At 41.0% G+C, this 113,172-nt stretch carries 121 protein-coding genes, 1 tRNA gene, 5 pseudogenes, 2 riboswitches and 1 other annotated feature (1 of these 130 cut by a window edge); of the genes and pseudogenes, 93 read left to right on the top strand and 34 right to left on the bottom strand.

What is annotated here, in order from left to right; translation table 11 throughout:
- Window positions 1–108: 108 nt before the first annotated feature.
- From R0K30_RS06420 to R0K30_RS06410, 3 genes are all read right to left on the bottom strand, one after another.
- Complete coding sequence (locus R0K30_RS06420; protein WP_099728293.1) at window positions 109–300, bottom strand: DUF3813 domain-containing protein; 192 nt, start codon at window positions 298–300, stop codon at window positions 109–111.
- Window positions 297–449: a hypothetical protein gene (locus tag R0K30_RS06415; RefSeq protein ID WP_008348539.1), complete on the bottom strand. Its 153-nt coding sequence runs from the start codon at window positions 447–449 to the stop codon at window positions 297–299. Before R0K30_RS06415 ends, R0K30_RS06420 begins: the two co-directional genes overlap by 4 nt.
- A gap of 88 nt (window positions 450–537) precedes the next feature.
- Window positions 538–1,350, bottom strand: coding sequence for a Cof-type HAD-IIB family hydrolase (locus tag R0K30_RS06410; protein WP_410609655.1), 813 nt, complete (start codon window positions 1,348–1,350; stop codon window positions 538–540).
- Between the two features lie 137 nt (window positions 1,351–1,487).
- Between R0K30_RS06410 and R0K30_RS06405 the strand changes: the two genes are divergently transcribed.
- The 13 genes from R0K30_RS06405 to R0K30_RS06345 all read left to right on the top strand — a co-directional run bounded on the left by R0K30_RS06405 (window position 1,488) and on the right by R0K30_RS06345 (window position 15,969).
- Complete coding sequence (locus tag R0K30_RS06405) at window positions 1,488–2,273, top strand: alpha/beta fold hydrolase (RefSeq protein WP_256499454.1); 786 nt, start codon at window positions 1,488–1,490, stop codon at window positions 2,271–2,273.
- A gap of 46 nt (window positions 2,274–2,319) precedes the next feature.
- Window positions 2,320–2,628 (top strand): metal-sulfur cluster assembly factor, encoded by a 309-nt coding sequence (locus R0K30_RS06400; RefSeq protein WP_034322974.1) that lies wholly within the window; start codon window positions 2,320–2,322, stop codon window positions 2,626–2,628.
- A gap of 121 nt (window positions 2,629–2,749) precedes the next feature.
- Window positions 2,750–4,195 carry an FAD-binding oxidoreductase gene (locus R0K30_RS06395; protein ID WP_410609652.1) on the top strand — a complete coding sequence of 482 codons (1,446 nt, stop codon included), beginning with the start codon at window positions 2,750–2,752 and terminating at the stop codon, window positions 4,193–4,195.
- Complete coding sequence (locus tag R0K30_RS06390) at window positions 4,192–4,740, top strand: MFS transporter (protein ID WP_256499455.1); 549 nt, start codon at window positions 4,192–4,194, stop codon at window positions 4,738–4,740. The genes R0K30_RS06395 and R0K30_RS06390 overlap by 4 nt, the downstream gene beginning before the upstream one ends.
- A 137-nt stretch (window positions 4,741–4,877) precedes the next feature.
- Complete coding sequence (gene argC, locus R0K30_RS06385; protein ID WP_410609649.1) at window positions 4,878–5,915, top strand: N-acetyl-gamma-glutamyl-phosphate reductase; 1,038 nt, start codon at window positions 4,878–4,880, stop codon at window positions 5,913–5,915.
- Window positions 5,916–5,935: 20 nt separating this feature from the next.
- Complete coding sequence (gene argJ / locus R0K30_RS06380) at window positions 5,936–7,156, top strand: bifunctional ornithine acetyltransferase/N-acetylglutamate synthase (protein WP_410609647.1); 1,221 nt, start codon at window positions 5,936–5,938, stop codon at window positions 7,154–7,156.
- A gap of 14 nt (window positions 7,157–7,170) precedes the next feature.
- Window positions 7,171–7,947 (top strand): acetylglutamate kinase, encoded by a 777-nt coding sequence (gene argB, locus R0K30_RS06375; RefSeq protein ID WP_099728287.1) that lies wholly within the window; start codon window positions 7,171–7,173, stop codon window positions 7,945–7,947.
- Window positions 7,944–9,095 (top strand): acetylornithine transaminase, encoded by a 1,152-nt coding sequence (gene argD, locus R0K30_RS06370; RefSeq protein WP_410609645.1) that lies wholly within the window; start codon window positions 7,944–7,946, stop codon window positions 9,093–9,095. The genes argB and argD overlap by 4 nt, the downstream gene beginning before the upstream one ends.
- A 70-nt stretch (window positions 9,096–9,165) precedes the next feature.
- Window positions 9,166–10,227 (top strand): carbamoyl phosphate synthase small subunit, encoded by a 1,062-nt coding sequence (locus tag R0K30_RS06365; RefSeq protein ID WP_230030914.1) that lies wholly within the window; start codon window positions 9,166–9,168, stop codon window positions 10,225–10,227.
- Complete coding sequence (gene carB, locus R0K30_RS06360) at window positions 10,220–13,300, top strand: carbamoyl-phosphate synthase (glutamine-hydrolyzing) large subunit (RefSeq protein ID WP_410609643.1); 3,081 nt, start codon at window positions 10,220–10,222, stop codon at window positions 13,298–13,300. The genes R0K30_RS06365 and carB overlap by 8 nt, the downstream gene beginning before the upstream one ends.
- Window positions 13,297–14,247, top strand: a complete 951-nt coding sequence (argF, locus tag R0K30_RS06355; protein WP_099728283.1) for an ornithine carbamoyltransferase — start codon at window positions 13,297–13,299, stop codon at window positions 14,245–14,247. Before carB ends, argF begins: the two co-directional genes overlap by 4 nt.
- A 105-nt stretch (window positions 14,248–14,352) precedes the next feature.
- Entirely contained in the window at window positions 14,353–14,532 is a 180-nt protein-coding gene (locus tag R0K30_RS06350; RefSeq protein WP_041110112.1) for a YjzC family protein, read from the top strand.
- A gap of 171 nt (window positions 14,533–14,703) precedes the next feature.
- Entirely contained in the window at window positions 14,704–15,969 is a 1,266-nt protein-coding gene (locus R0K30_RS06345) for an MFS transporter (protein ID WP_099728282.1), read from the top strand.
- 96 nt (window positions 15,970–16,065) lie between these two features.
- On the opposite strand, the gene R0K30_RS06340 is transcribed toward R0K30_RS06345, so the two are convergent.
- On the bottom strand, window positions 16,066–16,260 hold the full coding sequence (locus R0K30_RS06340) for a YjzD family protein (protein WP_034322948.1): 195 nt from the start codon (window positions 16,258–16,260) through the stop codon (window positions 16,066–16,068).
- 212 nt (window positions 16,261–16,472) lie between these two features.
- Here R0K30_RS06340 and R0K30_RS06335 point away from each other — a divergent pair, with 212 nt between their 5' ends.
- The 4 genes from R0K30_RS06335 (at window position 16,473) to R0K30_RS06320 (ending at window position 19,129) form a co-directional block, all read left to right on the top strand.
- A complete protein-coding gene (locus R0K30_RS06335; RefSeq protein ID WP_099728281.1) occupies window positions 16,473–17,213 on the top strand; it encodes a hypothetical protein in 741 nt (246 codons plus the stop codon).
- Window positions 17,214–17,288: 75 nt separating this feature from the next.
- Window positions 17,289–17,867, top strand: coding sequence for a nad binding enzyme (locus R0K30_RS06330; protein WP_099728280.1), 579 nt, complete (start codon window positions 17,289–17,291; stop codon window positions 17,865–17,867).
- 90 nt (window positions 17,868–17,957) lie between these two features.
- Window positions 17,958–18,920: a BMP family ABC transporter substrate-binding protein gene (locus R0K30_RS06325; RefSeq protein ID WP_099728279.1), complete on the top strand. Its 963-nt coding sequence runs from the start codon at window positions 17,958–17,960 to the stop codon at window positions 18,918–18,920.
- Window positions 18,921–18,931: 11 nt separating this feature from the next.
- Window positions 18,932–19,129: a ComZ family protein gene (locus R0K30_RS06320; protein WP_099728278.1), complete on the top strand. Its 198-nt coding sequence runs from the start codon at window positions 18,932–18,934 to the stop codon at window positions 19,127–19,129.
- Window positions 19,130–19,139: 10 nt separating this feature from the next.
- On the opposite strand, the gene R0K30_RS06315 is transcribed toward R0K30_RS06320, so the two are convergent.
- The gene (locus R0K30_RS06315; protein ID WP_099728277.1) at window positions 19,140–19,373 is read right to left on the bottom strand and encodes a hypothetical protein; all 234 of its coding nucleotides are present in this window, start codon (window positions 19,371–19,373) and stop codon (window positions 19,140–19,142) included.
- Between the two features lie 169 nt (window positions 19,374–19,542).
- Here R0K30_RS06315 and R0K30_RS06310 point away from each other — a divergent pair, with 169 nt between their 5' ends.
- The 9 genes from R0K30_RS06310 to R0K30_RS06270 all read left to right on the top strand — a co-directional run bounded on the left by R0K30_RS06310 (window position 19,543) and on the right by R0K30_RS06270 (window position 29,397).
- Window positions 19,543–20,481: a beta-ketoacyl-ACP synthase III gene (locus R0K30_RS06310; protein ID WP_099728276.1), complete on the top strand. Its 939-nt coding sequence runs from the start codon at window positions 19,543–19,545 to the stop codon at window positions 20,479–20,481.
- Between the two features lie 21 nt (window positions 20,482–20,502).
- Window positions 20,503–21,744 (top strand): beta-ketoacyl-ACP synthase II, encoded by a 1,242-nt coding sequence (gene fabF / locus R0K30_RS06305; protein ID WP_099728275.1) that lies wholly within the window; start codon window positions 20,503–20,505, stop codon window positions 21,742–21,744.
- Window positions 21,745–21,821: 77 nt separating this feature from the next.
- Window positions 21,822–22,616 (top strand): DUF2268 domain-containing putative Zn-dependent protease, encoded by a 795-nt coding sequence (locus R0K30_RS06300; RefSeq protein WP_099728274.1) that lies wholly within the window; start codon window positions 21,822–21,824, stop codon window positions 22,614–22,616.
- 170 nt (window positions 22,617–22,786) lie between these two features.
- Window positions 22,787–23,767, top strand: coding sequence for an ABC transporter ATP-binding protein (locus tag R0K30_RS06295; protein ID WP_410609638.1), 981 nt, complete (start codon window positions 22,787–22,789; stop codon window positions 23,765–23,767).
- 23 nt (window positions 23,768–23,790) lie between these two features.
- Entirely contained in the window at window positions 23,791–24,786 is a 996-nt protein-coding gene (locus R0K30_RS06290; protein WP_256499658.1) for an ABC transporter ATP-binding protein, read from the top strand.
- A gap of 84 nt (window positions 24,787–24,870) precedes the next feature.
- A complete protein-coding gene (locus R0K30_RS06285; RefSeq protein ID WP_410609637.1) occupies window positions 24,871–26,505 on the top strand; it encodes a peptide-binding protein in 1,635 nt (544 codons plus the stop codon).
- A 77-nt stretch (window positions 26,506–26,582) separates the two neighbouring features.
- Window positions 26,583–27,533, top strand: coding sequence for an ABC transporter permease (locus R0K30_RS06280; RefSeq protein ID WP_099728270.1), 951 nt, complete (start codon window positions 26,583–26,585; stop codon window positions 27,531–27,533).
- Between the two features lie 33 nt (window positions 27,534–27,566).
- Window positions 27,567–28,466 carry an oligopeptide ABC transporter permease gene (gene opp4C / locus R0K30_RS06275; RefSeq protein WP_410609673.1) on the top strand — a complete coding sequence of 300 codons (900 nt, stop codon included), beginning with the start codon at window positions 27,567–27,569 and terminating at the stop codon, window positions 28,464–28,466.
- A 178-nt stretch (window positions 28,467–28,644) separates the two neighbouring features.
- Window positions 28,645–29,397 (top strand): YjbA family protein, encoded by a 753-nt coding sequence (locus R0K30_RS06270; RefSeq protein WP_039177811.1) that lies wholly within the window; start codon window positions 28,645–28,647, stop codon window positions 29,395–29,397.
- Between the two features lie 35 nt (window positions 29,398–29,432).
- Here the strand turns inward: R0K30_RS06270 and trpS are convergent, their stop codons facing one another.
- Window positions 29,433–30,428 carry a tryptophan--tRNA ligase gene (trpS, locus tag R0K30_RS06265; protein ID WP_099728269.1) on the bottom strand — a complete coding sequence of 332 codons (996 nt, stop codon included), beginning with the start codon at window positions 30,426–30,428 and terminating at the stop codon, window positions 29,433–29,435.
- Between the two features lie 53 nt (window positions 30,429–30,481).
- Window positions 30,482–30,701: a binding site (T-box leader), on the bottom strand.
- A 481-nt stretch (window positions 30,702–31,182) separates the two neighbouring features.
- Between trpS and R0K30_RS06260 the strand changes: the two genes are divergently transcribed.
- The 8 genes from R0K30_RS06260 to spxA all read left to right on the top strand — a co-directional run bounded on the left by R0K30_RS06260 (window position 31,183) and on the right by spxA (window position 38,507).
- Window positions 31,183–32,820 carry a peptide ABC transporter substrate-binding protein gene (locus tag R0K30_RS06260; protein WP_410609635.1) on the top strand — a complete coding sequence of 546 codons (1,638 nt, stop codon included), beginning with the start codon at window positions 31,183–31,185 and terminating at the stop codon, window positions 32,818–32,820.
- A gap of 115 nt (window positions 32,821–32,935) precedes the next feature.
- The gene (locus R0K30_RS06255) at window positions 32,936–33,880 is read left to right on the top strand and encodes an ABC transporter permease (protein ID WP_249705453.1); all 945 of its coding nucleotides are present in this window, start codon (window positions 32,936–32,938) and stop codon (window positions 33,878–33,880) included.
- A gap of 3 nt (window positions 33,881–33,883) precedes the next feature.
- Complete coding sequence (locus R0K30_RS06250; protein ID WP_099728266.1) at window positions 33,884–34,801, top strand: ABC transporter permease; 918 nt, start codon at window positions 33,884–33,886, stop codon at window positions 34,799–34,801.
- 12 nt (window positions 34,802–34,813) lie between these two features.
- Window positions 34,814–35,893, top strand: coding sequence for an ABC transporter ATP-binding protein (locus R0K30_RS06245; RefSeq protein WP_268254798.1), 1,080 nt, complete (start codon window positions 34,814–34,816; stop codon window positions 35,891–35,893).
- A 1-nt stretch (window position 35,894) separates the two neighbouring features.
- A complete protein-coding gene (locus R0K30_RS06240) occupies window positions 35,895–36,812 on the top strand; it encodes an ABC transporter ATP-binding protein (protein ID WP_099728264.1) in 918 nt (305 codons plus the stop codon).
- A 102-nt stretch (window positions 36,813–36,914) separates the two neighbouring features.
- Window positions 36,915–37,202: a hypothetical protein gene (locus tag R0K30_RS06235; protein ID WP_099728263.1), complete on the top strand. Its 288-nt coding sequence runs from the start codon at window positions 36,915–36,917 to the stop codon at window positions 37,200–37,202.
- A gap of 137 nt (window positions 37,203–37,339) precedes the next feature.
- Complete coding sequence (locus R0K30_RS06230; protein WP_410609631.1) at window positions 37,340–37,918, top strand: GNAT family N-acetyltransferase; 579 nt, start codon at window positions 37,340–37,342, stop codon at window positions 37,916–37,918.
- A gap of 193 nt (window positions 37,919–38,111) precedes the next feature.
- On the top strand, window positions 38,112–38,507 hold the full coding sequence (gene spxA, locus R0K30_RS06225) for a transcriptional regulator SpxA (protein WP_003211421.1): 396 nt from the start codon (window positions 38,112–38,114) through the stop codon (window positions 38,505–38,507).
- Between the two features lie 39 nt (window positions 38,508–38,546).
- Here the strand turns inward: spxA and R0K30_RS06220 are convergent, their stop codons facing one another.
- Window positions 38,547–39,212 carry a TerC family protein gene (locus tag R0K30_RS06220; protein WP_106049014.1) on the bottom strand — a complete coding sequence of 222 codons (666 nt, stop codon included), beginning with the start codon at window positions 39,210–39,212 and terminating at the stop codon, window positions 38,547–38,549.
- A gap of 262 nt (window positions 39,213–39,474) precedes the next feature.
- Between R0K30_RS06220 and mecA the strand changes: the two genes are divergently transcribed.
- The 4 genes from mecA to pepF all read left to right on the top strand — a co-directional run bounded on the left by mecA (window position 39,475) and on the right by pepF (window position 45,111).
- Window positions 39,475–40,137, top strand: a complete 663-nt coding sequence (gene mecA, locus R0K30_RS06215; protein ID WP_410609629.1) for an adaptor protein MecA — start codon at window positions 39,475–39,477, stop codon at window positions 40,135–40,137.
- A gap of 86 nt (window positions 40,138–40,223) precedes the next feature.
- Window positions 40,224–41,744 carry a cardiolipin synthase gene (gene cls, locus R0K30_RS06210; RefSeq protein ID WP_099728259.1) on the top strand — a complete coding sequence of 507 codons (1,521 nt, stop codon included), beginning with the start codon at window positions 40,224–40,226 and terminating at the stop codon, window positions 41,742–41,744.
- Between the two features lie 162 nt (window positions 41,745–41,906).
- Window positions 41,907–43,070 (top strand): competence protein CoiA, encoded by a 1,164-nt coding sequence (locus tag R0K30_RS06205; RefSeq protein ID WP_230030904.1) that lies wholly within the window; start codon window positions 41,907–41,909, stop codon window positions 43,068–43,070.
- 214 nt (window positions 43,071–43,284) lie between these two features.
- Window positions 43,285–45,111 (top strand): oligoendopeptidase F, encoded by a 1,827-nt coding sequence (gene pepF, locus R0K30_RS06200; RefSeq protein ID WP_305881449.1) that lies wholly within the window; start codon window positions 43,285–43,287, stop codon window positions 45,109–45,111.
- A gap of 305 nt (window positions 45,112–45,416) precedes the next feature.
- Here the strand turns inward: pepF and R0K30_RS06195 are convergent, their stop codons facing one another.
- From R0K30_RS06195 to R0K30_RS06175, 5 genes are all read right to left on the bottom strand, one after another.
- Window positions 45,417–45,590 (bottom strand): hypothetical protein, encoded by a 174-nt coding sequence (locus R0K30_RS06195; protein ID WP_099727585.1) that lies wholly within the window; start codon window positions 45,588–45,590, stop codon window positions 45,417–45,419.
- A gap of 295 nt (window positions 45,591–45,885) precedes the next feature.
- Window positions 45,886–46,797 (bottom strand): ClpXP adapter SpxH family protein, encoded by a 912-nt coding sequence (locus tag R0K30_RS06190; protein ID WP_099727584.1) that lies wholly within the window; start codon window positions 46,795–46,797, stop codon window positions 45,886–45,888.
- Window positions 46,794–47,192: a globin domain-containing protein gene (locus tag R0K30_RS06185; protein ID WP_099727583.1), complete on the bottom strand. Its 399-nt coding sequence runs from the start codon at window positions 47,190–47,192 to the stop codon at window positions 46,794–46,796. Before R0K30_RS06185 ends, R0K30_RS06190 begins: the two co-directional genes overlap by 4 nt.
- A gap of 279 nt (window positions 47,193–47,471) precedes the next feature.
- Window positions 47,472–48,236 carry a lytic transglycosylase domain-containing protein gene (locus R0K30_RS06180; protein ID WP_410609625.1) on the bottom strand — a complete coding sequence of 255 codons (765 nt, stop codon included), beginning with the start codon at window positions 48,234–48,236 and terminating at the stop codon, window positions 47,472–47,474.
- Between the two features lie 21 nt (window positions 48,237–48,257).
- Window positions 48,258–48,836: a CYTH domain-containing protein gene (locus tag R0K30_RS06175; protein WP_099727581.1), complete on the bottom strand. Its 579-nt coding sequence runs from the start codon at window positions 48,834–48,836 to the stop codon at window positions 48,258–48,260.
- Window positions 48,837–49,072: 236 nt separating this feature from the next.
- Between R0K30_RS06175 and R0K30_RS06170 the strand changes: the two genes are divergently transcribed.
- From R0K30_RS06170 to R0K30_RS06155, 4 genes are all read left to right on the top strand, one after another.
- Complete coding sequence (locus R0K30_RS06170) at window positions 49,073–49,438, top strand: UPF0738 family protein (protein WP_099727580.1); 366 nt, start codon at window positions 49,073–49,075, stop codon at window positions 49,436–49,438.
- A gap of 33 nt (window positions 49,439–49,471) precedes the next feature.
- Window positions 49,472–50,101: a GTP diphosphokinase gene (gene yjbM / locus R0K30_RS06165; protein ID WP_099727579.1), complete on the top strand. Its 630-nt coding sequence runs from the start codon at window positions 49,472–49,474 to the stop codon at window positions 50,099–50,101.
- 65 nt (window positions 50,102–50,166) lie between these two features.
- Window positions 50,167–50,967, top strand: a complete 801-nt coding sequence (locus R0K30_RS06160; protein ID WP_008355343.1) for an NAD kinase — start codon at window positions 50,167–50,169, stop codon at window positions 50,965–50,967.
- A gap of 44 nt (window positions 50,968–51,011) precedes the next feature.
- Window positions 51,012–51,878, top strand: coding sequence for an RluA family pseudouridine synthase (locus R0K30_RS06155; RefSeq protein ID WP_256499468.1), 867 nt, complete (start codon window positions 51,012–51,014; stop codon window positions 51,876–51,878).
- 40 nt (window positions 51,879–51,918) lie between these two features.
- On the opposite strand, the gene prpE is transcribed toward R0K30_RS06155, so the two are convergent.
- On the bottom strand, window positions 51,919–52,662 hold the full coding sequence (gene prpE / locus R0K30_RS06150; protein WP_410609621.1) for a bis(5'-nucleosyl)-tetraphosphatase PrpE: 744 nt from the start codon (window positions 52,660–52,662) through the stop codon (window positions 51,919–51,921).
- Between the two features lie 162 nt (window positions 52,663–52,824).
- On the opposite strand from prpE, the gene R0K30_RS06145 reads away from it, so the two are divergent.
- The 10 genes from R0K30_RS06145 to R0K30_RS06100 all read left to right on the top strand — a co-directional run bounded on the left by R0K30_RS06145 (window position 52,825) and on the right by R0K30_RS06100 (window position 61,864).
- The gene (locus tag R0K30_RS06145; protein ID WP_410609619.1) at window positions 52,825–54,672 is read left to right on the top strand and encodes a monovalent cation:proton antiporter family protein; all 1,848 of its coding nucleotides are present in this window, start codon (window positions 52,825–52,827) and stop codon (window positions 54,670–54,672) included.
- Between the two features lie 53 nt (window positions 54,673–54,725).
- A riboswitch (TPP riboswitch) is annotated at window positions 54,726–54,835 on the top strand.
- Window positions 54,836–54,913: 78 nt separating this feature from the next.
- Complete coding sequence (gene tenA / locus R0K30_RS06140; RefSeq protein WP_099727575.1) at window positions 54,914–55,624, top strand: thiaminase II; 711 nt, start codon at window positions 54,914–54,916, stop codon at window positions 55,622–55,624.
- Window positions 55,599–56,216, top strand: a complete 618-nt coding sequence (tenI, locus tag R0K30_RS06135; protein ID WP_249705210.1) for a thiazole tautomerase TenI — start codon at window positions 55,599–55,601, stop codon at window positions 56,214–56,216. The genes tenA and tenI overlap by 26 nt, the downstream gene beginning before the upstream one ends.
- Window positions 56,200–57,312 carry a glycine oxidase ThiO gene (thiO, locus tag R0K30_RS06130; protein WP_249705211.1) on the top strand — a complete coding sequence of 371 codons (1,113 nt, stop codon included), beginning with the start codon at window positions 56,200–56,202 and terminating at the stop codon, window positions 57,310–57,312. Before tenI ends, thiO begins: the two co-directional genes overlap by 17 nt.
- The gene (gene thiS / locus R0K30_RS06125) at window positions 57,309–57,512 is read left to right on the top strand and encodes a sulfur carrier protein ThiS (RefSeq protein WP_099727572.1); all 204 of its coding nucleotides are present in this window, start codon (window positions 57,309–57,311) and stop codon (window positions 57,510–57,512) included. The genes thiO and thiS overlap by 4 nt, the downstream gene beginning before the upstream one ends.
- 4 nt (window positions 57,513–57,516) lie before the next feature.
- Window positions 57,517–58,284, top strand: a complete 768-nt coding sequence (locus R0K30_RS06120) for a thiazole synthase (protein ID WP_410609615.1) — start codon at window positions 57,517–57,519, stop codon at window positions 58,282–58,284.
- Window positions 58,281–59,294: a thiazole biosynthesis adenylyltransferase ThiF gene (locus R0K30_RS06115; protein WP_249705213.1), complete on the top strand. Its 1,014-nt coding sequence runs from the start codon at window positions 58,281–58,283 to the stop codon at window positions 59,292–59,294. The genes R0K30_RS06120 and R0K30_RS06115 overlap by 4 nt, the downstream gene beginning before the upstream one ends.
- A gap of 17 nt (window positions 59,295–59,311) precedes the next feature.
- Entirely contained in the window at window positions 59,312–60,118 is an 807-nt protein-coding gene (gene thiD / locus R0K30_RS06110) for a bifunctional hydroxymethylpyrimidine kinase/phosphomethylpyrimidine kinase (RefSeq protein WP_410609613.1), read from the top strand.
- A gap of 279 nt (window positions 60,119–60,397) precedes the next feature.
- The gene (gene fabI / locus R0K30_RS06105; RefSeq protein WP_410609611.1) at window positions 60,398–61,174 is read left to right on the top strand and encodes an enoyl-ACP reductase FabI; all 777 of its coding nucleotides are present in this window, start codon (window positions 60,398–60,400) and stop codon (window positions 61,172–61,174) included.
- A gap of 114 nt (window positions 61,175–61,288) precedes the next feature.
- Window positions 61,289–61,864: a CotO family spore coat protein gene (locus R0K30_RS06100; protein WP_410609609.1), complete on the top strand. Its 576-nt coding sequence runs from the start codon at window positions 61,289–61,291 to the stop codon at window positions 61,862–61,864.
- Between the two features lie 37 nt (window positions 61,865–61,901).
- Here R0K30_RS06100 and R0K30_RS06095 read toward each other — a convergent pair whose 3' ends face one another.
- From R0K30_RS06095 to R0K30_RS06075, 5 genes are all read right to left on the bottom strand, one after another.
- Entirely contained in the window at window positions 61,902–62,345 is a 444-nt protein-coding gene (locus R0K30_RS06095; RefSeq protein WP_008348434.1) for a CotY/CotZ family spore coat protein, read from the bottom strand.
- A gap of 210 nt (window positions 62,346–62,555) precedes the next feature.
- Window positions 62,556–63,047 (bottom strand): CotY/CotZ family spore coat protein, encoded by a 492-nt coding sequence (locus R0K30_RS06090; RefSeq protein ID WP_099727567.1) that lies wholly within the window; start codon window positions 63,045–63,047, stop codon window positions 62,556–62,558.
- Window positions 63,048–63,194: 147 nt separating this feature from the next.
- Window positions 63,195–63,674: a spore coat protein gene (locus tag R0K30_RS06085; protein WP_099727566.1), complete on the bottom strand. Its 480-nt coding sequence runs from the start codon at window positions 63,672–63,674 to the stop codon at window positions 63,195–63,197.
- Window positions 63,675–63,762: 88 nt separating this feature from the next.
- Complete coding sequence (locus tag R0K30_RS06080; protein WP_099727565.1) at window positions 63,763–64,098, bottom strand: spore coat protein; 336 nt, start codon at window positions 64,096–64,098, stop codon at window positions 63,763–63,765.
- 44 nt (window positions 64,099–64,142) lie between these two features.
- Complete coding sequence (locus R0K30_RS06075) at window positions 64,143–64,538, bottom strand: spore coat protein (RefSeq protein ID WP_230030893.1); 396 nt, start codon at window positions 64,536–64,538, stop codon at window positions 64,143–64,145.
- Window positions 64,539–64,705: 167 nt separating this feature from the next.
- On the opposite strand from R0K30_RS06075, the gene R0K30_RS06070 reads away from it, so the two are divergent.
- The 5 genes from R0K30_RS06070 to spoVIF all read left to right on the top strand — a co-directional run bounded on the left by R0K30_RS06070 (window position 64,706) and on the right by spoVIF (window position 66,354).
- Window positions 64,706–65,056 carry a DUF1360 domain-containing protein gene (locus R0K30_RS06070; RefSeq protein WP_099727564.1) on the top strand — a complete coding sequence of 117 codons (351 nt, stop codon included), beginning with the start codon at window positions 64,706–64,708 and terminating at the stop codon, window positions 65,054–65,056.
- Between the two features lie 71 nt (window positions 65,057–65,127).
- Window positions 65,128–65,256, top strand: coding sequence for a hypothetical protein (locus tag R0K30_RS06065; protein ID WP_256499472.1), 129 nt, complete (start codon window positions 65,128–65,130; stop codon window positions 65,254–65,256).
- A gap of 270 nt (window positions 65,257–65,526) precedes the next feature.
- Window positions 65,527–65,748, top strand: coding sequence for a hypothetical protein (locus R0K30_RS06060; RefSeq protein ID WP_099727563.1), 222 nt, complete (start codon window positions 65,527–65,529; stop codon window positions 65,746–65,748).
- Between the two features lie 84 nt (window positions 65,749–65,832).
- Window positions 65,833–65,958, top strand: coding sequence for a YjcZ family sporulation protein (locus tag R0K30_RS06055; RefSeq protein WP_099727562.1), 126 nt, complete (start codon window positions 65,833–65,835; stop codon window positions 65,956–65,958).
- A gap of 138 nt (window positions 65,959–66,096) precedes the next feature.
- Entirely contained in the window at window positions 66,097–66,354 is a 258-nt protein-coding gene (gene spoVIF, locus R0K30_RS06050) for a sporulation-specific transcription regulator SpoVIF (protein ID WP_003212292.1), read from the top strand.
- 46 nt (window positions 66,355–66,400) lie between these two features.
- Here spoVIF and R0K30_RS06045 read toward each other — a convergent pair whose 3' ends face one another.
- Window positions 66,401–68,686: a UvrD-helicase domain-containing protein gene (locus tag R0K30_RS06045; protein ID WP_410609604.1), complete on the bottom strand. Its 2,286-nt coding sequence runs from the start codon at window positions 68,684–68,686 to the stop codon at window positions 66,401–66,403.
- 126 nt (window positions 68,687–68,812) lie between these two features.
- On the opposite strand from R0K30_RS06045, the gene R0K30_RS06040 reads away from it, so the two are divergent.
- Window positions 68,813–69,070: a hypothetical protein gene (locus tag R0K30_RS06040; protein ID WP_099727560.1), complete on the top strand. Its 258-nt coding sequence runs from the start codon at window positions 68,813–68,815 to the stop codon at window positions 69,068–69,070.
- Window positions 69,071–69,153: 83 nt separating this feature from the next.
- Here R0K30_RS06040 and R0K30_RS06035 read toward each other — a convergent pair whose 3' ends face one another.
- The 3 genes from R0K30_RS06035 to R0K30_RS06025 are packed head-to-tail and all read right to left on the bottom strand — an operon-like array spanning window position 69,154 to window position 70,900.
- A complete protein-coding gene (locus R0K30_RS06035) occupies window positions 69,154–69,588 on the bottom strand; it encodes a GNAT family N-acetyltransferase (RefSeq protein ID WP_249705217.1) in 435 nt (144 codons plus the stop codon).
- Window positions 69,589–69,594: 6 nt separating this feature from the next.
- On the bottom strand, window positions 69,595–70,107 hold the full coding sequence (locus tag R0K30_RS06030) for a YjcG family protein (protein WP_410609602.1): 513 nt from the start codon (window positions 70,105–70,107) through the stop codon (window positions 69,595–69,597).
- A gap of 52 nt (window positions 70,108–70,159) precedes the next feature.
- Complete coding sequence (locus tag R0K30_RS06025; RefSeq protein ID WP_410609600.1) at window positions 70,160–70,900, bottom strand: alpha/beta hydrolase; 741 nt, start codon at window positions 70,898–70,900, stop codon at window positions 70,160–70,162.
- Between the two features lie 220 nt (window positions 70,901–71,120).
- A riboswitch (SAM riboswitch) is annotated at window positions 71,121–71,242 on the top strand.
- 77 nt (window positions 71,243–71,319) lie between these two features.
- Between R0K30_RS06025 and R0K30_RS06020 the strand changes: the two genes are divergently transcribed.
- The 8 genes and pseudogenes from R0K30_RS06020 to R0K30_RS05985 all read left to right on the top strand — a co-directional run bounded on the left by R0K30_RS06020 (window position 71,320) and on the right by R0K30_RS05985 (window position 78,366).
- On the top strand, window positions 71,320–72,438 hold the full coding sequence (locus R0K30_RS06020) for a methionine biosynthesis PLP-dependent protein (protein ID WP_099727556.1): 1,119 nt from the start codon (window positions 71,320–71,322) through the stop codon (window positions 72,436–72,438).
- Window positions 72,435–73,613 carry a cystathionine beta-lyase gene (gene metC, locus R0K30_RS06015; RefSeq protein ID WP_410609597.1) on the top strand — a complete coding sequence of 393 codons (1,179 nt, stop codon included), beginning with the start codon at window positions 72,435–72,437 and terminating at the stop codon, window positions 73,611–73,613. The genes R0K30_RS06020 and metC overlap by 4 nt, the downstream gene beginning before the upstream one ends.
- A 132-nt stretch (window positions 73,614–73,745) precedes the next feature.
- Window positions 73,746–73,818: transfer RNA gene (locus R0K30_RS06010), tRNA-Val, on the top strand.
- Between the two features lie 145 nt (window positions 73,819–73,963).
- Window positions 73,964–74,210 (top strand): annotated as a pseudogene (locus R0K30_RS06005) (peptidoglycan-binding domain-containing protein); the annotation flags it as partial.
- Window positions 74,211–75,200: 990 nt separating this feature from the next.
- On the top strand, window positions 75,201–76,031 hold the full coding sequence (locus R0K30_RS06000; protein WP_410609595.1) for a sialate O-acetylesterase: 831 nt from the start codon (window positions 75,201–75,203) through the stop codon (window positions 76,029–76,031).
- Between the two features lie 154 nt (window positions 76,032–76,185).
- A complete protein-coding gene (gene catA / locus R0K30_RS05995; RefSeq protein WP_410609593.1) occupies window positions 76,186–76,848 on the top strand; it encodes a type A chloramphenicol O-acetyltransferase in 663 nt (220 codons plus the stop codon).
- A gap of 231 nt (window positions 76,849–77,079) precedes the next feature.
- Window positions 77,080–78,197 (top strand): annotated as a pseudogene (locus R0K30_RS05990) (response regulator aspartate phosphatase).
- The gene (locus R0K30_RS05985) at window positions 78,187–78,366 is read left to right on the top strand and encodes a RapH phosphatase inhibitor (RefSeq protein ID WP_099727532.1); all 180 of its coding nucleotides are present in this window, start codon (window positions 78,187–78,189) and stop codon (window positions 78,364–78,366) included. The pseudogene R0K30_RS05990 and the gene R0K30_RS05985 overlap by 11 nt, the downstream one beginning before the upstream one ends.
- Window positions 78,367–78,468: 102 nt before the next feature.
- On the opposite strand, the gene R0K30_RS05980 is transcribed toward R0K30_RS05985, so the two are convergent.
- Entirely contained in the window at window positions 78,469–79,059 is a 591-nt protein-coding gene (locus R0K30_RS05980) for a type 1 glutamine amidotransferase family protein (RefSeq protein ID WP_106038834.1), read from the bottom strand.
- Window positions 79,060–79,236: 177 nt separating this feature from the next.
- Between R0K30_RS05980 and R0K30_RS05975 the strand changes: the two are divergent.
- Window positions 79,237–80,084, top strand: a pseudogene (locus R0K30_RS05975) (SMI1/KNR4 family protein).
- On the opposite strand, the gene R0K30_RS05970 reads toward R0K30_RS05975, so the two are convergent.
- Complete coding sequence (locus R0K30_RS05970; RefSeq protein WP_099727530.1) at window positions 80,081–80,599, bottom strand: GNAT family N-acetyltransferase; 519 nt, start codon at window positions 80,597–80,599, stop codon at window positions 80,081–80,083. The pseudogene R0K30_RS05975 and the gene R0K30_RS05970 overlap by 4 nt on opposite strands.
- 16 nt (window positions 80,600–80,615) lie before the next feature.
- The gene (locus tag R0K30_RS05965) at window positions 80,616–81,506 is read right to left on the bottom strand and encodes a LysR family transcriptional regulator (protein ID WP_099727529.1); all 891 of its coding nucleotides are present in this window, start codon (window positions 81,504–81,506) and stop codon (window positions 80,616–80,618) included.
- A gap of 127 nt (window positions 81,507–81,633) precedes the next feature.
- Here R0K30_RS05965 and R0K30_RS05960 point away from each other — a divergent pair, with 127 nt between their 5' ends.
- The 9 genes and pseudogenes from R0K30_RS05960 (at window position 81,634) to hag (R0K30_RS05920) (ending at window position 92,321) form a co-directional block, all read left to right on the top strand.
- Complete coding sequence (locus tag R0K30_RS05960) at window positions 81,634–82,791, top strand: MFS transporter (protein WP_256499478.1); 1,158 nt, start codon at window positions 81,634–81,636, stop codon at window positions 82,789–82,791.
- Between the two features lie 425 nt (window positions 82,792–83,216).
- A complete protein-coding gene (locus R0K30_RS05955) occupies window positions 83,217–83,738 on the top strand; it encodes a ClbS/DfsB family four-helix bundle protein (protein ID WP_230031110.1) in 522 nt (173 codons plus the stop codon).
- Between the two features lie 247 nt (window positions 83,739–83,985).
- Window positions 83,986–85,117 (top strand): annotated as a pseudogene (locus R0K30_RS05950) (response regulator aspartate phosphatase).
- Window positions 85,107–85,244: an aspartate phosphatase gene (locus R0K30_RS05945; RefSeq protein ID WP_230031111.1), complete on the top strand. Its 138-nt coding sequence runs from the start codon at window positions 85,107–85,109 to the stop codon at window positions 85,242–85,244. The pseudogene R0K30_RS05950 and the gene R0K30_RS05945 overlap by 11 nt, the downstream one beginning before the upstream one ends.
- A gap of 888 nt (window positions 85,245–86,132) precedes the next feature.
- The gene (locus R0K30_RS05940; RefSeq protein ID WP_099727526.1) at window positions 86,133–86,435 is read left to right on the top strand and encodes a hypothetical protein; all 303 of its coding nucleotides are present in this window, start codon (window positions 86,133–86,135) and stop codon (window positions 86,433–86,435) included.
- Window positions 86,436–86,961: 526 nt separating this feature from the next.
- Complete coding sequence (gene alr, locus R0K30_RS05935) at window positions 86,962–88,143, top strand: alanine racemase (RefSeq protein ID WP_099727525.1); 1,182 nt, start codon at window positions 86,962–86,964, stop codon at window positions 88,141–88,143.
- Window positions 88,144–88,245: 102 nt separating this feature from the next.
- A complete protein-coding gene (locus tag R0K30_RS05930) occupies window positions 88,246–89,766 on the top strand; it encodes a Kelch repeat-containing protein (RefSeq protein ID WP_256499483.1) in 1,521 nt (506 codons plus the stop codon).
- 427 nt (window positions 89,767–90,193) lie between these two features.
- Complete coding sequence (gene hag, locus R0K30_RS05925; protein WP_410609587.1) at window positions 90,194–91,105, top strand: flagellin Hag; 912 nt, start codon at window positions 90,194–90,196, stop codon at window positions 91,103–91,105.
- Between the two features lie 295 nt (window positions 91,106–91,400).
- On the top strand, window positions 91,401–92,321 hold the full coding sequence (hag, locus tag R0K30_RS05920) for a flagellin Hag (protein WP_410609585.1): 921 nt from the start codon (window positions 91,401–91,403) through the stop codon (window positions 92,319–92,321).
- 32 nt (window positions 92,322–92,353) lie between these two features.
- Here hag (R0K30_RS05920) and R0K30_RS05915 read toward each other — a convergent pair whose 3' ends face one another.
- Window positions 92,354–93,826 (bottom strand): NAD(P)/FAD-dependent oxidoreductase, encoded by a 1,473-nt coding sequence (locus R0K30_RS05915; RefSeq protein WP_410609583.1) that lies wholly within the window; start codon window positions 93,824–93,826, stop codon window positions 92,354–92,356.
- Window positions 93,827–93,977: 151 nt separating this feature from the next.
- On the opposite strand from R0K30_RS05915, the gene R0K30_RS05910 reads away from it, so the two are divergent.
- A complete protein-coding gene (locus tag R0K30_RS05910; RefSeq protein WP_230031114.1) occupies window positions 93,978–94,166 on the top strand; it encodes a methyl-accepting chemotaxis protein in 189 nt (62 codons plus the stop codon).
- 173 nt (window positions 94,167–94,339) lie between these two features.
- Here the strand turns inward: R0K30_RS05910 and R0K30_RS05905 are convergent, their stop codons facing one another.
- A complete protein-coding gene (locus tag R0K30_RS05905; RefSeq protein WP_099727516.1) occupies window positions 94,340–94,711 on the bottom strand; it encodes a DUF5412 domain-containing protein in 372 nt (123 codons plus the stop codon).
- Window positions 94,712–94,954: 243 nt separating this feature from the next.
- On the opposite strand from R0K30_RS05905, the gene R0K30_RS05900 reads away from it, so the two are divergent.
- Window positions 94,955–95,578: a poly-gamma-glutamate hydrolase family protein gene (locus tag R0K30_RS05900; RefSeq protein ID WP_099727515.1), complete on the top strand. Its 624-nt coding sequence runs from the start codon at window positions 94,955–94,957 to the stop codon at window positions 95,576–95,578.
- 26 nt (window positions 95,579–95,604) lie between these two features.
- On the opposite strand, the gene R0K30_RS05895 is transcribed toward R0K30_RS05900, so the two are convergent.
- Complete coding sequence (locus R0K30_RS05895; RefSeq protein ID WP_099727514.1) at window positions 95,605–96,153, bottom strand: ImmA/IrrE family metallo-endopeptidase; 549 nt, start codon at window positions 96,151–96,153, stop codon at window positions 95,605–95,607.
- A gap of 309 nt (window positions 96,154–96,462) precedes the next feature.
- Between R0K30_RS05895 and R0K30_RS05890 the strand changes: the two genes are divergently transcribed.
- Window positions 96,463–97,362, top strand: a complete 900-nt coding sequence (locus R0K30_RS05890) for an N-acetylmuramoyl-L-alanine amidase (protein WP_410609579.1) — start codon at window positions 96,463–96,465, stop codon at window positions 97,360–97,362.
- On the opposite strand, the gene R0K30_RS05885 is transcribed toward R0K30_RS05890, so the two are convergent.
- From R0K30_RS05885 to R0K30_RS05860, 6 genes are all read right to left on the bottom strand, one after another.
- Window positions 97,351–97,482, bottom strand: coding sequence for a hypothetical protein (locus tag R0K30_RS05885; RefSeq protein WP_256499489.1), 132 nt, complete (start codon window positions 97,480–97,482; stop codon window positions 97,351–97,353). The two genes, R0K30_RS05890 and R0K30_RS05885, sit on opposite strands and share 12 nt — an antisense overlap.
- A 99-nt stretch (window positions 97,483–97,581) precedes the next feature.
- Window positions 97,582–97,758 carry a type II toxin-antitoxin system SpoIISB family antitoxin gene (locus R0K30_RS05880; RefSeq protein ID WP_078061713.1) on the bottom strand — a complete coding sequence of 59 codons (177 nt, stop codon included), beginning with the start codon at window positions 97,756–97,758 and terminating at the stop codon, window positions 97,582–97,584.
- Window positions 97,727–98,497, bottom strand: coding sequence for a type II toxin-antitoxin system SpoIISA family toxin (locus R0K30_RS05875; protein WP_099727512.1), 771 nt, complete (start codon window positions 98,495–98,497; stop codon window positions 97,727–97,729). The genes R0K30_RS05880 and R0K30_RS05875 overlap by 32 nt, the downstream gene beginning before the upstream one ends.
- 106 nt (window positions 98,498–98,603) lie before the next feature.
- Window positions 98,604–99,602: an inorganic phosphate transporter gene (locus R0K30_RS05870; protein ID WP_099727511.1), complete on the bottom strand. Its 999-nt coding sequence runs from the start codon at window positions 99,600–99,602 to the stop codon at window positions 98,604–98,606.
- Between the two features lie 15 nt (window positions 99,603–99,617).
- A complete protein-coding gene (locus R0K30_RS05865; RefSeq protein WP_099680243.1) occupies window positions 99,618–100,235 on the bottom strand; it encodes a DUF47 domain-containing protein in 618 nt (205 codons plus the stop codon).
- A gap of 206 nt (window positions 100,236–100,441) precedes the next feature.
- Window positions 100,442–100,900, bottom strand: coding sequence for an ASCH domain-containing protein (locus R0K30_RS05860; protein ID WP_099727522.1), 459 nt, complete (start codon window positions 100,898–100,900; stop codon window positions 100,442–100,444).
- Window positions 100,901–101,127: 227 nt separating this feature from the next.
- On the opposite strand from R0K30_RS05860, the gene ggt reads away from it, so the two are divergent.
- The 14 genes and pseudogenes from ggt to R0K30_RS05790 all read left to right on the top strand — a co-directional run.
- Window positions 101,128–102,882: a gamma-glutamyltransferase gene (ggt, locus tag R0K30_RS05855; protein ID WP_367307728.1), complete on the top strand. Its 1,755-nt coding sequence runs from the start codon at window positions 101,128–101,130 to the stop codon at window positions 102,880–102,882.
- Window positions 102,883–103,141: 259 nt separating this feature from the next.
- Window positions 103,142–103,294 (top strand): annotated as a pseudogene (locus R0K30_RS05850) (sulfate transporter subunit); the annotation flags it as partial.
- A gap of 44 nt (window positions 103,295–103,338) precedes the next feature.
- Window positions 103,339–103,635 carry a P-loop NTPase family protein gene (locus tag R0K30_RS05845; protein WP_410609575.1) on the top strand — a complete coding sequence of 99 codons (297 nt, stop codon included), beginning with the start codon at window positions 103,339–103,341 and terminating at the stop codon, window positions 103,633–103,635.
- 85 nt (window positions 103,636–103,720) lie between these two features.
- On the top strand, window positions 103,721–104,188 hold the full coding sequence (locus R0K30_RS05840; protein ID WP_410609573.1) for a PTS sugar transporter subunit IIA: 468 nt from the start codon (window positions 103,721–103,723) through the stop codon (window positions 104,186–104,188).
- A gap of 53 nt (window positions 104,189–104,241) precedes the next feature.
- Window positions 104,242–105,615 carry a PTS galactitol transporter subunit IIC gene (locus tag R0K30_RS05835; protein ID WP_099727508.1) on the top strand — a complete coding sequence of 458 codons (1,374 nt, stop codon included), beginning with the start codon at window positions 104,242–104,244 and terminating at the stop codon, window positions 105,613–105,615.
- A gap of 19 nt (window positions 105,616–105,634) precedes the next feature.
- Window positions 105,635–105,913, top strand: a complete 279-nt coding sequence (locus tag R0K30_RS05830) for a PTS sugar transporter subunit IIB (protein WP_003212259.1) — start codon at window positions 105,635–105,637, stop codon at window positions 105,911–105,913.
- A 62-nt stretch (window positions 105,914–105,975) separates the two neighbouring features.
- The gene (locus tag R0K30_RS05825; RefSeq protein ID WP_410609571.1) at window positions 105,976–106,422 is read left to right on the top strand and encodes a hypothetical protein; all 447 of its coding nucleotides are present in this window, start codon (window positions 105,976–105,978) and stop codon (window positions 106,420–106,422) included.
- Window positions 106,419–107,450 carry an alcohol dehydrogenase catalytic domain-containing protein gene (locus R0K30_RS05820; protein WP_410609569.1) on the top strand — a complete coding sequence of 344 codons (1,032 nt, stop codon included), beginning with the start codon at window positions 106,419–106,421 and terminating at the stop codon, window positions 107,448–107,450. Before R0K30_RS05825 ends, R0K30_RS05820 begins: the two co-directional genes overlap by 4 nt.
- Before the next feature lie 182 nt (window positions 107,451–107,632).
- The gene (gene pdhA / locus R0K30_RS05815; RefSeq protein ID WP_410609567.1) at window positions 107,633–108,616 is read left to right on the top strand and encodes a pyruvate dehydrogenase (acetyl-transferring) E1 component subunit alpha; all 984 of its coding nucleotides are present in this window, start codon (window positions 107,633–107,635) and stop codon (window positions 108,614–108,616) included.
- Between the two features lie 31 nt (window positions 108,617–108,647).
- The gene (locus R0K30_RS05810) at window positions 108,648–109,628 is read left to right on the top strand and encodes an alpha-ketoacid dehydrogenase subunit beta (RefSeq protein ID WP_099727521.1); all 981 of its coding nucleotides are present in this window, start codon (window positions 108,648–108,650) and stop codon (window positions 109,626–109,628) included.
- A gap of 17 nt (window positions 109,629–109,645) precedes the next feature.
- On the top strand, window positions 109,646–110,968 hold the full coding sequence (locus R0K30_RS05805; RefSeq protein ID WP_410609565.1) for a dihydrolipoamide acetyltransferase family protein: 1,323 nt from the start codon (window positions 109,646–109,648) through the stop codon (window positions 110,966–110,968).
- 12 nt (window positions 110,969–110,980) lie between these two features.
- Complete coding sequence (gene lpdA / locus R0K30_RS05800) at window positions 110,981–112,363, top strand: dihydrolipoyl dehydrogenase (protein WP_410609563.1); 1,383 nt, start codon at window positions 110,981–110,983, stop codon at window positions 112,361–112,363.
- A 25-nt stretch (window positions 112,364–112,388) separates the two neighbouring features.
- The gene (locus R0K30_RS05795) at window positions 112,389–113,090 is read left to right on the top strand and encodes an SDR family NAD(P)-dependent oxidoreductase (RefSeq protein ID WP_230031118.1); all 702 of its coding nucleotides are present in this window, start codon (window positions 112,389–112,391) and stop codon (window positions 113,088–113,090) included.
- Window positions 113,068–113,172, top strand: partial view of an SDR family NAD(P)-dependent oxidoreductase gene (locus R0K30_RS05790; RefSeq protein WP_410609670.1) — the 5' end (the start) only. It continues 681 nt past the right edge of the window; only the first 105 of its 786 coding nucleotides appear in the window; its start codon is at window positions 113,068–113,070; its stop codon lies off the right edge, out of view. The genes R0K30_RS05795 and R0K30_RS05790 overlap by 23 nt, the downstream gene beginning before the upstream one ends.

The raw sequence follows: 113,172 nt of genomic DNA, 5'->3' as shown, positions 1-113,172 counted from the left end.
CCAACTGATATATTTTATCAAAATAAGTAAAAACCCCACTTTCACTTCAAGTAAAGGTGGGGTTTGTCTACGGTCTGAGCTGTCCAGATAGTGGACAGCTTTTTTACGTTAAAGATCATCAAGCATGTCTTGGAAGGTATGCAGCTGGTTTCTTTCTGCATCTGTTGAGTTGGCAAATGCAGATGATACGGCATTTTTTGCTCGCTTGACAGCCTGTTGACGCTCTAACCCAGATGAAAATGAAGAAGTAAGGGCTTCTTCAGTAAATGATTTGGCTTGATCAAAAAGTTCGTTTCTCACAATGAACCTCCAGAAGCATCAGTCTTCATATTTCCCCGGTCCTCCGCCGCTTCTTCAAGTGTGGAACGATACGGAAAACGTGCGTCATGCAGACTGACAGAATCTTTACCTTGTTGTATAAAGCGTTTCGATTTGCTTCTTTTACCCATTCGGAATCCGCCCCTTTACACAAGCTGACAGGTCAACCTGTCTAACGGTAGTATGCCCGCTTTCTTCGGATATGTATGAATGGAAAAATTAAAGAGAGAAGTAATTCGTTAGGAATTTTGCAATCCCATCTTGTTCATTCGTATCTGTGACTTCATTTGAGACGCGTTTCACTGCATCAATCCCGTTGCCCATTGCAACGCCGCATCCAGCAAATTCAAGCATCTCTAAATCATTGTCTTCATCTCCAAATGCCACAATTCGCTCCTTAGGAACCCCGTAATAATCACTGATTTTTTGCAGTCCAACGGCTTTGTTCATGCCTGTTTTAATGATTTCAATCACGTGCCACGGAGCGGCCCATCGCCTGTGATCAATTACTTCTGCATGAACATCTGTTAAATAGCTCCGAATGGCTCCGACGTCTTCTTCTTTTGCATGAATTAAGACGCTCGTCACATTCTCTCCAAGGTTGTTTCTAAGGTCTCCGACAGTAACTTTGTTTGCATTCATATTAAATATATCAATGAGTTTTTCATCATGATAATGGAAATACAAATCATCGAGCACTTCAGCCAACACATTGTGCACTTTATACTCCTCACTGATGTCCACAAGCTGTTTAACAACTTGAAGATCAAGTGACGTGTGAAATCTGCCCCATTTTTCATCAAGAGGATGATGGACAAACGCTCCATTAAAGTTCACAATCGGTGAATCAAGCTGTAATTGCTGATAATAAGGAGAGCTGGAACGAAATGGCCGGCCTGTTGATATACATACATGATGCCCGCTGTCTTTCACTTTTTGAATGACGTCAAGCGTGTGTGTAGAAATGGTTTTATCATCTTTTAATAACGTGCCATCCAGGTCAAGTGCGATTAGATAAGGTTTAGTCTCCATAAAATCTCCTTTGATCTGTAAGTGATAGGAGGCAGTTAGTAATGGTGCCTCTTTCTATAGTGTATCTTTATCACATCTTCGTTGTCTACATGTTAAAATAAACAAAGACGGGAATGATAAAGGAGGATTCATAGGCTGTGATCACCATTGATGAGCAAATTGAACACGATATTCCATTTTTACATATCGTAAAAGCTGAAAATAAAGAAAAACCGCTACCGCTTGTATTTTTCATACACGGGTTTACAAGTGCACGTGAGCACAACTTACACTTCGCCTTTCATTTGGCCGAAAAAGGCATGAGAGTCATTTTGCCTGACTGTGCTTATCATGGTGTAAGATCAGAAAACCTCAGCTTAGAGGAACTGGCATCAAAGTTCTGGGAAATTGTTCTGAACGAAATTCGTGAAATCGACATACTCAAAACACATTTTCAAGCAAAACAATTGATTGAAGCCGATCTGATAGGCGTTGCTGGTACATCTATGGGGGGCATCACGACCTTTGGTGCACTTGCAAAGCATGATTGGATTAAAGCAGCTGTCAGCCTGATGGGCAGTCCGAAATATACGACTTTTCTACAGGCACAAATCATGGACATGCGTCACAAAGGTTTCATGAAAGACATCACGGACGAAGAGGTCAAACAGCAATTAGACGCACTCCGCCCTTATGATTTAACGCTGCAAATGGATCGATTGAACAAAAGACCGCTGTTATTCTGGCATGCGGAAAACGACCCTGTTGTCCCTTATCGCCACGCAAAAGCCCTATATGACGAGTTAGCGGCAACCCAATATAAGCAAGACCCGCACCTGATTCGTTTTATCACAGATGAACAAGCAGGCCACAAGGTCTCAAGACAAGCGATGTTTGAAACGATTGACTGGTTTGTGACGCACCTGAAAAGCACAAACGTTTAGCCAAAAGTAAAAGTACGTTATACTAGTTGAAAAAGGAGTGGATATCATGGATGAAGCATTGAAAGAAAATATTTTAGGCGCCCTAGAACAGGTGATTGACCCTGAGTTAAATGTCGACATCGTCAATCTTGGACTTGTCTATGATGTCGATCTTGATGAGAATGGAAAAGCAGATGTCACCATGACCTTAACATCAATGGGTTGTCCTTTAGCACCAGTTATCGTGGATGAAGTCAAAAAAGCATTAAGCGACCTGCCTGAAGTGAAAGAAACAGAAGTTCACATCGTATGGAATCCGCCTTGGACACGAGACAAAATGTCAAGATACGCTAAAATCGCACTTGGTATTCAATAAGCACATATGAAAAACGCCTGGTATGAGTTGAACTCGTACCAGGTTTTTTTATGAAAAATTAAGGTGGGGGAGAGAATGGCCTGATATAATGGATGTAATTTTAAAGAACGGAGTACCTATAATGAAACGAAAGTGGATATGGATCGTTCTTTTCATGGGATATGCTGCTGCATTTTTTGCATCAATCACTATACGTGAAGGTCAAGCACATAAAAGTCAAAATCTTGATGCCTTTACAGATGTCAGTCATCTCATGCCTGTCAAAATAAAAAAAGTCGTTCAAGGTAAAGAAATACAGACATTAAAAGAAGTATTAGAAGAAGCAAAAGAGAAACATCTGCCGATTTCAATTGCCGGAAAGCAGCATAGCATGGGCGGCCACACGTACTATGAAAACGGGATCGTGCTCGATATGACTAAATTCCGCCAGATTTTAGCATTTGATGAAAACAAGCAGAGCATTCGTGTCCAAAGCGGCGCTACATGGGATGATATTCAAAAATTTGTGAACCCATACGGTCTTGCTGTAAAGGTGATGCAATCGCAAAATATCTTTACGGTTGGAGGGTCATTAAGTGCAAACGCACATGGACGTGACATTCGCTATGGGTCACTCATTGACACAGTTCGGTCCTTCAGACTATTAAAAGCAGATGGAGAGATCATCACAGTCAAACCAGATGATGACTTATTCACTGCCGTCATTGGAGGATACGGCCTGTTCGGCGTCATTTTAGATGTTGAGCTTTCGTTAACGAGGGATGAATTATATAAAATGGAAACAACCTCTCTTGATTATCGTGAATACACCGCTTATTTTCAAAAGCATGTAAAAGACAATAAAGAGGTACGCATGCATCTTGCAAGAGTCTCAACAGCGAAAAAACACTTTTTGAAAGAGATGTATGTCACCAATTACACCCTCTCTTCTGATCAAGAGATAGAAACATATCGGGAGCTCAAAGAAGATCAGCTTGTCATGCCCTTAACATTTATGCTCGGCCTTTCGAGAAGATTTGATATGGGGAAAGATCTGCTATGGAATTTGCAAAAGAAATATTTCCAAAGTCAAAATGGACAGTTGATCACAAGAAACAATGTGATGCGGTCTGATTCTGCATTTTTAGAATATGAAAATGAGTCTGACACTGATGTGCTGCAAGAATATTTTGTTCCAGTTGATCGTTTTCGTGCGTATATCGATGAAATGAGAGACCTATTACAACATGAAGAGTTGAATTTAATGAATATCACGATACGCTATGTACAAAAAAATGAAAAAGCGGACCTTTCATATGCAAAACAAGAAATGTTTGCACTTGTTCTTCTTGTGAATTACGGTTTTGAGAAAGAAGAAAAGGCAGAAGCGAAGCGGATCATCCGCCAAATGACAGATGTCACCCTGCGGCACCATGGAAGCTATTACTTACCGTACATGCCTTATCAAACAAAGGCACAAATGAAACGGGCATATCCTAAAACTGATGTATTCTTTCAAAAGAAAAAGCAGGCAGATCCAGATGGCAGGTTTATCAACTATTTTTATGAAAGGTACAATACTCAATGAATGCAAAAGCAATGAAATGGTTCGTCTACTCACAAAGCCTGCTGTTTTTCGCCAGCAGTCTGATCTTCCCTTTTTACATTCTTTTTATTAAAAATGTTGGATCAAGTTATTCTCAGTTTGGTCTCGCGTATGGTCTGTTTGGTTTAAGCGGTGCGTTTATTCATTTACTCTTAGGGAAACTGCCAGAAACAACCGACAGGCGGCTCTTTTTAATCATTCATTCGTTTGGTATGGCTTTTCTTTTGCTGCTTTTTCCGCACATTACAGAAGTGGAGCAAGTGTATATGATACAGCTTGCACTAGGTGCGCTCGGTGGTTTTCAAAAGCACGGGGAGAAACTGCTCGTTACTGAACTGACAACTGAGAAGAAAAGAATGAAAGAAGTTGGGCACTATCATTTTTGGACAGCTCTTTTTTCATCTATCGCCATTATGCTGGGCGGCCTGTTTGCTGATTTCTTTACCGTTCATTTCATTTTTTATGCAAGCTCCTTATTATATTTATGCAGTGCGCTCATGGTCATCAATATGAAAAACACAAGATAAATCCGCATGTCTCACGAAGATATGTGGATTTTTTTATGAAAAAAAATGAAAGGAAATATTAAATATACAATTGAATTAATTTTTATACATGTTATAATGTTAAATAATTTCACAAAGACCAAGAGGGTGTATTGACGTTGAAAATAGGTATTATAGGTGCTACAGGGTACGGTGGTGCGGAATTGGTTCGTATCTTAAGGCACCATCCACATGTGAAGGAATGTATATTGTATTCATCAAGTGGTGATGGGCAATCATACAGTCAATCTTATCCACATCTGACAAACATTGCAGATCAAACATTAAAAGCCATTGATCCGGCTGCCATTGTGCAAGAAACAGATGCTGTGTTTTTAGCGACACCAGCAGGCGTATCAAGTGAACTTTCGCCGAAGCTCATGAATCAAGGGGTGCCAATCATTGATTTATCAGGTGACCTGCGTATTCAAGATGGAGTAACTTACGAAGCTTGGTATAAACGAAGGGCAGCGGATGAAGCATCCATCCAACAAGCTGTGTACGGTTTATCTGAACTGAATCGAGAAAAAATTGAGCAGGCTGAAGTCATTGCAAATCCCGGCTGCTTTCCTACCGCAGCTCTTCTCGGCTTAGCACCGCTGATGAAACAGAATTTAATTGATGAATCCATGATCATTATAGATGCGAAAACAGGGGTGTCCGGTGCTGGACGATCTGCCTCACTAGGAACGCATTTTTCAGAACTGAACGACAACTTTAAAATTTATAAGGTGAATGAGCATCAGCATACACCTGAAATAGAACAAGTATTGAGAGAATGGAATCCGCAAACGGCAAACATCACATTTTCAACGCATCTTGTCCCGATGACAAGAGGGATTATGGCGACGATGTATACACAATTGAAATCAGATGTCACAAAAGAAGAATTGATGAAGCGGATGAAAGGCTTTTATGAAGATTCCTATTTTGTCAGAGTGAGAGATCACGGGGTGTACCCGCAAACAAAAGAAGTATACGGCAGTAACTTCTGTGACATCGGTTTTCATTTAGATGAGCGAACAGGCAGGCTGACGATCGTGTCGGTCATAGACAATCTAATGAAAGGCGCGGCCGGTCAAGCGGTTCAAAACTTCAACATCATCAAAGGCTTACATGAAGAGGCGGGCCTCACAATGACACCTCTTTATCCATAAGAACAGGGGAGACAACAAACATGATTGAATTAAATGAAAAAAGCATTGTCAAAATAGACGGTGATGTATCATCACCAAAAGGCTTTGAAGCGAAGGGAATTCACATTGGATTACGCTATTCAAAAAAAGACCTTGGCTTGATCGTCAGTGAAGTACCAGCAGCGAGTGCAGCGGTATACACACAAAGTCACTTTCAAGCTGCGCCTCTACAAGTCACACAAAAAAGCTTAAAAAAGACAGGGCAATTAAAAGGTGTGATTGTCAATAGTGCCATCGCCAATGCATGTACCGGTGAGCAGGGATTAATAGATGCATACGACATGCAGGCAGCCTGTGCAGACATGTTAGGGGTAGCTCCTGATTACATTGCAGTTTCTTCTACTGGTGTGATTGGAGAATGTTTGGATATGGATAAAATCAAAAAAGGCATCACCCAGCTGAAAGCAGCAAAAGCAGCAAAAGGCCATTTTGAAGAGGCGATTTTAACGACAGATACGGTCATTAAAAATACAACATACACCCTTACGATAGACGGAAAAGAGATTCTCATTTCAGGCGCAGCGAAAGGCTCTGGCATGATTCATCCGAATATGGCGACAATGCTTGGCTTTGTCACAACAGATGCAAATGTCGAGCAGGAAGCCCTGCAAAATGCACTTCGTGACATTACGGATGTGACCTTTAATCAAATTACCGTCGATGGAGAAACATCGACAAACGATATGGTACTTGTGATGGCAAATGGAATGGCAGAAAATGATGCGCTGAATGAAGAGCATCCAGAATGGCCGTTGTTTAAAGAGGGCTTAAAACTAGCTTGTGAGGATTTAGCAAAAGAGATTGCAAGAGATGGAGAAGGCGCAACCAAATTAATCGAAGCGAAAGTCGCTGGCGCTAAAAACAACTTGGAAGCCGGTATCATTGCGAAAAAAATCGTTGGTTCAAGTCTTGTGAAAACAGCCGTATACGGCACAGATGCAAACTGGGGCCGGATTATCGGAGCCATCGGACATAGCGCAGCTTCCGTTACACCAGAAGAGGTTGAAGTCTATTTAGGCGGACAATGTCTGTTTAAGCATAATGAACCGCAGCCTTTCTCAGAAGAGGAAGCAAAAGCGTATCTAGAGCAGGATGAGATTACGATTTTGATTCAAATGAATGAAGGAAATGGTGAAGCGGCAGCGTGGGGCTGTGACCTTACCTATGATTACGTAAAAATTAACGCGAGCTATCGCACATAATGAAGGGGATAGACATGGATAAAACGATCGTGTTCAAGTGTGGAGGCAGTGTCATTCGAGAACTTTCAGATACCTTTTATGAAAATGTCCGCTCACTTCAAGCTGCTGGATTTAAGCTAGCTATCGTACATGGCGGAGGACCTGAAATCACCAACATGCTGCAAAAATTAGAAGTGAAAACAGAATTCGTTGATGGACAGCGTAAAACAACGAAGCCTGTGTTAGAAGTAGCCGAAATGGTTCTTTCGGGAACAGTTAATAAATACTTTGTTTCAGAGCTGGCAAAGCATGATATTTCATCTGTCGGCGTATCTGGTAAAGATGGTCAGATGCTTGTCGCTGATTTTCTCGATCAAGATGTTTATGGGTACGTTGGTGAAATCAAAGAAGTCAATCCTGAAATGGCAGAAGCATTAATGGAAAAACAATTCATACCTGTTATTGCTCCGCTATCTATGACGGAAGAATGTCAAACCTTAAATGTGAATGCCGATTTAGCAGCATCAGCTGTCGCAGGAGCCATGAAAGCCGATAAGCTCATGTTTGTCACAGATGTTGAAGGCATTTTAAAAAATGGTGAGCTGTTAGATGTCGTCACAGAACAAGAAGCCCTTACACTCATTGATGAAGGCATTATTTCCGGGGGAATGATTCCAAAAGTACAATCAGCTTTAAGTGCTTTATCAGGAGATGTGGATGAAGTCATGATCGTGAATGGCAAAGGCAGTATATTTACAGGGGAAACCTTTAAAGGAACACGAATTGTGAAACAAAAGGAGGCGGTCCTGTGAGTCATCTCTTTCAAACATATGGCCGGTGGAATGTTGAAATAAAAGAGGCTGCAGGTTCTTGGGCAGTCGATACAAATGGTAAAAAATATTTAGACTTTATTCAAGGCATTGCGGTCACGAATTTAGGTCATAATCACCCAAAGGTGCATCAAGCCATCAAGGAACAGCTGGATCACGTTTGGCATGTATCGAATCTATTTCAAAATGGACTGCAAGAAAAAGCTGCAGAAAAGCTGGCAGCAAACAGTTCAGGGGATCTCGTGTTTTTCTGCAATAGCGGGGCTGAGGCAAATGAAGGTGCTATTAAATTAGCGCGTAAAGCCACAGGGAAAACAAATATCGTGACATTTTTGGACTCTTTCCATGGGCGCACCTATGCTGGTATGGCTGCCACAGGTCAAGATAAAATCAAAATCGGTTTTGGACCTATGCTAGAAGGCTTTCACTATGTACCGTTTAATGACCCTGAAGCCATATCAGCGTGTGAAGTCGATGATGTTGCAGCGGTCATGCTGGAAGTTGTGCAAGGTGAAGGTGGAGTGAATCCTGCTACAGCAGAATTTCTAGAGGCAGTTCAAGCGTTTTGCAAAAAGCATCAAGCACTGCTCATCGTAGATGAAATTCAAACGGGCATTGGGCGCACAGGAACAGCATTTGCATACGAGCAAGCGGGACTTGATCCTGATATTATCTCAGCTGCAAAAGGTCTAGGAAATGGCTTCCCGGTCGGTGCGGTCATAGGGAAAAAAGCATTAGGAGACGCTTTCTCACCAGGTTCACACGGAACAACATTTGGAGGCAACATGCTCGCCATGGCAGCTGTGAACGCGACACTTGATGTCATATTCAAAGAAGACTTTCTTTCAGAAGTCAAAGAAAAGGGTGCTTACCTTTTAGAAAAACTGCAAGATGTCAAACAGCTGAACATCGTCAAAGAAGTACGTGGAAAAGGATTGATGGCAGGCATTGAGTGTCATCAGCCAGTAGGTGACTACATCACAGCTCTTAGAGAACAAGGTTTACTGGTGCTTCCAGCTGGTCCGAATGTCATTCGTTTATTACCTCCGCTAAATGTGGAAAAAGCAGAATTGGATCAAGCGATAGAAGCGATCATTCAAGTGTTAGCAAATGAAACGGTCACAGTTTAAATTTTTTTACACAATTACGTATAAAAATGCATTTATATAATTAATTATTCAATTTTGGGGTGACACAAGTATGAAAGGTTATTTAAATTTAGAAGATGGAGCCTCTTTTGAAGGAGATCTGACAGGAGAAGCTGGCATTACTGGTGAAGTGGTCTTTTTTACAGGCATGACAGGTTATCAAGAGGTGCTCACAGATCCTTCCTATAAAGGTCAGATCATTGTTTTCACCTATCCACTGATCGGAAATTACGGCATCAATCATGAAGATTTTGAGAGCAAAAAGCCACAAGTAAAAGCGGTGGTTGTCTATGAGGCAGCTGAGCATTTTTCTCACCATCTTGCTGCGGTAAGCTTAAAAGAGTATTTACAGAAGTGGAACATTCCGCTTCTTACACATACAGATACTCGTGCAGTCGTGCAAAACATCCGGGCAAATGGCACAATGAACGCTGTATTAAGTGTAGACGAAAACGAAACGCCGCCGGCGATGAAACAAGACAATGTAGTAGCTCAGGTCACAGAAGATGAGATCTACACACAAGGCAGCGGCGAGGAACATGTGGCGCTCATTGATTTTGGCTATAAAAAGTCAATTGCAGATTCACTTGTGGCGCGCGGCTGTAAAGTAACAGTCATTCCATATAAACAAATGGAAAAGGTGTTTGAGATCAAGCCGGATGCGATTCTTCTGTCAAACGGACCTGGAGATCCCAAAACAATGAAACCATATTTAAAGACCATTCATGACATCATGATGACCTTCCCGACACTTGGCATTTGCTTAGGTCATCAATTAATCGCTCTTGCACTGGGTGGGGATACGTATAAGCTTCCTTTTGGTCACCGCGGAGCGAACCATCCCGTACAAGATACAGAATCAAAACGTGTCTTCATGACAAGTCAAAATCACAGCTATGTTGTGAATGAAAAAAGCATGAATGACAAAGAAGTGGATGTGAAATTCCTTCACGTCAATGATGGATCTGTAGAAGGATTCATTCATAAAGAGAAGCTGATTATGTCCGTTCAATTTCATCCAGAAGCACACCCAGGACCTGCTGAAAGTGAATGGGTATTCGATGATTTTATTGAGAAAGTGAAACAAGCAAGGAGAGAAGTCGCACATGCCTAAAGATCAAAGCATACAAACCATCCTAGTCATCGGGTCTGGTCCAATCATCATTGGTCAGGCAGCAGAATTTGATTACTCAGGAACACAAGGATGTATGGCCTTAAAAGAAGAGGGCTACAAAGTCATCTTAGTGAATAACAACCCAGCAACCATTATGACAGACGAGTCATTTGCTGATGAAATCTATTTTGAACCGCTTTCAGTTGATTCAGTGACAAGAATCATTGAAAAGGAAAAACCAGATGGTCTTTTAGCCAACCTTGGCGGACAGACCGCTTTAAACCTTGCTGTCGAGTTAGAAAAAGCCGGTGTGCTGAAAAAGCATGGGGTTACACTGCTCGGAACGTCAGTTGAAACAATTGAAAACGGTGAAGATCGAGAGAAGTTCCGTGCTCTCATGAAACATTTGAACGAACCTGTGCCAGATAGTGAAATTGTGGATAATGCGAAAGATGCCCTTCAATTTGCAAAAGAAGTAGGTCTCCCAGTCATTCTTCGACCTGCGTACACACTTGGCGGTAAAGGTGGAGGAATTGCTTTAACAGAAGAGGCGTTTAAACCGCTCATTGAAGGAGCCCTTTTAGCGAGTCCGATTCATCAGTGTTTAGTAGAAAAAAGCATTGCTGGCTTTAAAGAAGTCGAATATGAGGTCATGAGAGATCGTCAAAATACGTGTATCACTGTATGTAACATGGAAAATATCGATCCAGTTGGTGTGCATACAGGAGACTCAATTGTCGTTGCACCCTCCCAAACATTAACGGATCAGGATTATCAAATGCTCCGTTCAGCGAGCCTGAAAATTATTTCAGCGCTGGACGTAGTCGGCGGTTGCAACATTCAATTTGCTCTTGATCCACTCAGTAAAGAATACTTTGTCATCGAGGTAAATCCTCGGGTCAGCCGTTCTTCAGCTCTTGCATCAAAAGCAACAGGCTATCCGATTGCAAAAATGGCTGCAAAGCTTGCGGTGGGCTATACACTAGACGAATTGAAAAACCCGCTCACAGGCACAACTTATGCTAGCTTTGAGCCGGCACTTGATTATGTCGTCGTGAAATTCCCGCGCTGGCCGTTTGATAAATTTAAACATGCAGATCGTAAATTAGGCACAAAAATGAAGGCGACTGGTGAAGTCATGGCCATTGACCGTAATTTAGAGTCTGCCATTCAAAAAGCAGTCGCCTCACTTGAAATCAAAACAAAGGGCTTTCACTTGCCAGAACTGAAAGAGCAATCGACTGAACAATTATTTGAATTAATCAAAACGCCAGACGATCGTCGTTTTTTCGCAGTCATGGAGCTTCTTTCTAGACAAGAAACGGTTGAAACGATTCATCAAATGACGAAAATCGATCTATTTTTCTTACATGTGTTCAAACATATGATTACACTCGAGCAAGAGCTGAAGAATCATAAGGGAACTCTATCCAAAGACACCTTGAAAAAGGTAAAGGAAAAGGGCTTTCTTGATGAAACGATCGCTTCTCTCACGGGAAGCAGTGAAGAGGCAATTAGACAGCTTCGCCAAGAATATGGCATTGCTGCTTCATTTAAAATTGTCGATACTTGTGCTGCGGAATTTGATGCGAAAACGAATTATTTCTATTCCACATACTTTGGGAAAAGTGATGGAGAGCATCAGGAGAAAACAAAGCAGCGTGCATTGATCATTGGCTCTGGTCCAATTCGAATTGGGCAAGGAGTCGAGTTTGATTATAGTGCAGTACATGGGGTTCTCACCTTGCAAAAGCTTGGATTTGAAACCATCATGATGAACAACAATCCAGAAACGGTAAGTACCGATTATGAGATTGCAGATCGTTTATATTTTGAACCCATTACATTAGAGCATATCTTAAACGTTGTGGAAGCGGAACAAATTGATTTCGTCATCGTCCAATTTGGCGGGCAGACAGCGATCAACGTAGCAGAGGGTTTGGAAAAAGCCGGTGTCACTTTGTTAGGTACGTCCTTTGACACACTAGATGCGCTAGAAGATCGTGATTTGTTCTATCAGCTTCTTGATGAACTGAAGCTTCCTCATGCAAAAGGAGCTACTGCTCATTCAAAAGAAGAAGCACTCGCGCATGCTGCAAGCATCGGTTACCCTGTGCTAATTCGCCCATCGTATGTCATAGGCGGAATGGGAATGATTGTTGTTCAATCTGAAGCGCAATTAACGTCACTGCTTGATCAGCCTGATCATTTGCCATATCCGATCTTAGTTGATGAATACGTCACTGGAAAAGAAGTTGAAGTGGATCTCATTTCTGACGGAAAAACAACCTTCATTCCAACGATCGTTGAGCATGTTGAGAAAGCTGGCGTGCACTCAGGTGACAGCTTTGCCATTTTACCAAGTGTCTCCATCAGCGAGGAGATCAAACAGCAGGTGTATAACGCATCTGAACAAATAGCGGAGAAATTAGCATTCAAGGGCATTATGAATATCCAATTTGTGATCAAAGGCGGTCAGGCACTTGTATTAGAGGTGAATCCTCGGGCAAGCCGGACTGTCCCAGTAGTCAGTAAGGTAATGGGCATTGAAATGATTCCGCTGGCAACACAGTTATTAGCTGGTGCGACGCTTGAAGAACTGAACCCTTCAACGAAAAACAAAGGGGGAACAGCTGTCAAATTCCCAGTTTTCTCATCACATGCCATTCAAGATATCGATTTAAAACTGACACCAGAAATGAAAGCGACAGGTGAAGGAATGTGTGTAGGCAAAAACGTCGAAAGCGCCTTGAAAAAAGTGTTTGCGTCCATCTGGCGTCAGAAAGGAAGTCTCTTTATACAGGGTAGTGAACTGTTAATAGATGAAGCGAAACATGCAGGCTTTGATGTCTGGACTGGCAGCTTTGAATCTTGGCTGCAACAAGGCGATAAATCTCTTCACATTCATTTAGGGGAAGATGAAGAGGCAAAAGAGCAGCGTGTAAAAGCTCTCACACATGGTGTTCAAGTACTAACCGAATATGAAACAGCTCAAGCATTCCTGCAAGGGAAAGAGGGAGATGTGTCGCCCGTATCTCTCCATGAATTATATAAAAAGGAAGTGACGGCATGAATCAAGTAGACGTGCAACCAGCATTATACGGAAAAGACTTTTTATCGTTAAAGGATTTCTCTATCCAAGACATTGCGTACTTAATTGAAAAAGCGGAAGAAATGAAACAAAATCCATATCAGGATTTATTCAAAGGGAAAACGTTAGCGATGATCTTTGAAAAATCCTCTACTAGAACTCGTGTATCGTTTGAAGCGGGAATGACGCAGCTAGGAGGGCACGCGCTCTTCCTCAGCTCAAATGATTTGCAAATTGGCAGAGGAGAAACGATTAGTGATACCGCCCAGGTGCTGTCTGGCTATGTAGATGGCATTATGATTCGGACCTTTGAACATGAGAAGGTAGAGGAGCTTGCAAAATACGCGTCCATTCCAGTCATCAACGGACTGACGGACTACTCCCATCCATGTCAGGCGCTTGCTGATTTATTGACGGTGAAAGAAGCAAAAGGGACATTAAAAGGCGTCAAAGTGGCGTATATCGGAGATGGAAATAACGTGGCTCACTCCTTGATGGTCGGCTGTGCGCAGCTAGGCTGTGACATTGCGGTCGCATCCCCAAAAGGCTATGAACCACTCCAAGACGTGACAGATACTGCACGTGAGTTTGCAAAACAATCAGGCGCAGAAGTGATTGTTACGACAGACCCTGTAGCAGCTGTTCAAGATGCTGATGTCATTTATTCAGATGTGTTTACAAGCATGGGGCAGGAGGCGGAAACAGAGAAGCGTCTAGCTGAATTTAAAGAATATCAAGTCAATGATGAACTGATGCGTCATGCAGCAAAGGACTATATCTTCCTTCATTGTCTGCCTGCACACCGCGGAGAAGAAGTAACAGCAGACATTATTGACGGGCCGCACTCAAGAGTATTTCAGCAGGCAGAAAATCGCCTTCATGTGCAAAAAGCGTTAATCAAAGAGCTCATGTATCAACAAACCAAATAAACCTAAATGTGTCCCTGACTCGTATGAGCAGGGACTTTTTGCATATTGGATTGGAGAGGCAATGGAAGGGACATAATAACATCAATCGAGAAAGGAGGATGGAAAATGGGTCAGAAGCATCAGTTTAAATCTGGGAATAAAGCACCTAATAATGGTGTCTATATCGAAATCGGTGAAACCGGAAGTATGGTGAAAGATCCTTTAAAGATTAAGCTCAAAGCAGGCGACGTCTTTCCGGATAACTCGAACCATAACCGTGTTTGGACCTACCAAAGAAAGCCGTAAGCAATTGACTAAGAGTCCATGTGAATAAGTCTTTAGAGGCATGTGTCATGCCTCTTTTTTCTTTATAATAAAAAACAATTAAGTTCAAATTTTCAAATAAATAGTATAAAAAAAAGAGAATGTAAGGTAAAATATGTAATTATTAATAGAGATGTTGAAAGGATTTGTGTGATGGAAAAGACGAATCTCAGTGAAAGTGTTTGGAATAAACGCTTCACCTCATTATTCATATCAAGACTCATTAAAAATAGTGGAGAAAGTTTTGCTTTTACATCCGTTCTTTGGCTATTGATTTTAAGAGGGGATGGAGCGCTCGGTACAGGACTTCTTCTAGCAGTTACAGTTCTTCCTTCATCATTGTTAGCCCCAATACTAGGACCTCTTATGAAAAAGCACCATTTGTCTAAATGGATGTTCGCTTCAGACGTCGTTCGAGCAACAATTGTACTCATTATTCCACTACTGCACTTTTCGCATCTATTGCCCCTATGGTTATTGATCTCATTAATGGTGATTCAATCGGCAACAGGTGCAGCATATAACCCAGCTTCTGTGGCCATCTTACCGCAGATTGTTCCAAAGCATCTCATTCAAAAAGCAAATGCGATCCTGCAATCTTCTTTTGAAATTGTCGCACTTGCAGCAGTGATGGTAGCTGGTCTCTTGGTCAAATTAATTGGACCTGCAGATACACTGCTGATCACAACTGCCTTATTTATCATATCTGGCCTGTTTATTATTGGCGTCAAACTAAAGAAGACAGACGAAGAAAAAGCAGCAGGCATTAAACAAGCAAAGAATACATATCTGTATAACTTAAAAAGAGGCTTCCTTGTTGTCAAAAATCATCACATTTTATTTGCACTGACGCTGTATTGTATTTTAATGAATGTCGCAGCTGCCCCGTGGCAGGCACTATCCGCTGTATACGTAGCAGAAGCGCTGCAAAGTGATTCAATGGTGTATTCCATTTTAAGAGGCGTTGCCGCAGTGGGCGCATTTATGATGGGCTTTGCGCTGGCAAAGGTGAAAATTAAAAGATTTGGTTTGTTCTTTATTGTCGCTGGAATGATTGAAGGGGCAGCGTTCTTTATCACAGGGATGAGCACATGGCTGCCGGTCGTTCTGCTTGCTTCCTTTATTTTTGGCGCCGCCGTCAGTGCGATTAATGTACCGGAAATGGTCATTATTCAAACATCAGTTGACCAGGAGGATCAGCCGCAAGTATATGCTGTGATCAATGCATCATCAAATGTCTTTCTCCCGCTTGCAGCAGTCGTATCGGGTGTCCTGGCAGAAAGATTTGGAGCGGGACTTGTCATTGCTGGCGGAGGAGTGCTTGAAATTTTATCAGGCATCGCGATCTTCCTGTTTACAGGGCTTGCGAAAAGCCATTTGACAGCAGACAAACAGAACGCTGAAACGGTTGAGATGTAAACCAATAAAAAACCCCCTGTATTCAAGACAGGGGGTTTTAGACTGTTGACAAAGGGCTAAAATCATCATTTTAGCTCTTTGTCAGCAACTTACGTATTAAGAGTGTTTTGTTGAACTTTCCGTTTCTTTCATTGGACTTACTTCAGCAAAGATGAATAAAATAACCGTAAACACAATGGCAAGAATGGAAGTCAAAGTAAAATCATAAGCAGCTCCATTCATTGATGCAACGATGTAACCAGCCATATGTGTCAGCAGAAAAGTCCAAATGAGGGTGATAATATAATGCATAATCCCACCGTCCTTTATGTAACAATCTATTGATTATCATACCATAGATACGAGTTAAGGGAAAAGACTGTTTTCCGCCTTTATGTGACCATTTTTAGACCTTCTGCTATAAAAATGAAAAGAATTCTTCTGTCTTTAGGGGATTTCCCTATTCCTACAAGAGTTGTTGTTCATATCATAGAAAGCAGAATCACTGAAAGGAGGCTGGCCATATGGGTGTAAGCGAACGTTTTTTTCAGCTTGGTTCCCAGTGGAACGTCATTCACCTTCCTCAAAAACCAAATGGCTTTGGCATTCTTATCCTCGGTGACCGAAATCACTTTGTGCAGGAAAATACATCATTCTGGCTTCAGCATTATGGAAGAAACCAGCTTTTAACTGCCTTAAAGGATGAAGGATATACATTGTTTAATAGTCATCTTCATGGGAATCACTGGGGATGCGAAGATGCTGTTTTTAGTGCAAAGCAGCTCGTTCATCACACATTAAAACAGGAAATATTAAACCGGGAAATTCATGTGCTGGCGGAAGGGATGGGGTCACTTGTCGCCATGAGCCTTGCCGAAGAGATGCCAGAAGTGCTAAGGTCCATTGCGATGGTGAATCCATGTTTGCATCTGCATGCACAAAGAGAAAGAGAAAAGGAACACAAATTCTTTTACAAACAGCTGATCAAAGAGTTAGCGCAGAGCTATGGCTGCTCTGAAAAGGAAGCTGAAACGTATCCACTGCCTTCTTGCCCCGTTCATTCAGCTCATGTACCGATTCACATATGGCAAAGACTAAGCGGCGCACCATATTCATATGAACTTCACGCAAAGCCTTTTATCGATCAGCATATGATGAATTCAGAACATTGTCAGGTCGATCTCACCTTGCATATGTTTGATCATCCAAGAAGAATCTTTCAGTCCATTCACAAGTTTTATAAATCGCATGAAAGAGAATTGTAATGAATAGGATGATAACAGCCCTTCATGGAAAGGGCTCTTCTTTTTATTCGATATGCTAAAAAAGGGGACATGAACATGGAAACAGGACTGATCATAGGTGCAGATGAATTTTTTGGCCTGACACTTTGTGAATATATGATAAAAGAGGGCATTCAAGTGGATATCACGTGTCCTCAAGAGTATACAGAAAAACAAAAGATGCTATTAGAAGAGCGGATGATGTGGCTCGGCCGGAATGACCTCGTCTGTGTCATTGACCTTCAGGATGGCAAAGAGACGTATGATCTGATCTTTATTCAATCAGAGGAACCACATGAAAGAGAGACAGACATCAAAGCGAAACATGGCATGTACCGGATACTGTTCGAAGAACCCGAAGACAAACTGTCCAAACAGAATGTGCCAGCTGTTATTCTTCCTCGCATGTTTGGACCATGGACACTCGATGAAGAAAGAAGAACAAAGAATGACCACTCAGTTTTTGTAGAAGATGTCGCAAAGGAACTTTTGAAGTGGGCGTCGAGCACCAACCAAAGACAGGATATGACGCATCAATTGAAGGTAGAAAGCCAAACAGATGACAAACAAGCAGAAGAAATGATCGCAGATTGGAAAAGACAAAACTCAACATTTTTCGACAAAAAGCAAGAATGATCTTCCATCTTATCTTTTTTCAGTATAAAATAAACCTATATTTAACATACAGGTTCATGCCTGCATGTTGCAAAGGGAGTTGAACATGGCATGAAGTACCAACGGCTTGTCATGATCTTTTCGTTCCTTCTCCTATTATCTGCCTGCTCGCAGGCGCCTTTAAAAGGACATATTGAGAAGGTGGGTTTACTCGTCCCCGATACGATCAATGATCAAGTTTGGGGAACGAAAGGTTATAAAGGCTTACTAAGTATTCAATCGACATTTGGTGTAGATGTTTATTATAAGGAAGGAATGGTCGACAAGGAGAAAATCGTTGATGCCATTGAAGAATTCCATAAAAAAGGAGTCAATTTGATCATTGGCCATGGCAATGAATACAGCGAAATTTTTAACTTGATCAGTGAAGATTATCCCAAAACACAATTTATTACGGTCAATGGATCCAAGCCTCAGGCAGACAATGTCACAAACGTGACGTTTAAAGGAGAAGCCATGGGCTTTTTCGGAGGCATGACAGCAGCGCATATGTCAAAAACCAAAAAGATTGGTATTCTTGCTACATACGATTGGCAAAGCGAAGTAGACGGCTTTATCAAAGGCGCAAAATATCAAGATGAACATGTGCAAGTGCTAGCGGAATTTGTCGAAAACTGGGACGATGCTGACAAAGCTGTGGATCTGTATCAAAAATTGAAAAAACAAGGCGTAGATGTTGTGTATCCAGCAGGTGATGGTTATAATATCCCTGTCATTGAACAAATCAAAGCCGATAATTTATCAGCTATCGGGTATGTCACCGATCAATCCAACCTCGGAAGTCATACCGTCTTAACGAGCACAGTACAGCATGTCGATAAAGCGTATAGTATCATTGCGAAGAAGTTTAATGAAGGCAAGCTAAACGAACAAGATGAGTACTCCTTTGACTTTAAAGAAGGAGTGATCGAAATGGGGAAATTTAGCTCAACCATTGACCGCGCTTTTGTGAAAGACATTGAGAGTGATATTGCGTATTACAAAAAAACAGGCAAACTGCCAAATGAAAAGTGAGGACATTGAACATGCAGCACGAAAAATCGATGGAGTTTTTACAAATTGCCATGAAGTATTTCCCGCAGGCAAAAGAAGAATTAGATAAAGCGGGGATTCAGCTTGAGCCTGAAGCTCTTCAGCCGCTTCTATCATTATTTACATCGGTCATGCAAGAGGCGTATGAGCTTGGAAAAGCAGATGCAGAATCAGAAAAAGCCACACAATAGTGGCTTTTTTTTATGATAATTTTTTCTTGAAGGCACTAATCATAGGGCCAACATCTTTAAACACAGGCTTCAGCTCGTCGATCGAGTTCATAATGTTCCCGATCTGATTCATGACATGCATATAGTCGATTGAGTCATCATTTGATGATGTATCCGCACGTTCCTCCTTTGCTTCTGTCTTGCTTTTCTCCTTTTCAAGTGGCTGACCAAACATCATTGCCGAGAAAATATCCTTTTGCGCCATATCACATGTTCCTTTCTACTATTGGTATATCATTAATCTATGAAAAAAGTGAGAGGAAAGGTTAGACGTTTGTATTGCCAAGGAGAAAAAAATAAGGTAAAATTAGTACCAGATACTAATATAAGATCACAATATCACATGCTCGTATGAGTAAAAGGAGTCTTATTCAATGAATGCTGGAATTATTGGCCTTGGCCGCTATATACCTGAAAAAGTATTAACAAATCATGATTTAGAAAAAATGGTTGAAACTTCTGACGAGTGGATTCGTACTAGAACAGGTATAGAAGAAAGAAGAATTGCATCTGATGATGTCAATACATCACATATGGCGCTTGCTGCTGCAAAAAAAGCATTAGCTGACGCAGATGTGGCTGCAGAAGATATTGATATGATTCTTGTGGCGACAGTCACGCCAGATCAAGCATTTCCGACAGTCGCTTGTATGATTCAAGAACAGCTCGGTGCACATAAAGCATGTGCAATGGATATTAGTGCTGCTTGTGCTGGCTTTATGTATGGGCTTGTTACTGGAAAACAATTTATCGAATCAGGAACTTTCAAGCACGTGCTTGTCGTTGGCGTTGAAAAGCTTTCTCGTATTACCGACTGGGATGACCGCAATACAGCTGTTTTGTTTGGAGATGGAGCAGGTGCTGCTGTGTTAGGATCAGTCAGCGAAGGTAAAGGAATTCTATCATTTGAGCTTGGAGCCGATGGAACCGGCGGGAAGCACTTGTACTTAGATGAAAAAGATCATACAATCATGAATGGACGAGAAGTATTTAAATTTGCTGTAAGACAAATGGGCGAGTCAAGTGTAAACGTCATCGAAAAAGCTGGACTATCGAAAGAAGACGTTGATTTCTTGATCCCGCATCAAGCAAATATTCGCATTATGGAAGCAGCACGCGAACGCTTAGAACTGCCAGTCGAAAAAATGTCGAAGACTGTCCATAAATATGGAAACACATCAGCAGCATCCATTCCAATTTCACTATGTGAAGAAATCGAAGCCGGAAAAATTCATGACGGTGATGTGATTGTAATGGTTGGTTTTGGTGGCGGATTAACGTGGGGCGCAATCGCTATGCGATGGGGCCGATAAAAGAGTGAGGTGCACAAATTAATGGATAAAAAGCGAGTAGTTGTTACAGGATTAGGTGCTTTGACACCTCTTGGCAACGATGTAGAGTCAACATGGAAAAATGCTGTAGCAGGTGTATCAGGTGTTGGACCGATCACACGTGTCGATTCAAGTGAATATACCGCAAAAGTAGCTGCAGAACTAAAAGATTTTAACATCGAAGATTACATGGAGAAAAAAGAAGCGAGAAAAATGGCGCGCTTCACTCAATATGCAGTTGTTGCTGCTCAAAAGGCTTTAGAAGATTCACGCCTTGAAATCACAGATGAAATCGCACCGCGTGTTGGTGTATGGGTTGGGTCTGGTATTGGCGGACTTGAAACATTTGAAGAGCAGTTTGAAGTGTATTCAAATAAAGGGGCAAGACGTGTAAGCCCATTCTTTGTCCCAATGATGATTCCAGATATGGCGACAGGACAAATTTCAATTGCACTTGGCGCAAAAGGAGTTAACTCTTGTACAGTCACAGCATGTGCAACAGGTACAAACTCAATTGGTGATGCATTTAAAGTCATTCAGCGCGGAGATGCTGATGCCATGATCACAGGCGGAACAGAAGCGCCGTTAACAAAAATGTCGTTTGCAGGTTTCTGTGCGAACAAAGCCCTTTCGACAAATCCTGATCCAGACACAGCAAGCCGTCCATTTGATAAAAACCGTGACGGATTTGTCATGGGTGAGGGCGCTGGGGTTATTATTCTTGAAGAACTAGAGCATGCGTTAAAACGTGGTGCGACCATTTATGCAGAAATCGTTGGATACGGTTCGACTGGTGATGCATACCATATTACAGCTCCTGCTCCAAACGGAGAAGGCGGCGTCCGCGCGATGAAAGAAGCGATTCGAGATGCAGGTTTGACTGTGGAAGAAATTGATTATATCAATGCCCACGGAACAAGCACACCTTACAATGATAAATTTGAAACAATGGCCATTAAAGAAGTGTTCGGAGAGCATGCAAATCAGCTTGCGATCAGTTCGACAAAATCAATGACAGGTCACTTACTTGGCGCAGCAGGCGGAGTAGAAGCGATTTTCTCTGTTCTTGCGATTAAAGACAGCGTCATTCCTCCAACGATTAACCTTGAAACACCGGATGAAGAATGTGACCTTGACTATGTAGCAAATGAAGCACGTTCAAAAGAAGTTCAAGTTGCTTTGAGTAACTCACTCGGTTTTGGCGGGCATAATGCGACAATTATCTTCAAAAAATACGAAGCGTAATACTTCCTGAGCAGGCGGCGATCAATAAACAGATCGCCGCCTTTTTGCATATGATGAAAATGGAGGTGTTAAACGGTATGGGTCTGATTAATACACAATATCTCATCCATCAATCATCATCATTTCAGGAGCTTGCGGCGCGCTTTGTCCCTTATTTTAAAGGAGCAGCAGAAAAGGAATGGTCCTCTATTCTCTCCCATTTACAGCATCACGGGATGGTGCGGTCTTGGAACCCATGCCAGGAAATGATCGACAAGCTCAAAGAAAAAGGGTACTTTAAGCTCGTCATGAAAGAATACAAAAAGCTGCAAAAACAGTGGGGAGGCCCTGACGTCCCTGTGTTTATTTTACCTGTAAATGAGAGCAGTAAAGAAATCAGAGAGCAATTTTATTATCAATCCGGCATGGCATTTGACGACAAGGTTTTTCTCTTTTTATCGCCAAACACCCCGAAAGAGCGTATCGGTACATTGCTGACACATGAATATCACCATGTATGCAGGTTGCATTTTCTCACGAAAGAAGAAAGAGATTTTACATTCCTTGATACAATCATGATGGAAGGGCTGGCTGAATATGCTGTGTATCATAGATACGGAGAAAGCTTTACAGCCAAATGGACTACATTATATGACGAAGCGCAGCTTCAGCGCATGTACAAGAAATGGGTATCCAGTCACCTTCATAAGAAAGTCCAGGACGACGAAAGACTGATACAGAATCTCCTTTATGGAAAAGGGAACTACCCCAAAATGCTTGGTTACGCCACTGGGTTTTATATCGTGAAAAAGTATTTCAGTGAGCATCGAATGAGCGAGGAGTCTATGATTGCAGAGCCAGCCGAAACCTTTTTAAAAGCGATAGAATCATAAAGTGAATGATTCACATAAAAAGAGACAAATTACAAATTTACTAAATACTTCTTGATTTCGTCATGTTGATGTAATAATATACAAATATAAAATTTGATAATTCTTTTTATTCTAAAAAGACGGAATATTTAGATTTGGTTCTATTGATCTATGGAGAAAGGAGCGAATGAATGAGCGTACTACTTGAAGTGCAAAACTTAAAAACATATTTTTTTCGAAAAAAGGAACCGATACCTGCTGTTGATGGTGTTGATTTTAGCATCAACAGAGGAGAAACTGTCGCATTAGTCGGTGAGTCTGGATCTGGCAAAAGCATTACGTCCTTATCCATTATGGGTCTGATCAATGGGACTGGTGGAAAAATCATGGACGGTTCCATCAAGCTTGATGGAAAAGACCTTGTTACATATGGTGAAAAGGAATTATGCAGTATTCGCGGTAATGATGTATCCATGATCTTTCAGGAACCCATGACCTCACTTAATCCTGTCTTAACCATCGGGGAACAAATAACAGAAATCCTCATCTATCACAAAAAAATTTCAAAAAAAGAAGCCACCAGAAAAGCGATTGACCTGCTGAAGCTTGTTGGTTTTTCTTGCCCAGAACAAATCATCAAAGATTATCCGCACCGTTTATCCGGCGGCATGCGGCAACGAGTTATGATTGCCATTGCGTTAAGCTGTGATCCGAAGCTTCTCATTGCAGATGAACCAACAACCGCTCTAGATGTCACCATTCAAGCGCAGGTGCTCACCTTGATGAAAGATTTATGTGCAACATTTGGTACATCGATTCTCCTCATAACACACGATTTAGGTGTTGTGTCTGAAGTGGCAGATCGAGTGATTGTCATGTACTGCGGACAGGTAGTTGAAAAAGGAACCGTCGAGGAATTGTTTGATGAGCCGCTTCATCCTTACACAGAAGGACTGCTTGAATCGATTCCTGTCATTGATGGAGAGATTCAGCCATTAACGGCGATAAAAGGAAATGTCCCTGCGCCAGATCAGCTTCCGGCTGGCTGCCGCTTTGCTCCTAGATGCTCGAAAGTCAAAGATCGCTGCATGGGGGAATTGCCAAAGCTGAAAACATTAGAAAATGGCAGAAGCGTCAGGTGTTTCTTATATGAGGAGGCAAGCCAAACATGACACTTGCTGAAAATCAGCCACAAATGACAGATCTTCCAGAGAAAGAAACCATTCTTGAACTGAAAAATATTCAAAAGCACTTTCCAATTAAAGCGGGAATTTTGCAGAAGAAAGTAGGTGCGGTCAAAGCTGTTGACGGCATAGACCTCAAGATTTATAAAGGTGAAACGTTAGGCATTGTCGGGGAGTCAGGATGCGGTAAATCGACATTAGGACGGACAATGATTCGCTTATATCAACCAACAGAAGGACAAATCCTATTTAAAGGGCAAGATATCTCTCACATATCTGAATCAAAACTAAGACAATCTACAAGAAAAAACATCCAAATGGTTTTTCAAGATCCCTTTGCATCACTCAACCCTAGAAAAACACTTCGAAGCATCATCAAAGAACCCTACAAAACACATCATTTATACTCCTTAAAAGAAAGGAATGAAAAAGTAGAACAGCTTTTATCAAAGGTAGGTCTTCATCCAAGCTTTGCGAATCGCTACCCGCATGAGTTTTCTGGTGGACAGAGGCAGCGGATCGGCATCGCTCGTGCGCTTGCCATGAATCCCGAGATGATCATAGCAGATGAGCCTGTTTCAGCACTCGACGTATCCATTCAGGCTCAGGTCATTAATCTGATGGAGGAGCTTCAGGAAGAATTTGACCTGACCTATCTATTTATCTCTCACGACCTAAGTGTGGTCAGGCACATTAGTGATAGAGTAGGCGTCATGTATCTCGGCAAAATGATGGAGCTTGCCGATAAGCACAGTCTGTACGATGAACCGCTCCATCCGTATACTCAAGCACTGCTTTCTTCTGTTCCGATCACCCGTAAAAAAGGTCAGGTGAAGAGAGAACGGATTATGCTGCAAGGTGATCTACCAAACCCTGCGAATCCGCCAAAAGGCTGCGTGTTTCACACAAGATGCCCGCATGCGAAAGAAATCTGTAAAGAAAAAGCACCAGCATTTCAGGAATTAAGAACGAACCACTTTGTTGCCTGCCATCTCTACGACGCTTAAAACAGCTTGTATGATCTCATCTTTGAGAGGGGGGATAAAGCGGCATCTGTCAGCATTTCTAAAAAAAGATAGGGGGAATTGTACATGAAAGGTAGAAATCAAAAATCCATTCTGGTCAGTTTACTGCTGATCTTTACACTGATACTTGCGGCTTGCTCTGGTGGAAATAAAACATCTGGAGAGAGTGAAAAGAAATCCACTGGTAAGCCTGTACAAGGCGGAGACCTTGTCATTGGTTCAGTTGCAGAGCCTACGTTATTTAACTCGCTGTATTCAACAGATGTGGCAAGCTCTGATATTGAGGAAAGAATCTACAGCTTCTTACTTCAAACAGACGGAAAACTCAACCCGCAGCTATCGCTGGCAGAGGATATTAAAGAATCTGATGACGGCAAACAGTATGATGTGACCATTAGAAAAGGTGTGAAGTTTCATGATGGTGAAGAACTGACTGCTGATGATGTTGTGTTTACATACAGCATTCCGATCAATAAGGACTACAACGGAGAGCGTGGATCAGGCTTTGAAGTATTAGATTCTGTCAAAAAGACAGGGGATTACTCTATTGAATTCAAGCTCAATAAAAAAGATCCGTATTTTTATAATGTCACACTAGGAAGCTATGGCATTTTGCCTAAGCATATTTTAGGTGATGTGCCTGTCAAGGATCTCGGCGAAAATGAATTTAACCGAAAAAAACCAATCGGTTCAGGTCCATTTAAATTTGCAGAGTGGAAAGAAGGAAACTATGTCAAACTAGAAGCCTTTGATGATTATTGGGATGGCCGTCCATACCTTGATACGGTCACCATTAAAACCATTCCTGATCAAAATGCAGCCATTGCCCAGCTATCAGCAGGTGATATTGATTTCTTTGCTGTACCGGGAGCAGAGCTGCAAACAGCTGAAAAAGTCAGCAACGTCAAAATTGAATCTGATCTAGGGCTCAATTATTCATATATTGGCTGGAACCAGAAAAATGATCTCTTCAAAAGTAAAAAGGTCCGCCAAGCTCTTACACATGCCATTGATCGTCAAACGATTGTCGATCAAGTGTTAGATGGAGACGGTAAAGTAGCCAACATTCCGGAAAGTCCGCTGTCATGGAACTACCCAAAGACTGAAAATGTCCCAGTGTTTGAATTTGACCAAGAAAAAGCGAAAAAGATGCTCAAAGAAGAGGGCTGGGAGGATTCAGATGGAGATGGCTATCTTGATAAGGATGGCAAAAAGTTCTCCTTTGTATTGAAGACGAACCAAGGAAACAAAGTGCGTGAAGATATCGCTGTCGTTGTACAGCAGCAGCTCAAAGAAATTGGCGTTGAAGCGAAGCCGCAAATTGTGGAGTTCAGTGCATTAATTGAACAGACCACACCGCCTAAGTGGGATTATGATGCTTTGTTGCTCGGCTGGAGCCTTGCAACATTCCCTGATCAGTTCAGCATCTTCCACTCAAGTCAGTCAGAAAAAGGCTTGAATAACATTTGGTATAAAAATGAAGAGGTCGATCAGCTGCTAGTTGATGCGAAGAACTTAAGCGATCGAAAAGAATATTCGAAGGCGTATGAAAAAATTTATGAGCTGATCGCAGAAGACCAGCCGTATACGTTCCTTTATTATGCCAACTCACATCGTGCAATGCCATCTAATCTCCAAGGCTACTCTTACCACCCGAAAGATGAGTATTACAAAATCGAAAAATGGTGGATTGAACAGTAGGCAGCTTGTGAAGAAGGGGAGTCTTCTCCCCTTTTTATATCACAGTATGGCCATCCGATGAAAAAGGAGTTGTGCACATGGTTACATATATCATTAGAAGGACATTGCTTTCCATTCCCATCTTGTTTGGTATTACGATTTTGTCCTTTGCCATTATGAAAGCAGCACCAGGCGATCCGATGTCACTCATGATGGACCCTACCATTAGTGCCGCAGACCGGGAAGCCTTTATTGATAAGTACGGCTTGAACGATCCCGAATATGTGCAATATATGAAATGGCTTGGCAATATGCTTCAAGGTGATTTTGGCACATCCATTGTAAAAAAGGGAACCCCCGTGGCTGATTTGATCTTTGCGCGGCTGCCAAATACCCTCATCCTCATGATTTTTTCTACATTAGTTGCCCTGATCATCGCCATCCCATTGGGTGTCCTTTCAGCAAAACGTCCGTATACAAAGCTTGACTATGGCATTACGGTTACATCATTTATCGGACTGGCTATTCCGAATTTTTGGTTTGGTCTGATCCTCATTATGGTGTTATCTGTGAATCTAGGGTGGTTCCCAACTGGTGGAGTCTCTACCTTGAATGCCGATTTTAATGTGTTTGACCGGCTTCATCACATCATTTTACCAGCCTTTGTTTTAGCAACTGCTGATATGGCAGGGCTCACGCGTTACACAAGGTCAAGTATGCTGGATGTCATGCGGCAGGATTACATTCGCACTGCACGAGCGAAAGGCTTCAGAGAAAACAAAGTCATCTTCAAGCATGGCTTAAGAAACGGTTTGATGCCTGTCATTACGATTTTTGGCCTCATGATTCCATCCTTTATTGGCGGCGCGGTCGTGGTGGAACAAATATTCACATGGCCCGGTCTTGGAAAGCTGTTCATCGATTCTGCCTTTTCAAGAGATTATCCGGTGATTATGGCGATGACCGTTATTTCCGCAGTGCTAGTGGTTGTTGGAAACTTAATAGCGGATATTTTATATGCGATCGTTGATCCGCGTATTGAGTATTAGAAGGGAGCTGAAGCACAATTGGCACAGCCTAATATGGGAATACCACCTGTTGATCTCAAATTAAAGGAAGGCCTTCCGCTAAAACCTGAGACGATGCTGCGTTTATTTTGTGAGAAATTTTTCAAAAATAAATTGGCGGTTGCCGGCTCCGTTATTTTATTGGTGATCATCTTTTCGGCCATTTTTGCTCCATTGATCGCCCCTTACGCACCAGAGCAGCAAGATTTATTGAAGCGGCTCCAGCCGCCAAGTGCAGAGCATTTTATGGGAACTGACAAGTTTGGCCGCGATATTTTTTCAAGGGTGCTTTATGGAGCGCGTGTCTCTCTTTTAGTTGGCTTCGTCTCAGTGGTCGGAGCGATCACCATTGGCACCGTCGTTGGAGCGGTAGCAGGCTACTTTAAAGGATTTGTTGATTCTGTATTAATGAGGTTTGTTGATGTCGTGCTGTCTATTCCGGACATCTTTCTATTGATCACGCTAGTGACGATTTTCAAACCGGGCATTGATAAATTGATTTTGATCTTTGCTTTGACCGGCTGGACAACAACCGCCAGACTGATCCGCAGTGAATTCTTATCCCTGCGAACAAGGGAATTCGTATTGGCGGCAAGAACGATTGGAACGAAAAACCATGTCATCATCTTTTCGCATATTTTACCGAACTGTATCGGTCCTATCATCGTCTCTGCTACGTTGAAAGTAGGTTCCGTCATTTTAGCAGAATCGACGCTCAGCTATCTAGGGTTTGGCATTCAGCCGCCAACGGCGAGCTGGGGCAACATGCTGCAAGATGCACAAAATTTCTCGATTATGGTGCAGGCATGGTGGTATCCGCTTTTCCCAGGTTTACTGATCCTGCTCACCGTCCTATGCTTTAATTTCTTAGGAGATGGACTGAGAGATGCGCTTGACCCTAAAAAACTAAAGTAAGGTTTACACCTTCATAACAAGTTGAATGGGACTTTGCAATACGTTCTCCGTTTCCTTGATGAAATAAAGAAATGCAAACCGTCATTCGTTCAGCTGGAAGTTTTGATAAAGTTGGAATAATTTCTCTATCCCTTGCCCATACTGTGGACAACAGTTTTTAAAAAGTGAGGGATTGGTTATGTTATTTCTTCATGACGTATGGGTGAATTGGTTTGAAGGGGAAGAAAATGGCTACAATGTGTGCCATTTTCATGAGTGGCGCAAGGAGGACAGTGTCGAGTTGTTAGATCAAGTGCCTTTACTCAAGGTGCAGAGTCCTTTGTTTGATTACATAGAGAATGATCTATCAGAGCTGCCGAAAACGCTGCTAGAATCTGTATTTGAGAAATCATATATTCGGAAAAATCATGAACGGCGAAAATTAGAGTATTGCTTTGTCGTAACCGACGGCATCCGAATCATTGCTGTTGATACGATTGGGTATTCCATTCCTGTGAGAAAAAGCCGCTTAATCCCAAGACAGGAGCAACTGGTGTACGAAATGGTGAAAGATGTAAAGGCAGAGGAATATGAATTCTCTAAAGACAGTCTTGAGTCGACGAAAGAGTATCATATTTTGTCATTGCCGCCGCAGCACATCAGTGGATTAACGAGAAAAGAAAGACAGCTGAAGCAGCTCATGTTTATGGCGCTCGATCAATTAAAAGGACTTCAAAATAGGGCGGAAATTGCGTATTGGTATACGGAATGGAATCCACGTATGTACAACCAAATCAAACGAATGTCATTCGAGGAAATTTGGAACATGCTTTACAATGAAACAATTGACGGGTGGTCTGAAAACCATTTAGCATTCTGTGAAAAAATGATTAAAGGACAGCCGTTTTTCGAAAAGCTTTGGGAAATGGAAAACGAGTCAAAAGTGAATTAGAAAAAGCTTGCAGCGTGATGAGCTGCAAGCTTTTTTTATTTGCGTTTTCTGCCAAGACCCATCGCATTCTCCATTTTTTTCAGCATTTTGTTTGCCGCGCGGTTTGCCTTTTCAGCGCCTTCGTCTAGAATGCGGTCAAGCTCGTCTGACTCAATGAGTTCATAGTATCGATCTTGTATAGGTTTTAAAGCATCAACCACAACGTTCGCAAGATCTCCCTTAAACTCACCATAGCCTTTGCCTTCATACTTTTGTTCAAGCTCCTCAATAGATACGTTACCTAATACAGAATAAATCGTCAGCAAGTTGGCGATTCCAGGCTTGTTTTCTTTGTCATACTTGACGATGCCCTCTGAATCAGTGACTGCACTTTTAATTTTCTTTTCAAGCTGCTTTGGTTCATCTAATAAGGTAATGAAGGATTTTTGGTTCGGATCGGATTTGCTCATCTTTTTCGTCGGGTCTGTTAATGACATGATTCGAGCGCCTTCTTTTGGAATCTTCACTTCAGGTACAGTGAAGATGTCATTATACTTTCGGTTAAAGCGTTCAGCAAGCGTTCTTGTCAATTCAAGGTGCTGCTTTTGGTCTTCTCCGACAGGTACTAAATCAGTACCGTATAATAAGATATCGCCAGCCATTAATGGCGGATACGTTAACAGGCCAGAAACGACAGCTTCCTTACCAGCGGATTTGTCCTTAAATTGAGTCATTCTTTCTAATTCCCCAATATAAGCGACACATTGCAGCATCCAGCCTGCCTGGGCGTGGGCAGGTACCTCTGATTGGATAAACAATGTCGCCTTCTCTGGATCAAGTCCTACTGCCAAATAAAGAGCCGCTAAGCTTCTAATATTTTGACGAAGAGCTAGCCGGTCCTGACTCACCGTAATCGCATGCTGATCCACCACACAAAAATAGCCATGATAGTCATGCTGCAAATCAACAAATTGCTTCATTGCCCCAATGTAGTTCCCTAATGTCACAGAACCGCTAGGCTGAATGCCTGAGAAAATCGTCTTCTTTGTCATACTAAAACCTCATTTCTTAAATATAAAAAGGCCCACCCATCACTTTTCAACAGAAAAGGGACGAATGAACCGCGGTACCACCCTTGTTATTTCAATCAGAAATCACTCAAGACGTTGATATCGGAGACTGCTCCGTCTAAGCCTACTCACTTTTTAGAAGTGTTCGGTTAGCTGCTCCAAAGCCCATTCCATACATGCCATTATCTGCTCACACCGGCCGCAGACTCTCTGTAAATGGTGAATATATGTACTCTTCTTTTTCATCGCAACAGTATGTCTATCTATTATAAAGGATGACCATGAAAAAGTCACGAAGCCCTTGTGTGACCTTCTCATCATGTCGTTTGACACTTTAAATTTTAGATAAAATAACAACTATCTGTCAGAATTTTTTAAAAAAGGATGATTAATTATATGTATAAAACATTATTCTTGCTGATTTTGTTAAATTATTTTAATCAATTTACGCTTTAATTTGTTGAAGTGATTGAGACTTTAGTTTATAAAAATCCCTCTTTATCCCCATTTACGTTTTTTAAAAATATGTGAAATTGATATTGCAATAAATTATTCTATTCATTATAATGAATTTGTTCACACGTTTGTGCTAGGCTCTTTACATAGTGAAAATTCAGAAAAAACAAAAGAAATAGAAAGTAAGCTATTTAGGGACTTTTTTACGCTATTTCTTAAATCTGAATCTCATCTTCTATCGAGACCTTTGAACTAAAACATATTATAAGGGGGAATACAGTTGAAAAAGCGTTGGTCTGTTGTTACTTTAATGCTTATTTTCACACTTGTATTAAGCGCTTGTGGTTTCAGCGGAAACAAATCAGGCGACAGCACGAGCAGTTCTGGAGAGGCTAAAACAACATTAAATGTGAATATCTCCACTGAGCCTTTTTCTCTACATCCGGGACTGGCAAATGATTCAACTTCAGGAAGTGTCATCCGTCAGACTTTTGAGGGATTAACAAGAATTAACGCTGAAGGAAAGCCAGAAAATGCGATGGCTTCTGATATCAAAACAAGTGCTGATGGTAAAACATACACATTCACACTTCGTGATGCAAAATGGTCTAATGGTGACCCTGTTAAAGCAGAAGATTTCGAATATGCTTGGAAATGGGCATTAGATCCTAAAAATGAATCTCAATATGCTTACCAGCTTTACTATATTAAAGGTGCTGAAGCAGCAAACAAAGGGAAAGCGAAAGTTGCTGATGTTGGCATTAAAGCTAAAGACGACAAAACGCTTGTAGTTGAGCTTGAGAACCCAACACCGTTCTTTACTGAACTAACTGCATTCTATACGTATATGCCAGTCAACAAAAAAGTGGCTGAAAAGAATAAAAACTGGTACACAAATGCTGGTGAAAACTACGTATCTAACGGACCATTCGTTCTTTCTAAATGGAAACATGGCGGTTCTATCACGCTTGAGAAGAACAATGAATACTGGGATAAAGATACTGTAAAACTGAAAAAGATTAACATGTCTATGATCAAAGATACAAACACTGAGCTTAGCATGTTCAAAAAAGGCGAGCTTGACTGGGCTGGTTCTCCAACTGGAAGCCTTCCAACTGAGTCTTTAAAAACATTGAAAAAAGAAGGCGGCCTTGAAATTCAAACGATCGCTGGTATCTATAACTACAAATTCAACACAGAAGTAAAACCTTTAAACAATGCAAACATCCGTAAGGCCCTTGCTTACTCAATCAACCGTCAAGCGATTGTTGACAAAATTACACAAGGTGAACAAGTTCCAGCTATGGCAATCGTTCCTCCAACAATGGAAGGTTTCGAGGACAACAAAACTGGCTACTTCAAAGATCATGATGTAGCAACTGCAAAAGAATTTCTTGAAAAAGGTGTGAAAGAATTAGGTTATAAGTCAGTTTCTGATCTTCCAGCATTGAAATTGTCTTACAACACGGATGAAGGCCACCAAAAGATTGCACAAGCAATTCAAGAAATGTGGAAAAAAGATTTAGGTGTGAAAGTTGAACTTGATAACTCTGAGTGGAACGTATACATCGACAAAATCCATAGTGGAGATTACCAAATCGGACGTATGGGCTGGTTAGGTGACTTCAACGATCCAGTAAACTTCCTTGAGCTTTACAAAGATAAAGACGGTGGAAACAACGATACTGGATGGGAAAGCAAAGAGTACAAACAATTGTTGAATGATTCTGCGAAAGAAACAGATAAAACGAAGCGTGAAGAAATGCTGAAAAAAGCAGAAGAAATTATCATCAACGATATGCCTGTAGCACCAATCTACTTCTACACTCAGCTTTGGGTACAAGATCCAAAACTTAAAGGTGTCGTCGTATCTGGACTTGGTGATGTTCAATACAAATGGGCACATTTCGAAAAGTAAGATTATAGAGTAAGAGATCTATGGCAAGGATCTTAAGGTATATGGAGGATGTCTCTCCATATACCTTTCTTGCTGATTAGAGAAATTGTTGTAAAATCATGGAGGTGCAATTCCGTTGCTTAAATATATCGGTAAGCGATTAATATATATTTTAATCACACTGTTTGTTATTGTAACTGCAACTTTCTTTCTCATGCAGGCAGCACCTGGTGGTCCATTCTCTGGAGAGAAGAAACTTCCTGCTGAAATTGAAGCAAACCTAAACGAGCACTACGGGTTGGACAAGCCCTTATTTGTTCAATATGTAAGCTACTTAGGTTCCGTTGCAACATTAGATTTTGGCCCCTCATTTAAATATAAAGGACAAACCGTAAATGACTTAATCAGTTCTGGATTCCCCGTTTCCTTTACCCTCGGAATTGAGGCAATTCTCCTCGCGTTAGCATTTGGTGTATTGTTTGGGGTCCTTGCAGCGCTCTATCATAACAAGTGGCAAGACTATACGATTGCCATTTTAACGATCTTTGGAATCTCAGTTCCAAGTTTCATTTTAGCGGCGCTATTACAATATGTATTTGCATCTGAGGCAAGCTTTATAGCGATTTTCCCAGTTGCAGGATGGGAGTCTTGGGCCAGCACCGTACTACCTTCTATTGCACTTTCCTTCATGCCAATGGCATTTATCGCTAGACTTGCACGGTCAAGTATGCTTGAAGTACTAAACAGTGACTACATTAGAACGGCTAGAGCGAAAGGATTAACGAAATCAGCTGTTACGATCAAACACGCGATTCGAAACGCATTGTTACCTGTCATTACATACATGGGACCAATGGCAGCTTCGGTTTTAACAGGTAGTTTTGTCGTTGAGAAGATTTTTGGTATTCCTGGCTTAGGCTCTCACTTTGTCACAAGTATTACAAACCGTGATTACACCGTCATCATGGGTGTCACAGTCTTCTACAGTATTATTCTATTAATCAGTATTCTAGTCGTTGACGTCCTCTACGGTATTATCGATCCTAGAATTAAACTGACGAAGGCGAAGAAAGGGGTCTAACACATGGAAGAGATGAGAAAAGATTTATTTGTGCCTGCGACGGCTGATGCAGCAGAATCTGAAAAAATTTCTAAACCGAGTCTATCTTTATGGAAGGATGCTATGCTTCGCTTCCGTGCAAATAAACTTGCAATGGTTGGGCTCGCAATCATTTTTATTATTGTGATGCTGGCAATCTTCGTTCCGATGTTTTCTAAATATGATTACTCTACGACAGATTTGCTTAATGCAGACCAGCCGCCTTCAAAAGAGCACTGGTTCGGTACGGATGATTTAGGCCGAGACATGTTTGTTCGTACATGGGTAGGGGCAAGAATCTCGATCTTTATCGGTCTTGCTGCAGCTATTCTTGACGTGATCATCGGTATTATCTGGGGAAGTATTGCTGCATTCAAAGGCGGTCGTACGGACGAAGTGATGATGCGTATTGCAGACGTTTTATGGGCAATCCCAACACTATTAATGGTTATTTTAATGATGGTTGTTCTGCCAAAGGGATTATTAACAATTATCCTCGCCATGACAGTTGTAGGCTGGATTAACATGGCACGTATTGTTCGGGGACAAGTTTTACAATTGAAGAGCCAAGAGTACGTTCTTGCTGCACAAACATTAGGTGCGAAAACATCTAGACTTTTATTTAAACACTTAATTCCAAACTCAATGGGACCAATTCTTGTGACGATGACATTAACAATTCCTTCTGCTATTTTCACAGAGGCATTCTTGAGCTATCTAGGGCTTGGTGTACCGGCTCCATTAGCGAGCTGGGGAACAATGGCATCTGACGGAATTCCGGCCATGACGTACTATCCGTGGAGATTATGGTTCCCAGCCGCATTTATCTGTATTACAATGTTTGGTTTTAACGTGGTTGGAGACGGACTAAGAGACGCTTTAGATCCGAAGTTGCGTAAATAAGGAGTGATTAGGATGGAACGTGAACGTATTCTAGAGGTGAAAGACCTTGCAATCTCATTTAAAACATATGGTGGAGAGGTTCAAGCCATTCGTGGTGTGAACTTCCACTTAAATAAAGGCGAGACACTTGCGATTGTAGGTGAATCTGGCTCTGGTAAAAGTGTGACATCACAGGCCATCATGAGATTAATTCCGATGCCGCCAGGTTATTTCAAGCGCGGAGAGATCCTTTTTGATGGGCAAGATATTGTCAAGAAAACCGAAAAACAAATGCAAACCATTCGCGGAAAAGACATCTCGATGATCTTCCAGGATCCGATGACTTCTCTGAACCCAACCATGAAGGTCGGGAAACAAATTACAGAAGTGCTATTCAAGCACGAACAAATTTCAAAAGAAGCGGCTGAAAAAAGAGCCATTGAACTATTGGAACTCGTTGGAATTCCAATGCCTGAAAAAAGAATCAAGCAGTATCCGCATGAATTTAGTGGCGGGATGAGACAAAGGGTAGTCATTGCGATGGCACTCGCAGCAGATCCAAAGCTATTGATTGCCGATGAGCCGACTACTGCACTTGATGTAACGATTCAGGCGCAAATTTTAGAATTAATGAAAGAAATTCAGCAAAAGGTTGAAACATCGATTATCTTTATTACCCACGATTTGGGTGTTGTTGCCAATGTCGCAGATCGTGTAGCTGTCATGTATGCAGGACAGATTGTGGAGACAGGAACTGTCGATGAAATTTTCTACAATCCGAAACATCCGTATACATGGGGACTTTTAGCATCAATGCCAAGTTTGGATACAGATGGCGGGGATGAAGGGAAGCTGACGGCTATCCCAGGAACACCGCCAGACCTGACAAACCCGCCGAAAGGAGATGCATTTGCACTCCGTAGCGATTATGCAATGAAAATTGACTTCGAACAAGAACCACCAATGTTCAAAGTATCCGATACGCATTATGTGAAATCATGGCTACTTCATCCGAATGCACCTAAAGTTGAACCGCCTGCTGCTGTAAAGGCGAGAATGCGTGAACTAGAAGGTAGCTACGAAAAACCTGTATTAGTAAAAGAGGGTGAATAGCATGGCAGAAAAACTGGTAGAAATTAAAAATTTGAAGCAGCATTTCCATACAGCAAGAGGAACTGTGAAAGCAGTTGACGGCGTTTCATTTGATATTTACAAAGGTGAAACACTTGGCCTTGTAGGTGAGTCTGGATGTGGTAAGTCCACTACGGGCCGATCCATCATTAGACTTTATGATGCAACTGATGGCGAGGTTCTTTATAAAGGAGAGAGCGTACACGGAAAGAAATCAAGACAAAAAATGCTTGAATTCAACCGACAAATGCAGATGATCTTCCAAGATCCGTATGCCTCACTTAACCCTAGAATGACAGTCCTTGATATCATTGCAGAGGGCATAGACATTCATGGCCTTGCGAAATCAAAGCAAGCGCGGAAAGAGCGTGTGTATCAATTGCTTGAAACTGTTGGCTTGAACAAAGAGCATGCGAACAGATATCCACATGAATTCTCAGGTGGTCAAAGACAGCGTATTGGAATTGCTCGTGCATTAGCAGTTGAGCCGGATTTTATCATTGCCGATGAACCAATCTCTGCACTAGATGTGTCCATCCAAGCGCAAGTCGTCAATTTAATGAAAGAACTGCAAGATGAAAAAGGCTTAACGTATTTATTCATTGCGCATGACCTTTCCATGGTGAAATACATCAGCGATCGTATCGGTGTGATGTATTTTGGGAAATTGGTTGAGCTTGCACCAGCGAATGAACTATACGAAAACCCGCTTCATCCATATACAAAATCATTACTATCTGCGATTCCGCTTCCAGATCCTGATTATGAGCGTAACCGCAAACGAATTAAGTACGATCCATCTGTTCATAAAGGAACGAACACGGAGTTCCGTGAAGTGAAGCCAGGCCACTTTGTGAGCTGCACAGAGGAAGAGTTCAAAGAGCTCCAGGCTAAACAATAAGAGAAGAAGCACTGCTAGGTCAGTGCTTCTTTTTTATTTTACAAAAAAACAATATTATGGTAATTTTTGATTCGCAAAAAGAGAAGTCTAGGAGGAAATAAGATGTCAAAATGGAAGGCTTTTCGCTATTCAGTGCTTCATTTTCTGATCGTATTCATGCTTTTCTCAACGTCATTTTTGAAGGAACAAAACGGAGGACAATGGTTGCTCGCGTTTATGGTGCTCATTGGCAGCATTTCGTTTTCGGTGGAATATGTGCTTTACCGTCATACAAACAACGAGAAGCCAGAAGCACGGCGCATAAAGTATCTTTATTTCATCATGTTTCAAATAGCGATGACACTCATTCTGTTTGTTTGCTTTCACATGCTCATGAATCGTTCGATATAAAACTTTTTTTGTATTGTTTGAAAAAAAGTGAAACCACCTAAGACTTTTTAGCGTCTTACTAGTACAGGCGTTTAAATAGCAGGAAATCGGGAATATATAAGGAAGTGGTTCTTCACTATATCATAAGGAGCGGATCCATGAATTGGTATGAAAAGCTCAGTGAATACTTCCCGATAGAAGAAATGAAGTCAAAAGAGCATATGGAAGCTTTATTAAAGGAAAGAAGTGAAATTTATCATAAGGAAGAAGGGCCTCATCATGTGATGATGTACGCTGAATTCGATTCTTTCATCTTTATTGATTATTTATTTGTTTCCAAAGATGCAAGAGGTGAAGGCCTCGGCTCAAAGCTCATTCATAAGCTGAAGGAAAAAAAGAAACCGATCTTGCTTGAGGTGGAGCCTGTAGATGAAGATGATGCAGATACTGCAAAACGCCTAAAGTTTTACCAAAGAGAGCACTTCAAGCATGCTGAATCAATCGGTTATAAACGCAGGTCACTTGCAACCAATGAAGTGAACTGTATGGAAATCCTTTATTGGTCGCCTCTTACAGATAATGAGGAAGAAATGATGGAGGCCATGAGGAAGACATATGAAAGAATCCATACGTATAAAGATGAAGAATGGTATGGACAATCGTATGAGGATGTTGATGATGTGTTGAAGGTCATTGAAAATAAAAAACAAAAAAATATTTTCGATCATCTCGACTAAATGAGAATGTTCAGACATCAAGCATCACTACAAAAAGAATGAAATTGTTTAGTTTTTGTCACAAAAATTGCAAGAAAATCTGTTCACACTTACTTTTTTATAGTATAATCACTATAAAGATTACTTATTTAGAACAATTTTAATTTAAGAATACAGATCAATATTCATTCTACAAATTGAGGAGTGAAGATTTATGGTAACATTATACACATCACCAAGCTGTACATCATGTAGAAAAGCAAGAGCGTGGTTAGAAGAGCACAATATTCCGTATCAAGAGAGAAACATCTTTTCTGAGCCTCTTTCAATCGATGAAATCAAAGAAATTCTTCGAATGACTGAAGACGGTACAGATGAAATTATCTCTACACGTTCAAAAGTATTCCAGAAGCTAAATGTGAATGTTGAGACAATGCCTCTTCAACAGTTGTATAAACTGATCAATGAGCATCCAGGTCTTTTAAGACGTCCAATCATCTTGGATGAAAAAAGACTACAAGTTGGCTACAATGAAGATGAAATTAGACGTTTCCTTCCAAGAACGGTTCGTACATTCCAACTAAGAGAAGCTCAGCGACTTGCTAACTAATTGAAAAACGAAAAGCTGCCGACCATTTGGCAGCTTTTTTTATTTGTTTTCAGCCGTTTGTTCGTAAAATAGGCTGGCTAAAATGACCATTATGACCGTTAAAAACGGGAGCATGAATTCAAGAGTCGCATGCTGAGCCATAAATTCATTCAATTTCACATCACGAACAATCATTTCACCGCCAGTAAAAGCCAAAAGAGCACTTCCTCCGTATAAAAGAAACGGGAATTTTGTTAAAGCGGCATGAATCAGCTTACTTCCCCAAATAATAATCGGTACTGAAATCATAAGGCCAAAAGCGGTCAGCAGCATGTTGCCTTTTGCCGCCCCTGCAACTGCAATCACATTATCAAGTGACATAAAGAGATCGGCAATCACAATGGTCTGAACCGCACGCCAAAGGGAGCCGCTGCTTTTAATGCGAATCGATTCTTTCTTTTGTTCAATTAACAAATTGTATCCTATATAAAGGAGAAAAAGCCCGCCGATAAATTGCAAATAAGGGATGGTCAATAAATATACTGCGGCACCTGTCATTGTAATTCTCATCAGCACTGCCAAAAGTGTGCCGATCCATATGGCTTTATTGCGTTTGTCATTTGACAAGCTACGACTAGCCATCGCAATGATCAACGCGTTATCTCCGCCTAAAATCAGATCTATGCCAATAATCATCAGTAAGGATACGATCCACTCTGTTTCCATCCATTTCACCTCATGTCAAATAGAGCTCGTACAACCAATATATGAAGACAATTCAAATATATGTTTCTGCAAGTTTTCTCTGCAAAAAATGCGTTTTTATTTCTTTTATTCATGTTTTATCATAAAATAGACAGTACAAAGCAATACCTCAAGTCTTTAAACGGTTAACATGTAGACGGAACGGGTAAAGTGTAGTAAAGTACTATTAATTGGGAGCTTGTATGTCCCTTCAACATCTTATATAGAAGGGAAGGTTGGCAAAATGGAAATCGAAAGAATAAATGAACATACAGTGAAATTTTATATTTCCTATGGTGATATTGAAGATCGCGGTTTTGACCGTGAAGAGATTTGGTATAATCGTGAGCGCAGTGAAGAGCTGTTCTGGGAAGTAATGGACGAAGTGCACGAAGAAGAAGAGTTTGCAGTAGAGGGACCGCTTTGGATTCAAGTACAGGCCCTTGATAAAGGCCTTGAAATTGTCGTGACAAAAGCCCAACTTTCTAAAGATGGACAAAAGCTCGAATTGCCGATTCCAGAAGATAAAAAAGATCAAACAGAAGAAAGCCTAGATGGACTGCTTGATGATTTTCATAAAGAAGAGCAGGATCAAGAAGAACATAATGAGAAGGACAAAAAGCTTCAACTCCAATTCGTATTGAAAATGGATGATTTTGAAGATTTGATTGCACTTTCTCAATTAAATATGCAGGATTTTACCACAAGTTTATATTCGTTTGAAAACCGTTATTATCTATATGTTGACTTCCACGAGGATTTGTCAGATGAGCAAGTGGAGAATAAGCTCAGCATTCTGCTTGAATACGCCCATGAATCAGTGGTCAGCATCTACAGACTACAAGAATACGGTCAGCTGATTATTAAAGGGAATGCCCTTGAAACGCTTCAACAGCACTTCTCGTAAACAACAAAAAGTCGATTTCTATAGAGGAATCGGCTTTTTTATCTGAATGAATAGTTAAACAAAGAGATCGGCAAGGAGAAAATGAAATGAGAAATTTAGTTAAGGTTCTATTTTTTCTTATCATTACGATAAGTGCTTATTTGATTATCCAAATTTTTGCCGGTGATCTAGCGGTAAGTGTACTCAGTTCCGTCAGTGTTCTCTTCACTTTATCGATTATCTTTATCGGATTTGTCATTTTCTTAGAGAACCGGAACCCGTCTCAAACGATTACGTGGCTTGTCCTGCTTGGCAGCTTTCCGTTATTCGGATTTTTGTTCTATATTTTCTTTGGACGTAATATTAAAAAGCGCCGGCTGTTTGAAAAGAAAGCGGTGCTGGATGAGCAGTTAATCCAGGAAGATGAACGCATTCACAGAGAAGCAATTGAAAAAATGACACATATGGGTGACCATCAGCAGCTTTTATTTAAGCTTGCCCATAGACTTGGACATACCCCCATTACGTATCGAACGTCCTCTAAAGTCCTAACCAATGGAGAAGAAACGTTCTCTCATATTTTTGAAGAGATCAAAAAGGCAAAACATCACATTCACTTAGAATATTATATTCTCCGCCACGATGATCTTGGTCAAGAATTAAAGGACATATTAATTGAAAAAGCGAAAAATGGCGTCATTGTCCGTTTTTTATATGACGATGTAGGCAGCTTAAAGCTCTCTCGTCAATATATTGCTGACCTAGAAAAAGCTGGCGTTCAGATCGTTCCGTTTTTACCAGTAAGACTACCCTTGTTAAATAATAAAATCAACTTCCGAAATCACCGAAAAATCGTGGTGATTGATGGAAAAGTAGGATTTGTCGGCGGTCTTAACATTGGGGACGAATATATGGGCAGAAGCAGGCAATATGGATTTTGGCGTGATACGCACCTGATGATTCAAGGTGAGGCAGTTCGCGATTTGCAGCAAATTTTTATGCAGGATTGGTATTATATGACCAATGAAAGATGCTCAGGCGTGGACTATTTTAAAGATTTTAGCCATATTGAAAGTACAACAGAAGGCGTCCAAATGATTGCAGGCGGACCTGATAAACAGTGGGAGGTCATTAAAAATCTCTTTTTCTCCATGATCATCTCAGCTAAAAAGTCAATTTGGATCGCTTCACCGTATTTTGTACCTGATGATGATATATTGTCAGCGTTGAAAATTGCTTCTTTGAGTGGAGTAGATGTACGGATTATTGCACCGAAGAATCCAGATAAACGCATCGTCTTCCATGCGTCTCGTTCATACTTCCCGGAGCTTCTTGAAGCAGGGGCGAAGGTGTATGAATATGATCAAGGCTTTATGCATAGTAAGTTTATTATTGTAGATAGTGAGCTGGCATCGATTGGGACGGCCAACATGGATATGAGAAGCTTTCATTTGAACTTTGAAGTGAATGCCTTCCTCTATAAAACGAAAAGCACAGAGAAGCTGGTCAACGACTTCTTAGGTGATTTAGAGCAGTCGCATGAAATTGTCCTAGAAGAATTTGCAAAGAGACCTTTGAGAGTGAGACTGTTTGAATCTACCGCAAGATTATTATCACCACTTTTATAAAGATTGTATTTCCCCCATTTTCTAAAAGGGGGATTTTTCATTTTAACGAGGAAAAGCTCGGTGAAATCATGTTTTGAAACGATAAAAGTCCATTTTCGATATTCGCTTCCCTTGATGAGAACAAGCTATAATCTGGTCATCAAAGAGCAAGGGGCGAAATGAATGAACGCAGCGATCATGGATAATGGGAAGCTTATACGTATTACACATCATCTAACGAAAAGTCGGCTAGAGCATGTAAGGGCTACGTGTAAATTTTATTGTCCTGAATGCAGGCAGGAGGTGCAATTAAAGTTAGGCGAGCACCGTGTCTATCATTTTGCACATAAACAGCTGACAGCATGTCCGTTAGCTGCTTCAGGCGAAACGGTTTATCATCAGGCGGGGAAGGCTGCCATCAAGGATTGGCTCACTAGGCTTGGACATGAACCGGTGCTGGAGAAGTATGTTTCAAAGGTTCAGCAGCGCCCTGATGTGACCGTCGCTATAGGTGATGCAGGCTATGCGATCGAATTTCAGTGTGCGAATATTTCGCAGCAAGAGCTGCGGAAAAGAACAGAAGGTCTCCGTGCAGCAGGGCTCTTTCCTATATGGATCATAGGTGCAAATCGTTTAAAAAGAACATCTACCCAGCTCTTTTCTTTCTCCTCCATTCATTGGGGAATCTTAAGGCAAACGAAGAAAAGGAGACTGATTTTTTACTGTCCGATCCAGCAAATGTTTCTCCATCTTGATCAAATCCTTGTGTTTCAGCCCACGAAAATATGTGCCACAATGACCGTCAGACCGCCTTCAGCATATCGTCAACTTTCGGCACTTCTATATCCTTCCTTGAGCAAGCGTCCATTAAACAAGCAATGGCTTAGGTGTATTCAGCAATTTAGGCAGAGGCCTCCTGGCATTTTATCAAATGAAAGTAAGCGTTTGAGAAACATTTTTTATGAGCATCACCATACGGCATTTCCGTTTTTGCCATCTGAATTATTTATCCCGCTGACAGAAGCGTATATCTTTTCAAGTCCCGTTTATGTCTGGCAGGGATGTCTATATGATTGGATGGTTAGAAAAAGAGGAAGAGGGCCAGTGACCATTCAACACCTAATAAAAGAAATCTATCGGTGTGTGCAGGCAAAAGAAGTGAAGCTCCGATATGCAGGTGTCTCAATAGAAGAAGTCAAAGAGGTGATCACCGCATATGTAAAGGTACTTGTCTGCCAAGGGTTTTTACACATGACGAAAGAGGGTAATTATGAAGTAACGTCGAATCAAATGCCAATCCGAACAATAGATGAAGTGTTAAAACGAGATGCTTTCTTATTTCATTAGCATGTTTCATGCCCACTTTGATCATGATAAGAAAAAGGTGGTGCTGCTATTGAATAGAAAGAAACGCTTTTTTCTCATTTTTTTAGCCTGTTTGGTATTTATTTCTGCATATGATTTGACAAATATAGTTCAAAACAAAGAAGATAAATACAACACCAATTTCTTTCACTTTCCGAAAGGTTGGTTTAACACAACTCATGCAAGGGGGATTCATATGACTTCACAAAGCAAAAACAACCATTTACCAGACAGAAGCGAAGTAAAAGAAGAAAACAAATGGCGTCTTGAAGATATTTTTGAAAGCGTCGATTCATGGAGCAAGGAATTCGAAGCTGTAAAAAAAGAAATTCCTAAGCTAGCCCAATTTAAAGGCAAGCTGGCTCATTCTGCTGATGTCCTGTATGAAGCCCTAACATTTCAGGATCAACTTTCTGAAAAGCTTGGCAAGCTTTATACATATGCGCACATGAAATACGATGAAGATACAACAAATTCATCATTTCAGGCATTAAATGATAAGGCGTCCAATTTATTTACACAGCTGTCTAGTACATCTGCTTATATTGTTCCTGAGATTTTATCGATTCAAGAAGATAAACTGCAGCAATTTATTCTGGAAAAAGAAGAATTAAAACTTTATTCTCACGCTCTCGAAGAAATTAACAAAGAGCGCCCACATATTTTAAGTGAGGAGCAAGAAGCTTTATTAGCTGAGGCCTCTGAACCTCTCTCATCTTCATCCACAACTTTTAGTATGTTTAACAATGCCGATATTTCGTTCCCTTCTGTAAAGGATGAGAATGGGGAAGAAAAGAAAATTACCCACGGCAACTTCATCACATTTTTAAACAGTGATGATCGTGAAGTGAGAAAGAATGCTTTCAAAGCTGTGTATAAAACATATGATCAGTATAAGAATACACTTGCTTCTACACTGAGCGGTTCGATTAAAAAAGATAATTTTTATGCGAAAGTACGAAATTACAAATCTGCAAGAGAAGCAGCACTATCAAGAAATAGCATTCCAGAAGAAGTGTATGACAATCTAATTGATACAGTTCATCAATACTTACCGTTATTACACCGTTATATTGAATTACGTAAAAAGGTATTAAAGCTTGATGAAGTGCACAATTATGACTTGTATACACCACTTGTGAAAGATGCTGGCATGAAGTTAACCTACGATGAAGCAAAGGATTATATGCTGAAAGGGTTATCGCCATTAGGGGAAGAATATGTGTCCGTGTTAAAAGAAGGACTCAACAATCGCTGGGTAGACGTTTATGAGAATAAAGGGAAACGAAGCGGTGCGTATTCATCAGGAAGCTATGGTACCAATCCATATATCCTGATGAACTGGCAAAATAATATTGATAATTTATTTACACTGGCTCATGAATTTGGGCACTCTGTCCATAGCTACTATACAAGAAAGCACCAGCCTTATCCTTATGGAAACTACAGTATTTTTGTAGCTGAAGTGGCTTCCACAACAAATGAAGCGTTACTAGGCGAATATTTGCTAAATCATTTAGAGGATAAAAAGCAGCGTTTGTATGTGTTAAATCACTTGTTAGAAGGGTTTAGAGGAACGGTATTCAGACAAACGATGTTTGCTGAGTTTGAGCATCTTATTCATGTGAAAGCGCAAGAAGGAGAGGCATTAACGCCAGAGTTCATGACGAACCTTTATTACGACCTGAATAAGAAATATTTTGGCGACGGCATGGTTGTTGATAAGGAAATCGGATTAGAATGGACGAGAATCCCTCATTTCTATTACAACTATTATGTGTACCAATATGCGACAGGCTATAGTGCGGCGCAGGCATTAAGCAAGCAAATATTAGCAGAAGGTAAACCTGCGGTGGAGCGTTATACAGATTTCCTTAAAGCAGGAAGCTCTGATTACCCAATCAATGTGCTGAAAAAAGCAGGTGTTGATATGGCATCTAAGGAACCAATTGAAGCAGCTTGTCAATTGTTCGAAGAAAAACTCAAAGAAATGGAAGAACTCATCTCAAAAACGGGTGAGTAATGAAAAGACTTCTGTCAGACGTGTGAGTGCAAGCTCATCTTTTGACAGGAGTTTTTTTCTGATCATAAAAAAAGACCTCTCATGAGGAGGTCGCAGATTGTTGACAAAGGGCTAAAATGATCTTTATTTTAGCCCTTTGTCTTCTATTCAGCGTGATAGAAAACCTTTGAAGTCTAGGAAGGACGAGTACCGGAGCGGAGCGAATTTGACATTCGTGAGCACCGGCACGCAGGACTGACACGGAATGCGAGGGTTTGTCTACACGCTGAGACCTCTTCTCATGAGGAGGTCGTTCTTGCACATCATCAACCTTTAAATCCTTTAAAGGTCTTACGGTGGTTCATACGATAGAGCGTAAAGAAAATGGAAGCAAATAAGAGCGGAGACGTCAGATAAAGAGGCAGCATTTTCATTAAGCCTAATATATTTAAAAAGAAACATAAGCCAATGGCAACAAGTCCAATGGTTGTGCTGCGCATGCAAATCCCTCCATTTTTTCGTTACTTTCACTATATGAAAGTGAAAACCCTCTTATGTTTTGTGACAAAAATATGAACATATAGCATATCGGTTGTCATAAGTCGACAAAATTTGATATACTACAGATGTGAAATTAATCACATACAAACATTACCCCTTTGTTTGACCGTGAAAAATTTCTCCCATCCCCTTTGTTGTCGTTAAGACATAGTGAAACCGCGCTTATCCCGGCGCGGTTTCTTCGTGTTAAAAAACAGAACAGGTGTTCTTGTGTGAGTAAAGAAAAAACACGGGTCAGCACCCATGTTCATTCTCACAGCGGTAGACGTCAAGATCTGAATGGCTTTCATCTTCTTTATAGCGCCAAAACATTTCTTGATGTACTTGTACACGTTCTACCTTTTTGGCGAAAGCCAGCTTCTTCATTTTTCGTTCAACTTCTTCAAGCGTCAAGTCATATACTACGGCAATCTCTTTTGCAGAGGCAAATTGAAAGTAAGCAATAAACCATTCAATCGGAGGTCGTTCTGAAGGTGTAGGTTTTTCACCAATCATTTCAAAGAGAATTTCCTCGTATATATCATAAGAGTAAGCACCTGAAATCTTTAATCCTTCATCTCCGTTAATCGTATTAAAAAACGCGAAGGTAGGGAGCTCAGATACGTCCATCTCAGCTGCGATTTTCATATCACATTGTAATGCTTTGACAGCACTTTGAGAATGGATATCCCGCTGGAACTCCTCAATGTCCAGTCCGGCACTTTTTGCATTTTCCAGCAAGACATGTTCACTTGTGACATCTTGCTGATGACAAAAAAGGGATTCTTGAATGAGACGTAAAAATTTCATTCCACATTTTCTGCCTTGAAGCTCAGCTGCTTTTAGTGCGAGCGAGGCGAGATAAGGTGATGTCACAATTTGTTCAGACAGCATTTGTTCTTTTTTAGTCTGAGTTTTGGTGGCAAATTTCCCCCATGCTTCTGTCAGCAAATGCTTTTTTCTTTTCCGGTTCAATGCATTAATACTCGAACTTGTGACCGTTCGTAAAGTGAAGAAACGGCCATACTTCATCTTCAATTTTTTAATTGATGGCTCCAATAACCAGCAGTCTGGGCTGAGAGGATCAATGAATACATAGATTTCAATCGGCTTTTGAGGATGTCCGTGACAGTGTGAGAAATATTGATCGTGCTGATTGCAGCTCAAGATCGTCCGTCCTTTTCAGGTGTTTGATTGACCATATGACGAGCCGTCAGAGAAAGCCGCTCAAATAAAAAGTCACGAATATCGCCGGTTAGTCCTACTTGATCCATTGCATCCTCCATGCATTCAAGCCATGCGTCAGCCCGCTCCTCCGTAATCGGAAAAGGGAGATGTCTCGCCCGCAGCATGGGGTGACCATGCTCGTCTGTATAAAGCGGGGGTCCGCCTAAATATTGAGTTAGAAACTGTTTTTGTTTTCTTGCTGTTTCTTTTAAGTCATCCGGGAAAATAGGATGAAGCAAGGGATGACACTTTACATTTTCATAAAAAGTATCAACAAGTTGCGATAGAAGTTCCTCTCCAACCGCTTCGTAAGGTGCGTTAAACGATTGTACCATGTTGACTACTCCTTTTACTCGTAGCTAATAGGATGGATCACCCTATTGCGAATTTCATTTATTTCAAAAGTGATATTCAGTTTATTCTATTTTGTTGTTTCTATTCTTGTATACTTATTTTAACAACCTCAACTCAATTCCACAAACAAACCGCTTTGGCCTATTGGAAATACAGAGAGAGAGAGGGGTTCCGTGATCAATTGACCATATCATAACACATTCAGTCAAAAAAGGGTGAAAAGCGACATACAAAAAACCGAAGAGGTTATTCTCTTCGGTTTAGGCATAATATTGAGCTGTGATTTTCTTTACATAATTTTGTGTCTCTTTAAATGGGGGAATGCCTCCGTATTTATCTACGTTTCCTGAGCCTGCGTTATAGGCAGCTAAGGCGAGTGAGACATTTCCATTATATTTCTGAAGCATTTGTTTTAAATACTTCGTACCGCCTTCAATGTTTTGGGACGCATCAAAGGCATTGCTCACGCCAAGTGATTTAGCAGTAGACGGCATGAGCTGCATGAGCCCAAGCGCACCTGCATGACTGACAGCATTCGAGCGATAGCCGGATTCTTGCTTGATGACAGCGTGGATCAACTTCTCTGGGACGCCATGCTTTTCAGCCATTTGTGACACGATCTGATTCACCTCTTTTGATGAACCGCTTGAGACCGCTTTTTGAAGCGGCGGCGCATAGCTGTTGTTTAAGACGTTTCCAATGCCATTCGCCGTATTTAATTGAGCGTCATCTGCATATAAAGACTGGGCTTGAAGCTGTTCACTGCCGGCGATGGCAGATAGGTATGGATTCGTACGCGCATATTGTGTGTTCGGAGCCGTTGATGGGTCCGTATCCATAAAAGCAGAGATTGAGAGCGGGAGACGTGATAGTTCTGATCCGCCTAAAAAATCTTGCAAAAGCGACTGGAATGAAGCTTGAGCGCTCGATTCTTGGCCAGTCGGCATTTGCGATTGCCCGTTATCCGATTGTAACGTTTTGAGCGCTTGAAGCTGCATAAAGGATTGAAGTTGATTGACGTTCATCATGTTCCTCCTTCAAGGAATTCATCTATTCTGTGTTTTCATTTTTTCTTCATAAAAACGTACGACTTTGTTTTTCGTGTTTCGTACAGGAATTTGGAATTTTTGGAGCAATGCGGAGAATGCGGTTTGTCCGATTTCCAGGTCGCTCACTTCAAATTCAAGTTCATAGTCCTCTACTGTTAAATATCGGCTGTGATCCAAAACAATTAAGCCTTCTTTGATCATTTTTTCTGCTCTCGACGTTTCAAGTGAACCAAAATACACAATTTGATTCTTTTGAATGTTCAGATGGTCTAACCTGTCAGCCACTTCGCCTTCTGGTAGCTGAAAATCGTCAAGGCTTGAAGGAGGAGCGATCGTTTGGTGGGTTTCAAGCAAGCCTATCTCGTGTGGTTCCTTTAACGTGAGGACCCATTTGCCGTCTTTTTCTCTCATCCTTAATGCAGCAAATTGAGATTTTATATCAAATTGAGGTGTATCAAAGTAATAGTTGGTTTGAGTGCGGAAATCCGCATCCTTCAATTGAAAATATTGTTTTAGCTGTTCAAATTCTTCTTTCAGTAATAATTGCTTTAGTTCGATTTCAATTTCCTGTGCCACTTTAACATCAACCTTTCATTTAGAGGAAATATTCATATTGTACATGATGTGTGTTCTCTATGTAAAAGTCTGTTTTTTTCTTTATTAAGTCCTTTAACATGTGCCAACATTTAGGCTGAATGGTGTGAAATGTTCATATAAAAGAAGAAAACGGCATTTTCGCAAAAAGTTCGGTTTATCAATATTGAACTTGATATGATAAAATAAAGCTGTACTTTGTTGTAAAGGAGATCATGATGCAAAACAGAATTGAAATCACAGAAGCAACTTTAAAAGAAGACAGGCTGATTTTGACGATCCAGTCAGAGGAGCAAATTCAAAAAGCAAAAGCATCAGGACAAATGCTTGTTGATTCTGATCACTTTGCGTTCGTTTACATACTCGAAACCGAGGAGTCTTTTATGTATCTTATTTTAGGGGAACATACATGGGCTCCATTAAAAGAAGCAATGAATCTTGACATCCCTGTCTATTTGGCGGCGGAAGAACAATCGTTAGAACTCATTCAACTTCATCAGGAATTAAACTATTTAATTGACAATATTAAAGACAATGCCAATTACGGAGATATGGAAGAGAAAGTGAAAAGCACATTCCTCTGAAATAATTAGGTATTTGGAATTGGGGGAAATTTCATGGACAAAAAACAATGGGATCAATTCCTCGCACCGTATAAACAAGCAGTCGAAGAATTAAAAGTGAAACTAAAAGGCATTCGAAAGCTGTATGAATTTGAGGATGACCATTCACCAGTAGAATTTGTCACAGGCCGGGTGAAACCCGTTGCCAGCATATTAGAAAAGGCAAAGCGTAAAAACATCCCGATGCATGAGATTGAAACCATGCAGGATATTGCTGGGCTTCGCATTATGTGCCAGTTTGTAGAAGATATACAAGTTGTGAAAAAAATGCTCCAGTCACGAAAAGACTTTGTGGTTGTAGATAAACGCGACTATATTGCAGAACATAAAGAAAGCGGATACCGCTCGTACCACCTTGTTGTGTTATATCCGCTGCAAACAGTCAACGGAGAGAAGCAGCTCCTTGTCGAAATCCAAATTCGTACGCTTGCTATGAACTTTTGGGCGACCATCGAGCATTCTCTGAATTATAAATATAGCGGGAATATCCCAGAGAAGGTCAAACTGCGCCTTCAAAGAGCTTCTGAGGCAGCATCTCTTCTTGATGATGAGATGTCTGAAATCAGAGGGGAAATTCAAGAAGCACAAGTGGCATTTTCCCGGAAAAAGAAAAACGATAGCTGAGCCTAAGCTTGATCAAATATGATGCTGCCCTCTCATAGCAGCAAGGTGGAAAAGGAGAAGAATTCATGAAATTTGCAGTTTCTTCGAAAGGGAATTCTGTATCTGACACACTTAAAAATAAAATTCAGACCTACTTATTGGATTTTGGAATGGAATTAAATGAAGAGGAACCGGATCTTGTCATTACTGTTGGAGGAGACGGAACCCTTTTATATGCCTTTCACCGCTATAGCAACCGCCTGAATGAAACGGCTTTTGTTGGTGTTCATACAGGTCATCTTGGTTTTTATGCTGATTGGGTGCCAAGTGAAATCGAAAAGCTTGTCCTAGCGATTGCCAAAACACCTTATCATATTGTGGAATATCCGATTCTTGAAGTCATCGTCAGATACAACGATGGCGGCCGGGAAGAGAAATATTTAGCAATGAATGAATGTACGATTAAAAGTATGGAAGGTACGCTTGTGGCAGATGTTGAAATTAGGGGTCAGCTTTTTGAAACTTTCAGAGGAGACGGTCTTTGTTTGTCTACGCCATCTGGCAGTACGGCCTATAATAAAGCACTTGGGGGCGCCATTATCCACCCTTCCATTAGAGCCATTCAGCTGGCAGAAATGGCCTCAATCAACAACAGAGTATTCCGTACGGTCGGTTCACCGCTGATTTTGCCAGACCACCATACTTGTGTAATCAAACCAATTAATGATGTTGATTTTCAGGTAACAATTGATCATTTGTCGCTGCTTCATAAAGATGTTAAATCTATTCAATGCCGGGTGGCAGACGAGAATGTTCGTTTTGCCCGATTTAGACCATTTCCGTTTTGGAAAAGGGTGCAAGATTCCTTTATCGGAAAAGGAGAATAAGAAAGAGGTCGTTCTCGCTGAAATACTTTACGTTAACCAAAACCATGACAGCCAAAGAAAAGGGGCTGCTCTTAAAGGACTTTTTAATTGATCTTGGCATTTCAAAAAGAATGCTGACGGATATTAAATTTGATGGCGGTGATCTGCTGATTAATGGAGAGCATGTCACCGTGAGATACGAGCTTCACGAGGGAGACAGGCTCACCATTTTATTTCCTGAGGAAAAAGTGAGTGAAGGTCTAAAACCAGCTCCGATTCCGCTGGATATTATATTTGAGGATGAGCATGTGCTTGTGCTGAATAAAAAGCCATATATCCCATCCATTCCTTCTAGAGAGCATCCTGAGCATAGTATTGCGAATGGTCTGCTTTACCATTATGCTGAGCAGTCAGTGCGGCTGACGGTTCATTTGGTGAGCCGTCTTGATCGTGATACATCTGGCGTGATGCTTGTCGCCAAACATCGCTTTGCACACAGCCTTTTATCAAAAGCGCAAAAAGAAGGGGAGGTCAAGCGAACGTACAGAGCTTTTACACAGGGCATAATTGCACAAAAGCACGGAACCGTTCGTGCAAAAATTGCCCGAAAAGGGGATAGTATCATTGAACGCATGGTCGATGAGGCTGGCCAGGAGGCAGTGACGCATTATACAGTACGACAGGTAGACGCTGATTTGAACATGTCGGATGTGTCTCTTGTACTTGAAACTGGAAGAACACATCAAATTCGTGTGCACATGCAATATCTTGGTCATCCGCTCATCGGTGATACGCTGTATGGCGGAACGAGCGAGCGGATAGACCGGCAGGCGCTGCATAGTGAAACCCTTATCTTTCCTCATCCGATGACAGGTGAGCAAATGACATTTTCGGCTCCATTGCCAGCTGACATGAAGGCATTGCTTCTTTAAACAATGAAAACCCGGTCACCTGCAAAGCAGGGCCGGGTTTTTATGATGTGAAATGCTGGAATCTAGAATCATCATAAGGCATAGATGAAGGGACAGAGACAGTTTCAAGCTCAGGATATTGAAGAGCCGACAGCTGATTTCCAAAAACGCAGCCTGTATCAATATTGACTGTTTTGCCAACGAATCGAGGTTCTTTCACCGGTGTATGACCGTAAACAATCCACGGTTTCCCTTCATATTCCTTTGCCCAATCCTTCCGCACAGGTCGTCCATCTGGCCAAGTCTCTCCTGTGACAGCACCAAATAATAGATAGGATCGCATCTGTTTATTCGGCTCCTTTCCAATATCCTTTTCCTTCATCGCTGCGTGTGCAATGATCAGCTCATCTGGAATCAGCACATCATAAAGCGGAGCCTTCTCAAATAACTGTTTAAATTCATGTGATAATTTGTTTTTTTCATGAAGCGGCAGTTTTTTTATTTCGTTCACTGTTGTTTCAATGCCATGCAGTAATTTAACGGGATTTCCTTTCAAATAGCGATAAAGCTTAAAGCAATGGTTTCCAGGCACGTAACGGATCGCTCCATGTGAATAGGCATGTATGACAAATTGCATCACGTCTACTGATTGAGGGCCTCGATCTGTTAAATCACCGACAAGTGCTAGCGTTCTCTTATCAGGATGGACGGGTAATCCATGTTTGAGTTCGTATCCTAGTTTGTGTATGAGGGTAAGCAGCTCTTCGAAGCAGCCGTGGATATCACCAATGATATCGAATTTCATAAGGTTTCCTCCTGATCTTTCTCATCCATTCATCGGGTATAAAGAAGTTTGAATTTTAGAACATATACCGAATGGCTTTCATTTCATTTAGGCAATTGTTAGAATCAATGCTTTAACGTAAGACTTAAAAGATTAAACATCAATGTTAGGAGGCTTTAGCCAATGGAGCATACATCTGTTTCATCACTCGTTGTCGTTATTATTGTCGCCTTTTTCACCCCCATTTTATTGCACCGATTTAAGTTGACCATTCCGGTCGTTGTCGCTGAAATTATCATGGGGCTCATCATTGGAAAAAGCGGGTTTCAACTGGTTGTCGAACATGATGCATGGCTAGATACGTTATCCATGCTCGGTTTTATTTTTCTGATGTTTTTAAGTGGACTTGAAATAGATTTTTCTTCTTTTGAATCAAAGAAGAAAGCACGAGAACTTCCAAGTGGTTTAAAAGAACCAAATACGTTTAAAGCAGCCACCATAATTTTTCTTGGGGTATTTTGTATTTCCTTTATCCTGTCCTATGCGTTTGTACTTGCAGGGTTTATTCAAAATGCCTTTTTAATGACGCTCATCATTTCCACCATCTCATTAGGTGTAGTGGTTCCAACCTTAAAAGAGGAAAAGTTGATGCAGACGAATATTGGTCAAATCATTCTGCTTGTGGCCGTCATTGCTGATTTGGTGACAATGATTTTACTGGCTGTGTTTTCCTCCATTTATGGCGATGGAACAGGGAACATGTGGCTTCTGCTATTATTATTTGCAGCAGGCATTCTTCTTTATTTATTTGGCCGAGTATTTAAGACAAAATCCATTTTTCAGTCCATGTCAAAAGGAACGGTGCAAATTGGGACAAGGGCAATCTTTACTCTCATTATAGTCTTAGTTGCCTTATCTGAATCACTCGGTGCTGAAAATATTCTTGGGGCGTTTTTAGCAGGTGTGCTCGTGTCCCTTCTTTCGCCAAATAAAGAGCTTGTTCAGCAGCTGGACTCATTTGGTTACGGATTTTTAATCCCGATCTTTTTTGTGATGGTCGGTGTGGACTTGAATATATGGGCGCTGTTCAAGGACCCAACCATTATGATCATGATTCCGCTATTGTTTTTTGCATTACTGCTTAGTAAGCTAATTCCAATTCTTTATTTGAAAAAATGGTATGACATGAAAAAAGTCATCGGCTCCGGCTTTTTATTAACATCGACGTTATCACTCGTCATTGCAGCTGCGACGATTGGGGAGCGGCTCGGTGTCATTGATCATAAAATGTCAGGCGCACTGATTTTAGTCGCTGTGCTGACGAGTATTTTAACGCCTGTTTGGTTTAAAGCGCTGTTTAAAAAAGAACAAGAAGCGAATCAAAAAAAACGTGTGACCTTTATTGGCGCAAACCAGCTGACTTTACCTGTGACACTTGACTTGCATCAGGATGAATATGACATCCGTATTTTGCACGTTTTTCAAGAAAATAAAGAAGCACTGCTTGCCGATTCGATCTTTGAAGTTGAAGCGATTGAAGAGTACGACGATGAAACGCTGAGAAAGGCAGGCATCGGCCGGGAGGATGTTCTAGTCGTAGCAACAGGCAGCGAGACGCAAAATAAGGAAATTGCTTTATTTGCAAAAGAAGAAGGAGCGAAACAAGTCATTGCTAGTGTCAACAAAGCTGAGGCAGAGCTGACATTGAAGGAAGCGGGTATTGATACGTTTTCGAATTTCCTATCATCTAAAACGGTGCTAAGAGCCTTGATTGAAGCACCAGATGCGATTCGATTGTTAACAAATGAGGATACTTCCTTGTATCAAATTCAAATGAACAATCATCGGTATCATAATGTCATGCTGAGGGAATTTCCGTTTATCGGTGATTTGGTCTTTGTCCGTATTTTCAGAGGGGTAGACAGCTTAGTACCGCACGGAGATACGACGCTCAGAAGCGGAGACCGCGTGCTTGTGTCGGGCTCTCGTGAGTATGTAGCAGGACTTAGAGCCCAATTAGAGTTGCAATGAACCCTTGACCAATGAACAATTCCTGATTAAGATAGAGGTACAACATTATATGTTTGATCCACTAGGGGAGTCCTTTAAAAGGGCTGAGATAAAAGTGTCGACTTTTAGACCCTCATTACCTGAACAGGTTCATACCTGCGTAGGGAAGTGGTGCGGTTTTTGACTATGCTTTTTACAAATTCCAAGCCACTTTCCACGCGGAAAGTGGCTTTTTTATATGAAGAAACAGGAGGAGAGAAACATGACATTTTCAAAGGAATGTAAAGAGGCAGCAGCAACATGGTGGAATGGAAGCTTTACGCATCCTTTTGTGAAAGGGATTGGAGATGGCACACTTTCACTCGATCGGTTCACCTATTACGTGATGCAGGATTCGTATTATTTAACTCATTTCGCAAAGATGCAAGCATATGGAGCTGCCATTAGTGAGGACTTACATACGACGGGCAGAATGGCGTATCATGCGCAGGGCACGTATGAAGCAGAGCTATCGCTGCATAGAAAGTTCACAGAGCTGCTTCAGATCTCTGATGAAGCACTTGAAAGCTTTAAGCCTTCACCCACTGCTTATGCGTATACCTCACATATGTACAGGTCTGTGAAAAGCGGACGATTTGAAGAAATTTTAGCCGCGTTATTGCCGTGCTACTGGCTATATTATGAGGTGGGAGAAAAGCTGAAACAAACGACACCTGACCATCCGATTTATCAAGAATGGATTTTGACATATGGAGGAGATTGGTTTAAAGAGCTTGTCTTTGAACAGGTCAACCGCTTTGATGAACTTGCGGAAAAAGCACCAGAACATGTGCGGGCCAATATGAAAGAAAATTTTGTGATTTCAAGCTATTACGAATACCATTTCTGGGAGATGGCGTATAAAAAAGAAACGTGGCAAACAGCATGCTTGGATGGGGTTGGTGCAAATGGAACTCCACGCAGTGACAAATGATTCGTTTCCGGTCAATGAGCTGATCAAGCAAATAAAAGCCATTGAATCTAAAGTGGACTTTATTCATATCCGGGAACGGTCTAAAACAGCAAGTGAACTTGTTGATCTCGTGAGACAACTCCTTTCAGAAGGTGTACCGAAAGAGAAACTCGTTATCAATGACCGAGTAGACGTTGCGCTGCTCACCAATATTCACCGGGTACATCTCCCAGGTCACAGCTTTTCGCCAAAGGAGCTGCGACAAAAATTTCCTCACCTTCATGCGGGTGTGTCTGTTCATTCGATAGAAGAAGCCAAAGCGGCCGAGGAAAGTGGTGCAGAGTATGTCATGTTTGGGCACATATATGACACCTCATGTAAACCAGGACTTAAGGCGAGAGGCGTAAAGCTTGTGGAAGAACTGACTTCTGCGCTGTCCATTCCGGTGGTGGTCATTGGCGGAATGACGCCTGATCGAATCCCGGACTTGATGCATGTGAATGTGAAAGGGATTGCTGTCATGTCGGGAATTTTCACTCACCATCAGCCGCACATCATGGCGCAAGCATTTTCTAAAAAGCTAAAGGAGAATCCTTATGAAAAAGCATTATGACGTTGCAATCATTGGCGGTGGAATCATAGGGATGTCAATTGCCTATCACCTTGCAAAAGCAGGAAAGCAGGCTCTATTACTTGAGGCAAATGAGATAGGGAAGCAAACGACGAGTGCGGCTGCTGGAATGCTTGGTGCACATGCTGAAGGAGAGGGTCATGAGGATATTTTCTTTCAGGTAGGCAGAGCAAGCCAGACATTATATGAAAAATTAAAAGTCGATCTTCAGCATGAATCAGGCATTGATATTCGGACATCAGTGGGCGGTATTATGAAGGTGGCCTTTACAGAAGAAGAAAAACGTGCACTTTGCCGGATGCAGCATTTGTCCACGTTTCAATGGCTTGAAGCAAGTTGTGTGAAAAAACGTATGCCGCAAATCGCAGATGACATCATGGGAGCAGGTTTCATTGAAGAAGATGTTCATGTTGAGCCTTATGCGGTATGCAGGGCATTGTGGCAGGCGGCTGTTCGGTACGGGGCGGATGTGAAGGAGTTTACACCTGTGATCGAAGTCAAACGGGACAAAGATGTATTAACTGTCAGAACAGCTAAAGGCACATTCACATGTGATGACCTTACGATAGCAAGTGGTGTATGGTCTGGCCGCTTTTTTGAAGAGCTGGGGTTACCTTATTCTCTCTATCCAGTAAAAGGAGAATGTGTGTCTGTGTGGAATAGTGGTCCAGCGCTCGCACACACCATTTACCATGATCATTGTTATATCGTTCAAAGAGATAGCGGAAAGCTGGTGATTGGTGCAACGATGAAGCCAAATGAGTGGCAGGCTGTTCCAACACTTGGCGGCATTGAAGCTGTGATTCAAAAAGCGTCTCAGCTCATGCCTTCTATCAAGGAGATGCCGATTGAAGAGTGCTGGGCAGGTCTTCGTCCGGCGACAAGCGACCGGCATCCCTATATCGGAAGACACCCGGAAGATGAGCGTATCCTTTTTGCGACGGGACATTACCGGAATGGCATTTTACTTGCGCCAATTACTGGAGAAATCATTCGAGACCTGATATTAGGCGAGCCTGTCCAAGAGGAATGGCTTCAAGCGTTTCGCATTGGCCGAAAGGAGGCATTGTTCGTATGAAAATTCAATTGAATGGCAGAGTGGTTGATTTCGATAAAGAGAATGGAACGATCTATGATCTGCTATCAGCCTATCAGCTTGAAAATCGTGTGGTGATCGTCGAAAAGAACCAAGAAGTTATTGATAAAAAAACGTTTCAACAAGTAGAAATTCAACCAAATGACACGATTGAAATCGTTCACTTTGTAGGAGGAGGATGACAAAATGCTACACATTGGCGGAAAAACATTCACATCAAGACTATTACTTGGTACAGGAAAGTATCCATCATTTGAGGTTCAAAAGGAAGCAGTGAACGTATCAGAAGCTGAAATTTTGACCTTTGCTGTGCGAAGAATGAACATTTTTGAAGCATCTCAGCCGAATTTTTTAGAGCAGCTTGATTTATCAAAATATACATTACTTCCAAATACAGCAGGCGCAAGTACAGCGGAAGAAGCGGTGCGTATTGCCCGTTTAGCGAAGGCTTCGGGGCTGTGTGACATGATTAAGGTAGAAGTGATTGGCTGTTCAAGATCCCTTCTGCCAGATCCAGTCGAAACGCTAAAAGCATCTGAAATGCTATTGGAAGAAGGTTTTAGCGTGCTGCCGTATACATCAGATGATGTGGTACTGGCAAGAAAATTAGAAGAAATCGGTGTTCACGCCATCATGCCAGGGGCCTCTCCAATTGGTTCAGGTCAAGGCTTACTAAACCCTCTGAATCTCTCATTTATTATCGAGCAGGCGAAGGTGCCGGTCATTATTGATGCGGGCGTAGGCTCTCCTAAGGATGCGGCTTATGCGATGGAACTAGGGGCTGACGCTGTATTGCTGAATACTGCTGTGTCTGGTGCAAAGGACCCTGTGAAAATGGCAAAAGCGATGAAGCTGGCCATTGAATCAGGAAGATTAGGTTTTGAGGCAGGACGTATTCCGTTGAAAAACTATGGTACAGCCAGCAGTCCGCAGGAAGGGATGCCAGCATTTTGAGCACACGTTATTCACGCCAAGAGCTTTTTCGGCCGATCGGAACAGATGGGCAAGAGCGGCTAAACGCCTCAAAGGCTGTCATTATTGGAGCGGGGGCCCTAGGGACAGCTAGTGCTGAAATGCTCGTTCGAGCTGGCGTGGGCTCTGTCACCATTTTGGATAGAGATTATATTGAATGGAGCAACCTTCAGCGTCAGCAGCTTTACACAGAGCAAGATGTACAAGACAGGCTGCCAAAGGCTGTGGCGGCTGAAAAAAGACTCAAGCAGGTGAACAGTGAAGTCCGTGTAAGAGGAATCGTCATTGATGTGACCGCTCAAAATATTGATGAACTCGTCAGCGGGGCTTCGATCATTGTGGATGCAGCGGATAATTTTGAGGTGCGAATGATCGCAAATGATGCGGCCATCAAACATCAAATTCCTTTCCTTTATGGAGCCTGTGTAGCCAGCTATGGCATTCAATTCACTGTCATTCCGGGAGAGACGCCGTGTTTACACTGCTTGCTTGAGCATTTACCTGCACAAGGCATGACATGTGATACAGCTGGTATCATTAGTCCGGTTGTGCAGCAGGTGGCGGCATATCAAGTGGCAGATGCTCTTAAATGTTTAACAGGACATCAAGTGACTCCGATATTAAGATCCTTTGATTTATGGACAAATGAACGGTCTGACATTCGGTCCATCTTGTCTTTAAAGAAGGAGCAATGTCCAAGCTGTGGACTGAAGACATATCCATTTCTCTCATATGACCAGAGAGCGAAGGCAGACGTACTTTGTGGCCGCAATACGGTGCAAATCCGCAGTGCAGCAGGGACGCCACCGCCTTTACATGAAGTGGCCATTCGGCTAAAGAAAGCAGGAATGGACGTGCTTGAAAATCCGTATTTGCTTTCTTGTCAAAAGGATGAGTTCAAGCTCGTCTTATTCAAAGATGGCAGGGCGCTTGTACATGGTACAAGTGATATTGTCAAAGCGAGAACCATTTATCATCAATGGATTGGCTAATGAGAGGGTGTGATGAAATGACGATTAAAAAGGCATTAACCATCGCGGGTTCTGATTCTGGCGGCGGAGCAGGCATTCAAGCAGATTTGAAAACCTTTCAGGAGCTCGGGGTGTACGGAATGTCTGCGATCACAGCGATTACAGCGCAAAACACACTTGGTGTTCATGGTATATATCCGCTTTCTATCGAGGCGCTCAAAAGTCAAATAGATGCAGTGGCAGAAGACTTACTGCCAGATGCCGTCAAAACGGGGATGCTGTGGAGTGCTGAAATGATCAACACGGTCGCTGAAAAAACGCTTCAATATCAGATGAAGCTGATTGTAGATCCAGTCATGATTGCAAAAGGCGGGGCTTCTTTATTAAATGAAGATGCTGTCTCTGCAATGCAAACACACTTGCTGCCTGTCAGCTATGCAGTAACGCCTAATCTTCCTGAGGCAGAAGTGCTGACAGGCATACGCATTCAGACAAAAGAGGATCGCTACCTAGCAGCAGAACGTCTTTATGAGCTCGGCACGAAATACGTGGTGATCAAAGGTGGACACGGTCCATCTGACGGCCTGATCACAGACCTGTTGTATGATGGAAAAGGCTTTATTGAAGTCACAAATGAACATATTGATACACCACATACACATGGCACAGGCTGTACTTTTGCAGCGGCATTAACAGCGGAAATAGCCAAAGGATGTCCCATGAAGGAAGCCTTTGAAACAGCAGAAACCTTTGTCCATGAAGCCATCAAATATCCTTTGCATATTGGCGCTGGTCACGGGCCTACCAACCATTTTGCTTATCAGCAAAACAGGATCAAAGGATAAAAATTAGACCGTCTTCACTTGTGGGGACGGTCTCAGTGTGTAGACAAACCCTCGCATTCTTTGTCAGTCCTGCGTGCTGGTGCTCACAAATGTCAAATTCGCTCCATGCCAGTACTCGTCCTTCCTAGACTTCAAGGGCTTTCAATCACGCTGAAAAGAAGACAAAGGGCTAAAAAGAAACTTTCTTTCATCGGAAATTGTCAATATCTTATGATCTGTGATAATATTATGATCAGGTACTAATACTATGTCTTGAAAAAATAGGAGGCTTTAATACATATGAACTTTTCTTTAGAAGGCCGTAATATTGTGGTGATGGGTGTTGCCAATAAACGAAGCATCGCGTGGGGGATTGCTCGCTCACTTCACGAAGCAGGAGCACGTTTGATTTTTACTTACGTTGGAGACCGTCTTGCTGAATCTGTAAAAGAGCTTGCAAGCACACTTGAGCGTGATGATTCAATTATTCTTCCTTGTGATGTGACAAGTGATGAAGAAATTGAAAAATGCTTTGCAACAATTAAAGAAAAAGTACAAGTGATTCATGGTGTTGCGCATGCGATTGCATTTGCAAACAAGGAAGAGCTTGTCGGTGAATATTTGAACACGAACCGTGAAGGTTTTCTTTTGGCGCACAACATTAGTGCATACTCATTAACAGCAGTAGCAAAAGCTGCACGTCCATTGATGACCGAGGGCGGAAGCATTGTGACGCTTACATACCTAGGCGGTGAGCGCGTTGTAGCTAACTACAATGTAATGGGTGTAGCGAAAGCAGCACTTGAAGCAAGTGTGAAATATTTAGCAGCTGATCTAGGAGCAGAAGGTATCCGTGTGAACAGTATTTCTGCTGGCCCAATTCGTACTCTATCTGCAAAAGGAATCAGCGGCTTTAATACGATCCTGAAGGATATTGAAGAGCGTGCACCGCTTCGCCGTACAACAACTCCTGAAGAAGTTGGCGATACAGCATTATTCTTATTCAGTGATCTATCTCGCGGCATGACAGGTGAGAATCTTCATGTTGATTCTGGCTTCCATATCATTGCCCGCTAAGCGAATAAATGACTTGCAGCATACCAATGACTGGTATGCTGTTTTTTTATTTTTCTTCTGATTTGAAGCATCCGTTCATATATATAAGGAATGAATCATTCGGGAGGGATCAGTATGTCAAATAAAGGTGATGAGAATCAAAAGCCGCTTATGTATATTGTTCAGCCGAGCTATGATGAATCAAAGCCGGCCATGCAAGATATGGTGAGAAAGCGAAAGAAGTCAGAAAACCCGTCAGAAAACAAAAAAAGCGCTAAAGAACCGATCGAAGAAAGCGAACAGGAACCTGTATCACAGGAAGTAGAGCAAAAAAAAGAAGAAGAGCCGCCTGCACTTCAGCAAGAACAAGAGAGCACAGAAGAAGCAGAGCTTATACAAGAACGAGAGCCCCTGAAAGAAGAGGAAAAGCAGCCAGAAGGCGTATTTCATGAAACAAAAGAAGAACCAAGAAGAAAACGAGTGAAAAAGCCTTTAAGTCAAATGAACATTGACGAGAAGGTCGATTTTCTGACAAGTCTGCCTCATAATATGCCAAGAGCACTTTGCCTTGTCGAAGCCGATGGTAAAACATACAGAGGGATTATCATGGATAGAGAAGAAAATACGGTGATCATTCGTACTGCAGGCGGCGGAAATCCAGTCGAATTGGCGATTGATGAGATCTCCTCGATTCATCCGCTTGGTTTTTAATGAATATGAAAAAAGTCCCATTTAGGGACTTTTTTTGTTAGCAGCTACGGTTGATGAGTCGTGGATTTAAGCACTCGATTGCGCAGAAGCAGTCAAGATCCACTTCGATGCAATACTTCGATTTTTCCAATCGGAACACATCACATACGGAATCTTTATCTGTAAAATCTAAAATATGACGGTCTTTGTCAAATGCAATAAGCAAGCTGAGTGTTGCGCAGTGATCAGAGATGTGTTCGACTCTGAAAAATGCAGTGCTGAAGCAAGGTCCTGCATCTACTTCTCCGACGTTTCCGAATGCGACAAATGGTTTTGATTTGGATGTAAATAGAACAAACGGGACAGTGTCACCTAATGAATGTGATGGAGAAAGGAGATTGCTGTAACAGCTAGTCGGGCAATCTTCTTCGACGGCATTTTGTAAGTCATTAATGTTTTCAACAGCCTCTGCTACACAGTTCCATGAATGTTTGCGGCTCATATTCAACCCTCCTATACAAGGAATTTTGTTTGAGTATTTGAGCACTGTCATCATCTACAAGCGATATGTTGTGTTGCGCCGGTTGAAGCCTTTTGGTTCAATCAATGCGGAAGCGGCAGCTTTTTTGCTGACTGCTCCGCATGATTGGTTGTCATTCGTAAGGAAGGGGATGCTTCGACTCATGACAAGTTAGGTCAACGGACGATTTGTTTAGCTGTGGTGATGATGTTTTTTATCTTTCGTTGGCATGACTCTGTCTACAAGTTCTGGGTTTAAACATTGGATCGCGCAGAAGCAGTTCAAATCAACCTCGATACAAAAGTCCGTTTTTTCTAAACCAAAGAAGTCAGGGTCACAAGGGTGACACACGCTCAGCGTATGTCCGTGTACATCAACAGGTCTTAATACAGATAATGTGGCACAGCAGTCATTTAATTTTTCAACCCGGAAGAAGATGGATTCGAAGCATTGGCAATCGTCAACAAATCCTCCAATGTTTCCGAAAGTAGAGAACAATCCGCCCTTTTTATCAAAAAGTAAAAACGGAATTGTATCTTTTCCAGAAACTGTCGGGCTTAATAAATTACTGTAGCAGCTCGTAGGACATTTATCTTCTACAGCTTCCTGCTCTGCTAAAATCTTATCAACCGCATCGCATACACAGTTTTCATCATGTCGGCCATGGTGTTTTCCGCAGCTCATGGATTTCAGCTCCTTTAACAAGGTATTTGACTTTAGTCCTTAACAACATATGTATGCGCCCTCTAGTTGGTGTGGGTAAATGACTAATTATATTTGATGTATTTTTAATAAAAAGAAAAGCAGAGCTTTTCGCTCTGCTTTTGTACATTAGAGGATACCAATTGCAACGATTGTCGCAACAAGTGTCTGAGTAAGTGTTTGGATTGCGATCGAGATGTCTGCATCGATTGTAGATACTGTAACGTTTCTTGAATTTTCGATGACAAGTTTTTGACGGTTTGTTTGTTTGTGAGTAGCGGCTTGCAAGAGATCTTGAGTAACGCGGTCAGCCAAATCACCATCAGCGATTGAGATGTTTGTAATTGTGATAATCGCTGTTTGAACAGCTACTTGGATAGATGCTGCAACTTGTGCGTCAACAGAAGATACGTTAATGTCACATGAGTCTCTGACGATAATGACTTCCTCAGATGTCTGCTTTGTTACACTCACTTGATCAAAGTCTTGTAAGACATCTTCGTCATTATAATAGTGGCCGTCACAAACAGCTTTTCTTTCGTAGTTGTAATCGCCGTGGTGTGTACAGTTACGATCTAGAGCGACCCAAGAGTATGGTTTAGAATCCATTTCTTTTCCTCCTTCCGTTTACTTTATTAAATGCTGGAATGAACTGTTTTGTCTCGGGCATTTACCCTAGCAGGCAACCCATTTTTATTTAATCGTTGTTACGCTGCGCATCACGGCGCTGCTGAATACGATTTCGAAGCGAATTTCGTTTTGGGCGCACTTGTGATTCAGGCTCGACTTCTTCAAGATGTTTTGCTGCTTCAGCCTGCCTTTTTTTCTCCTGCTGCTGTTCTACGAAATCATTCGCCTTCTTTTGTAGGTCCTCAACTAATTTCAGAATCATTCTTCTCTGATCATCTGAGATATTTGCTTTCTGATCATCGGTGATATTGTTTTTGTTTAAAATATCACTCACAAGAAGGCTTGTTAATGGATCAACATCAGTATTGATTTGAAAATCCTTTTTTTCGTTCTCTTCAGCCACGATTATTTCACCTCTTTCATACGTAATGTTAGAAAAAGAAAGGGTCAAAGAATGCCGGCTTCAACTAAGAGTACATTCAGTGTTTGAGTGAGAATTTGTACGGAGTTTAGAATGGATGCATCAGATAATGTAATCGTGACGTTATAGCAGTTGATGATTTGAATCACAGTTTTCTTTTGGACTGTCACTTGTTGTGTGGATAAAAGCTGCTCTGTGATGTCTGTAGCCAATTCATCGTCTGGTACAAGAATTTGAATTAAAAGAGTAATGATTGTCGTTACGGTCGCTTGAAGGGAGAGTGCAGCTGTTACATCTGTTTTATGAATCGTGACATTTTCAGAATCCTTGATTTCGATGAAATCATCATAATTGCTGATTAATTCGTTTAACAGTTGTGTGTATAATAAATCAGCACTTTCTTCAATAGACAATACTTTCACTCCTTTCTTATCTATACATTATTTAATGCAGCAGAGGCTCAAGGTGGAATCGGAAACCGTGAAAAAGTACAACCCAATTTTATTTCCGCTCGATTCATCATGGCGGTCTTTCTTTTTGCATATATAAAGAAAGGACGGAAAAAGAAGAAAGAAGGAGGTGGAGGTTCCTGAGTGGTGCTTTGTCATTTGCTATATTTGCCCTCGCATCCTTTAGACTGACGAGGCTGATTGTGTTTGATACCATTACTGCCCCTTTCCGCCGTCTATTTCATGAAGAACAGGAAGAGGTAAACGAACAAGGTGAGGTCGAGACATATATCATCATCAAAGGAAAAGGACTGCGGTCTTGGGTAGGAGAGCTGTTAAGCTGCTATTGGTGTACTGGCATGTGGTGCACTGCTGCTTTACTTGTGATATACATACTTTTTCCTGTCATCAGCATGTGGCTAAATTTACTATTAGCGATTGCCGCAGCAGCAGGCATGATTGAAGCGGTCGTGTCGAAGCTTGTGAAATAAACAGGCATTCTGATCAGACACGCTTAAAAAAAATGCATATACTAACATGGAATAGGAAAGGAAGGGTTGCGATGAAACCAACTGAAACGCCGTCACATATGCTTCAAGGTTATCCAGCGCAGTCAAATCAACAATCTGTTCATACGAAGAAAATCAAGAAGACTGGCTGCGGCTGTGGAAAGAAAAAGAAATATCAATAGTAGCAAAAACAAAAGCCGGATTTATCCGGTCAGGCTGTCGAGAAAATCTCGACAATTTTTTTGAAGGTCTAGATACACCGTATATTGAATGTAACGAAAGCGAAAAACACCATATATCGTTTCGTGAACAGTTGAAAAGACAAAAATGAGGGCTTTGTTGACACCTTGTCTTGAAAACCCCCACTTTCTCTTTAATCTGGCCGGATTTATCCGGTTTTTTTGTTGCCTTTTTTTGAGTTCTGCATATGAAAGAGAGAAGGGGTGACCAGAATGGACGCATTCGAACAATTAATCGGCTCTTTGTTCACTAAACCGCATGATGGGAAAGAACAAGCGCACGAAAAGGTTGAAATGGATCTAGCTGATAAAGCGAATGATCTTGAGCAGCACTTAAAGGTATTTGGCGACAAGATGGATGCTTTTGCAAAGGAAACAGAGGCATTCATGATGCGTCATGGAGACACGGCTTACGTATTTAAACAGCAAAAATAAAATTTCCGCACTTTTTTATGTGATCGTCCAAACCATTTCTTGTTTTTTTCATATTTTGTAATGGAGTAGAGGAGGTGCTTAAATATGAGTTGTTACGGTTACGGTGGCGGTTATGGCGGCGGATACGGCGGCGGCTATGGTTCAACATTCGTTCTTGTCGTCGTGTTGTTCATTCTTCTAATCATCGTTGGTGCTTCTTTCTTTAACTAAACAGTAAGAAGGTGAGGGAAGCAATGGGGGAGCCTTTTGCTTTCCTTTCTCTTTGGTCAAACAAGGCCTTAGGATAGGCACATATCTCGCCTATTTTCATATAGTAAGGTGATTACTCCACAAAGAGGAGGCAAATGAATGGATAATAAATTCTTTAAAAGCGTCGAAAATAAAACAGGTGTGAATATGAATGATGTCTTTAAGCTTGCAGGTTCATTGCAAAATGCCAATTTTAAAGATGAGGCGACTGTTCGAGGCGTCATTAAAAAAGTAGCGCAGCTTGCAAACAAACGTGTACCTAAAGAGATGGAAGACAAAATCGTTCAATCGATTACAAGTGGGAAAGAAAAGCTTGATTTCAATACAATCGCTAAAATGATGAACAACAAAAAATAAACAACAGGCTCTCCGTTCAAAGGGGGGCCTGTTGTTTTTGTGTGAATCATTCACGATTTTTCTTTAGAAGAGGGTACAAAAAGCGAGAACGATGAGCGGTTTTCCCTCTTCTAAATGATGGAACAGATAAATAGAGAGATTGTTCTGCTCTTGTCATAGCAACATATAATAAGCGCCGCTCTTCTTCAATAGCTTCCTCATCACCGCTTCTCAGTTCATCAAGTGAGAAATCATGGGGCAGTGCCCCGTCGACCACACAAGTGATGTACACCGTTTGGAATTCAAGTCCTTTTGCACGGTGAATCGTCATGAGCTGAACACCTGGTTCATCTGTTTTTTCCTTTTCAGCAGACTTCATGTGTTCGGCATGTGCGAGAAAGGCTTCAATTGTTTCAAAGCGTTTTGCAGCTGTTTTCACATCACGTACATCATCTGCCCCTTTTTCAAGCACATTCGTATCGTTCACACGTTTTTTTAAGTAATCACCAAGTCCCATCTTTTGTTCAATAAACGCCACAGCGTCAGACGGCTTTAACGTTCGTAAGGTTCGGAACAGGGGAACGATCGATTGGAGCTTTTTACGCTGAAACGGCTGAATGTCTGTTAGTTTTCCAAGGGCGTCTACCATTGAACAATCCTCCGTGATGGTCAGCGCCTTCAGGGTGTTCAGTGTCTGCTGCTTTAAAAAGAAGACCGGCAGCAGCTGTTTCATTGCAGCCACATCATCTGCATCCTGACTTAAAGAAAGAAAGGCGAGCAGCACTCGAACAATTCGTCTGCTGTAAAAGGCTTTCACGCCAGCATCTGTCTCATACGGAATCGCCGATTGATGCAGCCGCTCATAAATGGAGCGTCCTCCCGTATTGGTTCTAAACAGCACGCAGACATCATTCGGCTTTGCTCCGTTTTTAATTTTTTCCTGAATATCTGCCACAATCATGGTCGCTTCCTCTTCCTCGTCATATGGATAAAAGAGAGTGGGAGGGATTTTCTCCGCACGAACAGCTTTTAACGTCTTCGCGTAACGATGCTGGTTCCTTTTAATAATGGCATCTGCACTTGCGACAATTGTATGGTGAGAACGATAATTCGCATGTAAATGGACGATCTGAGCTGAAGGATAGTCCCGTTTGAATTCAAGAATGAAAGCAGGGTTGCTGCCCCTAAAGGCATAAATGGCTTGATCATCATCACCTACACAAAATAGCTGCTCTGATTCTCCGGCTAAAAGCTGAATCAACTGATATTGAACCGGATTAATATCCTGAAATTCATCAACTAAAATATATTTGAATCGTTCTTGATATCGTTTGAGAAGTTCAGGCTGTTCCGTCAGCATGTGTAAGCAGGCAATGGCCATGTCATCAAAGTCAAATTGCTGATGGTCCCGTTTCTGCTGTTCATACGATTGATAGATCGTCCAGATTTTTTTGTCCTTTTCATCTTTTAGCTCAGGAAGTTCGCCTGGTAAACAGGCATTTTTCCAATAGCCGATCGATTGTAACACTTGATCGGTAGGGTAGTCCTTCTCATCAAGTCCTTCATTCATGATTGCTTTCCGAAGGTACTGTTCCTTTTGCCAGTCGAACTTGATCAGGTGCTGGCCGTTCCATCTGTTTGGATCATCTTGAAGCAGCATTTTATAAAAAAGACTGTGGAAGGTGCCCGTCACGACTTGGTTCGCTTGTGATGGATGAAGCTGGTATTGCTTGCGCAGTCTTTCTTTCATTTCACTGCTGGCTTTTGTAGTGAAAGTGACGAGTAATATATGGTGAGCAGGGATTTGATGGCGTGAGATCAGATAAGCCGCTCTAGCCGTCAGCACCCTTGTTTTCCCGCTTCCGGCACCAGCCAGAACAAGCATTGGACCATCTTTATGTGTGACAGCTTGAAGCTGCGGCGCGCTAAAGGTGATTTGAGGAAAAAGGTCAATGGTATGTACTTGTTCATTCTCTTCTAAATGTAAGGCTTCGCTAAATTGAATCGACCTTGGTTCCTGCCAATCATACGATTCCTTTGTTTGCGAGATGACCTGTTTGCCAGTTGGAAAACGGAAGCTGCCAAGTTCTTTGTAGGAAGCACTTTCCTCTGGTTCTTTCTTTTTTTTCATGTTGTCTTCTTGTTCTTCTGCTTTTTCGCACATCTCTTGTTGAGACGTTTGCTTATGAATAAAGGCAGGCTCTTCATGTATATTTAATCTGAAAAAGACGGGTTGTCCGCAATATGGGCAAGATAAGTGCCCTTTTTTCCCCTCATCATGGAGGAATTGATAATGTTCTCTCGAATACGTATGTAATGAGATCGTTCGATCATGTCGTCGTGCGCAATTCAAAGCTAGTCCTCCAATAGTCAATCAATCTTTAAAAGAAACAAATCTAATCATATCAAATGAAGCGTGTTTCAAACAGTCATATTTAGGGAATAGTAGAATAGAAGAGAAGCAAAGGAGGCGTTCTTGATGGGATATATAGCCCCGATTCAGCCGGATCTGTATTTTCAATATATCAATCGTCCTGCTCCTCAGGATAAAGAAGACTATGCGAAAGTGACAGAGGTCACTCGCACCTTTCATGACAAGGTATACAGAGAGCTGGAGAAAAAAGAGGACTTAGTGACAGAAGCAGAAACGAAAGTACAGCAAAAAAAGCGGGAACGCTTTTTACGAGATATGTTTATGGAGGAAGGAAAGGGCATTCATATCAATGCGTATATATAAATGATTGCGCTTTCTTACCTTGACGAACGATAATGAATAATGAAAAGCCAGAGCATCCATGATGCCCTGGCTTTTCTCTTTGATCAAACAGATAGTGTTTTTGTCATTTTGACATGTGTGATACCCGCTTCTTCAAATGGTTCAGAAACGGCTTTGTAGCCTTTCTTTTCGTAGAAAGGAAGAGCTTGGACTTGTGCATGCATAACAGCTTCCTTCGCTCCCTTGGAAGCGGCCTCTGTTTCTAGCGCCTCTAGTAGTTTGTGACCAAGGCCAAAAGAGCGCGCCTCTTTTAGCACACAAATCCGTTCAAGCTTTGCCTTGGGACCTTCAATCATACGCAGTCTAGCGGCTGCCTGCGGCTGATTGTCATCGTTATAAATGACAAAATGGGTGGCTTCGTCTTCTAGTTCATCAATTTCGATCTCTAAAGGAACTTCTTGTTCTTTTACGAACACTTCTTTTCGAACGTAATATGCATCTTCTCGTTGTGTTTGTGCTTTTGCGATGACTGTTTTCAAATGTCTTTATCCCTCTCCTAAAATAAATGTTTCATAAACGGTCCAAGATCCATTCTCTAATTGATATAAAAGATGGAAGCGGTCAACCGTTTCTTCATGATCAATCTTTCTCAGCTTTAATGTGCCAAGTACGTCTGAATGCTCATCATCTGATAATGTTTGAGCCACTGTTACATGCGGAACAAATGCATATTCCGGTGTGCCAGCAAGTGGGTCAGTGTACAATTTTTCATTTAGACCCATTAAGTCCTCGTTCGGTTCTACTTTCATATAAATGACGTTGTTTACAGGAGCGAATGAACTGAATTTTTTAATACGTAAGGCAATGGGAGAAGCATTTTTTGCATACTCTCGCAAGGTTGAAACGATCTCAGCTGCTTCTAGATCCGTTAATTCAAAAGGTGTTCTTAATGTTAAATGAGGCGGTATGAGTGCATAGTTCGGATCATAACGTTTCCGATAAGAGTTCGCAATATCTTGCAATTTTTTTGATGGAAATATAACAACTCCGTATTTCATCATGTTCCCTCCTGATTAAGAAAGTATTTATTATTGTTTATTATAACAAAATTCAGTTGATTAACGAATATGGGAGCATTCTTTTTAACGAAGGGGCAATGAGTGGCTGCCAAAACGTCCATTTATGATCCCCTTCGAATGTCTCAAATAAATAATCCGCACCAGACTGTTCAAGAAGGGCCTTTAAGTCTGCGTTCGGTTTGATAAAATCAAGCACTTGGCCATCTGTTGTTTTCACAGCCGTTTCTTCCGATCCAATTTGATGGATAATGGCATAATGAGAAAGTATTGTTGACTGTTTGACGGCTTCTAAGACCGACTCATCAACGTATGGAGACTGCAAAATCAGCCCGCCAAATAAAGAAGGATAATCAATGGCTGTCATGAGTGAAATCGTAGCGCCTAGTGAATCACCAATGAACGTACGTCCTGACCCAATTTGATACGTTGGATAGTGTTCATCAATATAAGGGACAAGTTCATTTGCCAAAAAGCGTTTATACGCCTCAAACTTTGTGCCATCTGGATGATACGTATCTCGCCTTTCAGTGACATTTTCGTAAGGAACACCAATGATAATCGAGCGTTCTATTTCTTTATTTTGCATCAATTCTTCCGCCTGTCTGCCTATTTTACCTAAGCGGAAATAATCATGACCATCTTGTGCAATGATGACATGATATGTATAAAGCGGGGAGTAATTGACTGGCAAATAGATTAAAACGGTCATGTCCGTCCCAAGTTCTTTTGACTGTAAGGTTTCTTCTTGAATGATTCCTGTTTTCTTCACCATAATCCATTCCTCCAGCTAACCAAATTCATCACAAGTGAAACGTTTCCATTCATTGTAACATGAAAGACAGCGTTGTTCCTATATGCTAACATGCAATCAAATCGGCTGACATCCATTCTATTATAAAATACAGAAAATTTTAATTAATCATTACAATTCCCCTTGAAAAATGAGTTTTAATACGTTACAGTATTAAGAATTAGAACAGACAGACAACACATTCTTATCGTGAGAGGTGGAGGGACTGGCCCTTTGAAACCTCAGCAACCGGTATGCATCACGTCACGTGATGTACCAAGGTGCTAAATCCAGCAAGCAGCTTTTTTGCTTGGAAGATAAGAGGAAGCGATTAAACCCCTTCTTCTTATGAAGAAGGGGTTTTCTGTTTTGAAATCAGATTTTACTTAGGATGGTGTCAAATGACAGAACATGTGGAAACGAAATTAGCGCAAATTGGAAACCGAAGCGAAGAGGCGACTGGCACAGTCAGTCCTCCCGTTTATCTTTCAACAGCATACAGACATAGAGGCATAGGTGAATCAACAGGGTTTGATTACATTCGAACGAAAAACCCAACAAGACAGCTTGTAGAGGATGCGATTGCTTCACTCGAAGAAGGGACGGCCGGTTTTGCCTTCAGTTCGGGAATGGCAGCGATCCAAACGATCATGGCTCTATTTGAGAGCGGAGATGAACTCATTGTCTCATCAGACCTATATGGCGGAACATACCGTTTGTTTGAAAACGAATGGAAAAAATACGGCTTGCGTTTTCTTTATGATGATTTTTCAGATGAAGACTGTTTACGCTCTAAAATCACGCCAAACACAAAAGCCGTCTTTATTGAAACGCCGACAAATCCACTCATGCAGGAAGCGGATATTCAAAAAATAGCGAAGATTGCAAAAGAGCATGACGCTTTGGTCATTGTCGACAACACCTTTTACACCCCAGTCTTGCAAAAGCCGATTACGCTTGGAGCGGACATTGTCATTCATAGCGCAACCAAATATCTAGGCGGACACAACGACGTCCTTGCCGGGCTTGTGGTCACAAAAGGAGAGCAGCTATCTGAAGACATGTTCCAGCATCAAAACGCCATCGGAGCGGTCCTATCTCCATTTGACTCATGGCTTTTAATGAGAGGAATGAAAACATTGGCCCTTAGAATGCGTCAGCATGAGGCAAATGCGAAGGAGTTAGCGGATTTTTTAGAGGAGCAGCCTGAAATTCAAGATGTTCTTTACCCAGGCAAGGGAGGAATGCTGTCATTTCGTGTAGCCAAAGAGAACTGGGTCAATCCATTTTTAAAGCAGCTGAAAACGATTTGTTTTGCTGAAAGTCTTGGTGGAATCGAAAGCTTCATTACGTATCCTGCCACGCAAACGCACATGGACATTCCAGAAGAGATTCGCATAGCAAACGGTGTGTGTAACAAACTGCTCCGTTTCTCTGTTGGGATTGAGCATGTGGATGACCTGAAAGCTGATCTGAAACAGTCATTATCACAAGTGAAAGAGGAGGTACATGCCAAATGACCACACACGATTGGACACTCGAAACAAAACTTGTTCATAATGCGTTTAAAACAGACCGTTCAACAGGTGCAGTCAGTGTGCCGATTCAGCATGCGTCCACGTTTCATCAAAGCAGCTTTGATGAATTTGGCCAATATGACTATTCCAGATCAGGAACTCCTACACGTCAAGCATTAGAGGATACCATTGCAGCGTTAGAAGGAGGAACAAGAGGTCTTGCCTTTGCGTCAGGCATGGCGGCCATTTCAACCGCTTTTCTTCTTTTATCAAAGGGAGATCACGTCCTTGTCACAAGAGATGTGTACGGCGGAACATTCCGTATGATCACGCAAGTCCTTTCGAGATTTGGTATTGAGCATACCTTCGTGGACATGACGGATTTGAATGAAGTCAAACAAGGCATTCAATCGAATACGAAGGTCATTTATATGGAAACACCGTCAAACCCTACACTGGGGATTACGGATATTGAAGGCGTCGTCCAGCTTGCAAAAGAGCATGACTGTCTGACCTTCTTAGATAATACGTTTTTAACGCCTGCTCTCCAGCGGCCGCTAGACCTTGGCGTTGATGTTGTGCTGCACAGCGCAACGAAATTTTTAAGCGGCCACAGTGATGTGCTGTCTGGTTTAGCGGTGGTCAAAGACGAAAAGCTGGGAGAGGAACTATATTCTCTGCAAAACTCTTTCGGTGCGGTCCTGGGCGTGCAGGATTGCTGGCTCGTGCTAAGAGGGTTAAAAACCCTTCAGGTCAGATTAGAAAAAGCAAGTCAAACCGCATTAGAACTAGCTTCGTTCCTCAAAGAACATCCTGCGGTGAAAAAAGTATACTACCCAGGCTTAGATGACCATCCAGGAGCGGACATTCAGCGAAAGCAGGCAAGCGGAGCTGGAGCAGTCCTCTCATTTGAATTAGAAAACCAAGCGGCTGTAAAAGAATTGGTCGAGGGCGTCACATTACCTGTATTCGCCGTCAGCCTCGGTGCTGTCGAATCCATTCTGTCCTACCCGGCCAAAATGTCACATGCTGCTATGCCAAAAGAAGAAAGAAAAAAAAGAGGCATCACGGATGGATTGCTGCGATTAAGTGTCGGGGTCGAAAATGGAGAAGACCTCAAACGCGACTTCAAACAAGCGCTCGGTCAACTAAAGCCCGTCCTTGTGAACCAGTCATAAATGAAGTGGGAAAAAAGCCGGCTCCTGAATCCGGCTTTTTGGCCTTTTTTGAACAAAACCATTGACGCCCTGTATATATGGTTATATAATAGAGACTGTCAGTACAGAAAGCCCAGAACTGATACATAACCCGATTCCGTAGCTCAGCTGGGAGAGCGCTACCTTGACAGGGTAGAGGTCGCTGGTTCGAGCCCAGTCGGAATCATCGTTGAAACCCTTGCCTAGCAAGGGTTTTTTGTTTTTCTGATAACGAATATTTGTTCTGTTTCTTTTGATTGGGGACGAATTGGGGACGAACTTTATCCACCAGATTGTTTCTCAGTATTTTTAGGATCAAAACGACTAAAGTGTTCGACTTACCATCTGGCATCTTTAAAGTGACCGAGCCTTTGACAAGGGGTGCTAGAGTAAAAGCTCGACAGGAAGCACTGTCTGCTGTATTTTTCTATCCTGAAAAGGAAGCCAAAAACAATGGGATAGACGGCTACTTTGGACCAAAAACAGAAAATGCGGTCCCAGCTCATGCATGGGCTTAGCGCTGATGGTATCTATGGTCCGAAGACAAAAGCACTCTTCAAAAAGCATCGAAATAATTAAATCCACTGTCCTTTATTGGATAGGGACTTTTTGTGTTTTAATAGGGAAAAAGTTAGTTATAAGGTTAGGTGAAACGTGATATGGTTGTAAAAAGGAGGTAATATGATGACATTTAAAAAAGCGTCAATATAGGTTATTTTGTTTTGCTTTTATCTTTTATTGTCGTATATTTCTTGCTTCCAGTCGATCAAATATTTACTGCAATCATCATCCTAACCGTACTATTTGGAGTATATCAATTTGTGATTTTCAAAAAACTAAAAGAACAAAAACAGCAATAAAAGACACCCTAGTCTGCATTAGAATGGGGCTATTTTTATTCAACCAGTTCCACACATATACACTTTTCCTGGAGAACTTATTTCGTCCAGTTTTTTATTTTTACGTTTACTGTCCGAGAACATTTTTAAATGTCTCTTTCTCCATAAGTAACAAATGTCAGTGTCTGCACGTGTTCCCCAACGTGCGGAGAAGTAACCTGTTTTCATTTTCAATTGGATCATTACTTGAGCAGCGGCAGCAGCAATCCAGCCAACATAAGGAATATGGTTTAAAATTGCTGCTGCAATTACTCCCAGCTGCCTTTCCCTCTACTGTAACACGGTAATGATCATATTTGGACCACGCCCATTTTCCCTTTTGTTTTTGTGTTGTGAAATTATTATTCGCTAACTGTTCAAGAGAATTACTAACTTTATTCATTTGATTTTCTAATACAATGCTATTTGCAATCTTATTTACTTGTTCTTCAATTGCGGCTATTTCGTAAGATTTTAGTTAGTTACTAGAAACAGAAATATTACCTGTCTCTTTGTTAGAGGTATAGGTGGTTGTTCCAAGTTCAGTTTTAAAAATTGTAGATTAATAGCTTTATGCACTTTTCGAATAAATTAAAAGAAGCCCTAATCTAGAAATAACAGAGGAAAGATAAACTGATAACGTTCAGGAGAATACACATTTGATAAAATATTCAGTGGAGGGGAGAAAGATATGAAGTCACTTTTACTAATTGGACAATCAAATATGGCGGGGCGCGGCTTCAAGCATGAAGTGCCTCCGATTTATAATGAAAGAATCATGATGCTGCGAAATGGTAGATGGCAAATGATGACTGAACCCATTCATTTTGATAGGCCGGTAGCTGGCGTAGGACTGGCGGCTTCCTTTGCGGAGGCTTGGTGCAAGGATCATGAAGGAGAGAAGATTGGTCTTATTCCATGTGCCGAAGGTGGCAGTTCCATTGATGAGTGGTCGCTAGACGGAGCATTATTTCGTCATGCAATAAATGAAGCTAAATTTGCAAAGGAAAATAGCGAATTGGTCGGGATATTATGGCATCAAGGAGAAAGTGACAGCCAAGATGGGAAATACAAAGAATACTATGAAAAAATACTAAGATTATTTCATGAACTAAGAACTGAATTATCTGTACCTAACATTCCGCTTTTAATAGGAGGTTTGGGCGATTACTTGGGAAAGGTGGCATTTGGCGCAGGGTGTGTGGAATATCAACGTATTAATGAGGAACTACAAAAATATGCACATCATAATGAAAATTGTTATTATGTTACTGCGAAAGGTCTTATATCTAACCCAGACGGAATTCACATCAATGCGATGTCCCAGAGAATATTTGGTATAAGATACTATGAAGCATTTCGAAAAGAAGAACATATACATGAACCATTACCAAATGAAAATGAGTTAGTCAATGAATGTCATAATAGAATGAATACTTCAGCGGAGAAAACATATATAGCACTAGAAAATTTCGCGTTGGGCAAGATTACTTACGAAGAGTTGCTGGAGGCTTTATCATAGGCTAAGCTTATGGTAGCCTTTGAATGAAAACGTTATAACTCACATTACTGATAGACAGAAACATTACATATCTCTTGAAAGGATGATTGTGGTGGTGAAAACAGATAAAGTCTCCTCCTGAATACATGAAATCACATTCAGGAGGAGATAAAAAATGTTTAAACAAATAGACGAAAATTACCCGCGAAAAGAGCACTTTCATCATTATATGACGTTAACTCAATGCTCATATTGCCTGGTGATTGATCTAGACATCACGACATTGTATTCAATATTGAAAGAAAAAAAGCTAAAAGTATATCCTGTGCAAATTTATTTGTTAGCAAGAGCTGTGCAAAAAATACGAGAGTTTCGAATGGATCAAGTGAACGATGAACTTGGCTACTGGGAACTTCTCCATCCTAGTTATACGATTTTAAATAAAGAAACGAAGACATTTTCAAGTATTTGGACGCCTTATGACGAAAACTTTGCTCAGTTTTATAAAAGCTGTGCAGCGGACATTGAAACATTTAGTGAAAGCAGCAAACTATTTCCAAAACCTCATATGCCAAAAAACATGTTCAATATTTCAAGTCTACCGTGGATTGATTTCACTTCGTTTCATCTTAATGTATCTACAGATGAAACTTATTTACTGCCAATATTTACGTTAGGTCAATTTAAGATGAAAGAAGAAAAAATCATCTTACCAGTCGCCATTCAAGTACATCATGCTGTTTGTGATGGCTATCACGTCGGTCAATATGTGGAATATTTGAGGTGGCTTATAAAACATTGTGAAGAGTGGTTAAATGATTCATTGCATATTACCTGAAGACAAAAGGTGTTCCCATGGAAATCTAGAAGATGAAGGCAGACTGAAATGAGTCTGCCTTTTTGTTTTGTGATGATAATGTAAATGGGCTAAAGATTTATTGGTGTGCAACAAGGCAATCATGTTAAGTTTCTCAATTGTTCTTTTTGCGGTTTCTTTTCGGTGATTTGTAAATTCCTGTATGTGATAATAAATGTAATATAAGGGAGTTTAGTGAAAGGGGAATAAGGGATGGAGAAAGTTCTTTCTTCACATGTAGGTGTGAAAATAAATGAATGGTATAAAATGATTCGGCAATTCAGTGTACCTGATGCAGAGATTTGAAAGCTGAGGTAGAAAAAGAAATTGAACGGATGGAAGAGGATCAGGATTTACTGATTTATTATCAATTGATGTGCTTTCGGCATCAGCTTATGCTTGATTATATCAAACATTCAGAGCAACGGTCTTTATCCATTGCAGACCTAGTGGATAAAATCGAAAATTCAAATCATAAATTATCCGGCATGCTGCATTATTATAACGCATTTTTTCGTGGCATGTATGAGTTCAGTATAAAAGAATATGTACAGGCCATTCAATATTACAAGATCGCTGAGAGGCAGCTCGCACTGGTTGTAGATGATATTGAGCAAGCGGAGTTTCACTTCAAGGTGGCTGAAGCCTACTATATTATGAAACAAACCCATGTTTCCATGCATCACATTATTAAGGCACTTGAAATTTACGATCAGTATGAGTTATACAAGATTAGAACAGTTCAATGTTTATTTGTAATAGCAGGAAATTATGATGATTTTAAGCAGTATGAAAAATCATTAATACACCTGAATAAAGCCTGTTCCATCGCTGGAAAAATAGCGGATAAAAGGTTGATTGCCAAGGTACTTTTAAATATAGGAAACAATTATGAAAAAAAACAAGATTATGCAAAGGCTATCCAATATTATCAAGAGTCCCTTGAAATATCAGAAGATGGTATGGACGATGTAAAATCGGTCATATATGTTAACCTTTGTTGGGCGCTATATAAGACAGGAAAAACTGATGAAGCATCCAAATTAGTGGATAAAGCTTTGAAACTGATCTCTCATAAAGAGAACCCGCACGAAATTCTATTAATACGTTCTATAAGAACTACATATGAAAGTAATGATGAGGATAAGATTCAAGCTATGCTTCAGACATTTGAAGAAAAGCAGTTGTTTGTTTTCGTAGAAGAATTCACTAAAAATCTTGCAGTTATTCATGAAAAAAGAGGAAAGTTTGAGAAAGCAACAGAATATTACAGGATGGCATTTCAAGCCCAACAAAATATTCAAAAAGGAGAGTGTCTTTATGAGTATTAAAAAAATGATTATTATAAGCTCTATAATCTTTCTAGGTGCAGGTGTATATGAAGCATCTAGTACGATAAAACCAGCATCAAATCGAAATACAACAATGGAAGATTCAAATAGAAATACAACTTTCATTCCACAAAAAATCGATCGAAACACAGCATCTCAAAACGTATAGATGAAAAGAAAACAGACCTTAAGAAGGTCTGTTTTCTTTTTGGGAAACATGTTAAAACAACAAGGCCTATAATAAAACCTTCACAGATATCTTCTACCTTTATTAAGCATAAGGATTTCCATACTTATGACAATATTCATAAAAACCATAACGATTCATAAATATTATTTTTTCAATGTTCTCAGGAGTATCAAATTCTATCATTTCTAAAGTTAAACTAGTAAATTCAATCGGGGCAGTTCCATTTGCGGTGACCAATTGTTTATCTCTTACCGCCTGTTTCTCTATGAACTCACAGGTCGGTTCATAATGTTCGTCATCTCTCCATAAATCAGCAGAATTCCCCGTATGGCTATGATGATTCAACAATCCGTTTTTTGCCAAATAATCCACTGCTCCGCATATTGCCGCTACCGGAATGTTTTGACGAAATGTATTTTCAACGAAATGTAAAAGCTTTTTACTGTCATCACCCCAGGAGTTCCCACCAATCATCACGAGCAAATCAAAATGGTCAGGTTCTGATCCTATGATGTAATCGACAGTTGTTTTAAAACCACCTATTGAACGAACAATTTGCTCTAAAGAAATAGTATAAACTGACCAATCTTCCTTTTGATTTAATGAAGAGGCTAAATAAGCACCTTCCCAATCAGCATACTCATCTAATAGAAGAAAAAACACCTTTTTCATCATTTGTCGCTCCTTAGATTCGTTTTTAACATAATGATAGAGAGTCCACTGTTAAATGGACCTGTGATCTTTCTTTTTATTATATCAATTTCAAAGTGACAGTAAGTGTATAAAATGAGCAAATGAATCGTTGGTCAATGTTATACTTATCTCAATAGATACGAGGAGGCACCCACTTTGAAATCATTCTGGGAAAAAGAAGAAGAGAGTCCTTTTACGTTAAAAAACATAGATGAGGAACAAATTCGTGAAGCAGAGGGAACACTTGGAGTCACTTTACCTGATACATACAAAAGTTCATTTTAGAATGGAATGGCGGCTTTACAGTTCGTAATGCTTTTCCAACTGAACAGCCGAATTCATGGGCTGAGGATCATGTTCAATTTGACCATCTAAGAGGAATCGCCAAAGATGATGGCATCATGAATAGTCCCCAGTTAAGTGATGAATTGGATCTGCCTGAGGGACTTATTATCATCAGCGGAGAAGAAGATACATGGATCGCAATGGATTATAGAGAAACGAAGGAACATCCTCCTATTCACTATTTTGATTTAGAGATGGAAGTAGATTTTAAGCTGGCAGATACTTTTGATGAATTCATTAAGAAATTATATACAGCTGAAGATGCGATGGTCGAAGTAGTAGAAATTGAGGAGGAATCTTCGGATTTGTATGTCAGTAAAGAAGAGCTTGAACTCATATTTGAGAGGCAAGACCTTTGTCAGCAGAATCTCTTCAAAATGGCACATTATCCGATGGAAGAAATGGAAGAGATCGAATGGTTTTTTGATCGTATGAAAAAATGCATTCAACAGATAAAAGATCAACATGTCTTGTATGAAGCAGCGACAACGATTCACTCCATCCTTCTGTTAAACCCGGTTATGCCAAGGAATGACCGTATCTATCAAGAGTTGCAAGAAATTGCTGAGTTTCTAGAGAATAGTGGAGAGCCTCGTACCGTCTTTTTGGGAGAAGACATTCATCCAGTGAAAAAAAGCCCTAAAAAGGGCTTTTTTTAAGTAGCTTGATCTAATTCTTGAAAAAACTGTTTGAGTTGATCAATGAAAACTAATTTGGATTTTCCTTTTTTATAAATGAACTCGATTTTGATGTTGAAATTGATGGATGGATCTATCGAAATTTGTTTTAATGTTCCTTGCTCTAACTCATTTCTAACGCAATGATGAGGAAGAAACGATAGTCCCATTCCTTGATATTCAGGTGCGAGAGTAAATCCGATTTCAACGTTTCTGGGCTCACTGTCAAGTGTATGAATGGCGCAATCTCCTAACAGCTGATTGGATTCAGATAAGGCAATGGCGTATTGAAACCATGTCCCTGGTTGATTAGGTTTTTGCGTCATTTGATGTTGAACAAATGATTCAGCTTCTTCGTACGTATAGTTTTCCCAAGATTGATATGTTGCAATAGAGGGATTTGCTCGGTACTGATAAAATGCTTCAATATCTTGCAGATCAAATTGACGAATAACTACCCGGTTTGTCCTTGTGAATATGCTGTTTGCATTCTTCATGTTTTACCCTCATTTTTTAGTTTGTTTTTGATTTGTAAAAGTCTGTCAGCCATTCAGATAGCTGCTGCTGTGCTTTGCTGACAAATCGATCTGCATAATAAGTTAATTCTAAGTGACGAACAGGTGCCGGATCAGCAATAGGAATCGATACAATATTTGGCCACGTCGAATGGTATTGCAGCAACCCTCGCGGCTGAATGGTTGCACCGATGCCGGCTTCAACCAGCTGCAATAATGAAGATGCGGACCCAACTTCCATGACGGTGTCCAGTTCAACTCCCTGTTCTTTACATACGTCATCTACTAAATCCCTTCCTAGATATCCCTTCGGATACATGACCAAAGCATGCTGCGTCAGCTCTTCCAATGTCACTTCACTCTTTTGGGCTAGATCACTTTCTGAATGAACAAATAATTCGTAGGGCTCACTTCCAAGTGGAATTTGAACGAGACGCTTATCCGCAGGCCCTCGCAGCCCGATGCCGAGATCCACTTTATGCGAAAGCACCTCTTCACGAACGAATATGGTTGAAAATGCTTTCAGATTGATTTCGCGATAATGTGTTTTGAATTCTACGAAAAGCGGAACAAGCTGAAAGTCAAGATCGGAGGGGAGTACTGCGAGACGAACGGTTCCTCGCTTCTCGGATAACAGTTCTTTCATGGCATTTTTCGCATCTCTTTCAGCTTGAAGCATTTTCATACCATATTGATAAAGTAGAGAACCAGCTTCGGTTGCGACCACTTTTTTGCCGATTCGATCGAAGAGCGGCATCCCAAGTTCTGCTTCAAGCAGTCGAATCTGCTGACTTAGTGTAGGCTGTGATATCCCTAAATGCTCAGCGGCTTTTGTGAAATGTAGATGTTCGAATACTGCCATAAAATACGTAATATTTCGAGTGTCCATATTTTATCCTTTCACGAATGATAGTATTTTACTATCATCATAATACGAATTATTGTATTGATCAATGAATGTGGCAGACGTATACTCTAAGTAACCTCAACAAGATGAGAGAGGAAGAAGAGTATTTATGAAAAAAATATTTTATTTAGCCGCTTTATTTTTAGCTGCATTAAACTTGAGGCCGATCATTACGTCTGTGGCTTCTATGATGAGTATGATTCAATCAGAGCTGGGTGTAAGCGCACTGACAGCAAGTCTTTTAACCACTTTACCGGTCTTGTGCATGGGGGTCTTTGCGCCTGTAGCAACTAAACTAAGCCGCCGTTTTGGTTTAGAGAGGACGCTTTTTTTCTCGATTCTTCTCATCACGATCGCTACTGGACTACGTGGGACGAGTCAAACGGTTGCCATCCTTCTCATCACTGCATTTGCAGGAGGCGTTGGGATTAGCTTTGCAGGACCTTTGTTGTCTAGTTTTATCAAAAAGTATTTCCCGAAAAATCCGGGAATTGTGAGTGTCTATTCTATTTCGATGACGATTGGTGCAGCACTTGCTTCTGGCTTCACCATTCCGATATATCTTCGCAGTGAGCATAACCTTCCGCTCGCCTTGTCTTGCTGGGCGGTTTTAGGGATCATCGCATTGATCTTATGGCTAGGGCTGGCTCGGAAAAAACAACAGGCTGATCATGCAGTTTTACCGCTAAGGCTGCCGCTGCGAAACAAAAAAGCCATTCAATTCACCTTGTTCTTTGGCTTTATGTCCAGCATGTTCTATTCGTTAACAGCATGGATTTCACCCATCGCCCTTAGTTTTGGAAATAGTCCACAGTATGCCGCCATGCTGCTGACGATATTTACACTGATTCAGGTTCCGGTGGCACTACTCGTTCCAGGAGTCGTCACTCGCTTAGGAAAACCGAAATTATTTCTGATCTTATGCAGTGTGTCAGAACTGATCGGCCTTATTTTCCTTCTACTTCCAATGCCGATTTTGCCAGCCGTCATTTTTCTAGGGATTGGGGCAGGGGGATTATTTCCTTTAGCACTTATGCTGCCCATTATTGAGACGCGTACACCGGAGGAAGCTGGTACATGGTCCGCTATGTCGCAGATGGGAGGATACATCATGGGCGGGTTTGGTCCATTTTTCATTGGTTTGGTTTTCGATCTAAGCGGACATTTTCAAGCTTCCATTGTCGCAATGCTCGTCATTGTCTCATTGATGATTGGCGTTCAGTTATCAATGAAATTAGGTAGAAAAGAGGAAGAAGTGTCGAGTTAAATCATGCTGCTTCACATTTCAATCAAAACGGGGAGGTTTTATTGCTTAAGAAGGGGAGCCTGGGGAGAGATACTGGGTGCTTGTTTATGATGGAACGTAAGGAATGTCTTCATTTTTCACAGCCGCTTTTATAGCTTTTCTTTATTGAGTTTGCGCAATAATGGAATATTTCACAAAATAATAGAGTCACTAAAGGAGGCAAGTATTGCCTCTCTTTTGTTGTTTTAGGAGTAAACACGAGTGATACTTTCATTTAACCAGAAATGCTATTGCTTTTTTGCTCGATTAAGAGTTCTCTTATAATAGAGACTGTAAAACAGAAGGCGATAGAATAATTCAGTATCATGAGCTCCAGTTATTTTTTTGTACTTTTGCAAGATATGTTCCGAGAAAAATTTGCACAAAAAGAACTAGAGGTGAATAATATGACAACCTATGAGTCGAAGGATATTTTAAAGCAAGCAATCATGAAGACGTACAATCAATACGATGAAGAATTCAATATGATTCCAGAAGAAATGAAAGATGATCGAATAGAGGATGTAAGCCGAACTCCTGCAGAAAATTTGGCCTATCAAGTTGGTTGGACAACCCTGCTGCTTCAATGGGAGCAACACGAAACTGAAGGAAAGGTTGTCCATACGCCAGCAGAAGGTTATAAATGGAATCAGCTTGGCACATTATATTCTCTTTTTAATGAGAAGTATGCCTGCCAATCACTAGTCGCATTAAGAGCTCAGCTCAAACAGAATGTTTTAACTATTTGTGATATGTTGGATCGTATGAGTGAAGAAGAAGTGTTTGAACCTCATCAACGAAAATGGGCGGATGATGCGACAGCAAAGGCTGTTTGGCCAGTTTATAAATTTATTCATGTGAATACCGTTGCCCCTTTTAAAAATTTCCGTACTCAAATTCGTAAATGGAAACGATTAAAACAAGTATGACGTGAAGGGTATACTAGATGTACATATTTCGTTAGAACTAAACCTGATTGTATCATCTTATTTCAGAGAGAACAGGGGGGCGCTGATTCGAGCCCAGTTATTCCTCCTTATCAAAATTACGATCACTCACATGGCTTCTTTACAGGAGCTTTTTTTCTTATTTTTGCTGTTTCTTTTCGGTGTCGGACGATTCACAAAATGATAATATATGTCATTATAGGGAAAATGGAGGAGGGGGTAAGGACTGATGGAGAAAGTGCTTTCTTCTCACGTGGGCTTGAAAATCAATGAATGGTATTATCATATTCAAAGATTTAACGTACCGGACGCCGAGGCATATAAAGAAGAAATCAAATCAATGCTTGATCATATGGAAGAGAATCAGGATTTATTATTGTATTTCTCACTTATGGAGTTCAGACATAAATTAATGCTTGATTACTTGAATCCTTTAGAAAATGGGAAAGAGCGGGCGAACTTTAGGGAACTCGCAATGAAGATCAAAAGGGATCAAGAGAAATTAACAGGGTTACTTGAGTATTGCTTCATTTTTTTCTACGGCATGTACGAATTTGAAAACTATGAATATCTAAACACCCTTACCTTCTATAAACGAGCAGAAAAAAAGCTATCTCATGTTAGTGATGATATTGAACGTGCCGAGTTCAATTACAAGATGGCTGAAATCTATTACCACATGAAACAAACCCATATGTCCATGCATCATATCGCCCAGGCGATAGAGTGCTATAGAGAAAAAGATACATACACAGTAAGAGAAATACAATGTTCTTTTGTCATTGGATTAAACTATATAGATATGGGCTGCCCCGAAAAAGCAATACCCCATTTTGAACACGCAATAGAAAAAGCCGCCGACAACTCAACAAAACGATTAAAAGGATCAGCTCTATAATTTAGGGTTGAGTTATTTTCATAACAAAGAATTAGCATAAGCAATTACTCATTTTAATGACTCGATTCGCGCATTTAGAGAGCAGGGATACGAGCATTTAAATAGAATCTTAGATCCACTCATTATGTTGTCAAAAGCCTACTTCAAAAAGAAAGAACAGGATTTAGGTACATATGCTTTAAATAATGGCATGGAACTATCTGAAAAGCTGAAAGATCATGTTCTGTTATTGATATTCAAGTTTTTAAAATCACTATACGTTGAAAACAATTTTGAGCAATTGGAAAAAATAATGGAATTGTTAGAAATAAAGTCAATGTATCCTGATCTTGAAGATTTAGCAAAAGATGCTGCAAAATATTATAATGAAATGGGAGATAAAGACAATGCGATGCTTTTTTATGAGAAGATTCTTTATTTCCAAACTCAAGTGAAGCGGGGGGACTGTCAGTATGAAATTTAAAACTTTATCAGTTGTATTAATGATGATCAGTGTAATAAGTGTTGTTAGTTATTTTACGTCTGAAGTGACAGCAAGTCATGATGAAGCAAGGAGAGGTCATACGGCAAGTATCGGTTATTCTGCTTAAATAAAAGGCCCTTAATGGGGCTTTTTATTTTAAGGGTGATATTGAATATATCGCATGAATTCGGAGTCATTAAAATGTTAAAATCAAAATTATTCCGAAGGATTTCCACTATATTATTTGTTTTAACCTTTATGATTAGCCTATTCAATATGGGACACCAGCGTTCTATTATGTTGTCCTTATTAGTAAGATGCTGGTGATCAGTTTGTTAAATGGTATGTTTTTCGGAACAATTTTCTATTTGAACGTCACCTTTATCAATACTAAGTCTTCCAAGCAAAATCAATAATAAGTGAGCGGCCAAATGGCCGTTCTTTTTTGTTTAAAAAAATCGAACATCTTATAAAAGAGAAAAGAGATTACTTAATCTTTTACCTAACCATCAGATTGGAATTCTTAAATATGTATTTTTCATAATAAATTCATTTATTTTTAATAACCTACTGCATGATATTTTAAAGGATGTTACCGATGGATGTAAGGAATGATTGGCTAATCTTCCAATAAGTGTTGGAGGGAAATCTGAATTACAAAATTGAAAATGGTGTATATGAGAAATATAGGACCATACGGCAGCAAAAAGAATTTAGATATGATGAAGGATTAAAAAAGTAGATGGTCAAAAATCATTTAAACGATCAATTGCTATTCTTGGATTAAGAATGGCTTTTATCTTTTGAAAAACCACTATGTGAAAACAGCACAGCTTATTTCATACCCCATTGTCTCATTCGTGTAGGTATTGAAAGTGAGATTGTGTTGACTCCTCCACTAGACGTGTTACATTTTTTTCTTCTATAAAACTCCACTATAAACTCATTCAAAAACTTTAGATTGGAATACACTATATTGAATAAAAGATAAAATTAGAGAAAGGGAGGCTTTTTCATGGCAAATATCACACAGGATTTATCAGCTCTAGGCTTAAACATCTCACAAAATGTAGGATTAGGTAATCAATCATCTACACCTAGTACAAGTACAGCGAAATTTAGTGGACTTTTTGCGGGACTTCCACCAGGTACTGATCTTAGCATCGTTGGTGATTCAGGTTTCTTTTATGGCCCAGGAAATTTTGTCACTTTTAATCAATTGGCGGGCATTGTATTTTTTAATGACCCAGGATTAGGAGGTACGGGACCTACTTTAATAGATGTGAACAAAATTGAAAGTGTGACGTTCCCTAGTTAAATATTTTCACATTCTTTGGTATGTGAATGAACCTATAGCTGGCATGCGTTCGTATTTAATCAAATAGGTTATTTCCAGGGGAATATTTGAGATCATGAATGAAGTTACTAAAGGATGCTATAGTGTGCTAGATGTTGACACCATCAATCATTTAAAGATGTACAGAAACATGAAAAAACATCATTCAGTCATTTTGCTGGATGGTGTTTTTTCTTATATGAAAGGATTCACGCTGCATAATTGACGAGGAGCAAGTAGGTGAAGGTGACTTCTTCAAGTGTCGATATGAATATCACTGAAGGGTATAAAATACTTCGACAATTTCGTGCGACAGCAATGGCTAATCGTCATACTTACTTTATGAAGGTTTAGGGTCGTTCACTAGCTTATCTAAGCACTCGATATATCATCTTTTTGAAGAGGAACAGACTCATACATGCGAGTCTTGAATGTTTCCATGCAACATGGAATAAACATAATGCATGAGGAAAAATGGATGTATGAGATAAGCAGGGAGGTTATACGAGTGCAAAAGATTTGCCGGGAAGTCTGGATCGAAGTCAGTCTTGATGCAATAAAGAGAAATATACAAGCCATTCAAGCGCATATTCCAAGGAAAAGTAAGATCATGGCAGTGGTGAAAGCGAATGCTTATGGACACGGGTCAGTGGAGGTAGCGCGACAGGCACTGGAAAGCGGTGCGACAGAGCTGGCGGTTGCCAGCTTGGAAGAAGGCATTGTATTGCGAAGAGCGAAAATTGAAGCGCCTATTCTAGTCCTCGGATTTACCCCGCTCGACTGTGTAAAAAAAGCTGCGACATGGAGAATTGACCTATCCGGTCTTCGTGCAGACTGGATCAATGAAGCAAATGAGATTTTAGCGGAAGAAGAAAGTCAGCATCGGCTTGGCATTCATGTCAATGTCGACACAGGCATGGGGCGACTAGGCGTTCGAACGAAGGAAGAGCTTTTGGAAGTCGTTGAGGCACTTGAAGAAAGTGAATACCTCAGATGGGATGGAATCTTTACGCATTTCTCAACTGCGGATGAGCCGGACCCCGATTTCACATTGCTTCAGCACAATATTTTTACTGATTTTCTTCGTTTTCTAAAAAAACAAGGAATTACGCTGCCTACCGTACATATGAACAATACGGCTGCTGCCATCGCATTTCCTGAATTTAGTGCCGATATGATTCGGCTTGGGATCGGACTGTATGGACTTTATCCCTCGCAATATATTCAAAGCTTGGATGCTGTTCAATTGGAGCCGGCTCTGAGTTTAAAGGCGAGAATTGCTTTCGTAAAGGAAATGGTGACAGAGCCTAGAACCGTCAGCTATGGTGCTACCTATGTGGCAAAGCCTGATGAAGTCATTGCGACTATACCGATTGGCTACGCGGATGGGTACTCGCGTGCTTTATCCAATAGAGGATTTATGCTTTTCAGAGGAAAACGAGTGCCGATTGCGGGGCGAGTCACAATGGATATGACCATGATCAGTTTAGGTGAAATGAAGGCAAAGCAAGGCGAGGAAGTCGTCATTTACGGCCGTCAAAAAGGCGGAGAAATTTCTGTCGATGAAATCGCCGAAATGCTCAATACGATTAACTATGAAGTCATCGCCACCTTAAGCCGCCGTGTTCCGAGGTTTTATCGTCGAGGTGGGAAGATTATTAAAATGTCAACACCGGTGATGTATGTGTGAGTTTTTTATTATAAAAGTTAATCCGTAATTACTTTTAATTGTAAACTTTGTAAAAAATAAAACGATAAAAAGGAGGAATAGAACGATTTGGAGGAATGAGAAATGAGAAAAAGTTTTTTATTATTCGTTGCAGTACTTCTTTTAATGAGTACTCTTAGTCCATTTAAAGCAAATGCAGCAAAAACAACTGGCTGGGCTAAAAGAGCTGATTTACCAGAAGAACGTATTAATGCTGGTGTGGGAGTAGTTGATGGAAAGATTTATGTGTTTGGTGGAGCAAGTGAAAAAAATAAGTTGAATAATCAAACATTTATGTATGATCCTAAAAAGGATGCTTGGGAAGAGAAAGCCAGTATGCCAAGAAATAGAACAGGGGGTACTTATGCTACAGTAGGTAAAAAAATCTATCTAATAGGTGGAATTAACGAAGAGACAGAAGTAGCTTATAACACAATAGATATTTATGATACAGAACTTGATCAGTGGGCTGAAGAGCCGATTCAAATTCCAAGAGACCCGGTATTTTCAGCTTATAGTAAGGGAACTTTACACGCAGTTGCAGTGAAAGAGAATATATATATTGTATCTTCAAAAAACTCTTATAAGAATAATGTCTATCAATACAATACAGCCTCTGGTGAATGGAAGAGCTTGAACTCATCGGGTTTACCATCTCGAAATGGGAGAGCCATTTCTGAAATTGACGGAAAAATATATGTTGCAGGTGGCGAAAATTCGATAGGGCATAGTAGAGAAAAGTATTTGTTTCAGTATGATATTGCAACAGATACTTGGAAGAGACTAATTGATGTTCAGTTAACATCTTATACATATGAACCCTCCTATGAAACTTACAATGGAAAGTTCTTTATTATTGGTGGGCAATTATATGGTGATGGTTCGAAAAATATGGTAAACAAAGTTCAGATTTTCAATCCAAAAGATGGTCAATTTAAAAATTCAGCTTATGAATTGCCAGAAGGAAGAGTATCAGCTGTTGCAGCAATTGTTGATGATCAATTATATGTTATTGGCGGACGTGACTACTCGTATTATATGAGACATCTTTCTGTAAAAAGTGATTACAGATCAGTGATTTCTATTTCATTAAAAGACTTACAAGTGACTGAGGATGAAACAAAGCCGGATGATGGGACAGCAGAAGATCCAAAGGATCAAGACGGAACAAAGCCAGATGATGGCACAACCGAAGAACCGAAAGATCAAGACGGAACAAAGCCAGATGATGGCACAACCGAAGAACCGAAAGATCAAGACGGAACAAAGCCAGATGACGGCACAACGGAAGATCCAAAAGACCAAGATGGAACAAAGCCAGATGACGGCACAACCGAAGAACCGAAAGACCAAGATGGAACAAAACCAGGAGAAGAAACTGCGAAAGGTATACTTTCTATTACCATGGTCAATGGGTTACAAAAGGATTATCTGCTCTCAATGAAAGAAATCAACGATTTTCTTAACTGGTATAAAGAAAGAAGCTTTGGAATCGGAATGAACTTCTATGAAATTAATGATGAACACAATAAAGGACCTTTCGCAAGTAAGAAAGATTATGTGATATACCAAAATATTTTAACGTTTGATATCAAGCAATATTGATAAAATGGAAAGCTGCTGATAATAGATCAGCAGCTCAGCGTGTAGACAAACCCTCGCATTCGGTGTCAGTCCTGTGCGCCGGTGCTCACGAATGTCAAATTCGCTCCGCTCCGGTGCTCGTCCTTCCTAGACTTCAAAGGTTTTCAATCACGCTGAAAAGAAGACAAAGGGCTAAAATAAAGATCATTTTAGCCCTTTGTCAACAATCTGAGCTGCTGATAATAGATCAGCAGCTTTTTGTATTTTTACATAATTGTTAAAATTAGGATTAACATCATAAAAAAACAAGATATTTTTTTAAAAATCTGCTAAACATCCTATAACCACGTCCGATAATAGAATTGTCAGGGTTGATAAGCCCTAGAATAAAGGACTTTTTTCAGACAAGGACGTCTGTCAGGTCCCAATTACATGGAGGTAATAGGAAATGAGAATTAACCACAATATCGCAGCACTTAACACATTGAACCGTTTGTCTGCAAACAACGGTGCTAGCCAAAAGAACATGGAGAAACTTTCTTCTGGTCTTAAAATCAACCGTGCAGGAGATGACGCAGCAGGTCTAGCAATCTCTGAAAAAATGCGTGGACAAATCCGCGGATTAGAAATGGCTTCTAAAAACGCACAAGACGGTATCTCTCTTATTCAAACAGCTGAAGGTGGATTAACTGAAACTCACTCAATCCTTCAACGTGTTCGTGAACTAGTGGTTCAAGCTGGAAACACTGGTACACAGCAAGATGAAGACTTAACTGCAATTAAAGATGAAATGGATGCTTTAATTGAAGAGATTGATGGTGTTTCTGATCGTACAGAGTTCAATGGTAAAAAATTGTTAAATGGTGACTATAAAGCTTCAACTCCACCAGCACCAACTGATCCATCTTTAGTTTTCCAGATTGGTGCTAATGGTACGCAACAAATCAAAGTTAACATTCAAGATATGGGTGCTGATGCATTAGGCGTTGATGATGGTGCTGGTGGCATCACTGCAAACCAATCGATTAAAGATTTAGATGTAACAGCTTTTGCAACTAATGCAGCAGACGCAGCAGATGTTGGATTTGATACTCAACTTAAGATTGTTGATTCAGCTATCAATCAAGTTTCATCTCAACGTGCTAAACTTGGTGCGGTCCAAAACCGCCTAGAGCACACAATTAACAACCTTGGTGCATCTTCTGAAAACTTAACAGCTGCTGAGTCTCGTATCCGTGACGTTGACATGGCGAAAGAAATGAGTGAGTTCACGAAGAACAACATTCTTTCTCAAGCTTCTCAAGCAATGCTTGCACAAGCGAACCAACAGCCACAAAACGTACTTCAATTACTACGTTAATGAAAGGCCCCTTTATGGGGCTTTTTTTTATGCTCTTTTTTCTTCGCTTTTTCTCCTTCTCCTGATTTATGATTCTTAAATCCCCTTGATAAATGATGAAAAATGACCTTTAAATTTGGCATACTCTAGCGAAACGATCATAATGAATAAGACTTTTTCCTTATTTATCCCTTTTATGTTAAACATTTTCCATTAAAGTTCGATAAATGGATTGTAAGGCTTACAAAAAAATTCTAATTTAGAACTTTTAGACATGGATGTCTAATTGGTTCAAAACACATGGAGGTAATAAGAAATGAGAATTAACCACAATATCGCAGCACTTAACACATTGAATCGTCTTTCTACTAACAACGGTTCAAGCCAAAAGAACATGGAGAAACTTTCTTCTGGTCTTCGCATCAATCGTGCAGGGGATGACGCAGCAGGTCTTGCGATCTCTGAAAAAATGAGAAGTCAAATCCGTGGTTTAGAAATGGCTACTAAAAACTCTCAAGATGGTATCTCTCTTATTCAAACGGCTGAAGGTGCACTGACTGAATCTCATGCGATACTTCAACGTATTCGTGAGCTTGTTGTTCAAGCAGGGAACACAGGTACACAACAGGAAGAGGATTTAGCATCAATTCAAGATGAAATCTCAAACTTGCAAGATGAGATTACAAGCATTTCTACTCGTACAGAGTTTAACGGGAAGAAATTATTAGACGGGACTTATTCGTCTAAGGGTGCTGAAGAAGGTGGTGAGGCACAAAGCCTTGTATTCCAAATCGGTGCAAACGCAACACAACAAATTACACTTAACATTGAAAACATGGGTGCTTCAGTTTTAGGAACAGATGGGACTGCTGAAGGTGAAGATGGAGCTGGTTCTGTTGCTGGCATCGATGTGACAAAATTCATTAGTGCAAGTGATGAAGATGGCGAGGAATCTGCTGGATTTGATGCACAACTTGGTATTATTGAAACAGCCATTAAGCAAGTGTCTGCTCAGCGATCTAAGCTTGGTGCGGTCCAAAACCGTTTAGGGCACACAATCAACAACCTTAGCGCTTCTGCTGAAAACTTAACAGCTGCTGAGTCTCGTATCCGTGACGTTGACATGGCGAAAGAAATGAGTGAGTTCACAAAGAACAACATTCTTTCTCAAGCTTCTCAAGCGATGCTAGCACAAGCAAACCAACAGCCACAAAACGTACTTCAATTATTACGTTAATGAAAAAGCCCCATTGAGGGCTTTTTTTTATGTCAATCTGATGGCAGCAATTGCTGTAAACGAAAGTCAGGAACAGCTTCATGGAAAAAGGCTTGATTTAATTCGTCGTTCTCTTTGTCCCATTGACACCACCAACGAGCAGTGTCACCAGTGGAATCAGCTTGAATCATGTCATGCAGCTGCTCTAGGTTGATGATCTCTCTCGGTTCAGTTAAGAAAGAATGCATACGGTGATACGCCTCAAGACGTTCAGCCTGTTTTGTTTGAACAGCATATTGTACGTAGCGATTTAAATATTCTTGTACAAATGTCAAATGGGGAATAGGCTTTCCTCCCTTTAACTCGACTCCTTCCCATGCCATATCAGCAATCGCACAAAGCCACCAGCCAGGCTCATTGGCGTGCTGCATTTGTTGTAAGGTGTTCCTTTCAAAAGACAACCGTCCCTTTCCTTGTGCTTGTTTGAGCATACGCTCGAGTGTTTGCGCCTCGACCGCTGCTTTTGTCATTCCCTGCCTATGAATCGGATCTAATGTACACAAGGCATCGCCCATTACCAATAAACCACTTGGCCAATCATGCATTTGTTCATAGTGATTTCTCACACAAGCAGGAAGTCTAAATCCCTTTGGCTTTGTATAAGGAGTTAAATGGGTGATGGCTTCTGCTATAGCGGGATGGGTAAGCGCAGCGGTTTCTGAATCAAATTGATCAGCATCCGTTGTTGGATAATGTGAGCCGCCCGCTGCTGAGAGAAGAACAGCTACTAAATCATGATCTACCCGTTCAAACAATCCTGTCGGAATTTGTTTATGTGGCTGTCCAACTACGACCATTGATTGCAGGTTTGGCACCTCAGGTGGTATCTGGTAGTATCTTGTGCTGTAGCCAAGAGAGACGCTTAACTCATCTGTCTGTGGCAAGGCCAGTCCTGCATCTTTCAGCCATTTTGGCAATTTAGACATTCTTCCAGACGTATCGATCACTAAGTCTGCTTTCATTTGATGAATGATTCCTGGCTTTACACGCCGGTCTTTCACAATGAGTCCTATGACTTGCTTTGTTCCTTCCTCAAACTGTAGCGAGATCGCCTCATGTTTTTTAAAAAAATGAACACGTTCCTCACTTAACATTCTTTGCATCAGCACCCACTCTAGCAAGGCACGTCTTGTGACAGCTGTTTCTTCTGTATCGGTGAGCGCTAATTCACCATCTTTTGTGATAAATCGAGATGTTTGATGCCATGTATTAAACCCGCCTATTGCCAGTAACTCTTTTGTATAACTAGGAAATAGACGCTCAAATATTCGCTTGCCAAGTGGCAGCATTCTATGTGGATGAAAGGCTTGAGGAGTGCCGAGACGGTTCTCAGGAGAATTTGGCAGTTCGTCCTTTTCAATGATAAACACCTGATGATAAAACGTTGATAAAACCTTTGCAGCGAGCATTCCGGTGATACCGCCGCCAATGACGATGGCCCGCTTATATTTCATGGGTTGTGTCACAACATGCGCCTCCAATGAATAAGTAAAATGGTTACATGACCATTTCATCATATGTTGATGCTCTAATTATAGCAAATTTGCGTTTTTTTGAATATATTAAGGAAATGACATACTTTTTACCCGTAAATATGAGAAAGTAACTTCAATTCATTTGTGCACTCGCTTTAGGTTTTTCGCTCAAAAATCAATTGGAGCAGCCCGAGCAGGAAAAGAGGGAGCAGGTTTTAGTGTTGTAGCAAGCGAAATCCCAAAATTATCAAGCGGAACCTCACGTGCAACTGAAAATATTGAAAGCTCATTGCAAGGGATTTTCTCTAACATCCAAACATACATTACTTGAGAGTAAGGAAAATATGATGGGGTCATCATTAGACCAAGCTTTACTTGTGACAGAGTTTAGTGAAATTGTGGAGCGGTTGACTGTGGTAAGCAAAGAAAGGAAAGGCTTTATGCAAAAGGTGATGTAAACGTAAAAAAAACGAATCTAAAGAGGATTCGTTTTTTGATGACTCGTTATTTTCTGTTTCTTTTTTCAAAGCGATAATCGTACGTTTCGCCTTTTACAACATTTAAAAACTCGTGTCCAATTTGAACAAGCTGTGTATTTTTCCATTTGATGAGAGGATCTTTATCAGGGTATTTCCAGTAAATCGTTTTCTTTCGATGGGTCAGTTTGTTTTCAATTTCTGCTCTGACTGCGTTCTCCTTTAGCTTTCCTCCACTATGACGATAGGTGTTGATGATATATGTTCCGTCGGGTGATGACATAGAGCGGATGAATGTTCCATGAGACACGCCTTGAAGAGAGAAGCATTTCCAATAAATGATACCAGCAAAGCTAATGAATAAGATGACAAGGATGATGGTGGTTTTCTTTTTTAACATGAATTCCTCCAGATTTAGATCACAATAATGCTAATTTATGAGAGAGAATACAAAAAGATTCATATAGTCTAAAAGTTCTACTTGTTTCAATTATCGGTCATTTTTTCTCAAAATTCAACAGAAAGCCGTAAAGATAAGGAAAATTTAAGGATGTCTTCATGTGGATAGACGATTCGAAAACACTTTACAAAAGAATTTGAGATCAGTAGACTTATGCTCATATAGAGGAATGGGGCAGATAGAATGACGCAAATCATCGATACGTATCAAAATTATGAAGAGCTTTCCGCTCATGAAAGAAAAGGGATTGACTATCAAATTCTACACAAGCGGGAAGGAGATCAGCTTCTGATTTTGTCGCCTCATGCCGGAGGAATTGAATCAGGCGTGAGTGAACTGATCCATGAATTAGCAAGCGATTATTCAATGTATTTATTTGAGGGCCTTAAAGTGAAAGGCAATCATGTTCTTCATATTACAAGCACACGTTTTGATGAGCCGATTTGTCTTTCTCAAGTGCATACACATCATTATACGTTTGCGCTCCACGGCTACGGAGAAACAGACGTGCTTCAAACATTAGTGGGCGGTACAGACAGAGAAAGAGCTGCAGAAACCGTGAAACGTTTAACATTGAATGGTTTTCCTGCATTGCTTTTGTCTGAATCAGATCGTTTTTCTGGAACACATCCTCATAATATTAATAATCAATGTCTGACAGGAAAAAGCGTTCAAATTGAAATCAGTCAAGCTCAAAGAAGAGCATTCTTTCAAGACTTTAGGCGGCGCTACCGGCGTGATACACAAAATGAACAATTTTATAGATACACAAATGTACTGAAACAAGTATTAAGCCTTTATGAATAAACCTCTTTTGTCATGCGTGCAGGTGTTTACGTTTGATAAGCAGCTTCTTTTTCCGCAACCCTTTCCGCTTTCATTAAATAGGAAGTAAACTCCTTTTGAAAGCGAATGCCTACTCTTCGCTGTTCGAATAAGGCAAGCCGTTTTTCAGCAAAAGCCCAGGTGACGTGAAATGTTTGAGCAATTTGCAAAATAGCTTGCTGACGTAGATTTGGAAGCTTCATTTGCAGGAGCAAAAAGGTCGGAACACAAAAGTGATACATGAATTGTTTTGCCTGAAACTCTTGCAGTTCTCGAAAGAGCCTATGCATTTTGAAATGATTGCCTGCGTGTTTCAACACATGACAGAGCTCGTGGGCAAAATCCTGCCACTGTTCTTCTGGTGATAGGGATCTGTTTAAAATAATACTGTAAAGACCTTGATGTTTGATCATCATGCTGCCGGTATCCTCGTAATGGACCCATACATGAAATTCAGAAGCGATCCTTTGCATGTCTACATATGCAGGACCGCTTATTTGTAGTTGAGCGTATAACCGTTTAATATCTTCTTCTAAATGGGTTAAAAAATAAGTCATTTAAAAACCTCCACACAAACGTATGTTCTATTTTTGGCATAAAAGAAAAGTCCGTATAGGACTAAATGGCTAATAAAGCTATCGCTTACTTTTTATATCGGCTTGTTTTTAACAATTTTAACATAAAATCAAAGAAAAATGGAATTATTTCCTGTTTTTTTCTTCATTTTTTCATTTTCACTATTAAAAAGGGAAGATTGAATTCAAATTTTACCATAGTCTTATAACTAAAACAAACAAAATTTGTCTTACGAATGCCACCGATTGATGAGAAAGATCAATTCAATCTAGCAAAAGGGAGTGCAGAACATGGTACAAATTTATCAAGATTTTATTCCAGTTGGAAACGGAAACCGGCCAGGATACGCCATGACACCGATGTATGTGACTGTTCATAACACAGCAAATACATCTAAGGGAGCTGACGCGAAAAGTCATGCGGCATACGTCAAACGACCAACGACAGAGGTGAGCTGGCATTTTACAGTGGATGATCGTGAAATTTTTCAGCATCTGCCTTTAAATGAAAATGGCTGGCATGCAGGGGACGGACATGGGAATGGTAATAGGAAATCGATCGGAATTGAAATTTGTGAAAATGAAGATGGGAACTTTCAGCAGGCTGTCAAACATGCTCAATGGCTCATTCAAAAGCTATTAAAAGAACATGACATTCCATTAGTAAATGTGGTTACACATGAGCATTGGTCTGGAAAAGCATGTCCACGCCTGCTTCTATCTACATGGGATGCATTTAAAAAAGGAATTGAAACCGCAGGTGATCCGGCGACGGTCATCACGTATGTGGTCAAAAGCGGGGATACGTTAACAAGTATTGCTAAAGCCCATGGCGTCACTGTGAGTGATTTACAGAAATGGAATGACATTAACGACCCGAACACGATTCAAATTGAACAGGTTCTCAAAATTTATCGCAATGATGGAAAAATCATGTATGAGCTGCCAGATGGGATTTTAAAGGTGACATCTCCTTTGACGAAGGGGGAGCACGTACGCCTCGTCCAAAAAGCGCTTGCCGCTGTTTATTTTTATCCTGATAAAACGGCTGTAGATAAGGGAGTTGACGGAATTTACGGGGAAAAAACGGCCAATGCTGTAGCGCGTTTTCAGCTGATGAATGGTCTGACAAGTGATGGGGTATACGGACCTAATACGAAGGAAAAGCTGCTTGAGCAATTAAATAAGTGAGTTTTTCTGTTTGTATGAATGAATGACTGCTTCACTTTTTTCATTTAATTGGCGGACATAAGGGGACGGCTGAAATTCAGCAAACTGAACATATCTCAATTGTTTGATTTTCTTTTTCATTTTGGCACCTCAATGGTTACAGCATATGGTTTTATTGTATGCGAATCGATGTAAAAAAGGAATCAGGACGCGGGTTTAGTTCCGCGTCCTTTAGTGTGATCAAGCTTTTTTATTTTTATACTCATCCAGAAGCTGTTCATTCTTTTTGAAAATACGCTCTGTATGGGGGCTTACTTTGTAATCGGCCATACTAATATGGCGTTTCTTCTTTAAAATCTTAAAAGGGTTTTTCTTGCGATTGTTGTTATCCCCTTGAAGTGCGTGGTCCATCTTCATCACCTTCCTCTTCGTCAGGCAAGATTAGGTCATAAATTGTTGTAAGTGAAGTCATTAATAAATAGTCAAACTCAGTGACAATCTCATCAGAGGTCAGCTTTATGACAAAGTGTGCATCTGCTACCGAAAACGGAATGAGCACCAATTTGCCGAAATCATCGTAATATACTTCCTGCCTGTCAAGCTTTGCCTGAATGAGAGCTCGCTGGTCTAGTGTTCGCAGCAGGTCATCTTTTTGTTCCTGTGTATCATACGGACACAGAACCGCTTGAATATTCATTTTTTCTGCAAAAGAATAAATCAGCCGTTCAATTCCCTCTATATATGCCTCTATACTTCCATAATATACATGGATCGGTTCGTTTTTCAATAGGTATTGGTACGTTTTTAGTTTATTGAGGTAAGAATGAAGTAGATCGTTGTTTTGTTCAAGGAGTTGATGGGTGTCGGTTTCCAGCTCATGATTCCCAAGCTTTTTAATATAGGAGCTGAGAAAAATGAAAGCATCGGTTAATGCGAAAAAAACAGCAATGATTAAGTAGTGCATCCAATCGGTGAAGATTGAAGAGGGGTCATTTGTCCAATAAACAACAGCACCAGCTACATAAATCCAATACCACGTTTTGCGAATGGCAAACATTTTTTCTTTTACTTTTTGTTCAAAGCGCCATACAGCAAATACATACACAGCAAGGGCACCTAGCAATAACCATACGGTCAATTGAAAAAATAATAGCATGTCGTTCTCTCCCATAGACAATTGAATACTTATTTACTTCTATGGGTATGATTGGAAAACCTTCTTCATGAAAAAAACTGCCTGCAAGAACAGGCAGTTTGCATGATTAGAGAATTGCGTTTAACACAAAGTATATGAGAGCACCTAGAGTCCCTGAAATCGGTAATGTGATGACCCAAGTGACAAGCATACGTTTTGCCGTACCCCAGTTCACACCTTTGACTCTGTGCGCAGAACCTACGCCTAGAATAGAAGATGAAATAACGTGTGTGGTACTAACAGGTAAGTGGATAAACGTTGCACCGAAAATAATGGCTGCACCAGTTAAATCGGCAGATACTCCGTTTACTGGACGGATTTTCATGATTTTACCACCGACTGTTTTAATAATCTTCCAGCCGCCAACAGAAGTACCAAGTCCCATTGCAAGTGCACAAGAGAATTGTACCCAGAATGGAATGTCATCAGTTGTATGAAGATTACCTGCAATTAAAGCCATCGTAATAATTCCCATCGCTTTTTGCGCATCGTTCGTTCCATGGGTATACGATTGAAGTGCAGCAGTTAAAATCTGAACACGTCGGAATTGTTTATTTGTTTTTGCTAGATTGTTGTCTCTGAATATAAATTTAATAATGGTATACACGATATATCCCAATACGAAAGCTAGGATAGGTGAAAGCAAAAGTGCTTGAATGATTTTAATGAATCCCGAATAGTTTAAAGCGCCAAAACCGGCAGAGGCGATAACAGCCCCTGCAATTGATCCAATCAGTGCATGTGAAGAACTACTCGGAATCCCGTAATACCAAGTAAGCAAGTTCCAAGTGATGGCCGCAATTAAAGCAGCTAAAATGACAACAGAACCGTTTTGAAGTGTAAATGGATCTGCGATGTCTTTTGTAATGGATTTTGCCACACCTGTAAATGTCATTGCTCCTAAGAAGTTCATGAACGCTGCCATAATAATAGCATGTCTTGGTTTTAACGCTTTTGTTGAAACTGAAGTAGCAATGGCATTTGCTGTATCGTGGAATCCGTTAATGAAATCAAAAGCAAGTGCACAAATGACAATGAATATGGTAAGGATGAGTAATATGTCCATGTTTAACTAACCCCGTTACGCATTCTTCATAATGATTGTTTCTAGATTGTTGGCAACACTTTGACAGGAATCAGCAATTTCTTCAAGTGTTTCGTAAATTTCTTTGTATTGTATCACCTTAATTGGATCTGTTTCTTTTCCAAACAAATTCTTTAGTGATTTTCGATAAAGATTGTCACAATTATGCTCAATCTCTTTGATCTTGATTGCGTGCGGTTGAATATCTTTCAAGCGATTTTCAGCCAGTAAATCAATCGTGATTAAAATTTCTTTCGCACATTCTCTGATGTAGTGGCTGAATTTGTCGATATGTTCGTCTGAGCTTGTCATTGAATAAATTTCCATTGTCGCTGAAAAATGCTCAATTCCATCTAAAACATCGTCGAGGCTATTCGTCAATTGAAGAATGTCTTCACGCTCAATCGGTGTAATAAAGGCTTTGTTCAGCTCTTTAATCATGGTATGAACATGATGATCACCTTTTGTCTCATATTCCTTCAATGTGTCAGAAAATTCTTTCAGAGTGGTTTGATTTGTTACTTTATAGCTAACAAAATACTCAGCAGTTTCATCTAAATTTTTAGCAATTTCCGTTAACAAGACGGAAAACTTGTCTTTTTTCCTTTTTAACATGTAAAAACCCTCCATTGTATAAATGAGACAATGCACACATCAAATAATTATATATTCTTTTGTCGAAAAAAAACAGGTGTAGTCGAAAATTTCTTCAGTTTTTCTATTTGATCTTATTCTGACCTAAAGATGAAATCTCAACACACCTTTTTCAGAAAGGGAAAAAGAAACGGAAAAAGCGGCCCGTTTTTGGCGCCGCTTAAAGGTTAAGAAGCTGAATGAATCAGTTTAAAACGTTCACAAACAAGAAGCATGTCTTCTTTAAAGTCTAATCCGTATGGCTTGAGTGCTTCTGTGAAGAATTCTTTATGGACTCTATACCAATAGTCATATGATAGATCGCCTTCACCTTCTGCTTGTGCAAATGATTCAGGGACTTCATTCATTGGCATCACATCTACATGCATAATCTCGATGATGGCTTTAGGTTCATCCTGGCTGTCCAAAATGATCGCATATTGCCCAGCCTTCGGAAGCGGCTCCTGTTCCTTTTCATAAAAAATATGTCCAGAACAAGTGGCTGTTTTTTTCCCTTGCTGTACAAGGTCAAGTAAGTGATCTGGATCTGCACCAAATGCCCAAGCCGAAACAAACGTGTTAGCTGGTGCTTTTTCTGATTTATCTTCCCAATACGTTTCCCAAAAAATGTTGCTTTTGTGGTTCACCATTTTTCCCCCTTTGTCATGTGTTTATTATACCGTTAAAGCAAATACGTGAAAACATTATGTCATTATCCCTACTTTTTGTGCATGTCATATGTTTTGAAAAAGCGTGTTTTATTTGAATTATGTAGGAGTATAGAATGAAAATTTTTGAAATTTTAGAATAATCTATTGTATTCTGGTCAAGAAGTAGGTAATGTCAAAGTAAGAATATGGAAGGGGTGTTGTTTATGAAACGCATTTCTCTAACTGTTTTGTCCATATGTCTGTTTGTTTTCTCGTTTTTTCTTCCTGTCAGCCAAGTCACTGCAAACGAAACTCATGGGAATAAAGTAGCTGTTGGCAAAGATGGCATGGTGGCTACAGCTCATCCGCTGGCATCAAAAGTTGGTGCTGATGTATTGAAAAAAGGTGGAAACGCAGTTGATGCTGCTGTTGCCATCCAGTACGCACTGAATGTGACAGAGCCGATGATGTCGGGAATTGGCGGCGGAGGATTTATGATGGTTTATGATGGAAAGACAAAAGAAACATCCATCATCAATAGTAGAGAGCGGGCACCACAGGGCGCAACACCTGACATGTTTTTAACTGATGAGGGAAAAGTCATCCCATTCGCTGAGCGATCCACACATGGTAATGCAGTTGGTGTTCCCGGGACAGTAAAAGGTCTTGAGGCGGCATTAGATAAGTGGGGGACTCGTTCTATGAAGGAATTGATTAAACCTTCTATTCAGCTGGCAGAGGATGGATTTGAAATTGATTCGGTCCTTGCAAAAGCCATTGATGATCATCAAGGGAAATTGAAAAAAACGGCTGCAGCGTCAATCTTTCTTCCAGATGACCAGCCGCTCAAAGAAGGAGATCTGCTTGTTCAGCCAGATCTTGCAAAAACATTTAAACTGATTGCGAAAAAAGGAAGCAAGGCGTTTTATGAAGGTAAAGTAGCAAAGGCACTCGCAAATACGGTCCAAGATTTTGGTGGTACGATGACAACAGATGACATTGATCATTATGAAGTCAAGACTGACAAGCCAATCTGGGGAGACTATAAAGGGTACCAGCTTGCAAGTATGCCTCCGCCAAGCTCGGGCGGGGTGTTTATGCTACAAATCCTAAAAATACTTGACCACTTTAACCTATCTCAATATGACCCCAAATCGTTCGAAAAATATCAGCTGCTTGCTGAAACAATGCATCTCTCCTATGCTGACCGAGCCGCATATGCCGGCGACCCCGAATTCGTAGATGTTCCACTAAAAGGACTATTAGACGATGATTACATTTCAGAAAGAGCCTCTCTTATTCAATTAGATCAAATGATTCAAAACCCGACAGAAGGAGATCCGTGGGTGTATGAGGATGAAAAAAATCCATCTCCAATTGTCCCGCAGCCAGAAGATAAAACCATTGGTGAAACCACCCATTTTACTGTTGCAGATCAGTGGGGAAATGTTGTGTCTTTTACAACAACCATTGAACAGTTATTTGGTACAGGGATCCTTGTCCCGGAGTATGGTTTTTTCTTAAATAATGAACTCACGGATTTTGATGCAAGGCCTGGCGGCGCCAATGAAGTGCAGCCAAATAAACGTCCATTATCAAGTATGACGCCAACGATTATATTTAAAGATGGAGAGCCTGTCATGACCGTTGGATCACCTGGAGGAACAACGATTATTGCTTCTGTTTCACAGACGATCCTGAATTTGCTTGAATATGATATGGAGCTTCAGGATGCGGTGGAAGAACCAAGGATTTATACAAACAGTTTAACTTCTTACCGCTATGAAGTAGGTGTCCCTCTCGATGTGAGGACAAAGTTAAACGATATTGGACACCGTTTTGGCAGTTCGCCTATTGATATAGGAAACGTGCAAGCTCTGCTAATTGATCGAAAAGCAGGGACATTTACTGGAGTAGCTGATTCAACCAGAAATGGAACCGCTGTTGGTGTCAATTTAAAGCTATCTGCAAATCAATAACATTTCCCGGGAAAAGAAGCGTCTCTTGAAGATGGCGTTTCTTTTCTGTCTAAACAAAAAGAAAAAGACACTGTTGACTCCTGTGAATAGTTTGAATATATATAGACTAACATCAATCATACATAGCTGATCGGACAACCGAAGGCTCTTGGCATTTGAAGTACAGGACTGTGATGTATTTCAAATGCTAAGGGTCTTTTTTGCGTAGAAAAGGCAAGGGTGGTGTCAACATTATGTGATAACAGGGGAGCGGGATAACATGAAAAAGTGGAAATGGGTCTCGATCGTGACCACCTTATTAATCATCACGAGTACTCCATGTTCAAATGCGAATGAAGCCTCAAATCAAAAGGGGAAGATTGAGCTGTTAAGTAGTGCGAAAGCACAGATCGGTTTTGTGTTCCAGCAATATGCTCTTTTTCGAAATATGATGATAATGTTGCGTATGGTCTTAAGATGAAACCAAGAGGAGAAAGGCTGCCAAAAAAAGACATCAAAGAGCGGGTGCATGAGCTATTAGAGGTCGTTCAGTTAACGCAGAATGAGCACCGCTATTCAGAGCAGCTGTCAGGCGGACAAAAGCAGCGTGTAGCGCTGGCACACACGCACTTGCTGTCAACAATCTGGGATGCAGCACTCGCTGCATCTTTTTTTATAAAAATTTCCCTAGGAACATTGACTTATAATTTTGAATATTATAATATCTTTACAAAGGTAACAACAATGAACATTTTTAAAAACAAGTGGTTGTGATCGCTTTATAAAAGGTTCTATCCTAAAATGTTCTTTCTTTTTGTTACATGTGTTCATTTTTATATCAAATGAAAGAGGTGATTGTTTGAATAACTTGTTTGAATTAGATAAGGAACTAATTGAGCTGCAGTACGATGCATCTTCGAGAGAGGAGGTGACCGCATATTTAGCAGAACGGTTAGAAGCTGGGGGTTATATTAAATCGAGCTTTCTACCAGCAGTGCTTGAAAGAGAAAAAACATATCCTACAGGCTTGCCTCTTGCGACCTTTGGAGTGGCTATTCCGCATACAGATCCTGAACATGTGAACAAACCGGCGATCAGTGTAGCGACTTTAAAGGAACCTGTCATTTTTCATAAGATGGGAAGCCCTGATGAAACAGTGCAAGCCAAAATTGTATTCGTCCTTGCAATCTCTGAACCTAGTAAGCAGCTTGTGATGTTAGAAAAGCTCATGGCGCTTTTTAGAAAAGAAGAAGTGATGAATAAGCTATCTCTCATGACATCGAATGAAGAAGCTGTTGATGTCCTTCAACAAGAATTAAACCAATAGTCTTTTACGAAAGAATGTAAGCGCTTTATCTGAAAAATTCAGGAGGTGGATGTATGATCAAGCAAGCCGTCGATTTTATATTAGACCTTGGGCCAACTATTATGCTCCCGATTATTATGACGATTTTCGGTATGATTTTAAGGCAAGGCTTTAAGAAATCTTTCCGAGCCGGTATCACAATCGGAATTGGATTTGTCGGTGTCAACCTTGTCATTAATTTGCTCGTGAGCGGTCTTGGACCAGCAGCAAAAGCCATGGTCAATTCCCTTGGATTAAAGCTCGATATTTTGGATGTCGGCTGGCCGATTGGAGCTGCCATTTCATTTGGTACACCTGTTGCCCCTTTGATGATTCCTCTTGTGCTTTTGTTAAATGTCATCTTGTTGTCCGTTAATTTTACGAAAACACTGAATGTGGATATTTGGAATTTCTGGCATTTGATTTTCGCAGCCTCTGTTACTTACTACGCTTATCATAATATGTTCTTGGCCCTTGCCGTTGGCTTGATCGTCTCTGCAATTACGCTTAAATTAGCCGATTGGACGGCGCCAACAATTGAACACCATTTCGGATTAAAAGGCGTATCGATGGCTCATGCTGAAACGGTCAACTTCGCGCCGCTTATGTATGCGTCAAACCGCGTCATTGATAAAATCCCTGGTTTAAACAAAATTCATGCTGATCCAGAAACATTGAAGAAACGTTTTGGCATTTTTGGCGAGCCGCTTGTGATGGGTCTCATACTTGGTATCATTATTGGTCTTCTTGGCGGCTATGATGCGAAAGGCGTCATGACTCTTGGTATTCAAATGGCAGCAGTTCTTGTGTTAATGCCAAGAATGGTTGCCTTGTTAATGGAAGGACTTATTCCAATCTCTGAGGGCGCTCGTTCTTATATTCAAAAGCGTTTCCCTGGAAAAAATGTCTATATTGGCTTAGATACAGCGATTGTGATCGGTCATCCGGCGAATATGGCTGTAGCCCTTTTGATGGTGCCGATTACGATTTTGCTCGCTGTTGTTCTTCCTTACAATGGCATGCTGCCATTTGCGGATTTATCGGTTCTGCCATTTACGGTTGTATGGGCAGTAGCAGCCGCTCGTGGAAATATTATTCGCGGCCTCATTAACAGTATTTTTACATTAATGATTGTCTTCTTCATCGCAACGAATCTTGCACCACTTGCGACAACAATGGGTAAAGCAGTAGGCTTTGATTTCCCAGAAGGGGCAAACATGATTTCAGGTATTGATTTAGGTTCTCATGTCATTCCTTGGATCATGGTGAGACTTCTTGATCCGAGCAACCCTTACTTTATTGCAGCGATTGTGTGTGCACTGGCTTATGCGCTTCTATGGTACTGGGTGCGAAATGATATTAAAAAGCAGTATGCAAAAGAAATGGGCTTAGATCAGAAAGACCAATAAACAAGCTGGAGGGATTCTTATGGCAAAGAAAATATTGGTATCGTGCGGAACAGCAGTTGCAACATCAACGGTTGTTGCAAAAAAGGTAGAAGAGACGCTAAAGGAAAAAGGATACGATGTCGTGGTTGAACAGTGTAAGGCATCTGAAGTACCGCAAAAAGCGGAGGGCGCCGATTTAATTGTAACGACAACGCCTGTAAGTGATACAAAAGGAACTCCTGTGATTCAAACATTATCTTTTTTAACCGGATTTGGCATTGAAGATGATATTGAGAAAATCATTGATCATATTAAGTAAACGATGTTTGTATGGAGGAGCTTTTGTAGCTCCTTCCATGTCACCTGAAAGGAGGGAGTCTCATGCAGCAGCATGCTTATAGCCGAACGTCTGCGGTGTTTTCTATTTTTCTTCCGGCCTTGCTCATCTGTCTGTTTTTTCTCTGGTCTCTTTATACCTTAATGTCGGCAGGACCTGAACCGTTAGCTGTGTTAGGTGTTTATACGCTACCTATTCTGATGCTTTCTAGCATCACGGGACTGAATCAGCCGACGAACGTCATCATTAGTGGAGATGAGCTGAAGATAGGTGCTTTTGGCAGATGGCGCACATATGCTGTTTCCGATATCAAAGGAAAACTGTTTTTAAAGCCATATCTCCATATCGGGAAAGTATATGTCAGAGTGGGGCAGGCGCGAATATTCGGAGGACGTTACTGGATATCAAGTGAGATAAGTGAATACAAGCAGCTTGTTCAAACTTTACACGGTCTTGCGAAGTGTGATGAAAAGGAGGATGCAGCTACATGAAATCAGCTGTCTTTTATTCTTCAGAGGACATTCGTTATGAGGAGAGGGAGCGGCCTGCGATTGGTGATGATGAAGTTCTTTTAAGGATGCGTGCCTGCGGCTTATGCGGGACGGATATTTACAAAGCAACACATGAGACGGTACCTCCTGGGACGGTGCTAGGACATGAAATTGCTGGTGATATTGTCGAAACGGGCAGTCACGTGACAAATGTCCATACGGGAGACAGGGTGTACGTGGCACATCATGTCCCTTGTTTCACCTGTGACTTTTGTCAAAGAGGATTTTATACAATGTGTGCCCAGTTTTCAGCTACAAATGTAGAGCCAGGCGGTTTTTCAGAATATATCCGTGTTCCTGCTTTACATGTAAAGCACACAATGGGCAAGCTCCCGCATGGCGTCTCATATGAGCAAGGAGCCATGGTCGAACCAGTTGCCTGCTGCCTGCATGGGTTTGAACGAGCGCCTGTTCATCCTGGAGATTCTGTACTGATCCTTGGAGCGGGTCAAATTGGCTGCATTCAATTACAGCTCACCAAATATTATTTAGCTGAGAAAGTGATGATAACGGATGTGAATGAGAACCGGTTGCTTCAAGCGAGAAATTTAGGTGCAGACGTCGCTTTTCATCCAGCATCTGAGCCAGTGGAAAAACGGGTCATGAAAGAAACAGATGGAAAAGGGGCAGATCTCGTCATCATTTCTGTTGGGAGCAGTGCGCTTTTAAAAGAGGCGTTTCAAGCTGTAGCTAGAGGCGGGACGATTTTGGTATTTGCGCACTTTCCTAAAGGAGATGTCTCCATTCCGGCTGAGCGATTTTTCCATGATGAAGTCAAGGTAGTGGGGGCCTATTCTTCGCATCCGTATCATTATGATGAAGCGCTTCAGCTTCTGAAGGCGAAGGTGGTTCAAACAGAGAAGATGGTGACGCATCGCTATCCTTTAAGTCAGCTGCTTCAGGCGATAGAATGCGCGAGGCACCCTGAAGGTGAGAGCGTCAAAATCATGATGTATCCAGATGAATGAGAACGTATGAGATTGAAAGAGAAAGAGAAGTTCTTTGGAAAAGGGCTTTGCCTTTCTCTTTTTTTCTGATAAAAAATGAAAACGCTTAAAAATGAAACGGAAATGCTTGACTTCAATGACACTTAAACGTATGATAATTACAAATGTAACACATAAGAACAAATGTAAAGGGGAGAGAAGAAATGCAAAAACAAATCACTTTGCCTGAACAGATTAGTCATGAGAAATTAGCAGATTTATATAAACAAATGTGGTTAGTCCGATATTTTGATGAAAAGGTCGATCAATTCTTTGCAAAAGGACTCATTCATGGAACGACTCATTTATGTGTTGGACAGGAAGCGTCAGCTGTTGGCTCTATTGCCGTGTTAAAAGATGAAGATAAGATCGTCAGCACACACCGTGGACATGGACATTGTATTGCAAAAGGTGCAGAGGTCAATAAAATGATGGCTGAACTGTTTGGACGTGAAACCGGCTATTGCAAAGGAAAAGGCGGCTCGATGCATATTGCCGACTTAGAAAAAGGGAATCTTGGAGCAAATGGCATCGTTGGCGGCGGTATCCCGCTTGCAACAGGCGCAGCGCTGACATCTAAAATGAAGCAGGAAGGCTATGTTGTCCTTTGTTTCTTCGGAGATGGTGCCACAAATGAAGGCAGCTTCCATGAAGCGTTAAACCTTGCATCTATTTGGGATTTACCTGTTGTGTTTATTTGTGAAAACAACCAATACGGCATGTCTGGACCTGTGAAAGAAATGATCAACATTGAAGACATCTCAACAAGAGCAAAGAGCTACGGAATGCCAGGGGAAACTGTCGATGGAAATGATATGGTTGAGATTATGAACACAGTAGATGAAGCGGTCAGCCATGCAAGAGCTGGAAAAGGTCCATCACTCATTGAAATGAAAACGTATCGCTGGAAGGGGCACTCTAAGAGTGATGCGAAAAAATACCGTACACGTGAAGAAGAAACAGAGTGGAGACAAAAAGACGGAATCAAACGCTTTAAGTCTCTCTTAATTGAACTAAATGTTTTGACAGAAGAGCAGGCAGCAAGCTTACAAGAAGAAGCAAAGCAGGAGATCGAGGCATCTGTTGAATTTGCTAAAAATAGTAAAGAACCGTCAATTGACACACTATTAGAGGATGTATACGCCTAATTAGGAGGGGAATCACGTGACAAAAACAACAGTGAGAGAGATTTCGTATTTAGAAGCCGTTCGAGAGGCTATGAGTCAGGAAATGAGAGAAAACCAAGATGTCTTCATTTTAGGTGAGGATATCGGCGTATATGGAGGCGCTTTTGGGGTTACGCGCGGCATGATTGAAGAATTCGGTCCAGAGCGCGTACGCAATACGCCAATTTCAGAGGCTGCCATCGCAGGGGGCGCAGTCGGGGCTGCTTTGACAGGCATGCGTCCGATCTTAGAACTTCAATTCTCTGACTTTATCACCATCGCTATGGATCAGCTTGTCAACCAAGCGGCCAAAACACGCTACATGTTTGGCGGAAAAGGAAAGGTGCCGCTTGTTGTGAGAACACCAGCAGGCTCTGGAACAGGTGCCGCGGCTCAGCACTCACAAAGTTTAGAAGCGTGGATGGCTCATATTCCGGGATTAAAGGTGGTCCAGCCTTCAACGGCTTATGATGCAAAGGGACTTTTAAAGGCAGCAATGGATGATGACAATCCTGTTATTTTCTACGAGCATAAGCTTTTATATAAAACAATCGGTGAAGTGCCAGAAGAGCAGTATTCGATTCCTTTAGGGAAAGCGGATGTGAAAAAAAGCGGGAAGGACGTCACGATTGTAGCAACAGCTATTATGGTGCATAAAGCATTAGAAGCGGCGAAGGAATTAGAAGCAGAAGGAATCGATGTCGAAATCATTGATCCAAGAACACTCGTACCTTTAGATGAAGAAACCATTATCGAATCTGTGAAGAAAACGGGTAAATGTATCGTTGTTCATGAGGCGGTGAAACGAGGCGGATACGGCGGAGAGATTGCGAGTATGATAGCGGAAAGTGAAGCCTTCGACTACCTAGATGCTCCTATTAAACGACTTGGCGGTCTTGCGGTACCAATACCTTATAACCCAACGCTTGAAAAAGCGGTCATTCCACAAGTGCCAGATATTATTGAAGCAGCAAAAGAGCTTGTGCGCTCTTAAATAAAGGGGAGAAGATCATGCCAAAAGAGATATTTATGCCGAAGCTAAGCAGTACGATGGAGATCGGCACCTTGCTTCAATGGTTGAAAGAAGAAGGAGATTTGGTTGAAATCGGTGAGCCTCTTTTTGAAATTATGACAGACAAGATCAATATCGAGGTGGAAGCCTATGATGATGGCATTTTTCTGAAGAAATACTATGAAGCCGATGATCAAATTCCTGTTAATGCTGTCATTGGCTATATCGGAGAAGCAAATGAACAGGTGCCAAGCGAGCCGCCTGCACAAGCAGATGAAGAATCCTCGGGCAGCGGCGAATCATCAGTAGAATCGGCTTCATTCGGTTCTACTGAAGCCGAAAAGATCTCTGCTGAAAAAGTCCGTGCCACGCCTGCGGCGAGAAAAACGGCGAAAGATCACCATGTGCCGATTCACGAGGTATCTGGCACAGGACCAAAAGGGAGAATTCAAAAGCGGGATGTCGAAGCAGTCGTCCATACTGATGAGAAAGATCAGCGTGTGTCACCGCTTGCAGGAAAAGTGGCTGCTCGTGAAGGAATCGATTTAGCAGCAATTGCTGGATCTGGCGCTCACGGAAAAATCATGAAGAGTGATGTGAAAGCAGCAGCTGTACAAAAGGCAGACTCTGCTCCAGTGAAAACACAAAAACTAGCTGGCATGAGAAAAGTGATCGCTGATCGCATGTCACAAAGTGCCTTTACAGCACCGCACGTTACATTAACAAGTGAAATCGATATGACAAAAGCGAAAGAAGTGCGCAAGCAGCTATTGCCGGCGATTGAAAAAGAGACAGGCTACAGATTGTCGTTTACTGAAATCATCATTCATGCAGTCAGCAATGTCCTTACGCGCCACCCGCAAATCAATATGACGTTTGATCAAAATGAGCTCCATTTCCATGAGGATGTGCACATTGGTCTAGCTGTTGCTGTGAAAGACGGCTTAATGGTTCCAGTCATTTCTCATTCGAATCAAAAAGGATTAAAACAGCTGACAAAAGAGGCAAAAGAAATTGGCCGAAACGCACGTGATCAAAAACTGCTGCCAGATCAGCTGAAAGGGTCGACATTTACCATTAGTAACTTAGGCATGTATGCCATTGATACCTTTACCCCGATTATTAATCAGCCAGAAGTGGCGATCTTAGGTGTTGGACGCATTCAAGAAAAACCTGTTGTCATAGACGGAGAAATTCAGGTGCGGTCAATGATGGGAGTCAGTTTATCGTTTGATCACCGAGTGGTAGATGGTGCACCAGCGGCTGCCTTTTTAACAGATCTCAAAAAAGTGCTTGAACAACCATTTGAATTGCTAATGTAGGAGATGAATCGGATGACGAAAACGTATGATCTGACAGTCATTGGCGGAGGGCCTGGCGGGTATACTGCTGCCCTTCAAGCAGCGGAGCGCGGACGAAAGGTCGCTTTAATTGAAGAGGATTTTCTAGGTGGTACTTGTTTAAATCGAGGCTGTATCCCTTCAAAGACACTGCTCAAACATGCAGAAGTCATTGAATCAATTGAGAAGGCGAAAAGCTGGGGAATCGAAACAGGAGACTTGGTCCTTTCCTTCGAAAAAATGAGAAAGCGTAAAGATGATGTCATTGAAAAGCTCAGAGGCGGAATCGCCTTTTTATTAAAGAAAGGAAAGATTGATGTATATAACGGCAGAGGTACAGCTGTCACAAAGCATCGTATTGAGATTGAAAAACAAGACGGATCAGAATCGATTGAAACGAAAGAGCTCATTATTGCGACCGGATCTTCACCTGCCATACCGCCAATTCCGGGGCTCAAAGAGATTCAATTTGATACAAGTGATACGATCTTTGACATCCCGGATATTCCTGCTTCTGTCGTCATTATTGGCGGAGGTGTCATTGGTCTTGAGCTCGCATGCATCTTCCAGAGTCTACAATCAAAAGTCACGATTATTGAAGCGGCTCCGTCCATTATTCCGCAAGAGGATGAAGAAGCATCTAAACTGCTAGAAAGAGAATTGAAGAAAAAAGGGATTCATATCGCAAAGAAAACCACTGTGGCAGAGGTGACAGAAAGCGAAGGAGTCAAAGCGATTCATGCAGCAGATGATAAAGGAGAGACTCACATCTTTACGGCTGAAAGACTGCTCGTTTGTGTAGGGAGAAGACCTAATATATCAGCTGTAAGCCAGCTTGATCTTCAGTTGGATGGTCCTTTTATCAAAGTAAACGGTCAGATGCAGACAAGTGCTGAAGGTGTATATGCGGTTGGCGATGTTGCCGGCGGCTATCAGCTAGCTCATGCGGCGATGGCAGAGGCAGCCGTTGCGGTCAGCAATGTATGCGGCGAGCCTGAAAAAATGAATGCTGACATCGTACCTAGGTGTATTTATACATTACCAGAGGTGGCGAGTGTTGGGCTTACAGAGAAAGAGGCGAAAGCCAAAGGGCTTAACGTGCGGGCAGAACGATTCGATTTAGCCGCAAGCGGAAAAGCATTGGCGGCAGGTGTTCAAACAGGCTTTATTAAACTGGTGTACGATACAGCATATGGGGAAGTCATTGGCGCCACTATGGTTGGTCCGCACGTAACAGAGATGATTTCAGAAGCTTCCTCATTTATGTATTTAGAAGGGACAGCAGAAGAGATGGCTAAAATGATTCATCCGCATCCAACCATCTCAGAAGGCTTTTATGAAGCAGCCCTTCATATCGTGAGCAAGCTGAGAAAATAAATGCCAAACAAGTGATAGGGAGGAGATGCATGTGCACGCCCAGCTTCATCAGAAAGCGGCACTTGTAACAGATAGCACAGATGGATTTGGAGAAGCCATCTGCCTGGCTTTAGCCCGGGCAGGTGCACATGTTTTTATACACACTTTTCATGATGAATCAAAGGCAAAAACCATTAGTAAAGAGATTCAAAAAATAGGCGGTAAAGCCAGTATCATCATGAATCCACTTGAGACACCGCGTGATGCGACGAACATGATGAGGCAAGTAATTGATACATGCGGCAAGCTTGATATTTTGGTCAATCAAGCACAGCAAAAAGCGGGCGCGGAGCTTGCCGGCGTAAGTCCTGATAGATGGGTGGATGAAGTGGAATCGACCGTAAATACAGCTTTTCTTTCCAGTCAAGCCGCTGTATGGCACATGGTTGACCATAAGCAAGGCTGTATCATTAATATATCGTCATCTGGCAGTATAACAGGTGATGGCGGGATGTCACATGCTACATCGAATAGTGTGCTGAATGCCATGACAAAAGGTTTAGCGCGAGAATTTAAAGACAAAGGCATCCGGGTGCTGGCACTATTGCCGCCTCCTCTCCATTTGCTTCCTGACACAGAGCAAATCAAGGAGACTGTGGCTCATATGACGGTGTTCTTAAGTACCTCGTATGGGGCATTTACAGATGGAGCAGCGATTATGCTTGATGGAGGTGAGAGCGCTGGCTAATCATCAAAAAACAGTTCTTATCGTTGGTGGAGCCCAAGGGATCGGGAAAGAAATTGCCGAGCGTTTTTTAAAAGAAGGGCAT

It is taken from the genome of Bacillus sp. SIMBA_154 (assembly GCF_046536015.1).
GTDB classification, from domain to species: domain Bacteria; phylum Bacillota; class Bacilli; order Bacillales; family Bacillaceae; genus Bacillus; species Bacillus pumilus_P.
The sequence above is the reverse complement of the archived record's forward strand: the minus strand, read 5'-3'. Positions and strand labels throughout refer to the sequence as shown.

Excerpts from the sequence above, each read along its gene's own strand:
- R0K30_RS06415 (WP_008348539.1), bottom strand. The coding sequence starts at position 449 with ATGGGTAAAAGAAGCAAATCGAAACGCTTTATACAACAAGGTAAAGAT.
- R0K30_RS06410 (WP_410609655.1), bottom strand. The coding sequence starts at position 1,350 with ATGGAGACTAAACCTTATCTAATCGCACTTGACCTGGATGGCACGTTA.
- R0K30_RS06400 (WP_034322974.1), top strand. The coding sequence starts at position 2,320 with ATGGATGAAGCATTGAAAGAAAATATTTTAGGCGCCCTAGAACAGGTG.
- R0K30_RS06395 (WP_410609652.1), top strand. The coding sequence starts at position 2,750 with ATGAAACGAAAGTGGATATGGATCGTTCTTTTCATGGGATATGCTGCT.
- R0K30_RS06390 (WP_256499455.1), top strand. The coding sequence starts at position 4,192 with ATGAATGCAAAAGCAATGAAATGGTTCGTCTACTCACAAAGCCTGCTG.
- argJ (WP_410609647.1), top strand. The coding sequence starts at position 5,936 with ATGATTGAATTAAATGAAAAAAGCATTGTCAAAATAGACGGTGATGTA.
- argB (WP_099728287.1), top strand. The coding sequence starts at position 7,171 with ATGGATAAAACGATCGTGTTCAAGTGTGGAGGCAGTGTCATTCGAGAA.
- R0K30_RS06365 (WP_230030914.1), top strand. The coding sequence starts at position 9,166 with ATGAAAGGTTATTTAAATTTAGAAGATGGAGCCTCTTTTGAAGGAGAT.
- carB (WP_410609643.1), top strand. The coding sequence starts at position 10,220 with ATGCCTAAAGATCAAAGCATACAAACCATCCTAGTCATCGGGTCTGGT.
- argF (WP_099728283.1), top strand. The coding sequence starts at position 13,297 with ATGAATCAAGTAGACGTGCAACCAGCATTATACGGAAAAGACTTTTTA.
- R0K30_RS06350 (WP_041110112.1), top strand. The coding sequence starts at position 14,353 with ATGGGTCAGAAGCATCAGTTTAAATCTGGGAATAAAGCACCTAATAAT.
- R0K30_RS06345 (WP_099728282.1), top strand. The coding sequence starts at position 14,704 with ATGGAAAAGACGAATCTCAGTGAAAGTGTTTGGAATAAACGCTTCACC.
- R0K30_RS06340 (WP_034322948.1), bottom strand. The coding sequence starts at position 16,260 with ATGCATTATATTATCACCCTCATTTGGACTTTTCTGCTGACACATATG.
- R0K30_RS06335 (WP_099728281.1), top strand. The coding sequence starts at position 16,473 with ATGGGTGTAAGCGAACGTTTTTTTCAGCTTGGTTCCCAGTGGAACGTC.
- R0K30_RS06330 (WP_099728280.1), top strand. The coding sequence starts at position 17,289 with ATGGAAACAGGACTGATCATAGGTGCAGATGAATTTTTTGGCCTGACA.
- R0K30_RS06325 (WP_099728279.1), top strand. The coding sequence starts at position 17,958 with ATGAAGTACCAACGGCTTGTCATGATCTTTTCGTTCCTTCTCCTATTA.
- R0K30_RS06320 (WP_099728278.1), top strand. The coding sequence starts at position 18,932 with ATGCAGCACGAAAAATCGATGGAGTTTTTACAAATTGCCATGAAGTAT.
- R0K30_RS06315 (WP_099728277.1), bottom strand. The coding sequence starts at position 19,373 with ATGGCGCAAAAGGATATTTTCTCGGCAATGATGTTTGGTCAGCCACTT.
- R0K30_RS06310 (WP_099728276.1), top strand. The coding sequence starts at position 19,543 with ATGAATGCTGGAATTATTGGCCTTGGCCGCTATATACCTGAAAAAGTA.
- fabF (WP_099728275.1), top strand. The coding sequence starts at position 20,503 with ATGGATAAAAAGCGAGTAGTTGTTACAGGATTAGGTGCTTTGACACCT.
- R0K30_RS06300 (WP_099728274.1), top strand. The coding sequence starts at position 21,822 with ATGGGTCTGATTAATACACAATATCTCATCCATCAATCATCATCATTT.
- R0K30_RS06295 (WP_410609638.1), top strand. The coding sequence starts at position 22,787 with ATGAGCGTACTACTTGAAGTGCAAAACTTAAAAACATATTTTTTTCGA.
- R0K30_RS06290 (WP_256499658.1), top strand. The coding sequence starts at position 23,791 with ATGACAGATCTTCCAGAGAAAGAAACCATTCTTGAACTGAAAAATATT.
- R0K30_RS06285 (WP_410609637.1), top strand. The coding sequence starts at position 24,871 with ATGAAAGGTAGAAATCAAAAATCCATTCTGGTCAGTTTACTGCTGATC.
- R0K30_RS06280 (WP_099728270.1), top strand. The coding sequence starts at position 26,583 with ATGGTTACATATATCATTAGAAGGACATTGCTTTCCATTCCCATCTTG.
- opp4C (WP_410609673.1), top strand. The coding sequence starts at position 27,567 with ATGGGAATACCACCTGTTGATCTCAAATTAAAGGAAGGCCTTCCGCTA.
- R0K30_RS06270 (WP_039177811.1), top strand. The coding sequence starts at position 28,645 with ATGTTATTTCTTCATGACGTATGGGTGAATTGGTTTGAAGGGGAAGAA.
- trpS (WP_099728269.1), bottom strand. The coding sequence starts at position 30,428 with ATGACAAAGAAGACGATTTTCTCAGGCATTCAGCCTAGCGGTTCTGTG.
- R0K30_RS06250 (WP_099728266.1), top strand. The coding sequence starts at position 33,884 with ATGGAAGAGATGAGAAAAGATTTATTTGTGCCTGCGACGGCTGATGCA.
- R0K30_RS06245 (WP_268254798.1), top strand. The coding sequence starts at position 34,814 with ATGGAACGTGAACGTATTCTAGAGGTGAAAGACCTTGCAATCTCATTT.
- R0K30_RS06240 (WP_099728264.1), top strand. The coding sequence starts at position 35,895 with ATGGCAGAAAAACTGGTAGAAATTAAAAATTTGAAGCAGCATTTCCAT.
- R0K30_RS06235 (WP_099728263.1), top strand. The coding sequence starts at position 36,915 with ATGTCAAAATGGAAGGCTTTTCGCTATTCAGTGCTTCATTTTCTGATC.
- R0K30_RS06230 (WP_410609631.1), top strand. The coding sequence starts at position 37,340 with ATGAATTGGTATGAAAAGCTCAGTGAATACTTCCCGATAGAAGAAATG.
- spxA (WP_003211421.1), top strand. The coding sequence starts at position 38,112 with ATGGTAACATTATACACATCACCAAGCTGTACATCATGTAGAAAAGCA.
- R0K30_RS06220 (WP_106049014.1), bottom strand. The coding sequence starts at position 39,212 with ATGGAAACAGAGTGGATCGTATCCTTACTGATGATTATTGGCATAGAT.
- mecA (WP_410609629.1), top strand. The coding sequence starts at position 39,475 with ATGGAAATCGAAAGAATAAATGAACATACAGTGAAATTTTATATTTCC.
- cls (WP_099728259.1), top strand. The coding sequence starts at position 40,224 with ATGAGAAATTTAGTTAAGGTTCTATTTTTTCTTATCATTACGATAAGT.
- R0K30_RS06205 (WP_230030904.1), top strand. The coding sequence starts at position 41,907 with ATGAACGCAGCGATCATGGATAATGGGAAGCTTATACGTATTACACAT.
- pepF (WP_305881449.1), top strand. The coding sequence starts at position 43,285 with ATGACTTCACAAAGCAAAAACAACCATTTACCAGACAGAAGCGAAGTA.
- R0K30_RS06195 (WP_099727585.1), bottom strand. The coding sequence starts at position 45,590 with ATGCGCAGCACAACCATTGGACTTGTTGCCATTGGCTTATGTTTCTTT.
- R0K30_RS06185 (WP_099727583.1), bottom strand. The coding sequence starts at position 47,192 with ATGGTACAATCGTTTAACGCACCTTACGAAGCGGTTGGAGAGGAACTT.
- R0K30_RS06180 (WP_410609625.1), bottom strand. The coding sequence starts at position 48,236 with ATGAACGTCAATCAACTTCAATCCTTTATGCAGCTTCAAGCGCTCAAA.
- R0K30_RS06170 (WP_099727580.1), top strand. The coding sequence starts at position 49,073 with ATGCAAAACAGAATTGAAATCACAGAAGCAACTTTAAAAGAAGACAGG.
- yjbM (WP_099727579.1), top strand. The coding sequence starts at position 49,472 with ATGGACAAAAAACAATGGGATCAATTCCTCGCACCGTATAAACAAGCA.
- R0K30_RS06160 (WP_008355343.1), top strand. The coding sequence starts at position 50,167 with ATGAAATTTGCAGTTTCTTCGAAAGGGAATTCTGTATCTGACACACTT.
- R0K30_RS06155 (WP_256499468.1), top strand. The coding sequence starts at position 51,012 with ATGACAGCCAAAGAAAAGGGGCTGCTCTTAAAGGACTTTTTAATTGAT.
- prpE (WP_410609621.1), bottom strand. The coding sequence starts at position 52,662 with ATGAAATTCGATATCATTGGTGATATCCACGGCTGCTTCGAAGAGCTG.
- R0K30_RS06145 (WP_410609619.1), top strand. The coding sequence starts at position 52,825 with ATGGAGCATACATCTGTTTCATCACTCGTTGTCGTTATTATTGTCGCC.
- tenA (WP_099727575.1), top strand. The coding sequence starts at position 54,914 with ATGACATTTTCAAAGGAATGTAAAGAGGCAGCAGCAACATGGTGGAAT.
- tenI (WP_249705210.1), top strand. The coding sequence starts at position 55,599 with ATGGAACTCCACGCAGTGACAAATGATTCGTTTCCGGTCAATGAGCTG.
- thiO (WP_249705211.1), top strand. The coding sequence starts at position 56,200 with ATGAAAAAGCATTATGACGTTGCAATCATTGGCGGTGGAATCATAGGG.
- thiS (WP_099727572.1), top strand. The coding sequence starts at position 57,309 with ATGAAAATTCAATTGAATGGCAGAGTGGTTGATTTCGATAAAGAGAAT.
- R0K30_RS06120 (WP_410609615.1), top strand. The coding sequence starts at position 57,517 with ATGCTACACATTGGCGGAAAAACATTCACATCAAGACTATTACTTGGT.
- thiD (WP_410609613.1), top strand. The coding sequence starts at position 59,312 with ATGACGATTAAAAAGGCATTAACCATCGCGGGTTCTGATTCTGGCGGC.
- fabI (WP_410609611.1), top strand. The coding sequence starts at position 60,398 with ATGAACTTTTCTTTAGAAGGCCGTAATATTGTGGTGATGGGTGTTGCC.
- R0K30_RS06100 (WP_410609609.1), top strand. The coding sequence starts at position 61,289 with ATGTCAAATAAAGGTGATGAGAATCAAAAGCCGCTTATGTATATTGTT.
- R0K30_RS06095 (WP_008348434.1), bottom strand. The coding sequence starts at position 62,345 with ATGAGCCGCAAACATTCATGGAACTGTGTAGCAGAGGCTGTTGAAAAC.
- R0K30_RS06090 (WP_099727567.1), bottom strand. The coding sequence starts at position 63,047 with ATGAGCTGCGGAAAACACCATGGCCGACATGATGAAAACTGTGTATGC.
- R0K30_RS06085 (WP_099727566.1), bottom strand. The coding sequence starts at position 63,674 with ATGGATTCTAAACCATACTCTTGGGTCGCTCTAGATCGTAACTGTACA.
- R0K30_RS06065 (WP_256499472.1), top strand. The coding sequence starts at position 65,128 with ATGAAACCAACTGAAACGCCGTCACATATGCTTCAAGGTTATCCAGCG.
- R0K30_RS06060 (WP_099727563.1), top strand. The coding sequence starts at position 65,527 with ATGGACGCATTCGAACAATTAATCGGCTCTTTGTTCACTAAACCGCAT.
- R0K30_RS06055 (WP_099727562.1), top strand. The coding sequence starts at position 65,833 with ATGAGTTGTTACGGTTACGGTGGCGGTTATGGCGGCGGATACGGCGGC.
- spoVIF (WP_003212292.1), top strand. The coding sequence starts at position 66,097 with ATGGATAATAAATTCTTTAAAAGCGTCGAAAATAAAACAGGTGTGAAT.
- R0K30_RS06040 (WP_099727560.1), top strand. The coding sequence starts at position 68,813 with ATGGGATATATAGCCCCGATTCAGCCGGATCTGTATTTTCAATATATC.
- R0K30_RS06030 (WP_410609602.1), bottom strand. The coding sequence starts at position 70,107 with ATGAAATACGGAGTTGTTATATTTCCATCAAAAAAATTGCAAGATATT.
- R0K30_RS06025 (WP_410609600.1), bottom strand. The coding sequence starts at position 70,900 with ATGGTGAAGAAAACAGGAATCATTCAAGAAGAAACCTTACAGTCAAAA.
- R0K30_RS06020 (WP_099727556.1), top strand. The coding sequence starts at position 71,320 with ATGACAGAACATGTGGAAACGAAATTAGCGCAAATTGGAAACCGAAGC.
- metC (WP_410609597.1), top strand. The coding sequence starts at position 72,435 with ATGACCACACACGATTGGACACTCGAAACAAAACTTGTTCATAATGCG.
- R0K30_RS06000 (WP_410609595.1), top strand. The coding sequence starts at position 75,201 with ATGAAGTCACTTTTACTAATTGGACAATCAAATATGGCGGGGCGCGGC.
- catA (WP_410609593.1), top strand. The coding sequence starts at position 76,186 with ATGTTTAAACAAATAGACGAAAATTACCCGCGAAAAGAGCACTTTCAT.
- R0K30_RS05985 (WP_099727532.1), top strand. The coding sequence starts at position 78,187 with ATGAGTATTAAAAAAATGATTATTATAAGCTCTATAATCTTTCTAGGT.
- R0K30_RS05980 (WP_106038834.1), bottom strand. The coding sequence starts at position 79,059 with ATGAAAAAGGTGTTTTTTCTTCTATTAGATGAGTATGCTGATTGGGAA.
- R0K30_RS05970 (WP_099727530.1), bottom strand. The coding sequence starts at position 80,599 with ATGAAGAATGCAAACAGCATATTCACAAGGACAAACCGGGTAGTTATT.
- R0K30_RS05965 (WP_099727529.1), bottom strand. The coding sequence starts at position 81,506 with ATGGACACTCGAAATATTACGTATTTTATGGCAGTATTCGAACATCTA.
- R0K30_RS05960 (WP_256499478.1), top strand. The coding sequence starts at position 81,634 with ATGAAAAAAATATTTTATTTAGCCGCTTTATTTTTAGCTGCATTAAAC.
- R0K30_RS05955 (WP_230031110.1), top strand. The coding sequence starts at position 83,217 with ATGACAACCTATGAGTCGAAGGATATTTTAAAGCAAGCAATCATGAAG.
- R0K30_RS05945 (WP_230031111.1), top strand. The coding sequence starts at position 85,107 with ATGAAATTTAAAACTTTATCAGTTGTATTAATGATGATCAGTGTAATA.
- R0K30_RS05940 (WP_099727526.1), top strand. The coding sequence starts at position 86,133 with ATGGCAAATATCACACAGGATTTATCAGCTCTAGGCTTAAACATCTCA.
- R0K30_RS05930 (WP_256499483.1), top strand. The coding sequence starts at position 88,246 with ATGAGAAAAAGTTTTTTATTATTCGTTGCAGTACTTCTTTTAATGAGT.
- hag (WP_410609587.1), top strand. The coding sequence starts at position 90,194 with ATGAGAATTAACCACAATATCGCAGCACTTAACACATTGAACCGTTTG.
- hag (WP_410609585.1), top strand. The coding sequence starts at position 91,401 with ATGAGAATTAACCACAATATCGCAGCACTTAACACATTGAATCGTCTT.
- R0K30_RS05905 (WP_099727516.1), bottom strand. The coding sequence starts at position 94,711 with ATGTTAAAAAAGAAAACCACCATCATCCTTGTCATCTTATTCATTAGC.
- R0K30_RS05900 (WP_099727515.1), top strand. The coding sequence starts at position 94,955 with ATGACGCAAATCATCGATACGTATCAAAATTATGAAGAGCTTTCCGCT.
- R0K30_RS05895 (WP_099727514.1), bottom strand. The coding sequence starts at position 96,153 with ATGACTTATTTTTTAACCCATTTAGAAGAAGATATTAAACGGTTATAC.
- R0K30_RS05890 (WP_410609579.1), top strand. The coding sequence starts at position 96,463 with ATGGTACAAATTTATCAAGATTTTATTCCAGTTGGAAACGGAAACCGG.
- R0K30_RS05885 (WP_256499489.1), bottom strand. The coding sequence starts at position 97,482 with ATGAAAAAGAAAATCAAACAATTGAGATATGTTCAGTTTGCTGAATTT.
- R0K30_RS05880 (WP_078061713.1), bottom strand. The coding sequence starts at position 97,758 with ATGAAGATGGACCACGCACTTCAAGGGGATAACAACAATCGCAAGAAA.
- R0K30_RS05875 (WP_099727512.1), bottom strand. The coding sequence starts at position 98,497 with ATGCTATTATTTTTTCAATTGACCGTATGGTTATTGCTAGGTGCCCTT.
- R0K30_RS05870 (WP_099727511.1), bottom strand. The coding sequence starts at position 99,602 with ATGGACATATTACTCATCCTTACCATATTCATTGTCATTTGTGCACTT.
- R0K30_RS05865 (WP_099680243.1), bottom strand. The coding sequence starts at position 100,235 with ATGTTAAAAAGGAAAAAAGACAAGTTTTCCGTCTTGTTAACGGAAATT.
- ggt (WP_367307728.1), top strand. The coding sequence starts at position 101,128 with ATGAAACGCATTTCTCTAACTGTTTTGTCCATATGTCTGTTTGTTTTC.
- R0K30_RS05845 (WP_410609575.1), top strand. The coding sequence starts at position 103,339 with ATGAAACCAAGAGGAGAAAGGCTGCCAAAAAAAGACATCAAAGAGCGG.
- R0K30_RS05835 (WP_099727508.1), top strand. The coding sequence starts at position 104,242 with ATGATCAAGCAAGCCGTCGATTTTATATTAGACCTTGGGCCAACTATT.
- R0K30_RS05830 (WP_003212259.1), top strand. The coding sequence starts at position 105,635 with ATGGCAAAGAAAATATTGGTATCGTGCGGAACAGCAGTTGCAACATCA.
- R0K30_RS05825 (WP_410609571.1), top strand. The coding sequence starts at position 105,976 with ATGCAGCAGCATGCTTATAGCCGAACGTCTGCGGTGTTTTCTATTTTT.
- R0K30_RS05820 (WP_410609569.1), top strand. The coding sequence starts at position 106,419 with ATGAAATCAGCTGTCTTTTATTCTTCAGAGGACATTCGTTATGAGGAG.
- pdhA (WP_410609567.1), top strand. The coding sequence starts at position 107,633 with ATGCAAAAACAAATCACTTTGCCTGAACAGATTAGTCATGAGAAATTA.
- R0K30_RS05805 (WP_410609565.1), top strand. The coding sequence starts at position 109,646 with ATGCCAAAAGAGATATTTATGCCGAAGCTAAGCAGTACGATGGAGATC.
- lpdA (WP_410609563.1), top strand. The coding sequence starts at position 110,981 with ATGACGAAAACGTATGATCTGACAGTCATTGGCGGAGGGCCTGGCGGG.
- R0K30_RS05795 (WP_230031118.1), top strand. The coding sequence starts at position 112,389 with ATGCATGTGCACGCCCAGCTTCATCAGAAAGCGGCACTTGTAACAGAT.